Origin of the sequence: Flavisolibacter tropicus (assembly GCF_001644645.1) — a bacterium.
Lineage (GTDB): Bacteria > Bacteroidota > Bacteroidia > Chitinophagales > Chitinophagaceae > Flavisolibacter > Flavisolibacter tropicus.
The window spans coordinates 3,674,118-3,789,460 of sequence record NZ_CP011390.1; the positions used below are offsets into that span (position 1 = coordinate 3,674,118).

At 43.3% G+C, this 115,343-nt stretch carries 101 protein-coding genes (1 of these 101 only partly in view); 34 read left to right on the forward strand and 67 right to left on the reverse strand.

All coding sequences use genetic code 11. From position 1 onward, the window contains the following. From SY85_RS15500 to recA, 9 genes are all read right to left on the reverse strand, one after another. Positions 1–614 carry the 5' portion of a DUF6620 family protein gene (locus SY85_RS15500; RefSeq protein WP_066405809.1) on the reverse strand. The gene continues 604 nt to the left of window position 1, outside the view, so the window shows 614 of its 1,218 coding nt (coding positions 1–614); its start codon is at positions 612–614; its stop codon lies beyond the left edge, outside the window. 156 nt (positions 615–770) lie between these two features. Continuing rightward, a complete protein-coding gene (locus tag SY85_RS15505) occupies positions 771–1,814 on the reverse strand; it encodes an SPFH domain-containing protein (RefSeq protein ID WP_066405810.1) in 1,044 nt (347 codons plus the stop codon). A gap of 26 nt (positions 1,815–1,840) precedes the next feature. Then, entirely contained in the window at positions 1,841–3,037 is a 1,197-nt protein-coding gene (locus tag SY85_RS15510) for a hypothetical protein (RefSeq protein ID WP_066405811.1), read from the reverse strand. Positions 3,038–3,084: 47 nt separating this feature from the next. Further along, a complete protein-coding gene (locus SY85_RS15515) occupies positions 3,085–3,300 on the reverse strand; it encodes a hypothetical protein (RefSeq protein ID WP_066405812.1) in 216 nt (71 codons plus the stop codon). 390 nt (positions 3,301–3,690) lie between these two features. Further along, on the reverse strand, positions 3,691–6,504 hold the full coding sequence (gene polA, locus SY85_RS15520) for a DNA polymerase I (protein WP_066409841.1): 2,814 nt from the start codon (positions 6,502–6,504) through the stop codon (positions 3,691–3,693). A 101-nt stretch (positions 6,505–6,605) separates the two neighbouring features. Further along, positions 6,606–6,860, reverse strand: a complete 255-nt coding sequence (locus SY85_RS15525; RefSeq protein ID WP_148661214.1) for a hypothetical protein — start codon at positions 6,858–6,860, stop codon at positions 6,606–6,608. 152 nt (positions 6,861–7,012) lie between these two features. Continuing rightward, positions 7,013–9,046 (reverse strand): excinuclease ABC subunit UvrB, encoded by a 2,034-nt coding sequence (uvrB, locus tag SY85_RS15530; protein WP_066405814.1) that lies wholly within the window; start codon positions 9,044–9,046, stop codon positions 7,013–7,015. Between the two features lie 67 nt (positions 9,047–9,113). Next, positions 9,114–9,242 (reverse strand): hypothetical protein, encoded by a 129-nt coding sequence (locus SY85_RS26125; RefSeq protein ID WP_257739083.1) that lies wholly within the window; start codon positions 9,240–9,242, stop codon positions 9,114–9,116. Between the two features lie 477 nt (positions 9,243–9,719). After that, positions 9,720–10,721 (reverse strand): recombinase RecA, encoded by a 1,002-nt coding sequence (recA, locus tag SY85_RS15535; protein ID WP_066405815.1) that lies wholly within the window; start codon positions 10,719–10,721, stop codon positions 9,720–9,722. Between the two features lie 183 nt (positions 10,722–10,904). On the opposite strand from recA, the gene SY85_RS15540 reads away from it, so the two are divergent. The 4 genes from SY85_RS15540 to SY85_RS15555 all read left to right on the forward strand — a co-directional run bounded on the left by SY85_RS15540 (position 10,905) and on the right by SY85_RS15555 (position 14,675). Further along, positions 10,905–11,507 (forward strand): YdeI/OmpD-associated family protein, encoded by a 603-nt coding sequence (locus SY85_RS15540; RefSeq protein WP_066405816.1) that lies wholly within the window; start codon positions 10,905–10,907, stop codon positions 11,505–11,507. A gap of 353 nt (positions 11,508–11,860) precedes the next feature. Beyond that, positions 11,861–13,129 (forward strand): S41 family peptidase, encoded by a 1,269-nt coding sequence (locus SY85_RS15545; protein ID WP_066405817.1) that lies wholly within the window; start codon positions 11,861–11,863, stop codon positions 13,127–13,129. Between the two features lie 162 nt (positions 13,130–13,291). Then, positions 13,292–13,771, forward strand: coding sequence for a DUF4920 domain-containing protein (locus tag SY85_RS15550; protein ID WP_066405818.1), 480 nt, complete (start codon positions 13,292–13,294; stop codon positions 13,769–13,771). Positions 13,772–13,943: 172 nt separating this feature from the next. Continuing rightward, positions 13,944–14,675, forward strand: a complete 732-nt coding sequence (locus SY85_RS15555) for a copper resistance protein NlpE N-terminal domain-containing protein (RefSeq protein ID WP_066405819.1) — start codon at positions 13,944–13,946, stop codon at positions 14,673–14,675. A 327-nt stretch (positions 14,676–15,002) separates the two neighbouring features. Here the strand turns inward: SY85_RS15555 and SY85_RS15560 are convergent, their stop codons facing one another. Both SY85_RS15560 and SY85_RS15565 read right to left on the reverse strand, forming a co-directional pair. Then, positions 15,003–15,389 (reverse strand): hypothetical protein, encoded by a 387-nt coding sequence (locus SY85_RS15560; RefSeq protein ID WP_066405820.1) that lies wholly within the window; start codon positions 15,387–15,389, stop codon positions 15,003–15,005. 260 nt (positions 15,390–15,649) lie between these two features. Beyond that, positions 15,650–16,531, reverse strand: coding sequence for a cyanophycinase (locus SY85_RS15565; RefSeq protein WP_066405821.1), 882 nt, complete (start codon positions 16,529–16,531; stop codon positions 15,650–15,652). A gap of 448 nt (positions 16,532–16,979) precedes the next feature. Here SY85_RS15565 and SY85_RS15570 point away from each other — a divergent pair, with 448 nt between their 5' ends. Next, positions 16,980–17,645, forward strand: coding sequence for a hypothetical protein (locus SY85_RS15570; protein WP_066405822.1), 666 nt, complete (start codon positions 16,980–16,982; stop codon positions 17,643–17,645). Positions 17,646–17,860: 215 nt separating this feature from the next. Beyond that, positions 17,861–19,867, forward strand: a complete 2,007-nt coding sequence (locus SY85_RS15575; RefSeq protein WP_066405823.1) for an ATP-binding protein — start codon at positions 17,861–17,863, stop codon at positions 19,865–19,867. A 133-nt stretch (positions 19,868–20,000) separates the two neighbouring features. Here SY85_RS15575 and ubiG read toward each other — a convergent pair whose 3' ends face one another. The 9 genes from ubiG to SY85_RS15625 all read right to left on the reverse strand — a co-directional run bounded on the left by ubiG (position 20,001) and on the right by SY85_RS15625 (position 30,150). Then, the gene (gene ubiG, locus SY85_RS15580; RefSeq protein ID WP_066405824.1) at positions 20,001–20,822 is read right to left on the reverse strand and encodes a bifunctional 2-polyprenyl-6-hydroxyphenol methylase/3-demethylubiquinol 3-O-methyltransferase UbiG; all 822 of its coding nucleotides are present in this window, start codon (positions 20,820–20,822) and stop codon (positions 20,001–20,003) included. Positions 20,823–21,172: 350 nt separating this feature from the next. After that, complete coding sequence (locus tag SY85_RS15585) at positions 21,173–22,516, reverse strand: serine hydrolase (RefSeq protein WP_082886495.1); 1,344 nt, start codon at positions 22,514–22,516, stop codon at positions 21,173–21,175. Positions 22,517–22,624: 108 nt separating this feature from the next. Then, complete coding sequence (locus SY85_RS15590) at positions 22,625–23,014, reverse strand: hypothetical protein (protein WP_066405825.1); 390 nt, start codon at positions 23,012–23,014, stop codon at positions 22,625–22,627. Positions 23,015–23,904: 890 nt separating this feature from the next. Beyond that, on the reverse strand, positions 23,905–24,957 hold the full coding sequence (locus SY85_RS15600) for a DUF2332 domain-containing protein (protein WP_066405827.1): 1,053 nt from the start codon (positions 24,955–24,957) through the stop codon (positions 23,905–23,907). A gap of 135 nt (positions 24,958–25,092) precedes the next feature. Further along, a complete protein-coding gene (locus SY85_RS15605) occupies positions 25,093–26,514 on the reverse strand; it encodes an SDR family oxidoreductase (RefSeq protein WP_066405828.1) in 1,422 nt (473 codons plus the stop codon). 251 nt (positions 26,515–26,765) lie between these two features. Beyond that, entirely contained in the window at positions 26,766–27,320 is a 555-nt protein-coding gene (locus SY85_RS15610) for a GNAT family N-acetyltransferase (RefSeq protein ID WP_226998845.1), read from the reverse strand. A gap of 42 nt (positions 27,321–27,362) precedes the next feature. Next, positions 27,363–27,788: an NAD(+)--rifampin ADP-ribosyltransferase gene (arr, locus tag SY85_RS15615; RefSeq protein WP_066405829.1), complete on the reverse strand. Its 426-nt coding sequence runs from the start codon at positions 27,786–27,788 to the stop codon at positions 27,363–27,365. Between the two features lie 323 nt (positions 27,789–28,111). Further along, on the reverse strand, positions 28,112–28,615 hold the full coding sequence (locus SY85_RS15620) for a hypothetical protein (protein WP_066405830.1): 504 nt from the start codon (positions 28,613–28,615) through the stop codon (positions 28,112–28,114). Between the two features lie 491 nt (positions 28,616–29,106). Continuing rightward, complete coding sequence (locus tag SY85_RS15625) at positions 29,107–30,150, reverse strand: IS110 family RNA-guided transposase (protein WP_066404799.1); 1,044 nt, start codon at positions 30,148–30,150, stop codon at positions 29,107–29,109. A gap of 415 nt (positions 30,151–30,565) precedes the next feature. On the opposite strand from SY85_RS15625, the gene SY85_RS15630 reads away from it, so the two are divergent. The 5 genes from SY85_RS15630 (at position 30,566) to SY85_RS15650 (ending at position 37,504) form a co-directional block, all read left to right on the forward strand. Beyond that, complete coding sequence (locus SY85_RS15630; protein ID WP_099459391.1) at positions 30,566–31,951, forward strand: M16 family metallopeptidase; 1,386 nt, start codon at positions 30,566–30,568, stop codon at positions 31,949–31,951. Continuing rightward, a complete protein-coding gene (locus tag SY85_RS15635) occupies positions 31,948–33,339 on the forward strand; it encodes a M16 family metallopeptidase (RefSeq protein WP_066405831.1) in 1,392 nt (463 codons plus the stop codon). Before SY85_RS15630 ends, SY85_RS15635 begins: the two co-directional genes overlap by 4 nt. A 315-nt stretch (positions 33,340–33,654) precedes the next feature. Continuing rightward, complete coding sequence (locus SY85_RS15640) at positions 33,655–34,584, forward strand: DUF3078 domain-containing protein (RefSeq protein WP_066405832.1); 930 nt, start codon at positions 33,655–33,657, stop codon at positions 34,582–34,584. 127 nt (positions 34,585–34,711) lie between these two features. Further along, complete coding sequence (locus SY85_RS15645) at positions 34,712–35,671, forward strand: SdiA-regulated domain-containing protein (protein ID WP_066405833.1); 960 nt, start codon at positions 34,712–34,714, stop codon at positions 35,669–35,671. 879 nt (positions 35,672–36,550) lie between these two features. After that, positions 36,551–37,504, forward strand: coding sequence for a c-type cytochrome (locus SY85_RS15650; protein WP_066405834.1), 954 nt, complete (start codon positions 36,551–36,553; stop codon positions 37,502–37,504). A 237-nt stretch (positions 37,505–37,741) separates the two neighbouring features. On the opposite strand, the gene SY85_RS15655 is transcribed toward SY85_RS15650, so the two are convergent. The 15 genes from SY85_RS15655 to SY85_RS15730 all read right to left on the reverse strand — a co-directional run bounded on the left by SY85_RS15655 (position 37,742) and on the right by SY85_RS15730 (position 56,791). Then, positions 37,742–38,845, reverse strand: coding sequence for a zinc-dependent alcohol dehydrogenase family protein (locus SY85_RS15655; protein ID WP_226998846.1), 1,104 nt, complete (start codon positions 38,843–38,845; stop codon positions 37,742–37,744). Positions 38,846–39,132: 287 nt separating this feature from the next. Beyond that, positions 39,133–40,341 carry an NRAMP family divalent metal transporter gene (locus SY85_RS15660; RefSeq protein WP_066405835.1) on the reverse strand — a complete coding sequence of 403 codons (1,209 nt, stop codon included), beginning with the start codon at positions 40,339–40,341 and terminating at the stop codon, positions 39,133–39,135. A gap of 51 nt (positions 40,342–40,392) precedes the next feature. After that, positions 40,393–41,148: a 5-oxoprolinase subunit PxpA gene (locus SY85_RS15665; protein ID WP_066405836.1), complete on the reverse strand. Its 756-nt coding sequence runs from the start codon at positions 41,146–41,148 to the stop codon at positions 40,393–40,395. Then, positions 41,135–42,124: a 5-oxoprolinase subunit C family protein gene (locus tag SY85_RS15670; RefSeq protein WP_066405837.1), complete on the reverse strand. Its 990-nt coding sequence runs from the start codon at positions 42,122–42,124 to the stop codon at positions 41,135–41,137. The genes SY85_RS15665 and SY85_RS15670 overlap by 14 nt, the downstream gene beginning before the upstream one ends. After that, positions 42,090–42,818, reverse strand: a complete 729-nt coding sequence (gene pxpB, locus SY85_RS15675; protein ID WP_066405838.1) for a 5-oxoprolinase subunit PxpB — start codon at positions 42,816–42,818, stop codon at positions 42,090–42,092. The genes SY85_RS15670 and pxpB overlap by 35 nt, the downstream gene beginning before the upstream one ends. Before the next feature lie 429 nt (positions 42,819–43,247). Continuing rightward, on the reverse strand, positions 43,248–43,736 hold the full coding sequence (locus SY85_RS15680; protein WP_066405839.1) for a CHRD domain-containing protein: 489 nt from the start codon (positions 43,734–43,736) through the stop codon (positions 43,248–43,250). Positions 43,737–44,227: 491 nt separating this feature from the next. Further along, positions 44,228–47,980: a DEAD/DEAH box helicase gene (locus tag SY85_RS15690; RefSeq protein WP_066405841.1), complete on the reverse strand. Its 3,753-nt coding sequence runs from the start codon at positions 47,978–47,980 to the stop codon at positions 44,228–44,230. Between the two features lie 508 nt (positions 47,981–48,488). After that, positions 48,489–49,214 (reverse strand): 2-phosphosulfolactate phosphatase, encoded by a 726-nt coding sequence (locus tag SY85_RS15695; protein WP_066405842.1) that lies wholly within the window; start codon positions 49,212–49,214, stop codon positions 48,489–48,491. Between the two features lie 7 nt (positions 49,215–49,221). Next, positions 49,222–49,695 (reverse strand): SRPBCC family protein, encoded by a 474-nt coding sequence (locus SY85_RS15700; protein WP_066405843.1) that lies wholly within the window; start codon positions 49,693–49,695, stop codon positions 49,222–49,224. Then, positions 49,695–50,780 carry a glycine cleavage system aminomethyltransferase GcvT gene (gene gcvT / locus SY85_RS15705; protein ID WP_066405844.1) on the reverse strand — a complete coding sequence of 362 codons (1,086 nt, stop codon included), beginning with the start codon at positions 50,778–50,780 and terminating at the stop codon, positions 49,695–49,697. The genes SY85_RS15700 and gcvT overlap by 1 nt, the downstream gene beginning before the upstream one ends. Positions 50,781–51,296: 516 nt before the next feature. Continuing rightward, the gene (locus SY85_RS15710) at positions 51,297–52,121 is read right to left on the reverse strand and encodes a hypothetical protein (protein ID WP_066405845.1); all 825 of its coding nucleotides are present in this window, start codon (positions 52,119–52,121) and stop codon (positions 51,297–51,299) included. Positions 52,122–52,227: 106 nt separating this feature from the next. After that, positions 52,228–54,447 carry a PspC domain-containing protein gene (locus SY85_RS15715; protein ID WP_066405846.1) on the reverse strand — a complete coding sequence of 740 codons (2,220 nt, stop codon included), beginning with the start codon at positions 54,445–54,447 and terminating at the stop codon, positions 52,228–52,230. Positions 54,448–54,478: 31 nt separating this feature from the next. Then, complete coding sequence (locus SY85_RS15720) at positions 54,479–54,817, reverse strand: PadR family transcriptional regulator (protein ID WP_066405847.1); 339 nt, start codon at positions 54,815–54,817, stop codon at positions 54,479–54,481. Positions 54,818–55,064: 247 nt separating this feature from the next. Then, on the reverse strand, positions 55,065–56,009 hold the full coding sequence (locus SY85_RS15725) for an isopenicillin N synthase family dioxygenase (protein WP_066405848.1): 945 nt from the start codon (positions 56,007–56,009) through the stop codon (positions 55,065–55,067). Positions 56,010–56,281: 272 nt separating this feature from the next. Then, on the reverse strand, positions 56,282–56,791 hold the full coding sequence (locus tag SY85_RS15730; protein WP_066405849.1) for an ExbD/TolR family protein: 510 nt from the start codon (positions 56,789–56,791) through the stop codon (positions 56,282–56,284). A gap of 347 nt (positions 56,792–57,138) precedes the next feature. Here SY85_RS15730 and SY85_RS15735 point away from each other — a divergent pair, with 347 nt between their 5' ends. Then, positions 57,139–57,933 carry a universal stress protein gene (locus SY85_RS15735; protein WP_066405850.1) on the forward strand — a complete coding sequence of 265 codons (795 nt, stop codon included), beginning with the start codon at positions 57,139–57,141 and terminating at the stop codon, positions 57,931–57,933. A gap of 203 nt (positions 57,934–58,136) precedes the next feature. On the opposite strand, the gene asnS is transcribed toward SY85_RS15735, so the two are convergent. From asnS to SY85_RS15755, 4 genes are all read right to left on the reverse strand, one after another. Continuing rightward, positions 58,137–59,573, reverse strand: coding sequence for an asparagine--tRNA ligase (gene asnS, locus SY85_RS15740; protein ID WP_066405851.1), 1,437 nt, complete (start codon positions 59,571–59,573; stop codon positions 58,137–58,139). A 734-nt stretch (positions 59,574–60,307) separates the two neighbouring features. After that, positions 60,308–62,866: a DUF7948 domain-containing protein gene (locus SY85_RS15745; RefSeq protein WP_066405852.1), complete on the reverse strand. Its 2,559-nt coding sequence runs from the start codon at positions 62,864–62,866 to the stop codon at positions 60,308–60,310. A 298-nt stretch (positions 62,867–63,164) separates the two neighbouring features. Then, positions 63,165–65,156 carry an N-acetylmuramoyl-L-alanine amidase gene (locus SY85_RS15750; RefSeq protein WP_066405853.1) on the reverse strand — a complete coding sequence of 664 codons (1,992 nt, stop codon included), beginning with the start codon at positions 65,154–65,156 and terminating at the stop codon, positions 63,165–63,167. Beyond that, positions 65,153–65,515, reverse strand: a complete 363-nt coding sequence (locus tag SY85_RS15755) for a BlaI/MecI/CopY family transcriptional regulator (protein ID WP_066405854.1) — start codon at positions 65,513–65,515, stop codon at positions 65,153–65,155. The genes SY85_RS15750 and SY85_RS15755 overlap by 4 nt, the downstream gene beginning before the upstream one ends. Before the next feature lie 511 nt (positions 65,516–66,026). Between SY85_RS15755 and SY85_RS15760 the strand changes: the two genes are divergently transcribed. Next, positions 66,027–66,812 carry a Rieske (2Fe-2S) protein gene (locus SY85_RS15760; protein ID WP_066405855.1) on the forward strand — a complete coding sequence of 262 codons (786 nt, stop codon included), beginning with the start codon at positions 66,027–66,029 and terminating at the stop codon, positions 66,810–66,812. Between the two features lie 214 nt (positions 66,813–67,026). On the opposite strand, the gene SY85_RS15765 is transcribed toward SY85_RS15760, so the two are convergent. Beyond that, positions 67,027–67,596 carry a GNAT family N-acetyltransferase gene (locus SY85_RS15765; protein ID WP_066405856.1) on the reverse strand — a complete coding sequence of 190 codons (570 nt, stop codon included), beginning with the start codon at positions 67,594–67,596 and terminating at the stop codon, positions 67,027–67,029. A 74-nt stretch (positions 67,597–67,670) separates the two neighbouring features. On the opposite strand from SY85_RS15765, the gene SY85_RS25080 reads away from it, so the two are divergent. From SY85_RS25080 to SY85_RS15790, 6 genes are all read left to right on the forward strand, one after another. After that, positions 67,671–68,003, forward strand: coding sequence for a four-helix bundle copper-binding protein (locus SY85_RS25080; protein ID WP_071891004.1), 333 nt, complete (start codon positions 67,671–67,673; stop codon positions 68,001–68,003). A 152-nt stretch (positions 68,004–68,155) separates the two neighbouring features. Further along, positions 68,156–69,313, forward strand: coding sequence for a zinc-dependent alcohol dehydrogenase (locus SY85_RS15770; protein WP_066405857.1), 1,158 nt, complete (start codon positions 68,156–68,158; stop codon positions 69,311–69,313). Between the two features lie 160 nt (positions 69,314–69,473). Next, complete coding sequence (locus SY85_RS15775; protein ID WP_066405858.1) at positions 69,474–69,743, forward strand: hypothetical protein; 270 nt, start codon at positions 69,474–69,476, stop codon at positions 69,741–69,743. A 176-nt stretch (positions 69,744–69,919) separates the two neighbouring features. Continuing rightward, complete coding sequence (locus tag SY85_RS15780; protein WP_066405859.1) at positions 69,920–70,645, forward strand: DUF421 domain-containing protein; 726 nt, start codon at positions 69,920–69,922, stop codon at positions 70,643–70,645. Between the two features lie 15 nt (positions 70,646–70,660). Further along, on the forward strand, positions 70,661–70,981 hold the full coding sequence (locus SY85_RS15785; RefSeq protein ID WP_158512983.1) for a DUF1622 domain-containing protein: 321 nt from the start codon (positions 70,661–70,663) through the stop codon (positions 70,979–70,981). Positions 70,982–71,143: 162 nt separating this feature from the next. Then, positions 71,144–71,515: a DUF1622 domain-containing protein gene (locus SY85_RS15790; protein ID WP_066405861.1), complete on the forward strand. Its 372-nt coding sequence runs from the start codon at positions 71,144–71,146 to the stop codon at positions 71,513–71,515. Between the two features lies 1 nt (position 71,516). Here the strand turns inward: SY85_RS15790 and SY85_RS25965 are convergent, their stop codons facing one another. The 3 genes from SY85_RS25965 to SY85_RS25975 are packed head-to-tail and all read right to left on the reverse strand — an operon-like array spanning position 71,517 to position 72,217. Beyond that, complete coding sequence (locus SY85_RS25965) at positions 71,517–71,876, reverse strand: ion channel (RefSeq protein ID WP_226998848.1); 360 nt, start codon at positions 71,874–71,876, stop codon at positions 71,517–71,519. 3 nt (positions 71,877–71,879) lie between these two features. Continuing rightward, entirely contained in the window at positions 71,880–72,062 is a 183-nt protein-coding gene (locus SY85_RS25970) for a hypothetical protein (RefSeq protein ID WP_226998849.1), read from the reverse strand. Beyond that, positions 72,059–72,217 (reverse strand): hypothetical protein, encoded by a 159-nt coding sequence (locus SY85_RS25975; RefSeq protein WP_226998850.1) that lies wholly within the window; start codon positions 72,215–72,217, stop codon positions 72,059–72,061. Before SY85_RS25975 ends, SY85_RS25970 begins: the two co-directional genes overlap by 4 nt. Before the next feature lie 123 nt (positions 72,218–72,340). Between SY85_RS25975 and msrB the strand changes: the two genes are divergently transcribed. From msrB to SY85_RS15810, 3 genes are all read left to right on the forward strand, one after another. Further along, positions 72,341–72,865 carry a peptide-methionine (R)-S-oxide reductase MsrB gene (gene msrB, locus SY85_RS15800; protein WP_226998851.1) on the forward strand — a complete coding sequence of 175 codons (525 nt, stop codon included), beginning with the start codon at positions 72,341–72,343 and terminating at the stop codon, positions 72,863–72,865. 164 nt (positions 72,866–73,029) lie between these two features. Next, positions 73,030–74,160: a DmpA family aminopeptidase gene (locus SY85_RS15805; RefSeq protein WP_066409859.1), complete on the forward strand. Its 1,131-nt coding sequence runs from the start codon at positions 73,030–73,032 to the stop codon at positions 74,158–74,160. Positions 74,161–74,470: 310 nt separating this feature from the next. Continuing rightward, positions 74,471–74,692, forward strand: coding sequence for a hypothetical protein (locus SY85_RS15810; protein ID WP_066405862.1), 222 nt, complete (start codon positions 74,471–74,473; stop codon positions 74,690–74,692). A 380-nt stretch (positions 74,693–75,072) separates the two neighbouring features. Here the strand turns inward: SY85_RS15810 and SY85_RS15815 are convergent, their stop codons facing one another. Next, the gene (locus SY85_RS15815) at positions 75,073–75,582 is read right to left on the reverse strand and encodes a hypothetical protein (protein WP_066405863.1); all 510 of its coding nucleotides are present in this window, start codon (positions 75,580–75,582) and stop codon (positions 75,073–75,075) included. A gap of 146 nt (positions 75,583–75,728) precedes the next feature. Between SY85_RS15815 and SY85_RS15820 the strand changes: the two genes are divergently transcribed. Further along, positions 75,729–76,127 carry a hypothetical protein gene (locus tag SY85_RS15820; RefSeq protein WP_148661217.1) on the forward strand — a complete coding sequence of 133 codons (399 nt, stop codon included), beginning with the start codon at positions 75,729–75,731 and terminating at the stop codon, positions 76,125–76,127. A 239-nt stretch (positions 76,128–76,366) separates the two neighbouring features. Here the strand turns inward: SY85_RS15820 and SY85_RS15825 are convergent, their stop codons facing one another. From SY85_RS15825 to SY85_RS15845, 5 genes are all read right to left on the reverse strand, one after another. Next, the gene (locus tag SY85_RS15825; RefSeq protein ID WP_066405865.1) at positions 76,367–76,972 is read right to left on the reverse strand and encodes a TMEM175 family protein; all 606 of its coding nucleotides are present in this window, start codon (positions 76,970–76,972) and stop codon (positions 76,367–76,369) included. A gap of 193 nt (positions 76,973–77,165) precedes the next feature. Further along, positions 77,166–77,849 carry a hypothetical protein gene (locus SY85_RS15830; protein ID WP_066405866.1) on the reverse strand — a complete coding sequence of 228 codons (684 nt, stop codon included), beginning with the start codon at positions 77,847–77,849 and terminating at the stop codon, positions 77,166–77,168. Positions 77,850–77,974: 125 nt separating this feature from the next. Then, positions 77,975–78,667, reverse strand: a complete 693-nt coding sequence (locus SY85_RS15835) for a LytR/AlgR family response regulator transcription factor (protein WP_066405867.1) — start codon at positions 78,665–78,667, stop codon at positions 77,975–77,977. Beyond that, positions 78,660–79,703 (reverse strand): sensor histidine kinase, encoded by a 1,044-nt coding sequence (locus SY85_RS15840; protein WP_066405868.1) that lies wholly within the window; start codon positions 79,701–79,703, stop codon positions 78,660–78,662. The genes SY85_RS15835 and SY85_RS15840 overlap by 8 nt, the downstream gene beginning before the upstream one ends. Before the next feature lie 449 nt (positions 79,704–80,152). Then, positions 80,153–82,594 (reverse strand): DUF5916 domain-containing protein, encoded by a 2,442-nt coding sequence (locus tag SY85_RS15845; protein WP_082886503.1) that lies wholly within the window; start codon positions 82,592–82,594, stop codon positions 80,153–80,155. A 323-nt stretch (positions 82,595–82,917) separates the two neighbouring features. Between SY85_RS15845 and SY85_RS15850 the strand changes: the two genes are divergently transcribed. Beyond that, entirely contained in the window at positions 82,918–84,399 is a 1,482-nt protein-coding gene (locus SY85_RS15850; RefSeq protein ID WP_066405869.1) for a potassium/proton antiporter, read from the forward strand. 81 nt (positions 84,400–84,480) lie between these two features. Here SY85_RS15850 and SY85_RS25675 read toward each other — a convergent pair whose 3' ends face one another. From SY85_RS25675 to SY85_RS15865, 4 genes are all read right to left on the reverse strand, one after another. Then, positions 84,481–84,642: a hypothetical protein gene (locus SY85_RS25675; RefSeq protein ID WP_158512984.1), complete on the reverse strand. Its 162-nt coding sequence runs from the start codon at positions 84,640–84,642 to the stop codon at positions 84,481–84,483. Positions 84,643–84,755: 113 nt separating this feature from the next. Next, entirely contained in the window at positions 84,756–86,294 is a 1,539-nt protein-coding gene (locus SY85_RS15855) for a T9SS type A sorting domain-containing protein (protein WP_066405870.1), read from the reverse strand. 401 nt (positions 86,295–86,695) lie between these two features. After that, on the reverse strand, positions 86,696–88,234 hold the full coding sequence (locus SY85_RS15860; protein ID WP_066405871.1) for a T9SS type A sorting domain-containing protein: 1,539 nt from the start codon (positions 88,232–88,234) through the stop codon (positions 86,696–86,698). Positions 88,235–89,091: 857 nt separating this feature from the next. Continuing rightward, on the reverse strand, positions 89,092–89,733 hold the full coding sequence (locus tag SY85_RS15865; protein WP_066409863.1) for a SanA/YdcF family protein: 642 nt from the start codon (positions 89,731–89,733) through the stop codon (positions 89,092–89,094). 323 nt (positions 89,734–90,056) lie between these two features. On the opposite strand from SY85_RS15865, the gene SY85_RS15870 reads away from it, so the two are divergent. Further along, positions 90,057–90,977 (forward strand): hypothetical protein, encoded by a 921-nt coding sequence (locus tag SY85_RS15870; protein WP_066405872.1) that lies wholly within the window; start codon positions 90,057–90,059, stop codon positions 90,975–90,977. Positions 90,978–91,302: 325 nt separating this feature from the next. Beyond that, positions 91,303–91,518, forward strand: coding sequence for a hypothetical protein (locus SY85_RS15875; protein WP_066405873.1), 216 nt, complete (start codon positions 91,303–91,305; stop codon positions 91,516–91,518). 248 nt (positions 91,519–91,766) lie between these two features. On the opposite strand, the gene SY85_RS15880 is transcribed toward SY85_RS15875, so the two are convergent. The 4 genes from SY85_RS15880 to SY85_RS15895 all read right to left on the reverse strand — a co-directional run bounded on the left by SY85_RS15880 (position 91,767) and on the right by SY85_RS15895 (position 95,161). Next, positions 91,767–92,186, reverse strand: a complete 420-nt coding sequence (locus SY85_RS15880; protein ID WP_066405874.1) for a hypothetical protein — start codon at positions 92,184–92,186, stop codon at positions 91,767–91,769. A 97-nt stretch (positions 92,187–92,283) separates the two neighbouring features. After that, entirely contained in the window at positions 92,284–93,228 is a 945-nt protein-coding gene (locus SY85_RS15885; RefSeq protein ID WP_066405875.1) for an NADP-dependent oxidoreductase, read from the reverse strand. A gap of 98 nt (positions 93,229–93,326) precedes the next feature. After that, positions 93,327–94,085 (reverse strand): hypothetical protein, encoded by a 759-nt coding sequence (locus SY85_RS15890; protein WP_066405876.1) that lies wholly within the window; start codon positions 94,083–94,085, stop codon positions 93,327–93,329. 68 nt (positions 94,086–94,153) lie between these two features. After that, positions 94,154–95,161, reverse strand: a complete 1,008-nt coding sequence (locus tag SY85_RS15895) for a DUF4339 domain-containing protein (protein WP_066405877.1) — start codon at positions 95,159–95,161, stop codon at positions 94,154–94,156. Between the two features lie 662 nt (positions 95,162–95,823). Here SY85_RS15895 and SY85_RS25680 point away from each other — a divergent pair. Further along, complete coding sequence (locus SY85_RS25680) at positions 95,824–95,985, forward strand: hypothetical protein (protein WP_158512985.1); 162 nt, start codon at positions 95,824–95,826, stop codon at positions 95,983–95,985. Between the two features lie 81 nt (positions 95,986–96,066). On the opposite strand, the gene SY85_RS15900 is transcribed toward SY85_RS25680, so the two are convergent. After that, positions 96,067–96,924, reverse strand: coding sequence for a dienelactone hydrolase family protein (locus tag SY85_RS15900; protein WP_066405878.1), 858 nt, complete (start codon positions 96,922–96,924; stop codon positions 96,067–96,069). Between the two features lie 216 nt (positions 96,925–97,140). On the opposite strand from SY85_RS15900, the gene SY85_RS15905 reads away from it, so the two are divergent. Then, positions 97,141–98,175, forward strand: coding sequence for a hypothetical protein (locus tag SY85_RS15905; protein ID WP_066405879.1), 1,035 nt, complete (start codon positions 97,141–97,143; stop codon positions 98,173–98,175). A gap of 59 nt (positions 98,176–98,234) precedes the next feature. Here SY85_RS15905 and SY85_RS15910 read toward each other — a convergent pair whose 3' ends face one another. Both SY85_RS15910 and SY85_RS15915 read right to left on the reverse strand, forming a co-directional pair. Further along, on the reverse strand, positions 98,235–98,678 hold the full coding sequence (locus SY85_RS15910) for a DUF3592 domain-containing protein (RefSeq protein ID WP_148661218.1): 444 nt from the start codon (positions 98,676–98,678) through the stop codon (positions 98,235–98,237). A gap of 115 nt (positions 98,679–98,793) precedes the next feature. Further along, on the reverse strand, positions 98,794–99,375 hold the full coding sequence (locus SY85_RS15915) for a Crp/Fnr family transcriptional regulator (RefSeq protein WP_066409866.1): 582 nt from the start codon (positions 99,373–99,375) through the stop codon (positions 98,794–98,796). Between the two features lie 385 nt (positions 99,376–99,760). Between SY85_RS15915 and rho the strand changes: the two genes are divergently transcribed. The 5 genes from rho (at position 99,761) to selD (ending at position 105,363) form a co-directional block, all read left to right on the forward strand. After that, positions 99,761–101,410 (forward strand): transcription termination factor Rho, encoded by a 1,650-nt coding sequence (gene rho, locus SY85_RS15920; protein ID WP_066405881.1) that lies wholly within the window; start codon positions 99,761–99,763, stop codon positions 101,408–101,410. A 90-nt stretch (positions 101,411–101,500) separates the two neighbouring features. After that, positions 101,501–102,151 carry a hypothetical protein gene (locus SY85_RS15925; protein WP_066405882.1) on the forward strand — a complete coding sequence of 217 codons (651 nt, stop codon included), beginning with the start codon at positions 101,501–101,503 and terminating at the stop codon, positions 102,149–102,151. An 83-nt stretch (positions 102,152–102,234) separates the two neighbouring features. Beyond that, positions 102,235–103,329: a tRNA 2-selenouridine(34) synthase MnmH gene (gene mnmH / locus SY85_RS15930; protein ID WP_071891007.1), complete on the forward strand. Its 1,095-nt coding sequence runs from the start codon at positions 102,235–102,237 to the stop codon at positions 103,327–103,329. Continuing rightward, entirely contained in the window at positions 103,326–104,312 is a 987-nt protein-coding gene (locus SY85_RS15935; protein ID WP_066405884.1) for a hypothetical protein, read from the forward strand. The genes mnmH and SY85_RS15935 overlap by 4 nt, the downstream gene beginning before the upstream one ends. A gap of 1 nt (position 104,313) precedes the next feature. After that, positions 104,314–105,363 carry a selenide, water dikinase SelD gene (gene selD / locus SY85_RS15940; protein WP_066405885.1) on the forward strand — a complete coding sequence of 350 codons (1,050 nt, stop codon included), beginning with the start codon at positions 104,314–104,316 and terminating at the stop codon, positions 105,361–105,363. A gap of 238 nt (positions 105,364–105,601) precedes the next feature. Here the strand turns inward: selD and SY85_RS15945 are convergent, their stop codons facing one another. From SY85_RS15945 to SY85_RS15965, 5 genes are all read right to left on the reverse strand, one after another. Then, positions 105,602–106,705 carry a DNA alkylation repair protein gene (locus SY85_RS15945; protein WP_066405886.1) on the reverse strand — a complete coding sequence of 368 codons (1,104 nt, stop codon included), beginning with the start codon at positions 106,703–106,705 and terminating at the stop codon, positions 105,602–105,604. Positions 106,706–106,876: 171 nt separating this feature from the next. Further along, positions 106,877–107,788 (reverse strand): citrulline utilization hydrolase CtlX, encoded by a 912-nt coding sequence (gene ctlX, locus SY85_RS15950; RefSeq protein ID WP_066405887.1) that lies wholly within the window; start codon positions 107,786–107,788, stop codon positions 106,877–106,879. Further along, complete coding sequence (locus tag SY85_RS25180; RefSeq protein ID WP_066405888.1) at positions 107,789–108,022, reverse strand: 4a-hydroxytetrahydrobiopterin dehydratase; 234 nt, start codon at positions 108,020–108,022, stop codon at positions 107,789–107,791. 116 nt (positions 108,023–108,138) lie between these two features. After that, positions 108,139–108,573, reverse strand: coding sequence for an IPExxxVDY family protein (locus tag SY85_RS15960; protein ID WP_066405889.1), 435 nt, complete (start codon positions 108,571–108,573; stop codon positions 108,139–108,141). A gap of 32 nt (positions 108,574–108,605) precedes the next feature. After that, complete coding sequence (locus SY85_RS15965; RefSeq protein WP_066405890.1) at positions 108,606–110,267, reverse strand: M20/M25/M40 family metallo-hydrolase; 1,662 nt, start codon at positions 110,265–110,267, stop codon at positions 108,606–108,608. A 165-nt stretch (positions 110,268–110,432) separates the two neighbouring features. Between SY85_RS15965 and feoB the strand changes: the two genes are divergently transcribed. Beyond that, positions 110,433–112,547: a ferrous iron transport protein B gene (gene feoB / locus SY85_RS15970; RefSeq protein WP_066405891.1), complete on the forward strand. Its 2,115-nt coding sequence runs from the start codon at positions 110,433–110,435 to the stop codon at positions 112,545–112,547. A gap of 141 nt (positions 112,548–112,688) precedes the next feature. Here feoB and SY85_RS15975 read toward each other — a convergent pair whose 3' ends face one another. Both SY85_RS15975 and SY85_RS15980 read right to left on the reverse strand, forming a co-directional pair. Continuing rightward, positions 112,689–113,597: a serine hydrolase gene (locus tag SY85_RS15975; protein ID WP_066405892.1), complete on the reverse strand. Its 909-nt coding sequence runs from the start codon at positions 113,595–113,597 to the stop codon at positions 112,689–112,691. A gap of 6 nt (positions 113,598–113,603) precedes the next feature. Further along, on the reverse strand, positions 113,604–114,908 hold the full coding sequence (locus SY85_RS15980; RefSeq protein WP_066405893.1) for an amidohydrolase: 1,305 nt from the start codon (positions 114,906–114,908) through the stop codon (positions 113,604–113,606). Positions 114,909–115,343 lie beyond the last annotated feature (435 nt).

Sequence of the window (115,343 nt, forward strand, 5' to 3'; positions counted from 1 at the left end):
ACTGCCTGCGCTTCAGCATAGGCCTTCTTGATCTGCTTTTTAGTAGACTCGATGATATACAACAAATGATCGCGGTTTTTAAAGCCGGCGGCCTGAAGTTTCGCTTCATCTGTTTCTTTTGCTAACGCTTCAAACTCCAACATACACTTCTGTGCATCCGTGCCCACATATTGGTCAGGTGTTTCAAAGCCTAACAAGAAGCCTTTTCTTTCTACACCTGATTTAAATTGGTTGTTTAGATCCACCCAGTGCGCTTTGGTCAAGTCTTTCTTGTATGGCCACAAGTCATATTTTTTATCCTCTTCCAAGTCTGGAAATGATTCATCAGCACATGGCCAAGTTTTGTAATCATACTTTTGCCAGTTCCAGGAATCAATGGTCATCATGTAATCCCAGATATCATCGCGTGTACAACCCGCAACATTGCGATACACGGAAATAGGATTGTTTTTATCGGGGTTGTAATTCGCTGGAACTTGACCGGGCACGCCTACACCCGCCGCCTTGCCGCTACCAACCGGGTTCACCGGTGCCAAGGTGTCAAAAAGGCCACTCTTGTGATCGTCTGAATCATCATCATTATCATCATATTCCTCTTCTTCATATTCCTCCACATCTTCATCCTCTTCCTCTTCATACTGTTGGTAAGTATTCTCTGGTTTAAATGAATCGTTTGGTTTTACATCTTCGTTTTCTTTATCTGCGTTTCCGCCCCGAATAGTTTTTTAAAAAAGCTCATAGCGTCTTGTTTTTGTTGTTGGTTGAATTAATTATAACGTGGATAGGATATCTTGTTTTTTAGATGCGTATTCCTGTTCGTTGATCAGGCCCAGATCAAACATCTTTTTCAGCTTCTCCAGCTTTTGCATAGGATCTTCAGCGGCAGGAGCTACAGGCGTTGGTTGAGGCGTGGACGGCTGTGGTTGGCCAAAGGGTTGCTGCATTGTGCTGCCCATCATGTTACCGAACATATTGGCCATTTGCATACCCATACCCAGTTGCATGCCCATGTTGCCCTGTCCTTCGTTTTTGGCCATATCACGCATAGCCTGCAGTTGTTGGTGCTGCACATAGTCAATACCTAGCTCTTTTAAGGCTTGTGCTTCTGCGCTCATATCTGCTATCTTTCCAATGCGGCCTTGGGTGGCTTCATCGAAGTTGGTTCCCTCAATGCGGAAGTCTATCAATTGAAAGCCCAGTTCATCAAAAATGGAACGGACAGCGCCACTGGAAAATTCTGCGATGGCATTACGGTGCTTATCAATTTCTGAGTAACCAAAGGACGCATTGGCTAAATAATCAGAAATGGGCTGCGTGATCCGGGAGAGCAACACTTTTTGAATCTCGCGCACCGAGTAGTAATGTTCACCAGCCACTACCTTGCGGAAGAAGTCTGTAGGCTGCGTAATGCGGAAGGAAAAATTACCAAAGGCACCCAAGCCTACTGGAAACTTATACTTAGGATCATTATACGTGATAGGAGAAGGGGTACCCCAGCGCTTGTTTAAGATATCGGCCTTTCGGAAAAAGAAAATTCCCACCTTATGCACTGACTCGAAATTGTACATAAAACTTTTCACCGTTGTCCACAGTGGGATATTAGCGGTTTTCAGATCATAGATTCCCTCTTCGGTAAAGCAGCCTTCTACCCGTCCCTCATATACGAAAATGCAACCTTGACCAGGGCCTACAATTAGTTTGGAAGCGTTTTTGATTTCATCGCCATCCTCTGTCCAACGTTCAAACAAGGTATCAGGATGCGGGTCTACCCACTCGATCACTGAGCGGAGTTGTTTAGTATTGAATAATGACATCGTTATTGTTGTTTAATTAGAAAAGTTTATTCATCATCCTCGTCTTCATCACCCCAATCATAATCATCATAGTCAAACCAGCCATACCACTCAAGGTCTTTACTCACACTCCAGCCCAATCGAATATGTTCACGTTGTTCAAAAAGCCAATCAATAGCCTGCCCGATCGTTTTGCTAGCGGCATCTGCTATACGTAAGCCAAAAGCATCTTCAATTTCTTCCTCGAAATATTGCAAGTATTCTCCAAGGTCTTTTAATGGAGTAAGCTGTATTTTTTCCGGAGCTTGTGCAAAGTCGACATCATCAAAATACATCTCCGCTATTTGATTGAATAAATGGGTAATATCTTCTTTTGACAGGAATGCAAAATCACGGGCAAACTCATCCGACAAAGTCCATTTGCGTAGCTGCTCTATTTTAGCAACCCGGTCTTTTTTATACCTCTTTTCATAATCGGGTATAATCTCAATACGGGCTTTGAGGTAGATCTCTACATATTTTGTATAAGCCTCGAGTACTTGTTCTGCGGAAATAACTTTAGGTTCATCTTCACGTTGTGCTTTGAACTTACTTTCCAGATCCCAGTAGGTAAAATATTCCTTCAGAGCTTTTTCTTCTGCTATAGGTTGCAGGGCAAAGTGCTCCACGTTGCGTGCAATCGTACCCGGCTCAAAAGTGTTCATGGTCTGGCAATACTCACAAGCCTGGTAATATGAACGGAATATGTTTTGCTGAACCGGTAATGGCGCCCGGCATTGTGTACAAGAAAAATTGCCGGATAGGATTTCCTTTGCTTTTACCTGTAGTTTTCTACCGGCCTCGGCAAAGGTCCTCACTTCATAAGCTTTTAGGGCTTTATTTAAGTGGTGCGCCCGCTCTCTTCCCTTATCCAGTTCCAAATAATACAGTTTATAAAAACTGGTATAGAATTCATCCAGGTTTTCGCCAGCTTCTTCCACTTTTGCCTCTTCGGTTTCTTTTACTTCTTCAAAGGTATTAGACACTTTTTCTTCCCAAGTGTCGTTAATTTTTTTAATTAGCTCACTCCCCTGATTGTGTATCCCTGTCCAGGCGTTACCAAAGGGAATGGTATCAAAGTTCTGGTAGTCCAGTAGCTGTGGTAAAATGCTTTCCGCCTGGCCAAGCGTTTCGTGAAAGCGTTCTTCAATTTTAGAAAGAAAGGTTTCCCAACGTTGTTGGGCTTCTGTAAAAGCAGTATTCATTGTAGTAACAAGGTTTGAAGAATGATGGCTGGAAAAAGAAATGGCTCTTATTCGCCCGTTTTGAAAAATTCAAAGCCGCAATAATCACACGTGCTCAGATCCGTGCCTTCGGGCCGGGCTGCACCACAGTTAGAACACTTTCGGGTTTCTACACCCGAGCTTTCTGTTGCATACTTTTGGGAGCTTGCTAAAGCGTTACCCAGAATATTAAAAAGGGGGTTGTTGGCATTGTTGCCAGGGCCATTGTTGTTTTGGTTTTCCATGTATTTGACGGGTATAAGATTAATGCCGATTACTATTACTGACACAAACATTACTACCTAAAACCTCTATAAGAGCAGTAGGTAAAAGAATTACGTATCGATAATTCTTAAGATCAGGATTTAGTAATTGTTACCCCAATTTAAAACACTAAAGCAGTCAGAATTCACTAAAACTGGAATAGTATATAACTGCTATATATAACCGAGTGAGTTGCAAAAAACATTTTTTAACTACTAATGAAAAGCCATTATAAAACACAGTTTTCAGTAATACTTACTTAAATAAAAAAGGCTGTAGCAAATTGCTACAGCCTTTTTTATTTCAAAATCCCAAAAAACAAATTCCAAATCTGAAATCCAGAAATCCTGTTAATCCAATTAATCCGCGGTCTAGTGCGCCTCCAACCAGTTGATACCTTCGCCTATTTCAGCAATGATCGGAATATTATTAGGCAGCGTCATTGCCGACTGCATACTTTCTATAATCACAGGCTTGATGGCTTCCAGTTCTTCTTTAACCACATCAAACACCAATTCATCATGTACCTGCAGTACCATACGCGATTTGAAGCCATGCTCTTTGAAGGCTTGGTGTACACGTACCATAGCCAATTTGATCATATCTGCTGCTGTTCCTTGAATAGGGGAGTTGATCGCGTTGCGTTCAGCTAAGCCCCGCACTGTGAAGTTGGCAGAGTTGATATCGCGCAACCAACGCTTGCGTCCTAAAATCGTTTGTACATAACCGTGCTCACGCGCAAAGTTGATCGTCTCATCCATGTAGCGGGTTACGCCGGCAAACTCAATCTTATAGTTGTCAATGATCTCTTTAGCCTCTGCACGTGGTATCTGCAGGTTCTCGGCCAAACCAAACGCGCTTTGTCCGTATACAATACCAAAGTTTACACTCTTGGCCTTGCGACGCATGTCTTTGGTTACTTCGCTTTCGTCTATCTTATACACTTTCGCAGCTGTAGCCGTGTGGATGTCCTTATTTTGTAAAAAGGCTTCACTCATAGCCGGATCTCCACTAATGGCGGCTACAATGCGTAGCTCTATCTGTGAGTAATCGGCGCTTACCAGGATGTGGTTCTCATCTCTTGGAATAAAGGCCTTTCGAATTTCTCGTCCACGTTCAGTGCGAATGGGAATGTTTTGCAGATTCGGATTATTAGAAGATAAACGACCCGTTACGGCAATGGCCTGCGCAAACGTGGTATGTACACGGTTGGTTTTTTTGTTTATCAGCAAAGGCAATGCATCAACATAGGTAGAACGTAGTTTAGTATATTCTCTATAGGCCAAAATATCAGCTGCAACAGAATGCTCATTAGCTAGTTTGCTTAATACTTCTTCGCCGGTAGCGTATTGACCGGTCTTTGTTTTTTTGGCCTTGGGATCCAGCTTTAGTTTTTCAAAAAGCACTTCACCCAATTGTTTAGGTGAACCCAAGTTAAAACGTACACCAGCGGCTTCATACACAGCCTCTTCATGTTTGCGGGCTTCTTCTTCCAGCAGGCGGGAGTATTCATTTAAGAAACCGGTATCGATCCGCACCCCTTCAAACTCCATATCCGTTAGTACGGGTACCAGCGGCACTTCTACTTCATCAAACACACGCTGTACATCGTATTTCTTTAAGAGGGGCGAAAAAACATCTTTGAACTGGAAGGTCACATCGGCATCTTCAGCGGCGTAGTCCTTTACTTTAGCTGGTTCTACATCGCGCATGTTGCCTTGGTTCTTTCCTTTCTTACCAATCAGTTCTTCAATGTGAATGGGCTCGTAGCCAAGGTATTTGTTACTAAGCCAGTCCATATTATGTTTCCCATCTGGTTCTACTAAGTAGTGCGCCAGCATGGTATCAAACAATTGACCTTTGATCTCTGCACCATACCATTTCAGCACCAGCATATCGTACTTTATGTTGTGGCCAATCCAGGTGCGATCCGTTTCATTAAAGAAAGGTTGAAACTTTTCAAGGATAGCCTTTGCTTCTGTTTTGGAAGGAGGCACCGGAACATACCAGCCGCTGTTAGCCTTTACACTAAAGCTCAATCCTACCAGCTCGGCATCGTTAGCATCGATGGAAGTTGTTTCCGTATCAAAAGACACTACTTTATGTTGTTGAATTGCCTCCAACAATAACTTCATTTCCCCTTCACTTTCCACCAGCTCGTATTCATGAGATGTGTTGTGGATATTTTTAGTGGGAAGTCCAACAATTACTTCTTCTGTTTCTTCGACAGTAACACTAGTTTCGCTCACGCCGCCAAACAAATCAGTTTGTACACCGGGAGCTGCCTTGCGCACAGCGGCTGGTTCGCCAAAGTCGTCGCCTAATAAACGACGGCCAATTGTTTTAAACTCTAATTCATTAAACACTTCTTTCAGTAACTCATTGTTCCATTCCTTCAAGCGGAAATCTTCTTCATGGAATTCTACCGGTACAGTTGTAACAATGGTGGCCAGGCGCTTAGACATAATAGCGTCTTCCCGACCTGCTCTCAGTTTTTCACCCAACGCTCCTTTAATGTTATCGGCATTGGCTAAAATATTTTCCATCGAGCCGTACTCGGTGATCAGCTTGCAGGCCGTTTTTTGACCAATACCGGCTACACCTGGAATATTGTCAATCGCATCACCCATAAGACCCAGGATATCAATTACCTGTTCTACGCGTTCAATACACCATTTTTCACACACTTCTTTAGGCCCCATTATCTCTACTTCGCCACCTTGATAGCCAGGTTTATAGATCTTTATGTTTTCGCTTACCAGCTGGCCATAGTCTTTATCTGGGGTTACCATAAAAACTTCGTAACCCAGCTTCTCGGCTTGCTTACACAGCGTACCAATCACGTCATCAGCTTCATAACCGGCACTGTCAATCATGGGTATATTCAGGCCTTGTAAAATGCGACGGATGTCGGGTATCGAAGCCGAAAGATCTTCAGGAGCCTCTTGACGGTTGGCTTTATAATCAGCATAATCATTGGTTCTTTCAATGGGGGTAGATGATTCAAAACACACCGCCATATGGGTTGGCTTCTGGTTTTTGATCAGGTCTATAATTGTGTTGGTAAACCCAAACTGGGCATTTGTATTTTTTCCTTTCGAGGTAATTCTTGGATTGCGGATCAGTGCATAATAAGCTCTAAAAACAAGAGCCATAGCATCCAGCAAAAACAGCTTTTTTTCCATGCCGACGAAGTTAGGTAATGCCGCATCCAAAAACAGGGCAGGCATAAAAAAACCCTGCGGACAGCAGGGTTCTTCATTGGACATTTCTATTATATTCTATATTAGTTTATGGATTGCTTTAAAGCAGCTCCATCCTTCGTAGGAGATAATTTCTTTGATGTCTTTTGTGTTTCCATCGACTCTTTAGTTTCTGGTACAACCAAGCGAGACGCAGGACTACTGATGTGTACTGTTTCTGGTGTTGGGATCATCGGCATAGCCGCAACAGCATCTTTATGAATGAAGTTCAGATACAATGCAAAAAACAACAGGTTAAATGCAAAGAAGTTGAAAAACATGTATACACGCTTTTGCATAAGGTAGTTCATAGTTTGGAGCCGCTAAGCTAATATGCGTTATTTCCCTGCAAAAGCCTAATCTGATCTATTTACTTAATTTAAGCAAATACTCTTATACAGTAGCGTGATTTTGCGTTTCATATTTCGTAATTTTCACAGGAGTAATGCGATCACGCCTTCATTCCCTCTAGTCTTTTTTGCATCGAAAACATCTCATCGCGCAGACGAGCAGCTTCCATAAAGTCCATATCCCGGGCAGCTTTTTCCATTTCCTTTTTAGTCTTGTTAATCGCTTTTTCCAGTTGTGGAATGGTAGTGTACTCACCATCCGATTCAGCCGCCTTCGTTACTGGAATTTCATCTAAAGCATATGGCGATTCAGGATCATAGCCCTTGATATCCAATACTGAAGTTTGCGCCATGATCTGCTCTTTCGACTTGCTAACCGTTTTGGGCACAATGCCATGTTTCTGGTTATAAGCCACCTGCTTTTCCCGGCGGCGGTCCGTTTCATCCATGGTCCGCTGCATACTTTCAGTGATCTTATCAGCATAGAAAATCACCAGACCTTCTGCATTCCGCGCCGCCCGGCCGGCTGTTTGGGTCAGCGAACGTTCGTTACGCAGGAAGCCTTCTTTATCGGCATCCAAGATGGCTACCAGCGATACCTCAGGTAAGTCAAGGCCCTCCCTCAGCAGGTTTACACCCACCAGGACGTCTATAGCACCTAAGCGCAGGTCACGCAATATTTCAATCCTCTCCAGTGTATCTACGTCAGAGTGAATGTATTTTGATTTGATATCGATCCGCTTCAGGTATTTATCCATTTCCTCGGCCATACGTTTGGTAAGGGTTGTCACCAATACACGATCGCCTTTCTTTACCCGCTTGTCTATTTCGTCCAGCAGGTCATCAATCTGGTTCACACTGGGACGCACTTCAATAGGAGGTTCCAACAGACCCGTTGGTCGTACTACCTGTTCTACCACTACACCACCTGTTTGTTCCAGCTCGTAATCCCCCGGAGTAGCACTTACAAACACCACCTGGTTCAGCAGATTTTCAAACTCATGGAAGTTAAGCGGACGGTTGTCTAGCGCTGAAGGAAGGCGGAAACCATAATCCACCAATGTCATCTTACGACTGCGGTCACCACCATACATACCGCTCACCTGTGGCACTGTCTGGTGGCTTTCATCGATCATGCATACAAAGTCTTTGGGGAAATAGTCCAGCAAACAGAACGGCCGGGTACCAGGTTTGCGCCTATCAAAGAAGCGCGAGTAGTTTTCTATACCATTACAAAAGCCCAGCTCACGAATCATTTCCAGGTCGTAATCCACGCGCTCTTTGATGCGTTGGGCTTCAATGAACTTGCCTATACTTTTAAAATACTCTACCTGTGCCGCCATTTCATCTTGTATCTCGTAAAGGATCTGTTGCTGCATGTCTTTGGGCGCCAAGTATAGGTTGGCCGGGAAGATGGCAGCGTGGTCCAGCTTGCCAATGCGTTTGCCATTCTGCACATCGATGCTTTCAATCTCTTCAATCTCATCGCCAAAGAAAGTTACCCGGTAACCATAGTCCACATAAGGCAGATTGATGTCTACGGTATCACCTTTTACCCGAAACGTACCACGCGTAAACTCAATAGTAGTACGGCTGTACAAGGAGTTAACCATGTTATGCAGGAAGGCCTGCCGGGACATGGTGTCTCCTTTGGCAATGCGGATGATCCCACTTTCAAAATCGGTAGGGTTACCCATACCGTAAATACAGCTTACAGAAGCTACTACAATAATATCTCTGCGGCCGGAAAGCAGGCTGGTTGTAGCACGCAGACGCAGCTTATCCAGCTCTTCATTAATGTTCAGATCCTTTTCAATATAGGTATCTGTGGTAGGCATGTAGGCCTCCGGCTGGTAGTAGTCGTAGTAAGAAACAAAGTACTCTACCGCATTGTCTGGAAAGAACTGTTTGAATTCGCCGTACAGCTGAGCCACCAGTGTTTTGTTGTGGGTAAGCACAAGGGTAGGCCGCTGTAAATTGGAAATGACATTGGCCATGGTAAAGGTTTTGCCTGAACCGGTTACCCCCAGCAATACCTGGTATTCGTCACCCCGCAATATGCCGTCGGTTAATTCTTTAATGGCCGTAGGCTGATCGCCTGACGGTTTATATGGAGCATGAAGTTTAAATGGCATGAGACAGAAATAAATTTTATAAATGACGCTGCTGCAATACGTATGCTAATTACACTTTATCGTTTTGTTAAACAGCAATTACCGCTACAACAAACACCCCGCTCAGGCGTTTTGTTTTTAGTGTAATAGTTAGCTGCACCGGGCTTACAAACAGCGAAACCGTTATAGTAACGCCAAAATATACGCTGAAAATCAAACACTTGCGTTTATGGCAAAGTCTTTGTGTATTTTATAACAAGTACCTAAAAATATTACCTGAAAAACCAACCCTATCATAGAACAATCCCAACCTTTTTAAACTAGTAAATCTATATAGCACCGAAAAGTCCCCGCTCTGTTGTGGGGGCTTTTTGTTTATCACAGATTAGAGGATTTCAGATGGATTTCGCTGATATGCCGGACAGTGGCTCCTGCTTCTGATAAGCTCTTCGTGAAACGTGAGCGCTTTACTGCGAGCTTTTTCTTGACCTTCTTACACTTTTTAACTACCCAATCCTCTCGTTAGCTAATCTCTTTTCCTCCCAATCTTATTCTATCCCTAGAATCCTGGTTCTATTCTCCTCCTAATCCTGTTAATCCTACTAATCATCCCAATCCGCGGTCAAAAGAAATCCCGCTTCCCTCAACGAATCTTGGGATAGCGGGATCGGGTTTAACAACTATTCGCAACCAACTACGAAGCTTGCAACTCTTTAATCTTTTCGCGAATCTTTGTTTCAATTTCGTCAGCCAGTTCCTTGTTGTCTTGCAGTAAGTTTTTCACCGCTTCACGGCCCTGACCTAATTTGTTGTCGCTATAGCTAAACCAGCTACCGCTCTTGTTTACGATACCCATTTCTACACCGATATCCAGGATCTCACCAATCTTAGAGATACCTTCACCGAAGATGATATCAAATTCTGCCTGGCGGAACGGAGGGGCTACTTTGTTTTTCACCACTTTCACTTTTACGCGGTTACCTACAGCTTCTTCACCATCTTTGATCTGGCTCATACGACGGATATCCAGACGTACAGAAGCATAGAACTTTAAGGCGTTACCACCAGTTGTTGTTTCAGGGTTACCGAACATTACACCGATCTTTTCACGCAACTGGTTGATAAAAATACAGATGGTGTTTGTTTTGTTGATGGTGGCGGTTAGTTTACGCAGGGCCTGGGACATCAAACGAGCCTGAAGACCCATTTTAGAATCACCCATTTCACCTTCCAATTCACCTTTTGGCACCAATGCAGCCACAGAGTCAATTACTACTACATCCAACGCTCCGGAAAGGATCAGACGGTCAGCAATTTCCAGCGCTTGTTCACCATAGTCAGGCTGAGAGATCAATAAGTTATCAATGTCCACACCCAGCTTTTGCGCATAGTTGCTATCAAAGGCATGCTCGGCATCGATAATGGCACACATCCCGCCTTTCTTTTGCGCTTCGGCGATCACGTGTATGGCAACGGTTGTTTTACCAGAACTTTCCGGTCCGTAGATCTCAATCACACGGCCTCTTGGCAAACCACCGATACCTAAGGCTGTATCCAGTCCAATAGAGCCAGTCGAAATCACCTCCTGCTGGTGCTCTCCTTTTTCGTTCATCATCATTACACTACCCTTACCAAAGTCCTTGTCGATCTTGTCCATGGTAAGTTTGAGTGCCTTTAATTTTTCAGAATTTGACATTTGTTGTTGGTTGAATAGTGAAGTGAATAAAGCCCTTTCGGACCCCTTATTCGTGAATTTTTAATTAGGTGTAAAACTAATGATTTTAGCAAAAATAAGGAAGTAAAACGGTTCTTTAACCCTTTAAAAATAGGTTAAAGAACCCGTTTATTTTTTGTGTATTTTGGCGGCAAAAATCTGCACATGCCATCTGCCATGAAATCCGCTACCAACAACGTTTTAGACTACATAGAGTCCCTGCCCCAATGGTCAAAAGAAATTTGTTGTGAGCTGCGTCGCATTACATTGGCAGCCGATGCTTCCATCGCTGAAGAATGGAAATGGGGACCGCATTACAGCAGCCAGGGAATGGTTTGCGGCTATGGTGCGTTTCAAAAGCATGTGAAGCTTACCTTTTTCAATGGTTCGGCCATGAAAGACCCCAAGGGTTTGTTTAACCATTGTGTTGATAATGAATTCAGCCGCAGTATCAAGTATACCGATATCAGCGAGATTGATGCTAAGACGCTAACAACTTATATCAAAGAATCCATAGCCGCAAATAAGAAAGGTTTTAAACGAGTGGTGACCGATAAAACAGTTGATGTACCCGAAGACCTGCAAAAAGCGCTAAAAGCTAACAAAAAAGCAACTGCATACTTTGATGGCTTGACCTATGGCTACAAAAAAGAATACATAGAACACGTAACTACCGCCAAGCAGGAGAAAACGCGTCTGGATCGCATAGCCAAGATCGTTGACTTATGCGCCGAAGAGAAGACGCTGAATCATAAGTATAAGAAGTGAGTGGCGCAGGCCGAGCACACCCCCGGCCCCTAAAGGGGGGAGCCGCGCGGCAAGAGCTGGCTGGTGAATGGTGAATGGAGAGTAATCGTGAGACGTGAAAGGAGAGCTGTAAGCTATACGCTGCACGCTTCAAGCAAACAGCCGTAAGACCTGAAAGATGGCCGCGATTTTAAGATTAGTGGCATTAGCGGGATTTAGGATGGCTGATTTAAAGATTTCAATGGAACCCGCATCCATAACCACAGCTTGTTAGGGGGTTTCTTTTGTTGATCCACGAGATACCTAGCAATAATTTTATCACATTGAATATTCGATTTTGTTGACTTAACTGCCTATCTAACAAATAAGTAAACATGAGAGTCTTCCTTTTCCCCATACTCCTAGCAACCAGCAGCTTCTTGCATGCTCAGAAATTAAACACTAAGGAATACAAAGAAGACTTTACTTATTTCTGGAATACGCTACGCGAGGATTATGCCTATTTTGATAAAAAGCAAACCAATTGGAATGCAGTAAAAACCCATTATGAAAAGGGGTTGGACACCATAAAGTCTAACCGGGACTTTACCTTCTTGCTGGAAGCCGTATTTCGTGAGCTTTATGATGACCATGCTTCTCTAAACACCAACACGCCTTACTCCCGTCGCCTAGTGCCTTCTGGTACCGATGTGTGGGCTGCCTATGTTAAGGGGAAGCCGCTCATTCTAGAAGTGCGCCACCGTTTTGGTGCGGAAAAGGCGGGCATTACGGCAGGCATGGAAGTGGTGGCTATCAATGATGTAGCAGTAGAACAAGCTATTGCACCTTTTCTTCCTAAAACAATGAAAAATGAAGACCCGGAGGCGCTCAATTATGCCTTGCGAGTAGCATTGGCTGGCAATCATATACAACCCAGGAAATTAAGCTTAAAACAAAAGGATAAGGTTACCGACTATTTCCCAGACACACCGCAAATGCTTTTGGAAAATATTCAATATCCATCATTGGTAAACAGTGCCATCAACAATGATATTGGCTATATTAAAATCAACAACAGCCTGTACAACAATGAGCTCATTGCAGCATTTGATAGCATAATGGCAAATATGGCCAATACCAAAGCGCTGATTCTTGACCTGCGCGAAACACCCAGTGGCGGCAATACCACAGTGGCACGTGCCATCTTAGGCTGGTTTGTGAACAAAGACCAGTTTTACCAAAAACATGAAATCCCTGCAGAAGAACGAGCCTATGGTGTCAAACGTAGCTGGATAGAGATTGTTTCTCCGCGAAAGGGTAAATACTACGGTAAACCGCTGGTGGTTTTAGGCAGCCATTGGACGGGCAGTGCAGGAGAGGGAATTACCATTGCGTTCGATGGTTTAAAGCGCGCCACTGTCATTGGTACCCGCTTAGCCGGGTTAAATGGCGCTATTTATTCGTACAGCATGCCCAACACCAAAATTGGTTTCTCTTTTCCAGTAGAGAAACTCTATCATGTTGACGGCACTCCACGTGAATTATATAAACCCACTATTGAACTAGACCTTGCGGCTGTGCCTGCGCTATATAATCAAGACCCGGCACTAGAAGAAGCGAAAGCTACAATTGACCGTAAACTAAAAATAACAAAAAAGAAATAGTAATAGCTTACCTGCTGAAATTTACATTGACAGGACGAGTGTACCTGGAGGTTTACCCTTGTTAACTTGTGAACATACCAACCTATTAACCTTTTCTTCTTAAACCTATACTACCGCCATCACCTTAGTTCTATATCTTTGTTACACTTAAACTTTACTGTTATGAAAAAGCTGCTGCTCTCTTTTCTTGTTTTAGGTACGCTGCACGTACAAGCACAAGACCACAATAGCGAAATCAAGCCTGCTGCTAAAGGCGTACTTTATGGAAGCGAAATAGCAGCTGCTGGTGATGCTATCAACGCCAATGATATTCAGGCTAAAATGAACAATGGTGTATATGATGGAAAAGTAACCGGCAAGGTAACAGAAGTGTGTAAGGCCATGGGTTGCTGGATCCGCGTGGCCAAAGCCGACGGCTCTACGCTGATGGTAAAAACAAAAGACCATGCTTTCTTTTTACCGCAAGACCTGGTTGGCAAAACAGTAGTGATGGAAGGCTCTGCCAGTGTGAAAGAAGTAACTGAGGAAAAGCGTAAACATTTTGCTGAAGATGCGGGCAAAAGCAAAGCCGAGATCAAAAAAATCAAAGGCTCTGAAAAAGAGGTACAATTCATTGCCAGCGGCATAAAAGTGATGGATTAACCGCTCTATAATTAATTTATATCGAGGCCCGTGTTTACTACACGGGCTTTTTCATTTTACAGGGTTTTCTCCCCCTACTTGGCACAGGCTTTTTATGAGTGCCTGTATGCGCTGTTGTTTTATAGTTCTTGTTGCTTTCCTGCTTAGCTGTAACAATTCGGCCAAGCCCCGTGTGCTAACAGAAGACTCTGCCAAACCCGACGGTACTGAAGTTAATGATACCACTACCATCATTTCTACTGATACCGCCCAGGCATATAGTGCCAAGGTGCTTCCTCCCGCCGCTATCAAACTTCCCCTTGGTTTTTACCGTGTAAAGGTTCCCTGCGTTAATTGCCCCGAGGTAGAACAAACCGTATATTTTGAACGCAACAAAACCTTTTTAATGGAAGAAACCGACCCGGAAAGCCATTCGGGCATAGTAAGAACAAGCGGTTCTTTTAATCCCGCCGGCAGCACCGTATGGGCCTATAAAGGCCAGGTAGTAAAAGCCCGTTATACCTGGGGGGGCGATACTTTGTACTACCTGTTGCCAAATGGAAAGCGCCTGCGCATGCAAAAAGTAACCGCTGCTATTGATAATGATGCCTGGAAAAAGAAAGGCAAAGAAGGGCTCGTATTTTTTGGTATTGGCAATGAGCCTTTCTGGAACCTGGAGATCAATCAGCAGGAGCATCTTGCTTTTCATCAGGCTGAATGGACAACACCGCTGCAGTTTGATAGTGTAAACGTGTCCACTACTGAAGATTCACTGGTTTATACTGCTTCTTTAGATTCGGCTTCCATTAAAGCTGTCATCTACAACCGTTTTTGCTCTGATGGCATGAGTGATTATATCTACCCTAACAGTATAAAGGTGGAGTATAATGGAAAGACCTTTAAAGGATGTGGAATAAAGTACTAGCAAGTGCAGGCCCTAGGGCATGATTGCAGATTTTAGATTGGCGATTGCAGATTGAAGGGAAGGAATATTTAACAAGGAATGATGAATAATCAGTGATGAATAATTAATAATTATTCATGGAGAATGTAAATAAAAAGCACCCTTTTAGTGGAGTGCTTTTGTTCTATTAGAGTGTTTGATCTTTTGGCTTTGTGCCCGCTGGCCAATGACTATTGACGACTAACCATTGACTCGCTAGGCTTCTGCTGCGCTGCCCTCCCCTTTAGAGGCCGGGGCGTGTGCTGGCATTATTCTCCATTCACCATTCACGAGCTTAGACCCGAGCGCTTATTTCTTAGTTCCTTTTGCTTTTTTTAGTTTCTCCTCTACATATTTAGCAAACTGTTTACGTTTTTCGACTCCCATGATCGCATCCAATTGTGCAGACCGTGCGGCAGTAACAGCTTTGGCATACTTCTCTTTGTCGGCATCTGTTTTCGCGTATCGATCGATCCTATCCAAGGTAGAGAGGTAACAGATATTGACATTATCAATATCGGCTAGCTGGTCTTCAGTCATCTTTAGGGTATTTTTTAGATAGTTCTGGTTATCATCCCGGAACGACTCGAGCTTCATCATCTTTTCTTCATCGGTGAGATCGCTCCATTTTTGAGCAAACAAAGACAGACCTGATCCCATCAGCAAGAGGCCCAACAGTAAAACGTACTTTTTCATAATTGATTTTTAATGTGTTATGCCTTGCGGTTCATTTTCATCGTCTTTCTCCTGGTGTAACATAAAGCTCACCTCATTCCAGAGGCGATATGTATGCTGTGACATCTGGATAGAGAACTAATCCGAATGAACCTCTTTGTATAGACACAGTCGGGCCGTTATTCCGCCAAGAAACAATTAAAAATGTACAGAAAAAGTTATGCTGGTTCGTGCGTAGGCTACTCGCCACTCACGAGCCTAGTTTTTGCCGTGTAGCTCCTTTACACATGCGGTGGGTTGATTTGCGGGATCTGGTATTTATCACCGCCAGATAAGATATGCACTTTCATATCGCGGATAGTTATAGGTCTTTCTTCAGTAAAATCATCAATGCTTGATTCGGTAATATGAAAGCCTTCAATTATAATGACTGTACCAGTTCCTACTACCTCTACATCCAATCCGTTGCGCACTACAATAGCAGTATCTTCTTCTATACCCATGCCAACGCAAGTAGGATTGGTTACAACAACCTGTGCCATGCGCACAAACCGGCCCCGGTGTACAAAATGCGTATCAATACACACGTCTTTTAAAAACTCCAAGCCCGTGGTTACTTTGATCATTCCCCCCAGCTCCTGCACTTCGTCATTACCGGCATAGATCATTGGCGTTGACAGTACCATTGCGCCAGCACTGGTTCCGGCAATAACTATTTTATCATGGATGTAGCGATCCTTCAAAGCCAGCAGAAACTGTGTACCACCATATATAGAGGTGTATTTGAGCTGATTGCCCCCGGTAAAGAAGATAACATCGGTTTGCCTCAGCCGCTCCAGTAAGGCTTCATCCTTCTCAAAAAGCTCTTTATGTGAGTAATGATGGATATGACCTACGTGTTTAATCTTCAGCTTAGCAAATGTCTTTTTGTAGTCATCAAAGGCTTCTTTCGGATCAGAAGTACCTGTAGTAACCATTTCAATAACAGGTTGGTCTTTCCTTGTTAATTCAACAAGCTTTTTCAAAACCTCCAGACGTTTAAAATCGTCCGGTGTTTGTTTGTCTTTGGCTGTTTCTTCTCCTTTATTCTCAGCTCCGCCGATAATCAACAAGATGCCTTTTGGTACCGGGCAGGTATTCGCTGGTCTTGCTCGCTGTGCCATTCCAAAACGCTTAAACGTTAACCAAAATTCCTACAAGTTTTACGCCACCAAAAGCTCTACATGATAAGTCGACATTACCTGATTTACGGTTTGCCATTGTGGTTACCACTGGCATAAAAGTGTATGATTGTATTGTTTAAAAAAGAAAACCCTGTAGACACAGGGTTCGATGAAAAGTTCGTTTCCATTGAAACGCGGCAAAGGTGATCGATTACTGTTTTACAATATGGAACGGCCTGATTGAAATGTTGAAATTGTAGAGTGAATAGTATTAGCGATAAAACATATAATTCTTATCGCCCCTGCATATCTATGGAATCAGATCTTTTACACTTAAAACAGAATACTTCTTAAAGCAAACAAGCCTATCTTTATTTGAATCCAGAACTTATGCAGAAGTATTCAAGAATGCCTTCAGTACTTTTCAACAAAGTCCATCCACCGTACTATGCAAGAATTCCTTACTTTCAAAACCTTCCCAGATAACGAAACTGCACTAGACTTTGCTGAAGTTCTTAAGCAGCAAAATATTAATTACTTCATTGAGGAAGACATACTGGTATTTGATCCTAGCTATGCCAATAATCCCTTAAATAAGGATTATGCCATTAAAATCATGTCGGGGGACTTTATACGTGCCACCAAAGCTTATGAAGACTACTTCTTCACACATTTAGACCAAGTAGATTCAGATTATTACTTGTTTAGTTTTAGTGTTGAGGAGTTGAAAGACATCATTGTAAAACCTGACGAGTGGGGAAGTTTTGATTATCAATTGGCACAAAAAATATTAAAAGATAAAGGGTTAGAGGTTAGTGAAGAACAGAAACTGGCTTATAAAACCCAACGTAATAAAGAGTTGGCCAAGCCAGAAAACGAAAGCAGTTCAAATGTCTTGTTGTATTATATTTTGTCTCTCCTCTTTTTTCCATTGGGCATGATAGCTGGCTGGATATGGGCCTACTCTAAGAAGACACTACCAAATGGACAACGAATTTATGTTTACGATACAACAGTACAAAGACACGGTAAAAGGATACTAACGATAGCCACCTTACTTTTTATTCTCACTATTTATTGGAAGATCATTGGACCTTATATACATAGATTTTAAGTTTGGCTACCTGCCTGATACGGCAAAGTGGTGAAACTCCCTTTGTACTTTGTTTTTGATCCAGACTTGCCAAAGAACCAATACTTAAATGCTTTATTTTTGTAATATAAGGCTTACATCCAACGCTATGAATACTATACTACGCTATAAACGCGTCTGCATATACCACTCCAAGGCTTTGAAGCCAACTATCAACCTCTATCAACTCCCAGGCTGTGATTAAGCATTTCACCCCCTTTCGCAGGCTCATTGGCTATGTCATTCTGTTTTGCGGCCTGCTCATTTTTTTGATCTGGAATCAGCTGTTAAGCCACCTGGATAAATACCGACAGGAAAGCATTGCTGTAGCTACCAACCGGAACGCAAACCTGGTTGCAGGGTTGGAGCAATACACCATCAGTATTATTCAAAACGCAGATGCTGTTTTGAAGTTGGTAAAGCTGGAATATGAACAAACCGGGAAAGTTGATTTTAATACCCTGGTAAAGCGCGAGGTTATAGATGTCCAAAAATTTAATAGCCTCGCCATCCTGGATGAGAAGGGATTCTTAAAGGTTTCCAATATTGACAAGAAGGATAAATCATCGCTTAGCTTTTCTGATCGCGAGTATTTTACGTTTCACATCAACCACCCGGATGGCTTGTTTGTTAGTGAGCCTTTATTTTCCAGGACCATCAATAAAACAGTTGTTGTATTAAGCCGTCGCATCAATAGGAAAGATGGACATTTTGATGGGGTAGTGGCTGTTCAGATAGAGCCGACAACCTTTACCCGCTTTTACGCCAATGCCAATCTTGAAACCAATGATATTATTTCATTGATTTCACCCTCCGGTATAACCTACGCCCGCAGAACAGGCAACAAAGAAAGTTTTGGAGAAAGTATTATAAAGAGCCCTCTGTTTGCCCATGTAAAACAAAAGCCTATTGACAACTACTATGCAAAAGATGCTTTGCATGGGATCCCTACTTATTTCAGTTACCGCAAACTGGAAAACTATCCTGTTATTGCCACAGTGGGAGCGGCCGAATCTGTTGTGCTATTGGATTATTACAAAAAGAAGGATCATGACTACACCTTTGGTATCATAATCACACTTCTACTCATTCTGTTCGCCATTTTAATATGCGCCACACTCATACATTATAAAAAAGCAGATAGCCAGATAAAAGATAGTAACGCACGTTACCGCACCATTTTTGACAACAGCCGCGATGGTATCTTTTTGCTATCACCTAATGGTTGTATTGCTGCCATCAATGAAGCGGCGTACCAGCTCTTTAAAGTAGATGTAGATGTTAGTGGGGAAGTGGCCTTTGAGCAGCTATTCCAAAGCGCTATACCTGCCATCAATTTTGAACAGCTTACTGCTAACTGGGATACCAAAAACGAATTTCAGTTTACCTGTCTGGACAACAGTTCATTCATTGGAGAGATTGCCTTGAACTCTTTTCAAGATTCTTCTTTCACAAAACATCTTATCATCAACATAAGAGACATTACTGCCCGCAAGCATATGGAGCAGCAGTTGCTGGAGGAGCAAAAGCGTTTTCAGCTGCAGTTGACCAAACAAATTATCCAGGCACAGGAAAAGGAGCGGGAAGCCATTGGTCATGAACTGCACGACAATGTCAATCAAATTCTTACTACTGTAAAGCTGTACCTGGAAATGGCTTATGCCAGCCCTGAAAACCGGGATACCTTATTGCCCAGATCCATTACCCATGTCAATGAGTGCATCCATGAAATAAGGGATCTATCACACGCTCTTTCGTCACCCACATTAGGTACCCGATCATTAGTAGATTCAGTGAAGGCTTTGTTGGAGTCTATAGAATCGTCCACTTCGCTTTGTATCTCCTTTAATCACGAAGCGTATAACAAACCTATTATTATAGATCAAAAACTGACCATTTACCGGATCCTGCAAGAACAATTGACCAATATTATTAAACATGCAGAAGCCACTAATGTATCTGTAACGATTTCACAAACTGATGCAGCTACGGAAGTAAGCGTTATTGATGATGGAAAAGGGTTTAACATGGATGCCCTTCGCCAAGGCATTGGTCTTAATAATATGCTAAGCCGGGTAAAAGTATGGAATGGAGATATGAAGGTCTACTCGCAAGTAAATGATGGATGCGAGCTTTGGATCAGTCTTCCTATACATGCAGCTAAGGCGGTTGTATCGAGGAAGGTGGGGAGCGAGGGATCGTGAAACGTGAGACGTCAAACGTGAAAGGGCCGCGCGGACGCCCCCAGCCCCTAAAGGGGAGCACCCACGCACAGCGATCTCCCGCAGATAGCGCGGATAGACGCAGAGAAGCTAAAAAAAGCTTCTCCACACTTTACTAATAACAACTTTCTGGTCTTAGTTTTTTAATGGCGTATCCTGCATAAAGAATGTTCATGTCATTGCTTTCAACTAGCCAGAACTTGCTGCCCAGGTCTGCAAAACTCCACTCGCCTTTTGCTCTTTTTCTCAGGTAGCCCAACATCGTTGGAATAGAAATATTGGGTGATGATCCTTTATGTCCCTGACACTCTAAATCGTTATGCAGCAGCAGTCTTTTGACCTCCGCTGGCTTAATAAACATTTTCCAAACGTGAAGATTAGGAGGCATAAATGCCCATCGTTTCCACTCCTGCCAAATTTTGATGGCCACCAGCTTACTGATAAACGTGCGGTTTAATGTATCATAGAAGAAAACGCCATCTGGTTTCAACACTCTTGAAATTTCTGCAATTACTTTTGGCAGGTCCTGTACATGTTCTAACACATCGCAGCAAAACACGCAATCAAAACTATCGTCCGCATAGGGGAGTTGCTCGCCTATCCCCGACTCATAGCGAATGTCCAGTCCATTGGCTTCGGCATGCCCTGCTGCTGTGCGTAATGATTCTTCCGATGGATCGATACCTGTGGTAACAAAGCCCATTTTCCGGATCTCTTCCGTTAGAATACCCCCGCCGCAACCCACTTCAAGTGCTGATTTTCCATTGGGATCTATCTCAAGCTGTTTAATGATATTCGTTGAATAACCTACACGCCAGGGATTGATTGAGGTTTTCAACAAATGCAAAACGGTATCCTCTTTCCACCAAATATCACCTTGTGCATTGTATAGGTTGTTGTCTATCCTTTTATAGACCTTTTCGCTTACCTTTTCCATGTATATGTGTTTAGTGTTTTAGCTTGTTTGTTATAGCTATCAACAGGTAGAAGGCCAGCCAGAAAGTTTACGTGGGAAGGGGAATCGAGAGAGTAACTCCTATAAAGGTAGTTAGAAAGACCATTGGTAGTAAGATTTTAAATAAGTGGAGTCCAGCTTGAAGAGCTAAGCAGTAAGGCCTCCATTTAGATCAAAAGCGTATACGCGAAGCCATTCTTTAGAACATTATGCCTTCCCGATCCTCACTGTGTTTCCTAAGCTTGGCTTGGTGTGTTTGCTGGGACCGAAAAAAAGCGCCGCAGTAAGAACAGCGGCGCGTGTAGGTAATAGTTAAAAATAAGAATCATCGTTTATTGCGTAGTAGCCACCCGCTTAAAGCTCAACGTCTTTCCATTGTTTGAAAGATTGACACCTGAAACATTTTCATTTTCGTCTTTTACAAATTCTACGTCACCATCCATACCCTTGATGAAAAAGCGGGTTTCGGCTTCAGCCAGCATTTCAAAATAGGATTGGTTACCCAGCTTGCCTTTCAACTTTCCTTCTTCAAATACAATTAACAACGACGGACCTTTTTCCATTTGATACTGTCCTGTATATAGTTTGTAAATCGACTCGTTCAGCACAATCGCCTTTTTCTCTTTCGGTACCTGGTAAGGCTCGTTAAAAACAATAGCGGTCAGGTCTTTGCAGATCTGGGGGCCCTTGGACTGAAAGTAATTGGATAAAAAAATAATGCACACATCCTGATCTGGAAAACGCATAAAATTGCTCAAGTACCCATCAATGGAGCCACTGTGGCTGATCAGCGTACGGCCTTTTACCTGTTCAATCTCCCAACCCAAACCATAGTTCTTTTTAGCAGGCGTGAGCATTAGCTTCTTGGAAGCATCGCTTAAAAGCTGATTGCCATACCAGGCGCGGTCCCAGGTATAAAGATCGCGGGCCGTACTATAGATGGCCCCTGCGCCCGATAATACAGACATATCATTAAAGCGGGCTACCGAAAAGCTATCCGTTGGGGTAGTGGCATAACCAATAGCCTTGTCTTTAGAGCGTCTATCATTTTGATCCACTCCCGACTGCTTCATCTTTAGCTTTTGAACTATGGACTTTTCCAGCAGTTTTGAAAACGATAAGCCACTGGCTTTTTCAGCAATGCGGCTTAGTAAAATATAATTGGAGTTGCTATACTCAAAGCGGCTTCCGGGAGTGAAACTAAGGGGCTCGTTTTTAAAGTGGCTGATCGTATTATCTAACGTTGAAGGTTGTGCCATCCACTTTTCATAGTATTCCTTCATCGAAGTAATACTCTTAATACCGGAGGTATGATTCAGCAACTGTTCAACTGTAATTGAATCACCTTTGGGATAGTCGGGAATGTATTTCTGAATAGGATCTTTAATGTTCAACTTACCCTTTTCCTGCAATTGCATAATAAGGGTAGCAGTAAAAGGTTTGCTTAAAGAACCGATGCGAAACTCAGTGGTTGGCGAGTTAGGTAATTGGCGGTTCAGATCGGCAAAGCCATATCCTTTTTCAAATACAATTTTTCCTTCTTTAGCGATCAAGACTGTACCAGTAAACTTGCCTTGTTTATGGTAGGCTGTAAGTAATTCGTCAGCTTTGGTAGCAACATCTTGGCTTTTGCCTAAAAAGGGCAACAAAGCCACAAATAGAAAGATTTTTCTCATAGTCAGTAGTTTCAGTAAAGACTAAGACTACACTTTTACACAAGAGGTTACAGGTAAATTCATTTTATTCTACCAGGCTCCTGCTGTGTTTCGTCATTTCAATAGTTGTCAGTGTATAATAGTAGCAGATCTGATTTTCCAGACCAGCCATCCTCCAAACAACCCAATTACAAATCCTATGGGGGCAGCAAACATGCTCATAACCGGGCAAATATTGCAGTCGGGGTATAAAACCAATGCGCCGATAAAGGTTAAACCAAAAGCAAGAACACCACCAATGAATCCGCCTTGAAACATTCGAGTAAGCAGTTGCGCCTGAATGTGCGCGGCACCTTGCCATACCAAAAATGAAAATACCACGGCCACCCCAGCCGAAACCAAATTGGAATTATCGACAATTACCTTAGGAATACGAAGGGCCACCATGATAATGAATGTTGAAATCAAATAACCGGCACAAAAGGCAAATACCGCTAAAATAATACGTGTAGCTCTCATCGTTTGTTGCGTTTGGTTTTGTTCTAGCCGTGTGCCTTTCCGCGTGTAAGAGTAAATGAAGACGCCACGTCAGGAAACGTAAAAAGTATTTTTGTGTACTTAGTGTAACGTGGTCTTTTTATCAACTATCGTGCTTGTGCTTTCGTCCGGCACTGTTGGTCATGTGCAACAGATAGTCGATATTCTAAAGTAAAGAATGTGTACTTTTTCTTTGTAGAAGTTCACCGACAATTAGCGAGAGTTTTTTATGGGCATATCACTGTGAGAGCAGACATTTATTAGATATATTAATTTAGTCCTTTGCAATTGCCAAGGTAAAACGGCACAAAATATTGTGAGCTATCTTTCTTAAACTTATTTATTGTAATTAGGCTTGCGCCATTATTTAAAATAGTGTCTCCAAAACGAAATGGTTTTTCTGTTTATAGCGCAAATAGAATTTTGCAGGATGAGAAGCTTTTCGTTTTGTGTGTTCCATTTTAATCTGGCTTTTCAACTTTTTTCCTTGATGAAAAAAGTTGAGCCAAAAAATCAATCCCGCACCTGCGGGACCACCCGACCGCTCCGCGCGTTGGGCCGGCCCTCGCACAGCACCCCTCCGCTGTTAGGATCCTTGTTTCGGATAGGCAGGTCGTTTTACGCGTACCCTTCCCAACGTTGGGTGCAGTGAACAGGGAAGGTAGAGAACGCTGAATAAGTAAGGTACTGCAGGCGCTGTATATTCCGCCCGACTCTGATAATAAAGTGAGGCTGAAAATGCGGGGCGCAATATAAGGCGCTGGACCACCCGAAAGAGAGGGCGGATAGCAAATGGCTCATAGTCGATTTGAAGATGGCTGATTGGGTCTAGGTGTTGAGATGGGTACTTTACCTTTTAGTATGAGGAGAATTTAGTTCCACTTTATCCAGTTTCCATGCCCGTTTGTTTCAGCCATGAACGTTTCCTGCTTTTGCTTGTTTTTGTAAGTGGTCAATACTACTGCGGTATTACTAACGCCGTGCTTCAACTGCACGGCTTGGGTAGCTTCAGCTGAAAGAAAATAGAAATCTCTATGTTGACCCATGTCATCCAGGAAATTATAGAACTCACGGAGTAGGTCAGGTGTAAATTGATATAGAACATGTGTAGCATATAGGATAAGTGTCTCATTAGGATCAACTGCTTCAACTACCTTCTTAAAATCAGCTATTGTGCTTCCTGCAATAAGTTTAATCGCTGAAAGGAGCGGGGTCTGTAAGGCTTCTGCCAACTGTATAAATCTTTCTGCCTGATCGGGCCATACCAATGCCTGCAGCCAAGTGAGATCCTCCGCATTGGCCAGGTCAATGGGATGCTGATCAATTCCAATCTTCTGAATAGAATTGCTGCATGGCTTTATGTTAGGCATCCTGCCTTCTTTAATTTGGCAATGCAGTTTTATATGGCTGTCTCCATATACCATGTTGTCATTATAATAATACTCATATTGGTCAAAGTTCAAATTTAGTCCGGCACTGGCACCAATGTCGATGATGGTTACCGGCTTATTGTTCAAAGAAAGGATGTTTGAAAAGATCGGCAACAGGTAGTTACAACGTGTAATGACATTGGTTTGAACAATGCGATTTTGAAGAAGGTGAACAATGCCTTGTTGATGCTCTTGTACAAACGCTTTAAATAGATCGAATGAAATGGCTTCTGTTGGCTGGCCGGTTACAGAGGGATAGTATTGTGCTAAAAACGCTGTTTTGTTTTTTAAAACATAAAAGTGGACCGCTGCTAAAAACGCATTCGGAACTGGCTGGCCTTCTTTTACAAATGTGCATAAACGAAGTAGTTCTTCATCACACGCAATTTGCTTACTTAGGGTAAAGTATAATGGTGAATTGCCTTTACATTCTTCTTCAGCAAAACGTTCAAATCTTTTACTCAAGGCAGCGGTATTGGTTGACAGCGTTTTCATGTTGGAAGATTTAATTTGCTATGATGAATAAATATACGCTAGTGTTCCTGCCTCCGCCGTGTCCCATGCCACGCACCAAGCTATGCTATGGAGACACGGCGGGAACGGAAAAAGGCGGAAAAAGCCTACTGATTGCTATATAGCTGCAATCTGCCGGATCATACCTTTAAAAATAAACCCATGAAAGGGTAGTACCGCGTACCAATAAAGGCGCCCCCAAAGACCCAATGGCCGGAAGGTGGCGGTTTGCTCCAGTATATCGCCCTGAATCTTGAACTCCAGCCAAGCTTCTCCTGGCAACTTCATTTCAGCATATAAGAGCAGGCGCTTCTGCGACCGACTGGCTAACAGTACCCGCCAAAAGTCCAAGGCATCACCTGCATTAATCTTCGTAGGACTACGCCGACCTCTTCGTAGCCCAACACCACCTACCATTTTATCCATTAATCCGCGCAAGCCCCAAAGCCAATTACCATAGTACCAACCATTGTTGCCACCAATGGCCCATATCTTATTCAACACCGCTTCACTATTTTGAATCTTGAGGGTCCGCACGTCTTTGTAGCATCCATTGACCGGCACCTCAATGTATTTGTCCAAGCCTCTGTTCAGGATGTGGCTGGACAAAGCATCTTTCCAACTGGAGACTACCTCGTTTTGTTCAATTTTGTCAAACGCCATAGCAATGGCTTTTTTGTAAGAAATCAATTGAATGCCGAGGTGCTTGCCCAGATCATTTGGCCGCACCACCACTTTTACTTTCATACTATCCACCAGGTTACGTGCCAGTGTATACGAAGTGGCAGTTACAAAGTATAACCAATAAGAGGAAAGCCGAGGTGTCATTACAGGCACTACCAGAATGCGCCTTTTTAGTCCTCTAACTTCGCCAAATTGCAGGAGCATCTGTTTATAAGTAAGAATATCCGGCCCCCCAATATCACAACTCTTGCCATATGTAGGGGGCTTGAGAAGCACGCCGGAAAGAAACTCAATCACATTGCGGATAGCAATAGGCTGACAAGGCGTGTTGAGCCAACGGGGTGCAATCATAACAGGCAGCTTTTCTACCAAGTCGCGGATAATTTCAAAGGAAGCACTACCAGAGCCTACAATAATGCCAGCCCGTAGTGTGGTTAATGGCACCTTTCCTGCTGCCAGTATGCGCTCTACATTGTATCGAGAGCGCAAATGTTTAGACAAGTGCTGTTCATTGACAATGCCGCCAAGGTACACAACTTGTTTTGCCTGGGTTTGGCTGATAGCAGCCACAAAGTTGGAAGCGGCATCAGCTTCCATGGTGGTAAAGTCACCGACGGTGGCCGACATGGAGTGAATCAGGTAATAGGCTGCATCAATATCAGCCGGGATATTGGAAAGCGTTTCTTTTTGCAAGAAGTCAACCTCTATTATACTCAGCCTTTCCGCATCCGGACTTTCCCTGTAAAACCGGTGTTTATCTCGTACACAGCATACCACTTCATGTCCGGCCTCCAAGAGTACCGGCAATAATCGTCGTGCTATGTAACCGGTAGCACCGGTGAGTAAGATCTTCATGCGCGTTCCCTTTTGCAGCCGCTTTCCAGGCCAACCGTTTTTAAAGAAACAAATGAAGAAGAGGTTTGGTTGTTAGCAGCGACACGTCTACGTTTTTATTAAAAGCAGATTTGCCTGTTTGTCGTAAAAACTTTCCCATTGGCAACCTTTTTCACAAGTAAAGGAACCACGGCGAGGACCGAGATACAAATGTTGAGTTTACAACTGTCCGCCCCACTATTGCCAAACCGATGTTTCCAGCTGTGTTGTTGTTACGTTAGTTTGTAAATAAATTCCTCTATTTCTGCCTGTCGTGCATTGGCAAAACCTTTGTCTTGACCGATTCTTACAAAGCCACATTTCTCTAACACTCTTTGTGAACCAAAATTGTCAAATGCTACTCGTCCGAAAATGGGTCTGGCCTTTTCAAGAGTTAGAAAGTGTTTAAGCGCTTTTGTTGCCACACCTTTACTCCAAAACTTTTTGTCAATCCAATAGGTAATTTCCGCCTTGCCTTCCATTTCAAACTTCGAGACACTTCCAGCAATACTATTGTCAACTATTATTGTCTGCATATTTATAGTCGGGTCATTCACCAACTTTGTATACTTGATTAAATAGGCTGCTTTGTCTGTCGGGTCTTTTGCCGTGAAAGCGGCTAAATAGTTAGCTTCTTTGTCAAGCTGAAAAATAAAGAAGGTATCTAAATCAGCAACTTCAGTCTTTCGCAATATGATTTCACTATCGGTTATCATTGCTTTACATTTTTCTATTTGTATCAATTCGGCCCCTGCCGTTTCTCCGACCACCGCCATGCCCCTTGCCACGCGCACAAGGCCACACAAAGGAGACAGGGCGAGGACTAAAAACTAATTGATAATTTCTCCTTTGATATTCGCCAGCTTTTCTTGCCATTGTTGCCGCTCCTCGGGTGTTAGTCTCACCCAATCTGTGACTTCGCCAACGATTTTCAACGGCGCCTGGCTGCGGTAGGAGCGTGTTGGATTGCCCGGAAACTTTTTGTCGGTAACGTTTGGATCATTTTCAAAGCTTCCCGTGGGTTCAACGATATAAACACGTTCGCGGCCATCCCCTTTGGCTAAGGCGGCAGCAAGTCCCGCCCCGTTAACCAAGGCGGTAAAATAAATGTGATTCATGGTGACGTCGGGTTTGTAATTCGATAGGAACCCTGCTGTCAACAAATCGCCCACCTGCAGGTCCGCTTTTGTCCCGTGATAAAAAGGACCGCTGTCTAAAATGGTAGTCCCTGCAACTTCCATATTTTTATTTTCCATCCTTACGTGCAGTGTTTTTAGTGTCGGAGTACTCACGCTTTCTGGAGCTTTTGAACTGAAGAATACCCCGAATAGGTAAGGTAAACTTAATGAAATTCTTCGGTCCACGCCTGCAGCACATAAGCCAGGCGGTAAAACTCGACGGAGAAGAAAATGGCTGTTGCCTAAGCTTCCGTTGTTGGTCAAAAGACACAACAACGGCCGCCGCACACCGAAGACCAACAAAGGCAGTAACCTTGTTCGTTTGTTGATTAGTGATTTACAGTTGAAAGATAGTACATAGCCTGTGTTGCAGCAATACTTATGTTATAGGCTGTTCTGCCTTAGTTCTGAAACAACCTTCTATGCCAAAACAAGTTTCCTGTGTAATATTCTGCAAGCAGTTGATTTACGAACTTTCGATTGTAGAAGTTACTAACATTAGCAACTAAGGCAGCAACAGTCATATCCCCGCCTATACAACCAAACATTACAGGCACTTGAGTACTATCCTTTAGAAAATTTTTTTCAACGTCCGTCATGCCTTTATGTCGATTATGCACCAAAGCCGCATAGGCGTACGCCCGTAAACAAGCACTGGTATCTTTTGTTAGTTTCAGCCACTGCTCATTATCCAGAGTGTTCAGCAAGAAGAGAAAGCCTTGAAACTGCATAGATTGCTGACCCGCAAAGCCGATAGCGTAGGAGTTCACTTCTCGTAGTTGCCTCATTTTGGTTTTGACATATTCTACAGAATCCGCTTGGCTTTTAAGCTGGGCACTATTTTGTGCGATGGATGAATGGCCGCAACAAAGTAAGAGGATGACTATGAATAATTTCACTTTCATTAAATGAAGATCTGTGATATTGCCTATAACAAGTAAATCCTATGTAATAGGGATAGCTGGTTGCTGATAAAGATACGTTGGTTTTCAAAGTGTAGTATAAGCGGTAAGTTGGTAGGGCCGCCGCCGCTGTATTCTAAAGCACAATAGGGGCCCTGCCAGCTGACTAAATCCTTTAATCCGTTTCCCTTTTGATTACTAAAAAAAGCCTTACGCCAGCTGCGCGGTCGGGTTGTCTTTTTTCACCTTATTACCTTTGTCTTGGCATCCTATCAGCAGTCGGAGTCCTTGTGTCCGCTGCAAGCATTTATTATAGGCAAAGGAAGTGGCGCTGTATGCTATACGACAGCAGTCTTCGGCCTATACTAAGCACAGGGAGCTATACTAAGCACAGGGAGCTGCATAGCGTGTTTTACAGTCGCCACTTTTTATTTTTAAATGCCTTTTCTGCATTGTGTTAAAAGATCAGAACGGTAATAAGATACAGGCCTCTGTTAGGCCAGGGCTTTTACTTTTTCCAATTGGTAGGGTTCTCCTGTTTTGATCACATGGTACATCCGGCTGAGGGTCTTGGCAGCCAGCTTGACGATCAGCTTTTTATGATCACCACCTTTGCGCTCCTGGTAGTACTGCATTAAGACCGGATCTTTTTTGCATGCCACCCAGGCCGCCTCTACCAAATAGCTTCTCAACAGGGCTTTACTACGCCGGGTTAGTCCCTTGGTATAGGTGCGTCCACCGGAGCTGTGTACGGCAGGTACTAACCCCACATAGGCACTTAAGCGGTCGATGCCTTTAAAGCGGCGGATGTCGCCCACTTCAGCCAAGACCCCGATGGCGGTTAGGGGGCCCACACCCGGTAGCGAGCGCAACAGGTAATAATCCTGGCGGTGGTTTTTGCGGGTATAGATGCGCAACTCCTTGGAGACCTGTAGGAACTGGGTTTTCAAAAATTCCAGTTCTGCTAATCGGCTGTGCATGGCTGTGGTAGCTGGTGTGTAAGACCAATGCTGCTGCCCCAGCCACTGGAGCATCTCTTTACTCCAGGTGATGGTGTCGTATTTTTTAGGCAGTACAATGCCATAGTACAAGAGCATGCTTTTAATGCTGCACTTAATACGCCGGATATTTTTAACCAGGTCATTACGCCGGCGAAAAAGGCTACGGAACTGTTCTTGTTCGTGCGATGGAATATAAATGCCGGTGAGTCGTCCCGCCGCCAGTTCCTGGGCCAGGTGGGTGCTGTCAATCTTATCGGTTTTACAAACGGCAAGTTTATGGCCACGGGCAATATCACCGGGGTTGACCACCAGCACCTGCCAACCCGCAGCCGTCAGGGAGTGGTAGATGTGGTAGCCGCAGCAGCAGCTCTCATAACAGCACTGTACCTGGTGATGGGGAAAATGCTTTTGAATATAGTTCACTAAGATGGCTGCATTGGCTTCCATAGTGAAGCGTTTGACAACAAGGTGTTCTTCCTGGATAGTAACCGCCCACGTTTTTTTGTGGACATCTAAACCAATAAAAAGCTGTTGCATAACTTACCTCCTTTAGTGTTTAGGACCGGTAAGCTATCCTATTTACATGAATGCTATACGCAACAACACTACCTTAAAAGCAGATATGCCTTTCTTGCCTAACACAAAGAAGATATATTCATTTCAATTGCTTTTTTGTGTTTTTTATTTCACCTAACCTCTGCTGTTATGCGATTTCAAAAACACAGAAAACGCAATCAGTTTACCACCAATCTAGTGAATAAATAAATACAGCTACGCTGCTGCTGGCCAATATTAGCATAGATCAGGTTTGATATGAAATCATGAAGCCCTACCAACCGTTGATCATTTTACCGCTTCCCTTTTTGCACATTCTAGTTTATCTTAATCGCCGTCAACTGCAAAACAAATTCTTGCATTGGCACTTCACGTTCTTTCACTAAACACAAGGCTTATGAACAAAATGTCGCATCGACCTTTTCGTAAAATGCTGCTACTGGCATTGGCAGCCCTGCCCACACTGGGATGGGGACAAACACCTGCATCTACATCCAGCATGCAGGTGCCGGTTACTTATTACAAACTGCCTAATGGATTAAAAGTGGTACTGTCGCCCGATAAGACAGCGCCCACCATTGCCGTAGGTGTATATTACAACATTGGCTTTCGCATTGAGCCCAAGAACCGCACGGGTTTTGCCCACCTCTTTGAACATATGATGTTCCAGGGTTCAGAGAACTTAGGCAAGATGGAGTTCATTCAACTGGTACAGAAAAACGGTGGCATCCTAAACGGTTCTACGCGCTTTGATTTTACCAATTATTTTGAAGTGATGCCCGCGCACAAACTGGAAACGGCCCTTTGGGCTGAAGCAGATCGCATGCGTGGCTTGAAGATCACCCAGGAAAACCTCACCAACCAACAAGGTGTGGTAAAGAATGAAGTAAAGGTAAACGTGCTCAACCAGCCCTATGGTGGCTTCCCCTGGCTAGACATGCCGCAATACGCCAACAAGAACTGGTATAATGCCCACAACTTCTATGGCGATCTGAAAGACCTGGACTCCGCTAAGCTGGGAGATGTAGATGCCTTCTTCAAAACCTTCTATGCACCGAATAATGCGGTACTGGTGGTATCGGGCGATTTTGAAGTGCCTGCTGCCCGCCAGATGGTGGATAAGTACTTCAGCAAGATCGCTTCTTCTCAATTACCACCACCACCAGACCTGACAGAGCCCAAGCAAACGGCCGAACAACGCTTTGTAAAAGAAGACAAGCTGGCCAAAAAGCCCGCTATTGCGGTGGCTTATAAAATGCCAGCCCGCAATACACCCGAGTACTTTGCTATGGGAATTATTGACCAGATTTTGGTACAAGGCCAGGATAGCCGTCTTTACCAGCAACTGGTACAAACCAAGGGTTACACAAATAGTGTAAGCGGAGGAATCAACTTTGCCCTGGGCAATATGTACGATTACAACGGGCCCATGCTATGGATGTCTAACCTGATTTATGATTCTACGTTAGCGCCCGACTCCATCATAGCCGAATACGATAAGGCCATTGCCAACCTGGCCAATGTTACCAACGAAGACCTGCAGATGGCGCTTGTGAAAATCCGTTCTGGCTTGTATGATGCTATGGGTGGCAATTTTGGTATTGGTAAGGTTAACCTGCTGGCTTGCTTCGCCCTGTTTGATAATGATCCTAATCGCATCAACAACCTGGAGAATGAGTTCAAGAAGGTAACGCCCGAGCTTATACGTCGCACGGTTCAAAACTACCTGACACCTACCAACCGAACCATTTTGATTATTGACCCTAAAGCACCCAAAGCATGAGAAAAAACATCATCTATATCATAACGGCTTTTTGTATAGCTATCGCTCAACCGGCAATAGCTCAAAAGCAAACACCGCCGGCAGGTGGCAAGGCCAAGGACTTTAAGCTGCCCGCCAAAAAGACCCAGTCGTATGCCAATGGCCTAAAGAGCACTACGATCCCTTATGGCATTATTCCCAAGGCCACTATTAGCCTGATCATCAAAACCGGCAATGTGCATGAAGGGCCTAACCAGGTATGGCTGGCCGATCTGACTGGCCGTATGCTGCGCGAGGGCACTGCCAATGCCGACTTTGCAGCCTTGTCTAAAAAAGTAGCCATGATGGGCGGTAGTCTTAACGTTAGTGTTGGGCCTACTCAAACCACTATTTCCGGGTCGGTGCTATCGGAATACGCCCCAGAGTTTATCCGCCTCATTTCAGGCCTGGTACAGCAACCCGCCTTCCCGGCTTCTGAAATCGAACGCCTGAAGGGCAACATGAAGCGTCAGCTAGTGACACAAAAAGCCTCTCCACAATCACAGGCCCAGGAGCAGTTTATGCAGGCCATTTACAAAGACCATCCTTACGGCCGCATCTATCCTACAGAAGAAATGATCAACAGCTATACGGTAGACATGGTGAAGGATTTTTATGAAAAGAATTTTGGCGCCAGGCGTTCGGTGATCTACGTAGCCGGTAAGTTTGATGAAAGTGCTGTAGCATCAGCCATCAACAGCTCCTTATCAAAATGGAAGGAAGGGCCGGAAGTAAGCTATCCACCTGTAAATCTGTCGCCGGTAGTGGACACGTTGTTGGTAGACCGCAAGGGCGCACCGCAAACCACCCTTATGGTGGGTATGCCGGTTATAACACCTACCAATAAAGACTATGTACCACTGTTAGTGACCAACTCCTTGTTAGGCGGCTCGTTTGGATCACGCATTACATCCAACATTCGCGAGAATAAGGGTTACACCTATTCGCCTTTCAGCACTATTCAGAACCGTAAAGGCAGCGCCCTGTGGTTTGAGCAGGCCGATATTACCAGTGAGCACACGGTAGATGCGCTAAATGAAATAGAAAAGGAGATCAAGCGCCTGCAAATGGAAGCACCCACCAAGGAAGAGTTAGCAGGTATTCAAAACTATGAAGCGGGCATTTTTGTACTACAAAACTCTACGCCCAACGGTATCATTGGTCAGCTAAACTTCCTGGACTTGTATGGCCTGGATGACAGTTACCTGAACAACCTGGTGAAGAACATTTATGCGGTTACACCCGAGAAGGTATCAGAAACCGCTAAGAAATATGTTCAGTACGATAAAATGACCAAGGTGATGATTGGTGATAAAGAAGCTGTTCAGCAGCAAATTGAAAAGCAAAAGGCGATGAAGAAGACGTTTTAAGGGTAGAGATCATGAAACGTCAAACGTGAGACGTGAAAGGAAGGCTGCAAGCTACAAGCTGCACGCTTCAAGCCAACAGCCAACTTCTTTTTAAAAGAAAAGCACTCCTTAGGCGGAGTGCTTTTCTTTTATAGACAGTTTTTCTTGGCGTCTACTAACCTTAGCGCCTTTGCGTGAAACCTACCTTGTGAACTTATCAACTTGTTAACCTGTCAACAATCATCAGCTAATTCTTTTTTCATTGGCAACCTTTCCTCCTTCCCACATCTGCTTGGCATGAGTTTTCATGAGGTTGAGCTAATACAATCAACAGCTATGAAGAAGATGCTACTCCTTTGCTGCCTGCTTTACGCCGGGCTTCTAATGGCCCAGGATACCACTGTAAGAGACCTTAGAAAGCAGACGGAACGAACTATTAAAAAAGACTCTGCAGATACCACCAATTGGGTTTGGAAAACAGGTGGTCTTTATACATTGACTGTCTCACAAGGTTCCTTGAGCAACTGGGCAGCCGGGGGCGACGACTTCACCCTTTCTCTCAATACAATACTCAGCCTGTTTGCCTTTTACCGCAAGGACAGGCACAATTGGGATAACACACTGGACTTTGCTTATGGGTTTGTGCGTACCACCAGTACCGGCAGCCGTAAAAATGATGACCGTCTTGACCTGTTGTCCAAATACGGTTATGCCATTGCACCCAAGTGGAACATTGCAACTCTTTTTAATTTTCGTACGCAGAGCTTTAAAGGTTACCAATTTCATAGCGATAATACCAAAACACTTATTTCTAACTTTTTATCGCCCGGTTATGTACTGTTCAGCATAGGTATGGATTACCGGCCCAATCAATGGCTATCTGTCTATCTTTCTCCCATCACCACCCGCTGGGTTATTGTAAAAGATGATAGCTTATCTCAAAAGGGACTGTATGGAGTACCTGCCGGCAAACACAGCCATAATGAAATTGGCGCTTTTGTAACAGCCTCTTTTCTTAAGGACCTGGCAAAGAACATCACCTATAAGGGGCGCCTGGACTTGTTTAGTAACTATAAACACAATCCGCAGAATATAGACATCACTATGACCAATATATTGGCCATTAAACTCTGGAAGTCGCTGGCCCTTACCTGGAATGTAGACATCGTCTACGATGATGACACCCGCATATTTGGCCCTAATGGCACATCAGCCCGCACGCAGTTCAAGTCGCTGGTAGGCGTAGGCCTGGCCCTTCGCTTTTAATTGGCGACAGTTATAAACTATTGTTTGTACCTTATTTCTTTCTATCAGCGCGATAGAAAAGGCACCCTATTTGTAATCCCTTCCTTCTTGAATGATTTGTGTGATCATAGGGCAAAACGTTTATAGTATGAACCGGTATGTAATAGCAGCCTTTGTAATTGTGGTTCTTATGATTCCCGTGAGCTTTTTCTGGCACGACCTGCAGCGGGTTTTTGGAAACAAGCTTCCCGTAGTAGAAGCTGGTATGAATGGTGACCAGCCAAAGAAGGATAAAAAAGAGAAGAAGAAAAAGGAAGACAAAAAAGAAGAGAAAACAGCAGAGGCGCCACCGTCTACCAATGTACTCGTTACCCAAAAATGGAGCATGCCAAAAGAGCTGACCGAAATATCAGGTATGGCCTTTCTTGGTAACAACCAGTTTGCCTGTATTCAGGATGAAGACGGTAGTATTTTTATTTATAATACGGCCACCAATAAAGTGGATAAAGAAATTCCCTTTGGTAAACATGGTGATTATGAAGGCATTGCCGTAGTAGGTAGTACGGCATATGTATTGCGCTCAGATGGAACCCTGTTTGAGGTGACGAACTATTTAGGAAACAATCCTTCGACACAGAAGTATAAAACTTCCCTCACCTCCCAGCAAGATGTAGAGGGGTTGTGTTATGATAAAAACAACAACCGCTTGTTGTTAGCCATTAAAGGCATCGACTCTCACTCCAACGACTATAAAGGCATTTATGCTTTCAATCTTTCTACCAAACAGTTAGCCCCAAATCCTGTTTACAAGATCGATCTAAACGACAAGATCTGGGATGACCTAAAAGAAAAGAAAGCCCAGCACCGCATGCAGCCTTCCGATATTGCCATTCACCCCACCACCGGCGATCTGTATCTTGTAGACGGCCCAAGGCCCAAGCTGTTGGTCATGGACACCCAAGGCCATCTTAAAAGAGTATATAACATTTCCAGAGCTGACTTCAAGCAGCCTGAAGGTCTGTCTTTTACACCTGCGGGCGAGCTCTACATATCCAGTGAAGGAGTGGAGGGTGCGGGGGTGCTGGCGAGGGTGGAGATAGAGAACTAGGATTTTCAGGAAGGGAAGGGAATGATGAACAAGGAACAAGGAATGATGAATATAGAAGGGAGGAAATGTTCAATGCTCAACTTTCAATACTCAATGTTCAATGAAGAGAGATAGAATTGGGAATTAGGGATTTGGAATTCGGAGGGAAAAGAGAGAAATTGTCAATGCTCTAGTATCAATGTTCAGGGTATAAGGGAGAAAAGAACTTGCTCTACAGGCAAGGGTTTTGTATCTTTAAGCTTCTTCTTTTAGGGCATCTTCAGCCTTTCTTATTCCACTTTTCTTTACTATTTATATGTGTTTATAGCAATGAACGGACGGCGGCATACGGCTCTAGGTACGGGTGAGGTAGGGCCAAGGATCGGCCGAGGTACGGGTGAGATACGGAGTTAAGTAGGCTCCCATACGGAGTAACCTAGTATTCTATACGGAGTAACCATGAAGGGACAGAGGAGGAGTAATGAAGGAACAGAGGAGTAGCAGGCAAGGAACAAGGGAATAATGAACAAGGAACAAGGAATGATGAATATAGAAGGGAGGAAATGTTCAATGCTCAACTTTCAATACTCAATGTTCAATGAAGAGAGATGGAATTGATAAAGGAAAAGCACTCCACTTAACGGAGTGCTTTTCCTTTTTAGAGATTTACTTTTTTCATCACTCTTTTAAATCCTGTTAATCCTACTAATCCAAACCAATCCGCGGTCCTCGTTTTCTCCTTTGCTCTGTGCGACACTATCTAGTGCGAAGCGCTCTTCTTAGCGGCTTATAGAGCCGGCTGAGCAGCAATTAATCCATTTCTTTTAGCAGTTCATGCGGGGTGGAATTGTAAAGCACCTATTCCCATGACTAATTTTCCGCATACGAAACAAACTGTCTATGATCCTTAAGATTTTGAAATGGACGGGTATCATTATCCTGATCCTTGTTTTAGGAGCCACCCTTACGGTAGCCCTTCGCCAGCACCTCACTTACGAACGCCCTTATCCGAATATCAAAGCCTCTACCGATCCGGCTATTATTGCTAAGGGTAAACATATTGTGCTGGGCCCTGGCCATTGTGCCGACTGCCATAGTAAGGTGAAGAATGTGGATTCTGTTTTAAAGGTGGGTGGGGAAGTGCCCCTAACGGGTGGCAATACCTTTGACCTGCCCTTTGGTGTGTTTTACACACGTAACCTGACACCGGATAAAGAAACCGGTATTGGCAACCTGACCGATGGGGAGATAGCCCGGGTATTGCGTTATAGTGTGAAGAAAAATGGCGAAGCGGTGTTACCTTTCATGCAAGCCCAGAATTTCAGCGATGCTGATATTACAGCCGTTATTTCTTACCTACGCTCGCTAAAGCCTATCTCTAATAAAGTACCTGATCACGATTACAACATAATGGGAAGAGTGATCAAGGCCTTTATGCTGAAGCCGCAAGGTCCTACCGAACCGGTGCGCACCGACTTGAAAGCCGATTCATCAATTGAATATGGCCGCTATATGGTAATGGCTGTGGCCAACTGTAATGAGTGCCACACCAAGCGAGATGAGATTGGCAACTATGTAGGTAAGCCCATGGCGGGTGGTGGCCCATTTGTAGAAGAAGGCAAAACCACACTTACACCTCCCAATCTTACGCCACACCCAACCAGCCGCATTTATGGCTGGACAGAGCAAAACTTTATTGACCGCTTCCGCATGGGTCGTGTTATACAACATAGCCATATGCCTTGGGAGTCATTTGGTCGCATGAGCGATACTGAGTTGAAGGCGATTTATAACTATCTGAAAAGTTTGCCGCCAACCCCGACGGAGGAAGCTAAGAGCACCCCGGGTACCTAAAGGGGAGCACCAGCGCGGCGAAGGCCAGGCAGAATATTGAACAAGGAACAAGGAATGATGAATAATGAGTGATGCGTAAGGAGTAATGAGAGAGGGAATGTTCAATGGAGAAGTAAGAAAACAAAAAGCACTCCATAACTAGATGTCCATATGTAAACAGCAGCCCTGTCTATAGGGCTGCTTTATTATGGTGGCAGGCATTCACAAAATTGCTAGTTTCTTTAGAGCGCTCATACTCTACCTAGACAATTCCTCTTTCTTTTCTCCGCTCACAGCCTTATGTATGGTCACCCCTTCAGCCTCTATGATAACTTTAAGCGCTTTTTCTGTTCCTGCATTCCCAAACACGTTGTATGCATTCAAAATGTCATTCATCTTAAAACGGTGAGTGATAAGTTTCTTGGGCTCCAGTTTGCCTGATGCCACTGTCTTTAATAACATAGGCGTTGTGTATGTGCTAACCAATCCTGTAGTCATTGTTATGTTTTTTATCCATAATTTATCCAGCTGCAGATCTACGCCATGCCCAAATACACCTATAACAGCCAAGTGTCCACCCGGGCGTACAATGCGCTGACACACATCGAAGGAAGCCGGCAAACCGACGGCTTCAATTGCCACATCGACACCGTCTTTTGTTTCAACCATAACCCTTTGTACTGGGTCTTCAGTTTCTGAGTTGATAACATGCGTAGCACCAAATCGTTTTGCAACAGACAGGCGGTTGTTATCCATATCTACCATATAGATCTTGGCAGGAGAATAAAATTGGGCGGTTAATAAGGCTGCCAACCCAATAGGACCGGAACCAATAATAGCTATTGTATCGCCGGGCTTCACACGGCCATTTAAAACACCGATTTCATAGCCGGTAGGCAAGATATCACTCAACATTACCAACGCTTCTTCATCTGATCCAGGAGGGATGTGGTGAAGGCTATTATCTGCATGGGGTATGCATACATATTCTGCTTGTGTGCCATTGATCAGATGGCCTAAGATCCAGCCTCCGTCTTCACAATGGGCATACATGCCTTTTTTGCAATACTCGCAGGTGCCGTCTGAAGTAATGCAGGAAATAAGTACATGGTCACCTTTCTTAAAGTTGCGAACGGCAGTTCCCACTTCTTGTACTATACCTACACCTTCATGTCCTAGTGTTGTTCCGGGTTTCACGTCGGGCACCTTCCCTTTTATTATGCCTAAGTCGGTGCCACATATCGTAGTCATTGTTATTTTAATCAATGCATCTGTAGGCTTATTGAGTGTTGGAACTGCTACTTCTTTTAGTTCTATACTTTCTGGCCCATTGTAGACAAGGGCCCTCATGGTATTTTTCATAAGTAAAATTCTTAAGTGGTTATAAAAGAAGAAAAACCATTGCGTTCTGCACGGCACCAAGTGTTGGTGTTGAAATAGCTATAATAAGCTGTTCACTGCTTGCCACACTTAGCCTGGCGCAGACTACCTATTTTAAAGCTTTCTTGTTGAAGTTAGATGTAAGTCAATCGCCCTTTAATGACGGCCGTCACTTATAGACATGACTTCAGTTTATGATTTGACTGAAGCAGTTTAAGGTTGTTTTAGAAATGCGAGTTCTCATACAGATATGAACCAAGCTTAACTCTCTACCACAACTTATTCCAACTGTTGGCGATTGTTACGTATCCCATCCAGCTCATTACGATTACGACCAACCAGCCGGCAATGGACATCCATAGCGGATGCTGGTAGTTACCCACTACCCGCTGCCTGGTGGCAGCTATTAATATAACGGCCAAGGCTATGGGCAGAATCAGTCCATTCACTGCACCGGCTATTATTAATAGCTTCACCGGATTGCCTAATAGGGTAAATATGATTGTAGAGGCAATGATGAATAGCGAGACAATGGTGCGTTGGTTTTTTTCAATAGCCGGGTGCAATGTGCGAAAGAAAGAGACCGATGTATAGGATGCGCCAACTACTGAAGTAATGGCGGCGCACCACATCACAAAACCAAAGAAGCGAAAGCCAATGTTGCCAGCAGCTATTTGAAACACCGAACCGGCCGGATTGCTTCCATTTAATGTGGCCCCATGCCATACCACACCCAAGGCTGCAAAGAAGAGCACAAACCGCATAACGGATGTAATGAGAATACCACTAACGGCGCTACGTGTTACTTGTGGTAAAGCTTCTTTTCCCCGGATGCCTGCATCCAACAAACGGTGCGCGCCAGCAAATGAAATATAGCCGCCCACCGTACCACCTACCAGGGTTACGATCTTTAGCATATCTATCTTTTCAGGCCATACTGTTCTATACAACGCCTCTGTTACCGGAGGCTGCGATACAATAGCAATATAGAGTGTCAGGCCAATCATTAACAGCCCCAGCACTTTGGTAAAGCCATCCATCAGTCGGCCTGCTTCTTTATACCAAAAGATACCCAGTGACATTACACAACTCAGGACAGCACCTGCTTTGATATCCATACCCGTCAGGGCCTGCAGTCCCAACCCACAACCAGCGATATTGCCAATATTAAAAACCAGTCCACCAAAGGCAACCAATATAGCCAATGCTATTCCCAAGCCCGGCACCAGTTTGTTAGCCACATCCTGTGCACGTTTATTACTTACCGTTATAATCCGCCAGATGTTGGTTTGTGCACCAATATCCAGTAATAGTGACACCAGGATCACAAAGCCAAAGGAAGCCAGTAGATCAGCAGTGAAGAGCGTGGTTTGGGTAAGAAATCCTGGTCCAATGGCCGAAGTGGCCATTAAAAAAGCGGCGCCCAAAATAGCCGAACCAGCGGCTTTGTTCTTTTGTGATGGAGTATTATCTGGCATATTGTGGCTCTGGCAGTTGTTTGTAACGGGTAATCGGATTAGTCTATGTTTTTATAATGGTGCCTTCTGCAATGATTGAATAGTAATGCCTTCGCTTTCCAGTGTTTTGCGAAGTGCTTTTGCAAAACGGGTGGCATGTATTCCATCGCCATGCAAACAAATAGTCTCTGCCTTTAGCGGTACATCTTTACCCGACAGGGCCATTACACTTCCCTGCTTTACCATTTGCAATACCTGCTGAATGCTGGCAGCTTCTTCTTCAATGAGTGCACCCGGCTGTGTGCGAGGCGTCAGGCTACCATCATCCTGATAGGTTCTATCAGCAAAAACTTCACTGGCGGTCGTTAAACCTAGTGTTTCCGCTTCAGTGATCAAGTAGCTACCACTTAAGCCTACTACTATTAAATGTGGGTCAATATCTTTCACCGCTTGGGCAATAGCAGCTGCCAGTTGTTGCTCTCGGGCTGCCTGGTTATAGAGAGCGCCATGAGGCTTCACATGTACCAGGTTAATATCCAGTTGCGATGCCAAAAGCTGTAGTGCCTGTACCTGTAGTTGCACCCATTGATAAACTTCGACAGGTGTGCACGACATCTCTAGTCTACCAAAATTCGCGCGATCCGGAAAGGAGGGATGTGCCCCAGCAGCTACCCTAAATTGTTTACACAACTGAAGGGTCTGCATCATGGTTTCTGCATCACCGGCATGATAGCCACAGGCAATATTTGCTGAGGTTATATAGGGCATGAGTTGTTCATCGTTTCCAATGCCTTCACCCATATCGCAATTTAGGTCAACGTGCTGCATGCAATCGATTTTCGATCTTGAATTTACAGGCATTTTGCAATTGCACGAGGTATTTGTGTTGCGCCAGCAGTTTTTCTTCAGCCACGTGGTTGTTAGTCAATGCAAAGCGAAAGCTATCGTTAGGCTTTGCCTGTGCTAAGTGTGGCAAATGCGCTGTAATAACATGACCAATGCGGGGGTAGCCACCAGTGGTTTGGTGATCGGCCATCAGCACCACTAATTGTCCATTGGGCAAAAGTTGTATGGTACCGAAACTAACAGCTGAAGAGATAAGGCTAATCGATTGCTCCGTGTGTAAAGCGGCACCTACTAGCCGGTAGCCCATGCGGTCAGATGCAGGCGCTATTGTATACACCTGGTTGAGAAACTGGGTTTGCATGGTGGTATTGAGTTCGTACCATTCATTGCCAATTGTAAACTGCACTTCCTCAAAACGGGTGTGCACACCTTCTGCCGCCCAGTGTAGTGGCATCATCACTTGCCCTTGCAACAGTGGCTCTATATTGATGGCATTAGTGAAAGCAAGCACATCTTCTTTCTGCAAAGGCCGTCCTTCATAGCCACCTGCACCCACTTTATAGGCCGTACTATAACTGCCCAACCATGGGGTTAGCTGTAAAGACTGCAGCGTTGCCAGATAGCAGCGTGCACCAGCTTGTAAGGCTTTGAAGGCAAGCACTGCCTCTTTAGATACGGCTACTGGCTGATTCAGCGGTATAGGTTTGCCATTGATAGTAGGTGTAAAATCGGCACCTGTTAAACAAATAACAGTTGCTTCCTGAAACTGAATAGTAGCTGCGGGGAAATGCATTTCAATTACTGGCTCATTCAGTGTTTTTCCCAACAAGGCATTAGCCAACTGCGCTGAAAAGCGATCCATAGCGCCATTCACGTTGACGCCTAAGTGCTGATAGCCCCAGCGGCCCGTATCCTGTATGGTATCAAGCAGTCCTGCCTTTATAACTTTCAAACTCATCTTCTGTAATTGAATAGAATTGTACTTCATCCCCAGGCTGGAGTAAAGTGGGCTCCTTTTGGTGTAGATCAAAAAGCTTTAACGGTGTGCGTCCAATAATCTGCCACCCTCCTGGTGTAGTAAAAGGGTAGATGCCTGTTTGTCGACCAGCAATACCCACTGATCCTGCTTCTACCCGCAAGCGTGGCTGATCTCTTCTAGGCATAGCTATCTTTTCATTAACCTCTCCCATGTAAGCAAAGCCCGGCACAAAGCCAATCATGTATACACGGTATGTCTGTGTCGTGTGTAGCGCTACTACATACTCAGTAGTCATCGCTTTTGCACTGGCCAAGGCTTGTAAGTCGGGCGCATAGGTATCACTGTAACATACAGGCACTTTAACCAGGCGCGATGCCTGGTAGCTTTCTACTTCTAAAGAAGCAAGTGTATTTTCCAAAAGCACTTCCATGGCATGTGCCGGTGTTAGATCGTCATGAATAAGTTGCTGCACTTGTACTACATCATAATAAATGGTGAGTGATGCGTAGGCAGGTACTATATCTAACAAAAAGGGCAGCTTCAGTTCCCGTAATTTTTCGAAAAGCGCTAATACCCGTTTGTTTATCGCTGCATCTATTACATTGCCAAAATCGAGGGTCAATGCTGTTTCGCCTAGCGGATAGATGGTATATGACTTCTGTTGTTCGGGCATAGGAGGATGCGTTTATGAATGTACCACAATTCAAGAGAAGAAAGGAATGATTGGAAGGAAAAGCTACGAGCCTTGAGCTATGAGCTGCGAGAGGAGTCCACAGTCGACAGACGACAGTCCACAGGAAGAGAGAACCAGGATTATAAGATTGGAAAGGATTAGAAGGAGAAGGAGAAGGTTGACAGGTTAACAAGTTGAAAAGTTGATAAGGAAGCTAAGCGTTTAAAAGAGAGGAAGGAGAAAAGGAGGAAAATATTGAACAAGGAACAAGGAATGATGAATAATGAGTGATGAGTAAGGAGAGAGGGAATATTCAATGCTCAATTATCAATGTTCAAGGCACAAGGGAAATGTGGTGCGGGTAGATATCCCATATCTTGAAGATATGGGATATCGAGAAGAGGGAATTTACTAAGATTGTTTACATCACTATCGTTTTGCCATGATCTGGCCGCGCACCTCGCCATTGGCATTCGTTGCTGTACCTAATGTGTAATACCATCTGCCGGCCAGCAAATCGGCTTCCTGCGCATCGGTCAGGATCATATTTCCAGTGTACGTACCAGCAGCTGTGGTATTAGTACCTAAGGTCCAGGCAGAGCCTACCATTGTCCCCGATTGACCACTAGCGCCCATGTAAAAACCTGCTTTGGTTGGTCCACCCGTTAGCCCAGTCCACGTGCTTGTGTATGACAACTGATTGGTGCCGGTATTGTATGTACCCGTAATTGTACCCGAGCCTGTACCAGTTACAGCAGGTACCATCTGACTACCGGCTGCATTGCCACTAATGGTGTACGTTGTACCCGTGTCGTCCATTTCACCTAAATCTCCTTTACAGCTGGAGAAAGCAAATACACTTAGCGCAGCAAAAGCTGCAGTCATTAACTTACCGGAGAAGCTTCTCGTTCCTTTCATTTTACACTATTTAATGATTAATAAAATCTTTGGTGCCTGTGTTCATTTACAATCATTATGCCTAATAACGGTAATGGATGAGCGGAGCTAAGAGAAGGAAAGAGAGGAAGGAGGAAGGAGAGCTACGAGCTATGAGGAAAATATTGAACAAGGAACAAGGAATGATGAATATAGAAGGGAGGAAATGTTCAATGCTCAATAATCAACATACAATGTTCAATGAAGAGAGATGGAATTGGGAATTAGGGATTTGGAATTGGGGGAAGGAATGATGAATAATGAGTAAGGAGAGAAGGAGTGATTAATGCTCAATTATCAGTGTACAACGATCAGTGTAGAATAAACGGTGGAATGTAGTATGAGTAGATATCCCATATCTTGAAGATATGGGATATCGAGTGTGTTTAGGATTAAGTTATAGTGTAACAACCTATTGGTATAATAAAAGCCGCTCTTGGGAAGCGGCTTTATTATTGCGTTTATTAATTGATCTAGCTAAACAGGTATTCAACATCCTCACGTGACAGTGCTTTCACAAATGTAGCGTCATCGGCGATTAGCTCTTTGGCCAAAAGACGCTTGCGCTCTTGTAGTTGCATAATCTTGTCTTCAATCGTGTCTTTACAGATCATACGGTAAGCAAAGATATTTTTCGTTTGTCCAATACGGTGAGTACGGTCAATGGCCTGTTGCTCTACCGCTGGGTTCCACCATGGATCTACTATGTACACATAGTCCGCCGCTGTAAGGTTTAAACCCACACCACCTGCTTTCAACGAAATGAGGAACACGCGTGTTTCATCATCGTTCTGGAAGTTTTGGATGGCTTTCTCGCGATCAGGAGCCGACGTACTACCATCAAAGTATTCGTATTTGACACCCGAACTTTCCAGCTTTTCGCGGATCAGTGCCAGCATGCCTAAGAACTGAGAGAAGATAAGCGCCTTGTGATCGCCGATGTTTTCATTGATCTCACGGGCCAGTTCTTCTAACTTGATAGAGTGGTTCTCATACTTCTCTGTTTCATTCAAAATGGCAGGCGAGTCGCAGATCTGGCGCAGCTTCATCAATCCTTGCAAGATCGTTAGTTGTGACTTTTGAATACCCTGCTCGTCGATGGTACCCAAGATGCGCGCGCGGAAATCGTTGCGATAGGCATCATAGATGCGACGTTGCTCCGTCTCCATCTCGCAGAACAGTACCATCTCTGTTTTTTCCGGCAGATCTTTAGCCACCTGCTCTTTGGTGCGGCGCAGAATAAAGGGATACAATATTTTTTTCAGGTGCTCCTTCTGTTCCTTTTCACCAAACTTATCAATAGGAATAGCAAACTCCTGGCGGAAGAACTCCATGGTGCCCAGCATACCTGGATTCAGGAAGTTCATTTGCGCAAAGATGTCGAACGTATTATTCTGCAGCGGTGTACCACTCAAGCACAAACGGTGCTTGGCTTTCAGCAAGGCTGCAGCCTTGGTAACCTTACTGGCCGGGTTTTTAATAGCCTGGCTTTCATCCAGTACTACATAGTCCAGCGGCATCTCCACAAAGGTTTTGATATCACTACGCAGGGTGCCATAAGTAGTGATAATAATATCGAACTTGTTTAGCGTGGCATGGTCGCGAATACGTTGCGGGCCATGATGTATGTGATAACTCAGGCCTGGGGCAAATTTGTTGATCTCATTTTCCCAGTTGTAGATCAGCGTAGTGGGACAAACAACCAGGGCTTTCAGCTGACCATACGTATCATGATAATGGTATAGATAGGACAAGGCCTGAATGGTTTTACCCAAACCCATATCATCTGCCAGGATACCACCCCACGATACTTCGTGCAGGTAGTTGATCCACTGAAAGCCTGCCTTCTGGTAAGGACGCAAGATGGGCTCCAGGTGTTCAGGCGGTGGAATTTCTTTGATCTTATCAAACTCGCGGATGCGCTCGTATTTTTCTTCCAGCTCTATGGTAAGCTCTTCCTCGTTGCGGTTATCATACAGCTCATCAATTACACTCAGGTGATAACGCGAAAGCTTTAGCTTATCGGACTTGCCTTCACCTACGCGGAATAACAAGGCGTATTTCTTTAACCATTCATCTGGCAAGATGCCCAGCGTTCCATCGTTAAGCTGTACAAACTGCTGCTTATTGGCCAAGGCCTTTTTTACTTCTGCTACGCTTACCTTCTGATCACCAAAGAGGATGTCTACCTTGGCATCAAACCAGTCGGTATTGGAGCTGATGTAAATATGGGTTTGCGGCTTAGCTGTATTAAAGCGGAAGTTTTTCAGGCTTTCGAAACCATACACCGGCACTTTTTGATCCTTCATGGCATCGACAAACAGGAAGAACCAGTTATTCTTCAATACATCGGCACCTTTTAGAGCCAGTGCAGCGCCTTCTTCAAAAGGTACAAAGTTGGAGTGCAGGGTTTGCAGCCTATGAATAAAGGCCTGTTCTGCTACCTTGTTTCGATGTACCACAATCAGGCGGTTGCCCAGAGGGATGATCATTTCGTCCCGGTCTTTGGCTTTCGTATCAAACCCTTTATAATTAAATATGGGTTGAAACACCAAGTAGTCGCCTTTTTCCTGCAGGTAAAGTTTTACATCGGGTTCACCGTCCTTGATCTCTTCAATCAATGACTTATCAAAATCCACCTTGTACTCTTTGGCCAGCGGCAGTACAATCTGGTTGAGCGTAACCGGCCAGGCCTCTTCTTCTACCTTCATGTTGCCACCAGGCAGGAACTGCGCTGCTACAGAAGCAGCTTCTACGCTGTTCCAGAAGAACAATTCGTGGTTATATAAAAAGAACAAGGGCGATGCCGCTTCATTATCCTCTAGCCCAAAGGCCACGCTCTCGGGCATTACAAAACACTCGATCTCGAAATGTGCGTTGTTCTGGGCCACACTAAACTGGGGTACCAGTGGCGCTGTGTTGAACTCCACCTTTATCAGGTTAGCGGTTTTAAAGGTTTTGCCTTTAGCCAATACAAAGACCGGCAGTTCAGCATAGTCCGTACCCAGCTTCTTTAATTTCGGCAGTAAGTACTCAGCAATCAGCGCTTTTGTTTCTTCGGGCAAATCTTCACCTTCATGGTGTACAATGTTTTCCCAGAAACCAGAGAAGGGAGAGTTGCGGTTAATGTATTTATTAACCTCTGTATCCTGTAGCTTTCGCACTTGCAGGATCAGGTTTCTATCAGCTTCTTTATAAATATCTAAATTGATATACTTGGATAGCTCCAACTTTTGTACAGTGCCCACAAAAGCGCCGTCTTCTGTTTTTTCTCCTTCCACCAGGTCAAGTGTGAAAAAAGGATAGGCTGGTTTGCTTAGGTTAAACACCAAGCCCAGCTGACGTCCTTCCTGCACGACTTTCTCTACTTCTTCCGGCTCAGCTGTTTGAACAACCACCCGCTCTACAGGACGTGTAGGAGCGCTGGCTAATACAGCTACTCTTTTTATAGAAGGATCCAACACCCGGAGGTAGGGCTTGCCATCTTTATAATTGAACTCAAATTTCCCCTTTAGGTTGTCGCTTAGCGAATAACCATAGGCTTCCAACAGCTTGTTCTTTTCCTTATCCCAGTTGCGAATGCTGTCGAAATAGTTAGTACCACCCAAATTAAACAGGTGCAAAAAAACGATGATCTTAGGCAAACAGAGTGGGTGTTCCGTATCCACATAGTTGGAACTGGTATCGAACGTGCGCTCTTCGTTGCGACGGATAATGACATAATACTCCTCGCCATTGAGCTTAACAGTGGCCTTAACCATTTCATCCTTAGCACTTTCAATCAATGGTTTTTGCTTGCGCAGGTAGCTTTCAGCTTCCTCAAAAGTTTCCTGGGAACACAGCAGGCGTAGCGTTTTGATCTCAATGGCTTTCATTTTGGCCACTGTGTGCTGTTGATTGTACGACACATCACCAGCCTTTAGTAAGCCCTTATCCATCAGCTCTTGTAAGCGGAAGAGTGCAGCCGCCTCATGACGACAGATATCACCCAGATTGTAAGGACAAGCGCAGCGTAAGGAGAGCGCCTTGGGATCTTTGTATTGCTGGATGAAAACTTTGTAAAAGGTGGCGTAATTATCATCTTTTACACGGAAAACAGCCGACCCGAACAGGTCATCGTGTTCTACCAACTCCACAAAACCAATGGCGTGAATCTTTTTTCCACGGCGAATCACTTCATCATTGCCATGCGTATAAATGTATTTCAGTAAATGCGGTAAAGCCAAGCGATATCAAGTTTACAGTTGTCAATTTCAAGTCTTGAATTGGTATACACTACCAACATGCAACTGACCTAACTAGCACATTATCAAGATCCAACAAGGGTAGGCGTATACGATTTTGAGCATCCGCAAGCTCCTAATTAAATCCTCTTATCTGCGATTGGGCCAATCGGCAAAAGTAAAAGAAAGAAGTGCACATAACCTAAGAAAAGGTCTAAAACTATGGTAAAATACTAGGTAACAACTACAGAGGCGGGTATACTGTAACGACAAAAAAAATCCCCCGGCAAAAGACAGGGGAGAAATGTTGACACCTAAATAAACCTAAAAAAACTCTTTACGTGAAATACGGTCCGTGTTCTTTACTGTAAAGTAACAACGCTGTAAGCCGAAAGAATCTCTGATAATGAATGAGCTGAATATTCAAATGAATGAAATGGCGTTTTTATGGAATAATTAAAAAACAAAGCCGGTCAATGCTGACCGGCTTACTTTGTTCATTTTATATCTCTTATCGGATTACCAGGCGCTCATTAACATAATACGGCAACACATTGGCCAGATCGGGAGTAAGACAATGGCGGATATCTCTTTCTAAGCCAAAGCCTATAAGGCGGTGGTAGTGAGAGGCGTCTTTAGCTTTCATAAAACCAAACAAATCATCTGCGGCCACGCCGTACAATGTTTCGGCTACCTGGGTGGCATCGCAGTTTACGGTGAACTGCTCCTTGACACGAGCCGCTACCGCACCAGCAAATAACGTATCCTCCAGGTTTACTTTGTCTTTCCAGCCAGCGCAGGCCAAAACCACATTCTTATTCTGACTAAGCAGGTGATCGCATACGGCCGACAGGTTCAGGAAGGAGCCGGTAATAATTTCCGTAGCGCCTTTGGCCAGAGCCATGTGCAGCAGCTTGGTACCATTTGTGGTGGTCAGCACCAAGGTTTTTCCTTCAATGAATTCACGGGGATATTCAAAAGAGGAATTGCCATACTGCAAGCCCTCAGCTACTTTACCGTCGCGTTCGCCGGCCGTGATACACTCCATTTCGCGTCCCAGACGAATGCATTTTTCAACACTGTCTACTGGTATAATGGCTTTTGCGCCATTGTACAAGGCCGTAGAAATGGTGGAGGTAGCACGTAAAATATCTATTACCACTACTACACAGTCCCTTACATCATAAAGATGTAAGAGCGCTGGAGATAGACAGGTATATAATGTAGGTTTGTTCATTGTTGTTTTAGCTTAAAAACATTTTCCATTTATTGGTCTCGGCCACTTCCTTGATAAACTGATTCCGCTGCTCCAGAAGTTTAGTTATATATCCCGTCAAATAAAAACGACTGACCCATTTACCAATAACCCCGTAGGGTACCTGAAAGTGGAACTGATCAATCATTATCGTGCCATTTTGGACAGGCTTGAAATAATGTTCATGTTTGAGTAAAACAAAATCGCCTGTTACCTGCTCATCTATAAAACTAAACGGCTTTTGCAGGGCCGTTATTTTTGTGGTCAACTGTCGCTCTTTCATCAAGTGCTTGGCTTGCCAGGTCACGGTTTCGTTCAACTCCAGTAGTCCGCCCTGCTTGCCGGCCGTACACTTTTCGTTAAAACGTTGCATCGAGCCTTTATGAAGCTCGATGCTGCGACTTAGATCAAAGACTCGTTCTATAGGTGCTTCAATAAAGGTGGTTAGCTGTATAAAGGACATTAGGCAAACGGAATTTTAACCACTTTAGCTTGTAACAGCTTATCGCGTACTTTAATATAAATAGATGTATCAATACCTGCGTGCTCAACCTGCACATAGCCCATACCAATGGCCTTGCCTAAGGTAGGTGCCTGTGTACCAGAAGTCACATAACCAATACGGTTACCAGAAGCATCTGCTATTTCATAACCGTGGCGAGGAATACCTTTGTCTACCATTTCAAAGCCTACCAGTTTACGTTGTACACCGGCTTCCTTTTGGCCTTGCAGCTTTTCTTTAGCGGTAAAGTCTTTGGTGAACTTGGTGATCCAACCCAGCCCGGCTTCCAATGGAGAAGTGGTATCATCAATATCATTTCCGTATAAGGAAAAGCCCATTTCTAAACGCAGGGTGTCGCGCGCAGCCAAACCAATCGGTTTTAAGCCTTGTGGTGCACCTACTTCAAAAATAGCGTTCCAGATCTTTTCAGCAGCGCCATCCTTGTCTTCAAAATAGATTTCCACACCACCAGCACCGGTATAACCTGTTGCACTCACCAATACATTATCTACACCAGCAAATGTACCCTTGGCAAAAGTGTAATATTTCAAATTCAGAATATCCATGTCGGTAAGCGCCTGCAGGATCTTTGTAGCATTAGGCCCTTGTACAGCCAGCAAACAGGTTTGGTCAGAAATGTTGTGCATTTCTATGTTATCGGTATTATGCTTCTGAAACCAGTTCCAGTCTTTTTCAATATTAGAGGCATTTACTACCACCATGTACACCTTGTTCTCCTCAATGCAGTATACCAACAGGTCGTCTACAATACCGCCATCTTCATTAGTCAGGCAGCTGTATTGCGCTTTACCTGCTGTTAACTTTGAAGCGTCGTTTGAGGTAATGCGCTGAATCAGATCAAGCGCCTTCTCACCTTTCAGGATAAATTCCCCCATGTGACTTACATCAAATACGCCGGCATTTTTGCGAACGGTTTGATGCTCTTCGTTGATACCACTGTAACTGATCGGCATGTTATAACCGGCAAATTCAGCCATCTTGGCACCCAGCTCAATATGCTTCTGTGTGAAAGGCGTATTCTTCATATAGACTTTTGTTTTGTAAGAAACGCAAATATATGTCTGAACCGGGATTTGGGGAGATTTAGGGATTAGGGAGAAAATGGGTGATGGAAAGCCAGGAGGTGCGAGAGAGCTGCACGCTGCAAGCAAAACAGCCCATTTGCTTTCTAACCAATAAGCTATAGGAACAAGGAATGATGAAGGAAGAAGGGAGGGAGGAATGTTCAATGCTCAACGATCAATGTTCAAGGCACAGGGAGTGGAAGGCTTCATAGGGGACAAACGAGTCCTTATGGGACCATTAGTGAACCCATATAGGAGGTATATGGGAGGAGTAGAGGATGATATCCTCTATAACTCCTTTATAACTCCTCTGTAACTTCTCTATAACTCCCCGGTAACTAAAACTCAAATGAGTGGAATTTGGAGTGAATAGTGAGAGAAGGATACTAAACTAGGGAAAGAGGAAATGTTCAATGAACAGGAAACGCTGTTCATTGAACAAATTGGGTTGGATACAATATGCATGTATCTACCTTATCATAAAGCAGGTGCTATACAGGCGGCATGGCTGGAGCCACAGATCACAAAAACTCGTTCGCCTTTCGCAGTCAGTTCCTTTATGGCAGCTACCAATTGCTGGTTGCGAAGATCATTTCCCACCGCCATCATCTCGCCCAAATAACCCGGCAAGCCATATTCATCTGATACTGTGCGCCAGTCTTTTGCCGGAAAGTATTTTTTCCAAATCCGGTCTACATCCTGCGCAGTTTTGATACTGTCCTGTAAGCCCACACTGGCCGCTCTTTTTAGATATTCTTCAATAAATGATTCTGGAGAAGCCGGCTTGCCAAAACGTAACTGGCTAAAATAGGGGTTCAGTATCTGGGCTAACGCTATCTGCTCTTTGCTGAAATGTTTTTCCTGTTGTTTCGCCAGTGCTTCTTTTGACAAGTCCCAATTGTATAGTGGTATGTCGTCACTTTGCGCCAGCGCTTTTACTTTTCCACCCTCCCCCAGATTTTCTACCGGATCCATAAACCCTGGCAACAAAAAACCCAGACGCCCCTCAACCAGTGCTACTGTTGGCTTAAAGGTTTTCCACCGCTGCTCCATCATAGCTATCTCAGGGTTCTTGGGATCCCGCGTATGTTGGGCACCAAAAACAAGGATGTTATTCTTTTCTATGATCATTGGTCTTGGGTGTTCTCCTGTGTAGTTTTTGAAAGGGGTGTAGGCATAGGGTTGGTGTTGTTGATGCAATGTGTAATACTTGGGTGACTTCCAGGAAATAAAAAAGATGACACCTAGGACAATTACAATAATGCCTACAATCCAGGCTGTTAGTTTTAGTAGTTTTTTCATGTTTTGGTATTTAAGAGTGTATAATAATTGGCATAAAAAGGGCCCTCCAAAGAATTGGGGGGCCTTTGGTATCCCGCTATTGCGAGATTACTTCAACCGAGTTGAGTTATATGATCAGTGAAAACACTGGAGAAAGAAGACTCATGTCTTGTTTAGCGGTAGATTGATTACCATTTCTTAAAAAAGTAGTACCATCTTGCTTTTCAACCTGCTCCAAACGCTTCCGGTCTTCTTCCAGCTGGCGCTCTTTTTCTTCAATCACCTTGCGCAGGCTATCTTGCTTCTTTGTAGGTTCTCCACTATTCTTTTTGTACTCATAGACACCTCCAGGAGTTGTAGTAGTTGTAGTAGTTGTGGTTGTTGGTTTATTTGGGTTAACCAGGTCGCCATTCTCATTCATCACATAGTCAATGCCTGGCTCCCAATCATAATAGCTATCATTATCCCAATCCACTTCCCAACGGCGATTTCTCCAATCACTTCTTTCGGCTATTCGAATATTGGTGAACTCCAATTTGCTAACGGTTTCATCAAAGCGGATTATTTTTCCAACAGGTACCTGTACTTCTACAATAACACGCTGACCACGGAACTTTTGTGCTTTTCCTACACCAAACCCGCTACCCAAAACCAAGGCACTATCCAACGTAGAAGCGCTATAGGTTAATAAAGATGCCCGTTGTGCAGCGTCCTGCCGATTACTGCCACGGCTTTCTTTCCACAAAGTGACATGATAGAAAGGATCAGCGCTTTTGGCTACACGGATCTTTACATTAGAAAGACGAATAGAGTCTTCGGTAATATCCCATCCACCGCGATCATTATGGTCATCGTGTAACCATCCAAAAGTGCCACTGTATTCAATTTTTGGTTCGTCAATACGCACTACCATCCGGTTCATGTTGGTTGGAGGAACTACTACATCTTGGGAAACACGGCTTTCATAACGCCAGTCTCTACCTACAGAAGCAATAAAGTAGAATAAACAAACCCAACCTAAGGTCCACAGACCACCAAATGTCCAACCCAGGTAACGGTTTTGTGAACGCACTTTCATTAAACGGCGTACGATCCAGGTAATAACCGCAATCAAAGGCACCGCCAAGAAGAAAATCAGGATACCCCACATCGCCAGTTTCTGGTCAAAACCATTCAAGAAAAAGTTATTGAGAGGCTGTGCAACACCGCCAAATGTAAATACCAGCACCATTACAAATAAGGCAAAGGCAATAACACCAGCTATGAATAAGAAAAATGCTTTAAACAATACGCCTATGGCATGTCCCAAACCTTGAGCTGCCGGACGAGCCGCTTGTGAAACTTCAGCGGCAAACGTTTTACCACGTGTGTTGGCAAAGGTGCTGGCTCTTTGGCCTAAGCGCTCAGCAGACTCGCGTACTTCTTCACTCCAGGCCTGTGCTCTTTTACCTAAGTCACCCATTCCCTCTTGAACGTTTTGGCGAATGCGGTTCACATCTACCCTCTCACCGCGCATCTCCATTTTCTCAAATGGGCTGCGCGCTTCCGGCAATACAATCCATAGTACAATATAGGCCAGTACAAATGTGCCGGTAAAGGAACCAAAGAAGAAGTCAGGCACGCCAGGACCGCGATGGAAAACATTGAAGATACCATTGATAAAACTGAAAAGAATGTTTAACAACAGCGGCGCAGCAAAGATCAGACGGACGATCCAGGTTTCCCGGTTAAAGTAAGCAGCCAGACCTCCACAAACGCCACCCAGTATCTTATCGTCTGGGTTGCGAAACAGGCGCTTTCCCACGTAACCATCCAGATCCCTGGCTGGTAAAATAATCCAAGCCAGGATATATAAGAATATGCCCAGACCAAAACCACCGAAGGTGATAATGGCAAATAACAAACGTACAATAGCAGGATCTACGTTCATGTAATTGGCTAAGCCAGAACATACACCACCCAGCATCTTGTCTGAGCTGTCGCGGTACAAGCGACCTTTGAAGCGGCGAGATTCCGTACCGGCAGCATTACCTGTTCCAGCCTGGCTTCCGGCAGTACCGGTAGTAGTAGCTTCAGCAGCATCGGCTTCTTCAAAATCTTCTACACGCCCCATGGAAGCAATGATCTCTTCCATGTCGGCCTCAGTTACAGCAGCCGCACCACGACGAACGCGGTCGTTCATTAATTCGGCTATGCGGCTTTCAATATCATTGATAATCTCGTCTCGCCCTTCTTCATTGGCAAAGTAGCGGCGCAAGCTTTCAATGTAGCGTTGCAAACTTTCATAGGCAGCGTCCTCTATAGGGATCACTCGACCTGATAAGTTTATATTGATAATCTTTTTCATTTTGTATGCGTTTGGTTGAAGTGTATGTGGTTTATTCTTCTAGTTTTTTAGCAGTTAATGCATTCACACCGTTTGCTAGCTCTTGCCAGGTTTGTTCTAACTCGTTGTAGAACGCTTCCCCTTTCTCGGTCAGCGAAAAATATTTTCGTGGTGGACCGGAAGAGCTTTCTACCCAGCGGTAGGTGAGCATATCGGCGTTTTTCAGACGCGTGAGCAGCGGGTAGAGGGTGCCTTCTAAAATCGGCAGATTGGCAGCTTTCATTTCCTCCACGATATCACTTGGGTAGGCCTCCCCACGGCGAATAATGGATAAAATGCAAAACTCCAGGATTCCCTTCCGCATCTGGCTCTGTGTATTTTCTATGTTCATGATCTGGAAGTTTTATTTTGTTAGAACAAAGATATGGTGTCATTCAGTACTATACAACACATAGTACCATATTTTTTACAGTAATCGGGGATGCAAGGCAGCACTAAATATATCAAAGCACTGATTATGAGCAAGTAGCAGTGAGTAATGAGTCACCTAAATAATTTTGAGTGGCCGGCTTACTGGATAAATGGCAATAAAAAAGCGCCCAAATGGGCGCTTTCACTATAATCAGTAAATGAAAAACTTACTTTTTTAGACCGATTTCACGAAGACGCTCGTCAAGGTATTCACCTGCAGTAGCATCTTCATACGCTTTTGGACTGCCTTCTGTAATACAACCTTCTAAGCAAGCCAGGTTCATGCTGCCTTTAGGGTGCAAGAAGAAAGGAATAGAGTAGCGTGAAGTAGCCCACAACTCTCTTGGCGGGTTTACCACACGGTGGGTAGTAGAACGTAAACGGTTGTTGGTTAATCGCTGTAACATATCCCCTACGTTCACCACTATTTGCTCCGGCAATGACGTAACGCCTACCCATTCGTTTTGCTTGGTCAGAATCTGTAAACCATCGGCAGATGCACCTACTAATAAGGTAATCAGGTTGATATCTTCATGCTGCTCGGCACGGATAGCCGATTTGGGCTCGCTTGTAATGGGTGGATAGTGAATGGCTCTCAGGATAGAATTACCGTTGTGCACATATTCATCAAAGTAATGTTCATCCAATCCCAGATAAAGAGCAATGGCCTGTAGCAAAGACTTGCCACTCTTTTCAAAGTTGCTGTAAGCACTTAACATAGTTGGAGTGAACTCTGGAACTTCATCTACGGTTACGTTGTCTGGGTATTCTTCTTTGATTGGATCGTTATCTGTAACAGTTTGTCCTAACTGGAAGAACTCTTTCAGATCTGGTGCTTCATAACCTTTAGCATGTTCACGTCCGAAAGAAGTATAGCCTCTTTGTCCAGCCAGCTCCTTCTTCTCATACTTCAACTTTGTATCTGTAGGAAGAGCAAAGAACGCTTGTACGTATTTATAAAGATCAGCAATCAGGTCGTCAGAGATACCGTGGTTTTTTACTGCTACAAAACCTACTTCCTCGTATGCCTTACCCAGTTCGTTTACAAAGTTTTGTTTACGGGTAGCATCACCACTTAAAAAATCCGATAGATCTACTACAGGAATGTTCATATGTGCACTTTTTGTGTGCAAAAATAGAATGATATTGCTTGTTATGTGAGAAAAAGAGTTAAAAGAGGTTGAAAGAGTCAAAGGAGTCAATGGTCATTGAGTCATTAGTTAGCTGAAGATGACAGAGGATAGATGGTAGTTGGCAGAAAGACAAGAGGGAAGGAGGTTTATTTTGGAAGGAGAGTAAACAGATAATCAAAAACATAATAAGGTAAAAGCCGGATATACCACATTAGGTATATCCGGCTTTACAGTTGGCTTTGGTACCAAGTTTATTTGATAAAGGATTTCTCATCCTGTGTAGGATCAGTTATAGCATAACGTTTTACACCATTAATCAATACTTCATCTAAGGTGTTGATCACATTGGCATAGGAGGCTTGGTCCAACGGTTTGATGATCAGCATCAGGGTGTCGCGATCCATGCCTAAGCGTTGCTGTTTTTGCCGGATCACCTGTCCCAAACCTTGCTGCAAGTCATAACCAGTTGTTTTTACCTTATTGGTTTTTACGGCTTCATCCCACTGGCCTTCATAATAATAAATGCGATTGTCTTTGTCCAGTAATACGGTCAAGGTCCCAGATTCCCCATATGTAGTTGAAGGACCATCGGCCGGCATATACAGTTTTGTAGCATAGGGCTCAGCCATAGTAGAGGTAAAGATGAAAAAAGTAATGAGCAGAAAACCCAGATCAACCAAAGGCGTCATATCAATACGTAAGGGCTTTCTTATAGACCGTCTCTTGCTGGACGTGTTGGGTGCGGTAATAATTTCTGCCATAATCGTTGGTTTATTAATAAGATGAAAAACAGCACGGATTCCATAAAATGGGTATCGGGAATAAGAGTTGCAGGGATGGGGTTGAATGTTGAGGAATCGTGAGACGTGAAAGAGGACGGCTGCAAGCTACACGCTGCACGCTATAAGCTAAACAGCCGATAGAGAGGGGCCACGGTCAACGGATGACGGTTGACAGTAGATTGGTGAATGGTGAGTGGTGAGGGAGGCTGCATCAGATATCAAATGTGAGCGTTGGGTAGGGAACCAAAGATCATAGATCAATGTTGACTTTGCTCAATTGTTTTGTAGCTTAAGGCTTGTTAATTGCACCTGATAAATGTTTTAGTATGAATTCCATTGTTGCACTTTCTGATTTTTCTGTTGCTTCGGATAATGCCTTGCGTTATGCCGCTACATTGGCGAAAAAAACTGGAGCGGCATTAGTGTTGCTACATGCTTATCAAATACCGGTTACTATGAACGACATGCCGGTGATGTTGATATCGGCCGATGAATTAAAAACCAATGCTGATAATCGTCTGGCCTTATCTAAAGACAGCTTGTCGTCTGAATTTGCCGGGCTGGCCATTGAAACAGAAAGCCTGTTGGGCGATGTAGCCTACGAGGTGGAAGAATGGTGTAAACGAAACAATCCGATGGCTGTCGTTCTTGGCACGCATGAAAGCAGCGGCGCAGAGCGCTTATTCTTTGGCAGCAATGCCATAGACATTTTACGCCATCTAGATTGTCCAGTCTTTACGATACCGCAAACTTATACCCAGTATCATTTTACCAATGCGCTACTGGCCACTGATCTCAGTAATAAAGAGGCCTTTCCTTCTAATAAGATCGTTGGGTTATTACAGACGCTAAGCATAAACTTACAGGTAGTACATGTAGAGGAAAAAGAGCCAACGCAGCCGTTATCCATCCCTGGTTTAGAGCCGCTACAACCCAGCTATCAATGGATCAAAGAAGAAGATGTCAATAAATGTTTGTTGCGTTTAGTGCAGCAACCTGAAACGGACCTACTGATCGTACTACCACATGAACACAACGTGATTGAGCGATTGTTTTTTAAGCTGCATACCGAAAAGCTGATTCATCATACATCCAAGCCTATTCTAACTATAAAAAATTAAGTTGTACTGTTTAGATCCTAAAGACAGGCATCGTGAGACGTGAAACGTGAGATGTGCAAGTAAGGCCCTGTCTTCCTTTTGACCGCTTAGTATTGCGAATAGATGTTCCTATTTTTAATGTACAAGCGTATTAGACTGTTTGAGCATAAAAAAAGCACAGCGTAGGCTGTGCTTTTTACTTGTTATTGTATTAGCTATCTAATTTAAAATTCAGCATTCTTTGGTGTGCGAGGGAAAGCTATTACGTCGCGGATGTTACCCATACCGGTTACAAACTGCACCATACGCTCAAAGCCCAATCCAAAGCCGGCATGTGGCACGGTACCAAAGCGGCGGGTATCTAAATACCACCACAATTCTTCGCTAGGCACACCCATGTCTTTCATGCGCTGCTCCAGTTTATCCAGGCGCTCCTCACGCTGAGAGCCACCTACGATCTCGCCAATGCCCGGCGCCAGGATATCCATAGCGGCTACCGTTTTGCCATCATCATTCTGACGCATGTAGAACGATTTGATATCAGCAGGATAGTTGGTTACAATTACAGGCTTTTTGAAATGCTTCTCTACCAGATAACGCTCGTGCTCACTTTGCATATCAATACCCCACTTCACATCGTACTGGAACTTCTTCTTTTTGTAATGAGGTGATTGTAATAAAATATCGATCGCTTCTGTATAAGTAATACGCTCAAACTTATTGTTTACCACAAATTCCAGCTTCTGGATCAGGTCCATTTCACTACGCTCGTTTTGTGGCTTTTGCTTTTCTTCATCCAATAGGCGCTGACGCAGAAACTCTAAGTCGTCAGCATTGTTCTCCATTACATATCGGATCAGGTATTGGATAAATTCTTCGGCTAGGTTAGCATTGTCTTCCAGGTCATGGAAGGCCATCTCCGGCTCAATCATCCAGAACTCTGCCAAGTGACGGGCTGTATTAGAATTCTCAGCGCGAAATGTTGGACCAAACGTATAGATCTCACCAAAAGCAGTAGCACCCAACTCGCCTTCCAGCTGACCACTTACTGTCAGGTTGGTAGAGCGGCCAAAAAAGTCTTCTGCATAATCTATTGAACCGTCTTCTTTGCGTGGAGGGTTATCAAAAGGCAGCGTGGTTACACGAAACATTTCACCAGCCCCTTCCGCATCAGAAGCCGTAACGATAGGCGTATGCAGGTATATAAAGCCTTTGTTATTAAAGAACTGGTGTACGGCGAATGCCAGTGCGTGGCGGATGCGGAACACAGATCCAAACGTATTTGTACGGAAGCGCAGGTGCGCGATCTCACGCAAAAACTCCAGGCTGTGCTTTTTAGGCTGTAGCGGGTATTTTTCAGCATCGCTGTCGCCTAAGATCTCTACCTCGTCGGCCTTTACTTCTAAAGTTTGTCCTTTACCCAAAGAAGGGATCACCGTGCCTTTTACTTTCAGAGCGGCGCTGGTGGTAATACGCTTAAGCAGGTCATCGTTAAACTTACCCAGCTCTAATACTACCTGTACGTTATTATTAGTAGAACCATCGTTGAGGGCCACAAACTGATTGTTGCGAAAGGTACGCACCCAACCCATAACAGTCACTTGCTGCTGCTCTGGCTGCCATGTCAGCAGCTCTTTTATTTTAACACGGTTGTTGAACATAAGCTTATTTGAAAGGCTGCAAAGATATGGCTAAGAGCGGCTAGGAGGAAAAAGAGATAAGGAGGAAGAAATATTGAACAAGGAACAAGGAAGGAAGAGTGAAGAAGTGAGGGAATGTTCAATGCTCAATTTTCAATGTTCAAGGGGCAATGGAGGGAAAGGAAGACAGGGGTGAGTAATGAGTAATGAATGATGAATGATGAGTGGTGAATGGTGAGTGGTGAGTCAGGAGTGAATGTATATAGGAGGATGGTAGGAGGAGTAGTAAATGTGGAAGGCAGGTAGAGGGCTTTTTCTGTGCAGTTGGTACGGACTTACCTACAGAAGAGGTACAGAAGAGGTACAGACTAGGTACAGGAGACCCACAGGTTAAGTGCAAGAGAGGAGGAATTGGGAATTAGGGTATTGGGGATTAGGAGAAAGCCAGTCTCGTGAATGGTCAGTGGTGAGTGGTGAGTAGGGTAACGTACGCCCCCGGCCCCTAAAGGGGAGAGACCATACCCGGACCGCTTTTAAATGTCAAAGGACAAATTCCAAATTTCACTCATTTGAGTCTCACTTTCCCGGGAGTTAGAGAGGATATACTTTACTAGTACTCCACTTGTATTTCAGTAAGAGTCCACTAACGGGCCACTATTGACCCAATGAACGATGACATATTAACCATTTACTATTGACTAATGACCATTCCTTATCGTGGACCGTCGTCTGTCGATCGAGGACCTCTCTCACGGTTATCGAATCAGTATCACTGTTCCTTTTTGCTTATACACTTTATCGTCAAAGCCTACACATTCTACCATCCAGACGAAAGAGCCGGAGGCTTGTTGTTTGCCTTTGACCTTACCATCCCAGCCTTTTTGGGGATCAGTGGTGGTAAATACCTGTTCTCCCCAGCGGTTGTAGAGGGTAAAGTATTTAAAGGTTTTCATGCCGCGGGCCGTTACTTTCAGCACATCGTTTTTGCCATCGCCATCGGGTGTAAAAGCGGTGGGAACGTAGATGCCTGATTTACCGGGGTCGGTTGGTGGCGGATCATCATCGGGATCGTTGCTAGTAGTGCAATCAGTCAGATCAAAGGTTCGGATTACCTGTGGGCCGCCACAAGCCTGGTCTACCTGGGCTTTGATCGTATAGGTGGTGGTTTTATCCAGCCCGGTAAAAATACCGGTGGTATTATGGGCCAGTTCGGTAGTGCCTTGATACAAAATATAGATCAGGGTAGAACCAGTGGGTAGAGCAGGGGTTAGGGTAGCCTGTACAGACCCATTTTCACAGTCGCGTTTTAAAGGCAGTGTATAAATGCGCGAGGTACAATAAGAAGTAATATCAAAAGCACCTACAAAACCATTACCGGCTGCATATAGCATACGCTTGGCATTATCATAGGCAAGGTCATAAACAGCCGATGTACTAAAACCCGCAATGCTGATATCAGGAGCAGCCGCATCGTCGAAACCGGTGCCGGTAAACTTATACACTTTGATCAAACCGTTTGAGGAACCCACAAACACGTTATTACATTCATCGGCTATGATACCACCTTGCTTTAGCGGGGTATTCATGTTAATATTTACGGCAGCACCTACATTACTGCCATTGCTTTTGTTTAAGGCCGCCAGGTTATACCCGTCATAGTAAAACAGGTAGTTAGCATTTACCGCCAAGGCATTGATCGAGTTATCGTTCAATCCCGCACCCAGGTAAGGGCGATTGCTTCGTTCGCTTAAAACATTAAATCCAGACATGCGGTTCCATAATTGTTTAGAGGCATTATACGGTGGCGCATGTTTATACAGCCGGTTGTTTTCCGTAATGGGAGTAATAAAGCCTTGTGAGAAAATGCTGTATAGTTCGTTAGTGCGAGGGTCTATAATCAAGTCAGACATGTCCTGGTGGCCGGTGTGTTGCCCTGTAATATTCAGTGGCGACAGCGTGGTGGATGGCGGTGAGAAAATACCCAGGTTAATGTTCTCACCTACTGCGCCTCCACCGGCAATCATGATCTTGGGTGTACCACCATCACAGTTCCAAAGCATTTTCCAATTTTCCTGAAACACATTGTCGCGGGTAGTAATGTAGTTGTCATAAATTCCATCTGTATTCAAACGCACTACCTGGAATATAACACCGCCTTGCCCCATGTAGATTTTTCCAGTAGATTTCTCAACCACCCAGCCACCGTAGTTAGTGCCGAATGTCCAAAGCGGATTGGAAAGTGTGCCTGAAAATGTCCATAACAAATTGCCGTCTTTATTAAACTTGGCCAGTTGGTGAGGACCAAAACTGGTGCCGCCACCTGTTACATAGATATTACCGTCGTAATCAAAGTCAACATCTTTGGCTATCCCCCTGTTAACACCTGTAAAATTGGCTACTGCCGTTACAAAAGGATCGACGATGAGTGTGCGCGTAGTATCATAGCTATCAGGCAGGCTCAAGTGAACATCACGTTGCTGAAGGGTAAACCGGGAACGGACTTTCGATTTATCATTTTGAGATGCAGCAGCCGTTTCATTACCATAATAACTTACCGGTGCCGTTTGTTTTATTATATCAATAGCTGAAACCAGTTTCAGATTGCCTTCGGCATCTAACTCCAGTTCTTTGATCTCTCCACCCCAACGCATCTTCACCTGGCGCCAATCGGCTCCCGGATGAATAACAAACATATACTCGAAGCCTACCTTTTCTTGCTGTGTAAAACGGTAGATAAGGTCTATGCCCGGGTACAAATCTCTATACCAAAGTCTTTTAAACCCTTTGGCTTTTACAGGCAGCTTGCCATAGGTGAAATAGTTAGTGGTAGGCGCTTCTGCTACAATCACTGGCTTAGGATTGGCATTCAACCACTCCATCGTAATGGTGTTATTCTCGATAACAAACTGGTTCTCTTCCTTTTCATCCAGCAGGCCTTTACGCTCGGCTTCTTCCAATTCTTCCCCGGAGCGTTTTTCTACTTTCTGCTGCTGGTAAATAACGCCCTTATCCGTAAACAACACCGGCCAACTCAAACCATTGTACGTAAAACGAATGGCACCTAGATGCTCATAGCTTTTTAGCATCTGTTCATATTGACCAATGTTTTCAATAAACACATGACTATCGCCAAAAAGATCACTATCCTTTTCCTTGGGTGCAAACGGCACTGGGCGATTAAATGGTGAAAGCACTTGTGTTTGAGAGGAGCGGGAAACTGCACTTTGTGAAAAAGCCTTGGGAGACCACATACATAGAATGGCCCCAAGCCCCATACAGGCAGCCGCCAAAGCGCTGGTTTTGGTTGTACGCATTTAAAGTTGTTCAGAAGTGTTAAGCCGGTTACTAAATTAACTCTTGCGTATGCATACTCCTAGAGGCCTATGCGAAATTTTGTTTTTATAGTGTTTTGTTAACAACGTCATTGTAGGATTTCTGATTGGTTAAAAGTGCAAAAACTGTTTGATAGTTAGCGATTCTTCAATCAGGGTAGTGTTGCTTTTATATACACATGAAAGAGAAGGAAATGAGCAATAACTATAAAAAGAAACTCGCCCACTTTTGCTATTGAAAACAAAAGATAAGCGAGTGGTTATGGATGTAAGCTGTTAATTACTTCACATTATAAAGTAAGCTGGGCAGGTTAATTACTTTCTTGTCTTTCGTTATTGCCAGTCTGTCCCCAATGTATATCACATCACCAGCTTTAGCATTATCAATCAGGTTCTTAACCTGGCTGTTCAGTTGAGAGTCATGTACTTTGACAAAGTGAATCGTCCCGCCTAGTTTACTAATCCGAAAAGTTGCGTTAATCATTACATAATCTGTATCGGGCTGTATAAGATTAGCAAAAGGAATATTTTGTAATTGCGGCACAGTAAGAGCTACGCCGGATTGAAGTACGACTGGAGGGATCGTATCATTCACTACTGCAGACATGTGTTTAGCATCAACATCATTGTTTTTTGCCGGAAGTTGCTTTTGATCTACAGTTTGTAAATATGCCTCAATACCTGCCAAGAGTTTACGAGCTACTTGTTGTTGGTTTTCTTTTTGAAGCAAATATGTCCGGTCTTTTGAATTAGATATATAACCACACTCTATTAAGATGGAAGGACAAGTGTTATTATTTAATACTCGTATCCCCACGTTGCGTTGTAACAGTTGCATTTTAGCCGGCACCGCTACAATTGTGTTTAATTGATCCAATACAGCCGAGCCCAACACTTTACTCTGTTCAAAATATGACAATGTAGAATCTCTAGGAATAAATACATTGAAGCCGCGATGAGGATTTTCTATTTTGCCTGCATCTGTTTGTATAGGTGGTGCAGCACCCACATGAACTGAAACAAAAAGATCTGCCTGTTGTTTTGCAGCAAATTCTGCACGATCGTTCAGCTCCAGATATTCATCATTCTCACGCGTCATGACAACCTCAATATTTGCATTGCTGTTTAATGCCTGTATTTCTTTTGCAATTGATAACGTAATATCCTTTTCAAAAATCTCGTTACTAAGCGTACCATTGTCATGCCCACCGTGACCGGCATCAATAACTATTCTTATCTTCTTTTTGCCTGTATACTTTACAATATTGATAACTTGCTTATCAACTGTTTCCGAATCTGATTTAGCTTCTGACATACTATAAATCGCGTTAGCCGTTACACCGTTAGGAACAGCCTGCTTTGTCTCAGCTTTCGCATCTGTAGTAACATCTGACAGTTTTGCACGAACCGTAAAAGCCAGCGTTAATAGTGCCATCAACGGTAAAAAGAAAATCCGGCTGATGTAGTTTCTTTTGGGATTTTGAATCTTTGTAAGCATGTGTAGTCTTCGTTTTATAGACTGATTAAAGAAGGCATTGGTTAACTGGGAATAATGATGAGGATAAGCGGCTTGCAGAATCATGGCAGCTAAGGCAGATGCATCTTGGTCCTCCACCGCTTTGCGGTCGGCTATAAACTCATGCACCATTCGCAGCTCATAACGTATTAGCCAGAACACCGGATTGATCCAACAAATGATCAATGCTATCTGTAAAAACAGTTTATCCAGTGAGTGTTTTTCCTCTACATGTACCATCTCATGTTGAAAGATCTGTTGTCCAGCTTCTGAGGTCATATCAATGGAGGGGTTCCAAAACAGGAAGCGGAAAAAAGAGAAAGGCGTGCCCTTTGCCGAGCTAAAGATCAAGCGGAGTTTGCCTTGTTCGTGTACAGTATGTCTTTGCACCAGCCTATATATTTTTATAAGCGACAACAGCAAACCAATCAGTAAGATCATAGAAACAAAAGCATATAATAAAACGGCACTATAGGTTTTCCAAAAAGAAACTGTTACAGTGGGCAACTCTTCTTCAAAAGAACCACTTACGGTTACTACTTGCAGCACTAGTATCACCTGGTTTTGAGCTTCAGCTGAAGTATGTGAAATCGTATAAGAAAAACACGGCATTAATAGTGAAAGCAGTACCGTGGCTAATAGATAAAAACGATTCCACTGATGAAAGAGTTTATTTCGAAGGGCCAGATAATAGTACAACATCAATAGGCCACTGCACAACACTACTTTAAGGAGATAGGGGAGCAAGGTTGTCATTTTTTACCCTTTTTTAGTTGTTTTAATAAGAGTTCCAATTCCTCTACACTTACTGACTTTTCCTTGACCATAAAAGAAACCGCGTCACTAAAGGAACCGTCAAAGTAGTTTTTCACTACACTCTTAATAGATGCTTTTGAATAAGCCTGCTTAGAAACTAACGGATGATACTGATGTTGACGCCCAAACACTTTGATCCCAACAAATTCTTTTTCTATCAGGATTTTTAACATAGTAGCTACTGTGTTTTGGTGAGGCTTAGGCTCTGGCAAAGCTTCAATTACATCTCGTATAAATCCTTCACCAATCTTCCATAGCGCCTGCATTACCTGTTCTTCTGCTTTGGTTAATGTTTTCATCTTGTTACTATTGAGACAAATCTATAACTAATTATTTAGTTTAACAACTAATAATTTAGTTATACAAGTTATGAGCGCCGGATTTGACATTTACAATTGTCTGTCTTTGTAAGAAAGCAATAAGGACAGCCTTCTTTTAGATGTGAATCCGATGTTGAAGCCAGTTCAGCATGACAGCATAGAGTCGTTACATTTAGCAGTCTTATTTTCAGTTGTGAGTCGCTGAGATCCTTCACTGCGTTCAGGATGACAAAAGGGACCGCGGATGGATCAGAATTAAGGATTAGCAGGATTAGGTACCTGCAAGTTTACCATTTCTTATAGTGGAAACCCTGCCTATACAGCAAGAGCGGACAAAGTAAAAAGTGACATCAGCCATTCTTTTAAATCCTGCTAATCCATTCTAAATCTCACTAATCCGTGATCCTCCTTTTATCCTTTGCTCTGTGTGAAATCAACCTTCCTATCTCAATAGGTCCCCTTTTTGATGGTAGATACTAAACGCTGTAACATGAAAAGCAAGGCCCATTTTAAATCTCATCCCTTACACCCGATACTTATTTCTTTTCCCATTGCCTTCTTTATTGGTACATTGATAAGTCATGCTGGTGGTTTGTATTTGGATAACGAGGAATGGCTGACCACTGCTACCTGGCTTAATGCAGCAGGCATTATAGGTGCAGTGTTGGCCGCTGTTCCAGGCTTTATTGATTACCTGTATACAGTACCTCCGCGGAGCTCGGCAAAGAAACGTGCTTCACTACATGGTCTGCTGAACACATCAATGCTTGTTCTTTTTGTCCTTTTGTTTTATTACCGCAGACAAGCCATGCCTAGTCAGTTGTTTCTGCTAACAGGAGAATTGATTGGAGTAGTGATTATGACAATTGCAGGTTGGATGGGTGGTACATTGGTACACCGCAACCAAATAGGCATAGATATGCGTTATGCTAATGCCGGCAAATGGCAGGAAGCCTATTTCTCTCCCGACAGCAGCACTCTTGAAGTAGCCGATACCAGCGATTTAAAAGTAAATGCTATGATGTTGCTGCATATCAATGGCAAGCGCATTGTACTGGCCCGCACAGAAGAGGGTTATGCTGCCTTTGATGATCATTGCACGCATCGTGGCGGCTCATTAGCTGGCGGCAGCCTTATTTGTGAGACGGTACAATGTCCCTGGCATGGCTCACAATTCTCTGTAAAGACGGGAGAGGTTACTGCTGGGCCTGCCAATATGGGCATTACGACTTATCCTGTAACGGAAAAAAATGGTAAGCTCTGGCTTAAGCTTTAGGTTCATCTTATGAAACAATATTTCAAAGGCTAAAATCCAATGAATAAAAACCAAATCCCCAATTCCCTCTCTCTTTTCCTTATTCGCAATCCCTTAATTGAACATTGATCGTTGAGAATTGAGCATTGAACATTCCTCTCTTCTCCCTTCATCATTCCTTGTTCAATATTCCTTTCCTTGTCAACTTATCAACTAGTCAACCTGTCAACCAACATCAGCTAATCCTCCGTTCCTCTCTCCATTCCCACACTACCACATTCCATTCATCCATAGCATCCATGCGGGTATGAATAGTTTGAAAGCCTACTTTTTCATGTGCCTTCTGTGAACGTGGATTCCGTGTAGAAATTTCAGTGAGCAGGAAATCATACTGCGGACTATATACCTGCCTATGTTTTTGATACATGCTGTTGACCAACCCCTGTCCGCGGTATTCTTTAGCAACACAGATCTGCCCCATACAATAAAAGCGGTAGCTGAACAACGGCAGCCCTTTATAGTTAACGGCTTCCAGACCTTGAAACATCTCTTCCAGATCGTGGTGAAACACACGAGCTTCCGGCAGTGTTGCTAGCGCATATCCCACCACGTCATTTCCATCTTTTACAATTACACTTGGTGCCAGCTGATGCATTTGCTCCAGTAACTCTACGTTATACAGCCAGCTTACAAAGCCTTCCTGTTGTCGCTCTTCGGCACTCACGTTCTGCCTCAGGTTAAGTTGGTTCAGCTCGTGTATCTGTTGCAGTTCATTTGGTGTACTCACCAGTGTGGTAACTAACATACAGCAAGGTAGTATTTTGTATTTGATAGATCGGCATGGTCTTTTAACCAGAAGGTTTTACTTAATTATTTGCTATGCCTGGATATCATCACTATCAGTCGTGTATTGAAGCCTGCCTGCGCTGCGCAGCTCTTTGCAATCATTGTGCCTCTTCCTGCTTGAAGGAAGAACATCTACATATGATGTCGCGTTGTGTACAATTGGACATGGAATGTGCTGCTCTCTGTTATGCAGCCGCACAGTTAATGAGCCTGGGCAGTGAAAAAGCTATGGCCATCTGCCGTATCTGTGCAGAAGCCTGTGAAGCTTGTGCTGCAGAATGTAGCAGCCATGATAATAAGCACTGCCAGGAATGCGCCGAGGGTTGTCGTAAGTGTGCAGAAGAATGTAGGAAGATGAGTGCTTAAAGATTATGCAGCCTGATAATTCAAAGCTTTACGCTGCAAGCTGCACGCAAGAAAAGATGAACTTAATGCGCGTGAAGCGTACATCTTGCAGCTTGTAGCGTTCATCCGGCCCTTTCAAACATGTTTATCATTGACTTAAAAACATATACTGTATGAAAGCAGCCGTATTTCATAAGATCGGGGATATTAGTGTTGATAATGTACCCGATCCTAAGATTGAGCAAGCAGAGGATGTGATTCTTAAAGTAACCGCCACGGCTATCTGTGGTTCAGATCTGCATATCTACGATGGCTTTTTTCCTCAGCTAAATGATCAGATAATGGGTCATGAGTTTATGGGTATTGTTGAAGAAGTAGGTAGTGGTGTAACCAAAGTTAAAAAAGGAGACCGGGTGGTTGTACCATTTCCTATTGCCTGTGGCCATTGTTTTTTCTGTAATCACCTATTGCCGGGCCATTGTGAAAACTCCAATCCAAAACACTATGGGCCAGAAGGAGGAATGATCAAAGGAAAAGGAGGTGGCCTTTACGGTTATACGGACCTGTATGGTGGCTATAGTGGTGGTCAGGCAGAATACGTGCGGGTGCCTTATGCCAACTTTGGACCTTATATTGTACCCGATGGTTTGGAAGATGAGCAAGTACTTTTTCTCACCGACATTTTTCCAACAGGCTGGACAGCCATAGATTGGGCGGAAGTAAAGGGGGGCGAAACGGTGGCCATTTTTGGTTCTGGGCCAGTAGGCCTGATGGCGCAGAAAGCAGCCTGGATACGCGGCGCCAAACGAGTAATTGCTATAGATCCAGAGCAATACCGCTTAGACAAGGCCAAGCAGGTAAACAACGTTGAGATCTTAAATGCTACTGATGATGACCTGATTCAAAAGATCTATGACATGACCGATGGAAGGGGCGCCGATGTATGCATAGATGCCGTAGGCATGGAAGCCTCACGCTCAGTAGGCGAGAAACTAAAGGCTGTTATTAATCTGGAAAAAGGTACACCAAAAGTTATGGAAAACTGTTTTAAGGCAGTGCGCAGAGGCGGTATTGTTTCGGTAGTAGGTGTATATGGCAGTACTTATGACAATTTTCCCATACATACACTTTTTGACAAAGGCATACGTGTACAGTTTGGCCAAGCTCCCGTACAGAAATACATTGATGAATTGTTTGACCTGGTGCGAAATGGTAAAGTGGTATTAGATGATATCATCTCGCACCGTCTGCCATTATCAGAGGCTTCCAATGGCTACGATATCTTTAAAAAGAAAGAAGACAACTGTGTGAAAGTAGTACTTCGGCCTTAGTCGTCAATCTGTTCAACTGGGAAATCTCGCACAGCAGAGTTGCCGTTAAAATTCTACTGAGCAGTAAAAAAAAAAACTTACAATAATTACTGTAAAACAGGCTGAGATGGCACTGTATTTTCTGTAAAGTCAGATATTATAAACCATAAAAAGTAAGATTATGGCAGAGAACAGAAACCAAGGTAGCCAGCAGGGCAACCAAAGTGGTAACATGGGCAACCAAGGTAGACAAGGTGGCCAAGGTAGCCAACAAGGTAATCAAGGTAGTCAAAGTGGTCGCAGCCAAAGCGGCAACATGGGCAACCAAGGTGGCACTACCCAAACTGGTAGCCAACAAGGTAATCAAAGTGGTCAGCGTTCTGGCAGCCAAGACCAAGGTTCTCGCAGTGGAAACGTTGGTGGCCAACAAGGTAATCAAGGTAACCGCTAACGATTGTTGCTAACGAAAGATACGCCCGGGGTTTTCTCCGGGCGTATTAGTTGACAGAAGACAGTTGACAATAAGGCCTGCTCTCTGCCAACTATCAATTTTCAACTGCCCTCTCATTAACGCAGGGCGCAACATAAACTGGTATTAGAGACTTATAACCTGGAAATCCTTCCATTATGGACAGCACGTTTCGTGTTTTTGACTTTCATCGCATCTTCGTTGGCGACGCGCCTTTGACCTTTCTACTGGAGATCGTTTTCCGCACCCTTATCATGTATACCTATACTGTAGTGTTACTTCGTATACTGGGAAAGCGTGGAATGGGACAGCTATCGATGCTGGAACTGGCTATTATTATTTCCTTTGGCTCAGCAGTAGGCGACCCCATGATGGGGGCCAACGTACCCATACTGCACGGTGTAGTAGCTATCACAGCTGTTACCATATTCCAGATTTGTCTGGAGCGGCTCATCAATAAAAACCGAAAAGTAGAGGCCTTGCTGGAAGGCACACCAGACTTGATTATAGAAGAAGGCGTTATTCAATGGCCCTGCTTGATACGCGACAACCTTTCACGCGAAGACCTGTTTCGCTCCTTACGCGCTAAAGATGTAGAGCACCTTGGCCAGATTCAGAAAGCTTTTTTTGAAACATCGGGTACCGTATCTGTGTTCTTTCAACCACCGCGAAAAGTAAAGCCGGGCTTATCTGTTTTACCAGAAGAAATCATTCCGCCAGAAACGATCCTAACGCCCCCCATGAAAGCAGAAAAGGCCTGTACCTATTGCTGTTTTAATTGCGGCCATACAAGAAGCATGAAGCTGGAGCAACATTTTGGACCGTGTAAAATATGTCAGCAAGAGCGGTGGATAGAAGCTTCAAATGGCATTGCCTCGCACTAATCATTGATGCAGTATATGGATGCAGTTGTCACTTTTTTAATTCTGGTTATCAAGATCATTAGCATGCTTATCATAGGTTGGGCTGCTTTGGTTTTAGGCTATGGGTTTTTGAAGCATCAGCTGACATCTCATCGGTCTTCCTTGCAAGAAGTACGCACGCATTACGTACAAGCATTGCTGTTAGCGCTGGAAGTTTTAGTAGCTGGCGGCGTACTGCTTACTATTCTGCATCCGTCCTTAAATGATATAGGTAAACTGGCAGCTATCATTGTGCTACGTATTGTTATTAAGAAGAGTCTGAACAGAAGCCTTCAGTATAAAACGGGCAGCTTTTAATGGTATTATACTGTTTGCAATTAAGGAGCGTGTATTTAGTTGACAGAGGGCAGTTGACAGTTGGCAGAGAACAGCCATTTATTGCAGACTATCAACAGCCAACTACCAATTGTCAACTGCCAGCTAATGCCTTACTGGCAAAAATTTTGAATATACCCTGCCATGGAAGAAACCGCAAAGAGCATTGCCAGTTACCTAAGCCTAGCTGTTGAAATCATAGGCGCCATCATCATTGGCATTGCACTACTGCAGTTTATTTGGGGCTATGTTCCTGCCCTGTTTATCAAAAGACAATATGATGTTAACTCCTGGTTACGCGTACGCTTTGGCAGCTCCCTGGCTATAGCACTTGAGTTATTGCTGGCGGCTGATATACTACGCACGGCCGTAGCCCCTACATGGGATGATATTGGTAAACTGGCTGCTATTGCTGCTATACGTACAGCGCTTAACTACTTCCTGGAAAAAGAATTAAGAGAGATTGAAAGCCGCACAGTGCCAGAACAAGAGGCCTCTGCTCTGGCTAAAAAATAGTCTATCCCATTTTCTTTTGCATTTCCTTTAAAGCTTGAGTAAGCGTTGATATCTCTTTCTGCAGCCTGGAAATATCTTGTGATTCAACCACTGGGGCGTTGGCTTCCTGTGCATCTCTTCCAATAAAGAAAGAAGCAATCGTGGCTGTTACATAGCCAAAGATGGCGTAACCAAACAGTGCCAGCAGAAAGGCAAGTGCACGTCCCTCACCCGTTATTGGCTCTGCGTCACTGCCAGCTGTTATAACACGCATGGCGGTCCACCACAAGGCGTGCCCATAGGTTTCAAATTCTGCATTTTGTTTTTCTATAGCATACATGCCCGCCGCTCCTGCAAAAGTTACCAGAAGGGCAAGTGTCATTACCTAACGAAACGCCCGGCGTTGCATGGTAGCGCCTAAGCTTTTCATTCCCCTGTTTACGGAAGACACCACCCGAACCAACCGGATACCTCTTAGTCCTCGCAGCAGGCGAATAAGACGAATGACGCGAAATACGCGCAGTGCCGGGATGGCCAAAGAGATAGCCGTAAGCCAGTTCTTTTTCACATAGTTCCCTTTTCCGGCGCCAGTATAAACTTCAAGAGAAAATCAACAATAAAGACAATCCAAATGGCTAAGCTGAGCAGCTCTAAGGCTGGTGTCAGCCCCCATACCAGTTCTACAATCAAGAGCACCAGCCATACAAAACCCAAAAAGATCATAGGGCCATCCAATACTCTTTATATGGAGGCAAGCAACTTTTTTCTTTCCTTCTTTAATTGCTGTTGCATAGGTTAGTTACTTTAAAAAACCAGTTTAAGGCAACAATTATAAAGCCATGCGTATTGGTAAATTTGTCAGTGCTTAATATAGGTACGGCTATTGTGTATAGAAATAAATTATTGATGCAGACCATGAACTGGAATGATGTATTGAATTATAGCAAGAACAACCCGGCGCCAGACCGGCAGGTAAAGAAAAGTGATGCAGAGTGGAAGCAACAACTAACACCAGAACAGTATCGTGTTACCCGTCACCATGGTACGGAAGTGCCATTTAGTGGTGAGTATTGCGAGGCACATTCGCCCGGTGTGTATGCTTGTGTGTGCTGTGGTACCGAACTGTTTGATTCTACCTTAAAGTTTGACTCCGGCACTGGCTGGCCTTCATTTACGGAGCCGGTAAAGGATAATGTTATTCGCTATATAAAAGACAGCTCGTATGGCATGGTGCGTATAGAGGTATTGTGCAATGTATGTGAAGCCCATCTGGGCCATGTGTTTCCAGACGGTCCCGCACCAAGTGGCTTACGTTTTTGTATCAACTCGGCCTCATTGAAAAAAGTAGATCGCAGCGCTGTAACTACATAAGCTTAGGAATTTGAGATTTGAAGTTTGACATTTGAGATTGGGTGTCAGCCGCGCGCCGCGCGTAGTGATAGCAGGTTTTAGTTATTAGGAAGTAATTCCTACACTTGAACACCTTTGGGCGGATGGGTTTGGTGCACATGTCCGTATACGTTGTATCTTCAAAGATGCTTACACGCCTCTTTTGTACCCTGTCATTCTTTGTAATTACCTCTAACACAATAGCACAACAACGGGCACGTGATGCAGGTATTCGTATTGGTGTATTACCTACAGGTACTACCAATACCATTACCGACGTGCCGGGTGTACTGGTGGGACATAACACGCTGATCCAAGGCGATTCTGTACGCACAGGAGTAACAGCTATCCTTCCACACGGCGGTAATCTCTTTCAGCAAAAAGTACCGGCCTCCATTTTTGTAGGCAATGGCTTTGGCAAACTGGCGGGTGTTACGCAGGTACAGGAATTGGGAAATATAGAATCACCCATTCTACTTACCAATACCTTAAATGTAGCCACAGCCATGGAGGCAGGAGTTGACTATACACTGCAGCAGGCGGGGAATGAGAAAGTTCAATCTGTAAACATTATTGTAGGAGAGACCAACGATGGTTATCTCAATGATATTCGCGGCCGCCATGTTAAAAAAGAACATGTACGGCAGGCCATTACTAGCGCCAAAAGTGGCCCAGTGGCAGAAGGTGCAGTTGGTGCCGGTACAGGCACTGTGTGTTTTGGTTGGAAAGGAGGTATTGGCACGGCCTCTCGTAAACTGCCAGCCAAGCTGGGCGGCTATACAGTGGGCGTGCTGGTACAAAGCAATTTTGGTGGTGTGTTGCAGGTAGATGGTGTACCTATTGGTGAAGCGCTTGGTAAATATTACCTGAGCGATGTACTGAACAATCCGGTGGACGGCTCCTGCATGATAGTGGTAGCTACCAATGCACCATTGGACAGCCGCAACCTGGAGCGCCTGGCCAAACGGGCATTTATGGGACTGGCTAAAACAGGCGGCATTGCCTCCAATGGCAGTGGTGATTATGTAATTGCTTTTTCGGCCGACACCTCAGTACGTGTTCCGCATCAAAGTACAAATGCCAAACAAACCGTAAGCCTCTTGAATAATGATGATATGTCTCCCTTGTTCATGGCAGCGATTGAGGCTACAGAAGAAGCCATTATCAACTCCTTATTTATGGCCGTTACTACAACCGGAAAAGAAGGTCACAAAGTAGATGCTTTGCCCAGGGAAGAAGTATTGCGCATTCTGCGGAGCTATAAGCGGATAAAGTAGTACACGCACGCCTCTAAAGAGGAGCGCTTCGCGCTGTATTGTTTCGCGCAGAGGCGCAGAGGGCGCGGAGGAAGGAACCACTGAGGGCAGGGAGAGGCACAGAGAAAAGGAGGATTAGCTGATGGAAGAGAGCAATCATGAACAAGGAACAAGGAAAAAAGAACGAAGAAGGAATTTGGATTGGGAGAAGAGGGAGGGAAATAGGGCAATACCTGACTAGCAAAAGAAGCCTAAAATAGTACCTATTCCATCTTCAATATTCAATTAATAATATGGCACAGGATTTTGTACGGTTCGGTAAACAGATCATATGAAAGAAAAACAATGGGACCCGGCACGCAATAATGAGCAATCGCCTGCACCCGGTATGGCAGCAGTGAATACACATAATCCTGAGGAGGAGACACCAATTGAAGAAATTTATAACCCCGAAAACGCAAGGCAGGAAGAAAGCCGGCAAAATGAGGGGGCAATTCCTGAGCATCAAGGGGGGCTAAGAGATAAAAGAGGAGAAGGAGGAAAAGAGGATTAGCTGATGTGCCAATTAGCTGATGATTGTTGACAGGTTGATAAGTTGACAAGGAAGGGAATATTGAACAAGGAATGATGAAGTAAGAAGGGAGGGAAAGAGATAAAAATGGAGAAGGAGGAAAGGAGAGAGGGATGCTCAAGGCTCAAGGAACATGAATAGTGGTTGTTTAGGGTTGCCAGAGGATAGAGGACAGTTGACAGGGCGAGTAGAAGAAGCCCGCTGACAATACGGATCGTTGAGGAAAAGAGAAGTTATTTGTGCAGGGAATTTAGTATATATTACTGCAACTTAATTATGCCCAACCGTTTTATGATTTGTAGCTAAAAGGCAATACTAAACTACCCTTCTTACAAATACAAGAGAACTGATTTACAGTTTTGCTAACACTCTTCCCACCAATTCAACTGTACGAGTTTGCCTTTTTCAAAATATAGTAAACACTGACCATCGCAATCCTTGCAGGGTTTCAGTCTAACCAACTTGCCCCCATTTTCTTTTATGGCAGCCGAAACACTTTTAGGATACACTTTTTGTAAATCAGCTAACGTAGTGGTACTAGTTAATAAAATCTTTTCAGTTAAGTAACTGAATGTACCGGAACGAAAATCAATGGAAGTAAGTTCGGCTTTGTGATCAAAGACAAAGAACTGGGTGTGGCCAAAAGAATATAGTTGCTTGACTTTGGCCCGTTCTTGTTCTTCTGTCAGGGCACATTCTGAAGTGTAATCTTCAATTTTGGTTGGCTTACCTAACAACGTTTTTAGCTGCTTCGTTGTTAGTGCACTGGGAATCGTTTTATTGAGTTTGGCAGTTTTGAAATCAATGACTTCTAACCCATTTTGTCCATATGCTACAGAAGAAAACAACACAAAAGCAATAACCTGGCGCATAGATCAAAAATAGGTCAGTTAATACAATAGAACGTATTGTCTGGTCATTTCAAAGCCTAAATAGCAATGTTCATGCATTAGGGCTACGAAAAAGCAAGTCTGCCAATTATCTTTGAAGAAGGAAAATTAGAAAGATGTTAATGCAAATGAAACAACCAGAATCAATAAGCGCTGGCGCTGTTAAAACCAGTAAAACGATAGGATTGCTATGCGGCTTGATGTTTTCCTTTTATGCATTCAGCCAAACGAACGCTACGCAGCCGAAGACCTTTATCTTTTCCAAATACCAGTTACCTGCGCAAGGCGATGCTGTGACAACGTCTTTCTATAGCACACCGCAGTCATCCTCGCCTTATAAGATCCATTACAAGATCAAAACACTAACCTTTCCTGCAGATACAAGACCAGAGCGTCCCACATCCATAGCCAGTGCCGTGGTCAATGGCCTAATTGAAACTGCCACTAAGAAATTATTCAAAGACAATTGCGAAGAAACGAACCACATGTTTGTACCGCTCAAGCCGACAAATACAGTTAAGTACTAAAGGGAGATTTCTGATTTGAAGATTTCAGGGGTTTCTGGTTTCAACCCTCCAATTTCAACCAAACAGCTAATCATAACACCTCTTGCTTTTGTCACCCTGTACGCAGTGAAGGATATCAGAGATTCTCACCTAAAATCTGACTGCTTTACGTAACAACTCTACGCTGTTATTCTGAGCTTGTTTCAGCATCTGATGACCAACAATGATTAGGGTTGCAAAACAATAAGCCTCTCGACTTCTTATTTCTGATTAGACATTATTTCTTCCTCTCTACGGATCGTCCTTTCAATATTAGAATCGGGTATCCACCAGATAGCGGCCACAAGTAGAAATAATGCTCCGGAGATCAATGGGTGAATAAAAGCTGTAGGTATGGCTAGTGTATAAGTCAACACGGAGATCAATCCTTTTCGTTCTTGTTTTTTTAATGGTTCATGCAGGCGCGTGGCGGGTGAGTGTGTTTTTTCTACCAGCCTCAATAGTATAAAATAGGCTCCTCCGCATAGATCCAACAATAAGGCATATGCAGCTACGGTGATGGGGCTGAAATTATTCTCGCCCATCCAAGCTGTAGCAAAGGGTATCAATGACAGCCAAAACAACAAATGCTGGTTGGCCCAAATAATGCGGCTATTGATATGCGTTATCGTATGCAGTAAATGGTGGTGGTTACCCCAGTATATACCCAGCATAATAAAGCTCAGGATATAACTAACCAGTACCGGAAGCAGCGGTTTAATGGCTTCCCAGCTGGTGCCGTGTGGAGTTTTAAGCTCCAGCACCATAATGGTGATCAGGATGGCAATAACACCATCACTAAATGCTTCTAGTCGGGTCTTGGTCATGTGAGTGGCTTCTGGGTGTTAAATATATTAAGCTACTATCAGAATTGCCAATAAAGTAATTACCGACACGCTTGAATTAATAAGGCTGACTTTTCCTCTAAAGAAAAGTCAGCCTTATTAATGCGATATGCTAAAAGCTTTGCCAAGCTTTAAAGTGCAGAAAACCTTCTTTAAAATAGACCATAGCCATTATTTAGCTTCGGCTCTTATCAGAAGCAGCTTTCAGCTTTTCAACCAAAAGGGTAGCGCTCTCTACATCCTCTTTTTTAATTTCAAGTATTAGCATGTTAGTAGTATCAGTTGAGGGAGTCGGATCTTTTGTTGATGATATAGCCTGATCCATACCGTATTTAAAGGTTACAAATACATGATACAGATCTTTATTTATATCCTTAGTTTGCCTCACTGAAACACTAAAGATATTTTGCCAGGGCATGTCTTTGTATTTAAACGTAACGATATCATTACCGTATTTTATCCTTTGTACTATCTGATCTTTCGTAAACGTTTGTTCGATATAAGTAATGTTCTCTTTGTTTTTAGTGTCGTAGTAAGTAAACTTCTCTGTTCTTTTAAATAAAGTCGCTAATTCTTTAATGATTCCATCTATTTCTTCCGTAACACTTGTTTTAGTTGCAGCATTTCTGTTTTGTAATGAACTGTAGCTGTTCTGTGAGATTGCTGTCGCCTGATTGTTGGCAGCGTACACTTGGTTGAATAGGTTGTCACCCGCTATCGCTGTGTTGTTGCCAGCACTTATAGCAAGACTCTTTACCTCGCTGGTTTTAGGCGTGAAAACGAGATCTTGGCTTTGAGCAGTTATGCCCTGTAACATGAGAAGGGCCAGTGATAAAGTTGTGGCTGGTTTAAAAATCATGAGGTAAACTTTAAATAGGAGATAGAAATAGTGAAAAGTAGTATTTGTTTTGGTGAATACAGCGCTTCAAAGAAAGCATATTATTATGAGAGAATTGCTAATGGCAGGTTTTGGAATTTGAATCATTATAGATTTTCAATCACATCACGATAGCCGCGCCCAATAGGAATGCTTACGCCATTGACCTCTACTTCCTCGGCGGTGTAAGATTCAATCTTGTTGATGGAAATGATAAAGGAACGATGGATGCGCTTAAATAGATGGGTGGGTAACAGTGCTTCTATTTCATGCGTACTCATTTTTGATAAGTAGGCTTTCTTGGTGGTTACAATCTTAATGTACTCGCGCTGGCTTTCTATGTAAACAATATCAGCAAATAAGATCTTCACCTTTTTCTTCTGCACATTCAAAAACAGGTAGTCTTTGGGTTCACTGCTTTCCGCAGGTTGTGGCTTTTCGCGTTGAGCCGTTTTTACTTTGTTGACTGCCACTAAAAACCGGTCGAACTCAATAGGCTTTAACAGGTAATCGGTAACATTGAGCTCAAAGCCTTCCACAGCGTATTGGTGATAAGCAGTAGTGATAATTACGGCCGGAGGATGGGCTAGTGTTTTTAAAAAAGCCATGCCTTTTAGCTTAGGCAAATGAATGTCTAAAAAGATCAGGTCTACCACGTGATCGCGCAAGTATTCGGTAGCCAGGATGGCATCTTTGAATGAGCCTTGCAGTTCCAGGAAAGGCACCTGTTCTACATAGTCAGCTAACACCTTGACGGCAAGAGGTTCGTCTTCTATAATAATACACTTGATATTAGACATGGCTGGCCAGGTTAATTTTTAAAGAAGCGGTAAACTGCGATTCGCCTTGTTGTACTGACAGATTGTAATCGGTATAGAGCAATTGCAATTGGCGCCGCAGGTTGGAGAGGCCAATGTTTTCCCGCACGCTTGTTTCTTCTGAAACATCTTCAGTTGAGTTTCTTACTACAAAATTCAACTGCCGGCTTTTAACTGAGAGATGCATATCCACATAAGGTTGGTGTCGCGTTTCAGACACACCGTGTTTAAATGCATTTTCTACCAAAGGAATCAGTAGCAGTGGCGGCAGTGATTGCTTCATATCTTCTATATCATAATTAAAGTTGACGCGTAAGGACTCGTCGTAGCGTAAACGTTCAAGTGCGATATAATCACTGATGATTTTCAACTCTTGTTCTATGGCAATGAACTCTCCCCCTGCTTCATACAACATAAAGCGCAGGATCTTAGACAATCTTAAAATAGACTCTGGTGCTAAATCAGACTTCTCTCTCGCCAATGCATAAATATTGTTCAGCGTATTAAATAGAAAATGCGGGTTGGTTTGCGATTTCAGGTAGTTGAGCTCGGCCTCCTGTTTTTCCATTCGCAGCTTCTGCGCATCGGCATTCAGCTTTCGATAATCGTAAGTATACCTGACCACCCCAAAGAACAAAACAGAGAGAAGGCTATAGGGGAAATGATATTCAACACCCTTTTCAATGGAAGGATGCATTCGTATGGCAAAATAAATATGTAGCTGAATGCCAATGTAGCGCCAAGCATATAAACCAAACGAATACAACATTAGATGAATAAACAAAAACAGGGGCGTTAGTAATACACGCTTCCAGGTAAGTCGTATAAAAGGTATGGTATACTCAAAGAGGATAAAATTGAGCACTGTCAGGTAGCTGACAAGCCACATGTTGTTGATGACTCTTTTAAAAAAGCTTTCCGGTGTACTTACCAAATCAACAAACATCCAAAACAACAAGTATGCAGCACCCATCCATAGATACAACTTAACGCGGCTTCTATTTAGGGATCGCTTCATCTGGCTGTTTGACAATAAATTTCGTCAAATCTTTTTCTTTTCACCAAGCTATCTACAGAATTGTGTTTGGAGTAGACAGAGGGCAGGAAAGAGTCAATGGTGAGAAAGCTGCAAGCTATACGCTTCAAGCAAGGAGCGCTTCGCGCTTTACTATTTCACGCAGAGGCGCTGGGAGCGCGGAGGAAGAATTTCGCACAGAGGAAAGGAGAAAAGGAGGACTGCGGATTAATAAGATTTAGCATGGATTAGCAGGATTTAGAAGAATAATAAATATCTATACATAGAAAAGCACTCCTAATTAGGAGTGCTTTTCTATGTATGAGTCTTTGCTCTTTTGTGCGTTTGCCTCCCCCCTTTAGGGGCCGGGGGCGTGCGCTGGCCAATGACTATTGACTACTGACCATTGACTAACTAAGCCTTCCGCCGCGCTGGCTCACTCAAGCACTCATCTATACCTTTGTCTTGCGTTTGCTCTTCAGGGTGGCGTAATCGAGGTAGTAGATCACTTTTACAGAGAACGAGCTTTGCTGGGGGTTGTTGACCATTTCGTTCAAGTTGTGGTAATACTTGTTGACCACATTCTCATCATAACGCTCGGCAATGTTTTTCCAACCGATATTGATAAAGCTACCTTGCGCAAACTGCCAGGTATATACCATGTCTATATTAAAGAAGTTGGCATTGTTGTCTGGGTTTTGGCTTACACTAGCTACTTCTTCCAGGTAGCCATCAGCCTTTAGATTATAAAAGCGGTGGTAATCTACCTTGCTCCAGTAATGGCGAGTGCGGAAGGTAATGCCCATCTTCGTATTGAAGTTATACTTTACATTAAAGACGTTTTCCCAGGTATGCACATTACGTGATCCAAAGATGACACTGTCGCCTGCTTCGCTAATAAAACCAAAGCCTATATTGTTTTTATATAGTTCATTATAGTTGCTAAGGCTAACAGTTAGCTTATCGTTGAAACGATAGCGATTACTAATGAAGAATTCTGTAGCGCTTGAGTGGTACTTTTCAGAAAGCCTGCTATAAAGCTCCGCCCCAATGGCATACCGCTTTGCTGAATTACTGTTTACACTAAAACCAGCCATCCAGGATCCAGGCTTCCTAAACATCAAGCCTTCTTTACGCGGCTCGTAAAAGTCTTGCTTTTCAGAAGTAACATTTCCATAAACACCTACGCTCCATAAACTCTTTAGCTGGCTACGCAGATTCATGTCCAGGGACAGGTATTGGTAAGCACGCGGCCTAAAACGCTGTGACCAGGTACCGCTTGCCTGCGCAAAGATGTTGTTGTAAATGCCCCTTGGTTTGTTGAATTTATACCAGGCTCCAAAGCCGCGATTCAGGAAGTTGTTGTTGGTAGAATAGCCCATGTCGTTTTGCTGGTACTTATCATCGGCCATATACTCATGTACTTCAAAATTGAAAGGACCACGAAACTTACCAAAGTTCATTTCATAGTTGTAACCCGCATAGGTTTGTCCTGGCTTTTCATAACCAGCTAAGCGGCTGGTGGCAATCTTACCCCACCCATTCCAGTTTACTTTTTTATCATAAATATCAAACAGGCCGGCTGTTACATTGGCATCATAGGCGCTACCTTCCCGCATTACATTGGTGTTGACCAACGTAACACTGGAGTTGTTCTTCATGGTTTGATCTAATACAAGGATGTTGTAATTAGTCAAAGGCGAGGTTTCTATTTCCTTTTGTTCTTTAGCAGCTGTTTCTATTACGGCATATTGTGGCTTGGTGATGGCATTGAAAAAGCCAATGCCCAGCCCATTAGCTGTTCGGCCGCTGACCTTGGTGGCATTAATCAATTTGGTTTCAGCAGGATTCTTTAAAACATGTTCAGCACCATCATAGGAGCCGCTATACAGTAAAGGGCGGCCACCAATGCGGCGGCTGTAGAACAGGTTCCCTTTGTTGAACAACTCGGTGCCTTCGGTGAAGAAAGAACGGTTCTCATTATAGCGCACTTCAAACGGCGAGAGGTTCAATACCTGGTTATCGCTTTGTACCTGGCCAAAGTCGGGGATCAGGGTCATGTCGAGTGTAAAGGCTTTGGAGATACCGTATTTCACATCCATACCACCATTAATAGTTGCTTTCCAGTCTTTTTTACCATTGCCATTTGGTGTACCATTCAGGTAGGAAGACAGATAGGGAGAGAAGGATAAGCGGATAGGCGCTTTAATATCGTGGATGCCTTTCCAGGTACCGGCCTGGTTCATCGTTCCAAACTTGTTAGGATCGATTGGGTTCCAGAAATACTGCCGGCCGCTCTTTGAACGACGACGGAAAAAATTAATGCCCCAGCTTTGTATTTTTTCTTTGCTGAAGCGCAAAGCAGAATACGGAATCATCATTTCAAACGTCCAGCCTTCATTAGTAATCTTTGTGGCAGTTTGATATACGGTGCTCCACGAGCCATCTTCATTACCAAGGGAATATTTACAATCGTACTGCTCGCCAAGGGCGGTTACATAAAAACCTACCCCATTAATTTCATCTTGATAGGTATCGAACATAACACCGACCAAGTCGTTTACGCCCACCGCATCTCGCCCCACCAACTCTGTACTGATACTGTCTTTTGATGGCTCATGACAAAAGCCGGCGATATAAACTGCGTTGTCATCGTACAGGATATAAAAGTCGGTTTTGGTCCGCTCATCTGGCAAGCGTCCAAACTGTGGCCGCTGCTCTACAAAATTGGTAGCCAGTGGAGCTGTTTTCCAGGCTTCATCATTAAGTTCTCCATCGATCTTAATAGGGGAGGTGCTCCTTACCGCATCGATCACCCGCTTGGGTGTTGGTGTTTGGGCATTAGCTACCTGTACGCAGGTAGCGCATAAAAGGGGAAATAGAATTTTGTGCACGTTGGTCTTAGTTAGGGCGCCAAACTAAATCATGAATCAATGTTGTTGAAAGAAGTGACTGTTAAATAAAATTAGTAGTTGACCAATGGCAAATAACTTCTTTAAATGGGAAAGAGTTTATATCAGAATATCTGAAAAATGTAATACGAAATCCGAATGTTGGAATCAACTACAAAAAACGAAATTCCAAGTATCAAATTCCAAATCCCAAACTAAGTACCGATGAGCAAGGGCCTCTGGAATTGGCATTGAGGGATGGAACAGTACTTGATACCTTTGCATTACTTGTGCAATAGTGGGACTGCTTTACCTCATTTCGACAAATGCATATAACGCCAGGAAATATCTTATTTATTGGTTCCATACTGGTATTGATTAGCGTGATAGCCAGCAAATCGACGAGCCGTTTTAGCGTGCCTACGCTGATCCTTTTTTTGATCATTGGGGCACTGGCCGGCTCAGAGGGGATTGGCGGTATTCATTTTGACAATCCAGCAGTAGCGCAGTTTATTGGTATAACCGCGTTGGTGTTCATACTATATTCTGGTGGCTTAGATACTAACTGGCAAGCTGTAAAGCCCATTCTTTGGCGAGGTGTGGCTCTATCAACAGTGGGCGTATTGCTGACAGCGCTGGCCGTAGGCCTTTTTGTACACTATGTATTCAACTTTTCACTATTTGAAGGTTTATTATTGGGCTCAATTGTCTCAGCCACAGATGCAGCTGCGGTATTTTCTATACTGCGTAGCAAAGGCATGCGTTTAAAAGGCTCGTTAGCACCTGTACTTGAGTTAGAAAGCGGTAGCAATGATCCCATGGCTTATTTTCTAACGGTATCGCTCACTTCTATTGTAGCCATTGGAAAGTTTAATGGTTGGCAGCTGGTATTTGACTTTCTTCAACAGTTTGTATTAGGCGCCATTGTTGGTTACCTGATGGGCCGAGTGTCGCACTGGGTCATTAACCACATCAAGTTAGACGCAGAAGGTTTGTATCCTGTGTTGCTATTAGGCCTGGCTTTTTTTACCTACTCCGCCACGCATGCCATTGGCGGCAACGGGTTCCTAGCCGTATACTTGTCTGCTATTATTCTGGGCAATCAAAGCTTTATTCACAAGCGAACACTTATTCGATTTTATGAAGGTCAGGCCTGGCTGGTACAGATCATTTTATTTTTAACTCTTGGGCTGTTAGTGTTTCCTTCACGCCTGTTTCCGGTGGCAGGCATGGGTTTATTGATCTCCGCCTTTTTGATTTTTGTAGCGCGCCCTATCAGTGTGTTTGCCAGCCTGGCATTCTTCCCTACCAACAATCGCAGCAAGTGGTTTATTTCCTGGGTAGGATTGCGCGGTGGTGTACCTATTGTATTTGCCACCTATCCTTTGCTGGCGGGGCTGGACAAGGCAGGCGTTATTTTTAACCTGGTCTTTTTTATTTCGGTAACTTCTGTATTGCTGCAAGGCACAACCTTGCCTTTTGTAGCCAACCTTCTGCATGTAGCACAACCTGGGCCGTCAAAAAGGAAAGATGGCTCCAGTGCCCTGGAACATGTGCGCTCCGAGTTAAAAAAGATTGTAATCGCACCAGACTCCAGGGCAGTTGATAAACAGATTGTTTATTTGCACATTCCTCTTTCGGTTCATATACTTTATATAAAACGCGATGGCCAATACATTCAGCCGGTTGGCGCCACCCGTATTTTTGCCAATGATACACTCTATGTACTGGCAGACAACCAAAAAGCATTGGAGCAGACGTATGCAGCACTAGGATTAGAAGGAGAAGAGTTGTCGGATGATAGATGACGGATGTGAAATAGACTCTGAGCAATGAGCTTTGAGCAGCGAGGAGGTTTTTGAATAAGTGCTTATGAAAAAATGTAGCGCTTACAGTATGCGGCGTTTGGTAAAAGCCAGAATGAGCAAGGCTAGCCCCAGCAAGCCCTGAAATGCAGTAAGATAAGAATAGTTTTTATGGCTTAAGCTAACAATGGCCAAGATCAATAGTACCAATGCCGGAATGATATAAAGCAATCTGGGATTTTTCATTGCCGTTTGTTATTACCTAAAAATAACGCTTATCTATCAACATTCCTGCAGATACCACGCCAAACAAGAATGGGTGGCCAAGAATGACCACCCTGGTGCTAACTGACCTTAAACTATCGCTTCTTTACAATGATTTTCTGAACCGTAGTGGCTGCGGTATTTATATCGGTTATGTGTAAGGTATAGATACCGTCATTCAAGCCATCAATTTGCAGTGAACCGGCGGTGATATTGCGGTATTGTTTAACCTCACGTCCTGTCATATCACTTACCGATATGCTGTGGGTTGCATTTTTATCTTCAAACACCAGGTTCACTTTACCGTCTGTACTGGGATTGGGATAAACCAGTAGTTGAGCGGCCTGCGACTCACCACCCACAGAGCGAATTTCGCTTAGTGTATAACGGGTATCAATGTCGACCTGGCGTAAGCGGTATTGGGTAACCCCTTTGTTTAGGTTCACATCGGCGTACTCATAATTAAGTAAAGCACGACTGTTGCCACCATCGGCTTTGGAGAAGACAAAGGCCACCGTTTTCCAGTCTTCGTTTCCAATCTTCCGCTGTACATCAAAACCACTATTACTAGCTTCCATCGCCGTTTCCCAGGTAAGCAATACTTTCTCCTTGTTGCGCTTGGCATTAAAGGATTTGAGTTTAACCGGTAGCGGGGTTGTCTGCGGGCACTCGTCTGTTATTAATCTTGTTACACTATAGGTTTGTCCCGCTGTGGGTCCAATTGTGGGTGTATAATATACAACAACCCAGAACTTAGATTTACCGTCTGAAGACGTCTGGTCAGCACCAGCATAACTCACATTCGTTGCCGTATAAGGAGAGAAGGCAGTTAATGTGGTTATCGGTTGTGCACTTGTAGCCACTTTTGTATCAGTACCCGGATCAAAAAATGGATCATTATCTGTGTTTAACACATTATCATCTTTGAAGATGTCGTATGTAACGGTTATTGGAGTTGAACTGGTAGTTCCAATTGTAAAATTGAGCGATCTGGGTATGGTGCAATTCCTGGAGGCAGCGGTAATTAAAGGATCACCAAGTGAGAATGAAATGGCGCCCAAGGCCACACACTGAACGGAGGTATTTGGTCCAACGCTTCCAGAATTTGATGACCAAAGGTCACCCTTAATGGTCAATAGCTCTACAGGACAACTAGTGGGTGTTACACGCTTTGCAGCAATAATAATATTGGAAATATTAAAATAAAAGGAGTCCGTTGCCGCTTTATAAGTTCGATTAACTAATCCATTACTACGTAATATCCTCACATTTTGATTCGTGTTGCCTTGCACATAAGGATAAGAAGTAAATACATTTAGTAATTGAGGCGTCAGTGATGAGTTATTATTGTCTATTACAATAGTACCTAATGCTTTACTCAAATCCGTTTCATCTGGCACCTTTGAATATGTAGGTTGTTTATAAGTGCTAGCCATCCACAGGCTAATACCCACGAACTTATTACCACCATTAGCTTTCAAACCAACAGTTAAGTCAAAAATTGCATAGCAGCTATCAGCTGTGCTATACGTAGACGCGTTAGAAATAATGGGGTTACCTACTCCGCAAGATTGGGCAAAGGTTACAGAAGCAATGATACATGACACAAAAAAGCATAGTAAATACTTGCGCATACACGATAGTTTATAGGGTCCGAAAAACGTTTAAGGTTCAGGACAGGTCAGCATGTCCGCGTTAAGCAGCATTCATTAGGGATACGAGTAGGCGGTATTACAAATAGGAAATGTGGAATGGATGGTGTGTTTGGCTTACAGGCATAGGTTGCCCCTAGTGGCTATCATAAGAAATGGTACGGTGTAGCAAGAAAATTGGTGTGGTAGTTTTCGAAGAGGATGTTTATGGATGAGCTTGTGAACACGAATGTAAGCAAGGGTTTTCTCTTATGCAAGCCCTTATTTTTTTCAACACTAATTGTAGTGGAAAATCTACGGGAGGAAAACCGGTATCGCTTTGATATTCATAAATAAAAAAAGGGTGGTCATTTCTGACCACCCTGGTGCTAACTGACCTTAAACTATCGCTTCTTTACAATGATTTTCTGAACCGTAGTGGCTGCTGTATTTATATCGGTTATGTGTAGGGTATAGATACCGTCATTCAAGCCATCGATTTGCAGTGAACCCGCGGTGATATTACGGTATTGCTTGATTTCCCGCCCCGTCATATCGCTTACCGATATGTTGTGGGTTGCACTACGGTCTTCAAACACCAGGTTCACCTTACCATCGGTACTGGGATTGGGATAAACCAGTAGTTGAGCAGCCTGCGACTCACCGCGCACCGAACGCACTTCGCTAAGAGTGTACCTAGTATCAATGTCGACCTGTCGTAAGCGGTATTGGGTAACGCCTTTAGTTAGATTCACATCAGCATACTCATAGTTCTGCACAGCGCTACTGTTGCCATTTTCGGCTTTGGAGAAGACAAAGGCAACGGTTTTCCAGTCCTCGTTTCCAATCTTCCGCTGTACATCAAAACCGCTATTGTTGGCTTCCATGGCAGTTTGCCAGGTTAGCAGCACTTTTTCCTTGTTGCGCTTGGCGTTGAAAGAAACGAGTTTAACAGGGAGGGGAGTTGTTTGCACGCACTCGTCCAATGTTAATTTTGTTACACTATACGTTTGTCCAGCTGTGGGTCCAATTATGGGTTTATAATACACAACAACCCAGAACTTAGATTTGCCGTCTGAAGTCGTTTGGTCAGCACCTGTATAACTCACATTCGTTGCCGTATAAGGTGAGGAAGCCCTCAATGTGGTTATCGGTTGCGCGCTTGTAGCCACTTTTGTATCAGTACCAGGATCAAAAAAGAGTTCATTTTCCGCATTTAGCACGTTGTCATCTTTGAAGATGTCGTATGTAACAGTTATTGCAGTAGTACTGGTCGTTGCAATTGTAAAATTGAGCGATCTGGGCAAGGTGCAGTTTCTGGCTGCTGCGGTAATTAAAGGATCGCCAAGGGAGAAAGAAAGAGCACCCAAGGCCACGCATTGAAGCGGTGTATTGGGGCCCTCGCTGCCTGCATTTGACGACCAAAGATCCCCCTTGATTGATAATAGGTCTACCGGGCATGTATTCGGATCAGTGCGTTTTACAGCAACAATTATATTGGAAATATTAAAGAAGAATGAGTCTTTTGTTGCATTAAACGTTCTATTTACCAACGAGCCCGTTTTTAAAATTTTTACATTCTTATTCTTATTGCTTGAAACATATGGATAAGTAGCAAATACAGGTAGCGATTGCGGTGTTATTGCAGCATTGTTATTGTTGATTACAATTGTACCCAGTGCGTTAATTAATTCATCCTCATCGGGCACCTTCGCATAGGCAGGTTTTGCATAGTTTTTAGCCATCCACAAACTAATCCCCATTAACTTGTTTCCAGCATTTGCTTTCAAGCTAAATGTCAAATCAAACGTCGCATAGCAGCTATCTTGGCTACTATAAATAACCGCGTTGGAGATACTTGGCGAACCAACCCCGCAAGGTTGGGCGTAGGTGATTGAAACAATAAGACATGAAAAAAACAGGCATAGTAAAGACTTGCGCATACTCGATAGTTTAAGTGTTAGAAAATGTAAGGCGCAGGACGAGTTAAGATGTCCGCGTTAAGCAGCATTCAGAAGGGATACGAGTAGGCGGAATTACCAATAGGAAATGTGGAATGGATGGTGTATGGCTTAGTGGTATAGGTTGCGCTGGCAGTTAAGAGGAAATGGATACGTAAGTTAGTTTGGTTGTTTTCGGAGGGGTGGGAATAGATGAGTCTGTAAGCACGAATGTAAACAAGGGTTTTTGCTTATACAAGAGCTTGGCAAAAAATATTTTTAATTTATTCTTCTTAAGAAATAAAAAGGGCGATCAAGAATGACCACCCCAGGTGCTAACTGACCTTAAACTATCGCTTCTTTACAATGACCTTTCTACACTTATTTCTCCTGTGCTATTTTTTTGTTAGTTGAATGGTTTAAACACCATTTTAAGATTGTTATTCAGAATAAAACATTCTGTTATTGTTTGCCCATACATTAAGCGACATCGCTCACTGTAATTGAACGGCCAATAGCAGCGTTCAGTAGGAATACGAGTATGTATGTGGTGTAGTGCTAGGATTTGCGAAATGGATGGTGTGTATTGCCCGGGGGCATAGGTTATCTTAAGCCATCATGAGGGACGAAATCAACGATTCTTCTGATTAAAGAGGTGAGTTTGTTTTACGAGAGGGACAGAGGAAATGTGCTTGTATAAACGAAGATAGATAAGGGTTTTAATTTATACAAGCGTTTTAAAAATTACTTTACATGATTGAATGAGTAGTGCCGACTCTAACAGATAGGGGCAACGATGACAGCTACTTATACTATTACACTTATCTATTTATCATATTTAGTATGAGACCTTAGATACTTTAAGGTATTATTATTTTGGGCCCAAGATATTTTGGCTGTTTGTTTGTCAGATAATCAACAAACACTTTGACACGCGCCAGGCGTTCTCTTAAGCGAGTTTTGAAGCCAGCTGCAGTCGTTACATCTTTAGCATTGTAGGCTACAGCGGTAATACCTTCTTTTGAGGCTATATAGAGCGCTCGTTCATTATGAAACTGCTGTGAGATGATAGTGACTTTAGACTGACCAAAGATCTCGCGTAACCGCACTATTGAATCAAAGGTTCTAAAGCCTGCATAATCCAAAACAATATGATTACTATCTATGCCTCCTTGCACTAAATCGTTGCGCATTAGTTCGGGTTCGTTATAATCCTCACGGCTATTATCGCCACTGACAATGATGTATTGTACTTTACCCGCCTTGTATAATTCGAGGGCTGCTTGAATCCGATACTGATAATACAAGTTAGCACGACCACCTTCCAGGAACTTACTGGTACCTAGCAATAAGCCTACTTTATTAAAAGGAACCTCTTTTACCTGGCGAAACAACTTACCCTCCGCTGCTTTATTTACAGCCCAATTGCAATACACAACAGCCACCAGGCTTATAATAATAACAATCACGAAAAGATAAAGTAGCAGTTTTCGGTAATTCATTTGTGTGAATGTAAATGATAAAATCTGTTTGTAATTAGACAGCAGGTGTTTACCACTTTGCTCTTTTAGCAAACACTAACTTGGATAAAGCCATTAGGGTTTTATATAAAAATTTATAAAGCGAGGGACAGTTACCGTAAATGGGGTATGACTTGTCTGTCCTATTGAAATGCAGAGCTGCAATGCATTAACTGGAAATAGATGAGTTTGCGCCTCTGGTCCTTCTATTCTTTTATGCACAGGTGCAAAAGCAACCGCTGATACAGATTTAACCTTGCCCCAGCGGAATTGCCGTAATTTAATAAGTACCTTAAACTTCTCATATGAAACCGGCTGCATTGCTTGTTGCGCTGTTCCTCTATGCAGGAATGGCCGCACACTCACAGTGGCGTTTCTTGCCACAAATGGGTATCGATAATCTTAAATCTTCGTTGTATGTAAATGACCAGAAAGCCTCGTCGACGTTCAGTGGCAGTACGGCCTTTAAAGCGGCCTTGCGCACTGATTACCTTTTTAAAGGAGGCCATGGTCCTTATTTCAGTGTTGGCAGTAGTCCTTCGGCCATTAGCTTGAGCTTTGCCAATCCTGAAAACCTGACCAATAACTATAGCGTTGAAAGCAGCGGGCTTCAGTGGCGCCTGGAAGGTGGATATGGCTTTAGAAGTAAACCGATTTATTTTAAAAAAGGGGCCGCTAACAACAGCACCACTAAAAGCAGTAACAGTAAAACAGAAAGCTATACAACAGTAGTGAAAAAAAGCTGTGGTACCTATACCTACACTTATCGCTGCCATCGATCAACACCACCGCAAAAACAAGCACAGAACGAAGCCTTTAATTTACGATTACAGCCATCAATAGGTATGGCTTATTTACCAAGTATTAAAGATGATATCGTACAAGAAGGCGGATCAACTACCTACCGTGCAGGGAATTGGAATACAGGGTTTGTATCGGCGCTGGGATTTGAGTTGGCTAAAGGAGCCCGAAGCTTCCTAACCCTTCAACTTTCCTATACCAAAGGCATTGGCAACTTGGATACCCGCACTGTAACTACTGCTGTTGATGGCAAAACGGTAGTTACCTCATTGCGCTCCACCGCTTCTTCCTGGTCACTCACTGCGGGAGTACCCATTTCTATAACGAAAAAGACAACTAGTACTACAAAGAGCGAAACGAAAAAGGAAACATCTGAAAAGTGTAAGAATTATTATTATAAGCGCTGTAGCAGAACCGTTATCTAATAGAGCTGACGATTACATCTGAACGTAGTTAGCACCATCCTTCATTTTTCTGCCCGCATACAATTTCAGTATGCGGGTTTTTATTTTGTGTATTCGCTTGCTTTATCTGAAAAACACCTTCTACATAAATAAATTATCAGATGTCGCAGTGATAAGAAATAGCATATCCCTCCTAGTTATATAATAAAGGCCACAGAATCAACACCCTACTTATTAGTTTTTTTTATTTAAAATAGTATAGAAGGATTTCTAAAATAAAACTCAGGATTCTATTTGGTTTTTAGGTGGTACGATTATTATATTTAAGTAGTAAACCTTAGTCAGCATGCTATATGTATTCGGCCGTGCCTTATCTGTACTCTGTTTGTTAGCTATCAACGTTAGTATTAATATTTTCTGGTTCAAAGTATCGGCTTTTCTGGGTATTGCCATACTGTTGATCATCTCTTTTGTTGTTTACAGAACTGTAGCTTTATCTGTAGAGGAAAAGAAACAGCGCGAAGCAGCGTTTAACCACGAAACGCTTAAACATTTAAATTAGCCTTCTACACAGAGACCCCTTTTATTGGCAAAAGGCAACCTAGTTCACTCATTTTGTAACTACTATTGTTGCAAAAGCTTTTGAAGTGTGGCACAACTTTTTGGAAGTATTGCATAAACTAGAATTATGCAAAATTGGTTACGCGCTATAATAGCCGGCTATGGCGCCAAGAAGTTAGGCGGTGGATGCATCGGCACCATCCTGGTATTTGTTATTCTGTATTACTTGTTGGGTTATTGCTAAGATGGTTATAATAACTGTGTGCCATAATGGCCAATGAGTGTAAAAAGAATGCAGCGGGCAGTTACCCCTACGCAGCACCAAACCAATAGTTTTTGCACCGAGGCTCTAAAACCGAGTCCGATGGCAATACTGGCAGGGCCGCCGATGGTCATTGTTCCTAAAACACCCAGGCCTACAATACCATATTTGTTCCAGATGCGGTAGCCTATACCCGTCTTGGGCTTTACAGGCTTCTGGCTTTGTTTTTTGGGAAATAACTGGCGCAATTTATCGCCCAGGAAGGCTGTAATAAATATTCCACTCAAACCGCCCAGAAGAGCTGCTACTAATATTGCAAGAGGGGAGAGGCCAAAAGCAAAGCCAGCTGGTATAGCTGCATACATTTCAAAACTTGCCAGGGCCGCGACGGTTAAAAACTTCAACATAAGTTAGCGTTATTTGAGCGTGTAAAAGCGACACAAAATAACGGTAGCCTATGACTTGAAGTTGTTATACATTTCTAAAAACTGTCTCACTTCAGGATTAGCGTATATTAACTACAAGTTTTCCTTTTGTATGGGAGGTTTCAATTTGCTCATGGGCAGCGGCTATTTGGTCGAATCCATATTGGTGTGAAATATATGGCTTCAATGCGCCGGCCTCCAGCAACTGCGCCAGTTGCTGCATGTCTTCGCCACTGGAATGCACCAGATAATTAGATGCCAGAATACCTCTTTCTGCTATTAGTGGCTGCAAGGGCTCTTTAACACCACCTACAATAGAGATGATCGTTCCACCCGGTTTTACCACGGCTATGGAGCGGCGGGTAACTTCTCCACCAATGGGATCCAGTACAACATCAACATTATTCACTACGTCTTCAAAATTTTGTTGGGTATAGTCGATATGCTGGTGAGCACCAAGTGATTGAATAAAGTCGGCATTGGCACCAGAGGCTGTTCCTATGACATAGGCGCCCAGGTGACGAGCTATTTGAATAGCGAAGTGGCCAACACCGCCAGCAGCGGCATGCACCAACACGCGTTGGTCGCGTTGCAGGTGAGCTTGTTGTACCAATGCCTGCCACGCCGTTAACGCAGCCAACGTTGTAGCAGCAGCCTGTTGGTGCGAAACGCCAGCCGGCTTTTTTGCCAAGTGTGTTTCGGGTGCTGTAACATATTGCGCATAGGCTTTACCGCTACCAGGGAAATTAATCATACCAAACACTTCATCGCCAATAGAAAACTGTGTCACGTTGCTACCAACAGCTACAACGTGCCCAGCTATGTCCCAACCTAATATAGGTGGTCCGTCTGCCTTCAATCGCTCATAAAATGCGCCACCTTTGCGTGTTTTTATATCTACCGGGTTGATACTGATGGCTGCTACTTCAACGAGTACTTCATTGGCGCCAGGCGTGGGCGTTTGCACTTCCTGCAGTTGCAGGTTTTCGATACCACCAGCTTCGGTTAAGACAATTGCTTTCATGTTTGTTATTTACAATGGTAGCAAGGTAAAACTATCATGCCTGTAGGGAGAAGGGCTACTTTGCCACGTTTCTACCGACTACTTATTAATACCTCTACTTAGTCTATCAATGGTAGCTCAACAAGTGGGTCTATTACGGGTTTGCCATCTTTGGAAAAAGCTAGATTGACACCGTTAGCATATACATTTGTAACCAATCCTTCCGTAGAAAAGTGTATGACATATATGAGTTGTCCCGCTAAGTGGATTTTTTCCGGAACAGCTATAAACAGTTGTGTAGAGACCGTACCTGAGGGGTCATTCATTATAGAAGCCTCGTCCAAGGGTAGCTTAACCTTTTTATCAAATACTGAAATATAGTCCAGCTTACCGTTTTTGTAAAAGCGCCATTCGCCAGTAAAAAAAGCTTTTTGCTCTAACCCATTCATAAAAGATGCTTTAGTAGCTTCTTTATCCATAGAAGTATACTTCCTGGTCAGCTCTTCATCTACAACCAGGTTGTTGGCTTCCAGGTTTTGAAAACTGCCTTCACAAAACAGTTCATATTTACCACCTGTGATTGTGAAATAGCGCCAGATACCAAAGGGCTTTCCATCTGCAGTGGCATAGCCATAGCCAATTTTATCGGCGGGAGCGCTATACCAGGTCTTTTTCTCGTAATAAAAGGTTTCGTTACGTTCAATTGGCTTTTTCTCTTGTACCAGTGTATCGAACGTTAGATATACCTTTTTTTCTTCGCCCATTATGGTTTGCACCTTTTTAGAAGCTGGCAAGCCTGCCCAAGGTGTTTTTTGTGCATATATGGCAGTTGTGAAAAACAATGTACTGCAGGCAAGGATCGTAAAGCGTTTCATCATTTCCGGGAAGGATTTCTTTAAGGAACCCGGTTAAAGATAATTGCAATTGACTATTGACTTTAAGGCTTTTAATCGACGGAGGTCTTTTCTGCATCCTCTGTCTCGTTGTCTTTCTTTTTCTTTTTGAAAATGTTCTTGATAGTCTGTCCTAAGCCTTTCTTTTTCCGCTGTGTTTCTTGTACTGCAGTAGCATTATTTTCTGCCTGATCTACAGTAGTATCCACAGTTTCCTTCTTTTCTACTTTGACAGTAGTGACAGCCTCATTTACCGGGACTTCCTGCTTTTTTTCTTCAGCAGTAGATTGCACCAGCGCAGGCGTTGACTTTGGATGCTGTATTTCAGTTACTCTTGCTTCTTTTGGCACCAGTTTAATTTGCTGAACTGCCAGCGAAGGCGCTGCTATACTTTTAGGAAGTATGTCAACTTGAGGCTGCACCCTTATTGTATCTATCACTGTTGCGGGAGCGGGTTTTGGTGTTGGGGGCAAGGTAACCTGAAAGGTGACGGGGGCGGCTGCCTGGGAAATCTCTGTTGGATGGGAGCGTACAATCTTTAAGATAGAACGGTTGTACCAGCCGGTTGCAATCAAGGCTGTGATAACGCCGGCAGCAATTAACTGCGGCAAGGAGACGTTTTTTTTATGAAGGGTGTGTATTTCTACTAAAACAGGGCTCTCCTCTTCCTGATACACGATGTGTTTACGGTAATGCCTATGTGTAGCTGGCGCGGGCAGATGGGGATGATCAGTGGCTGCCTCAGCCCGTTTGCGTATAGCCAAGGCCCGTTCTTCCAATTCGGCTTCAGGGGATCTTCTTTGCTGGTACCAAGGGATAGTAACAGACGTTTGGGGCGGAGCCGCTGATTTGCTGACAGATACTGCCGCATCTGGGCTTACCTTTTTAGTCATTGTGTGAGTAGCCCTAAAAGTTGTAAGTTCTGTTGGACTTAGCCAAGTGGTACTTTTTCCTTCTACCCAAATGAGGTCGGTTGATGCTAATTGTTGTTGCAACAATTCCTCATATGTGTAAGGACCTGTTTGCTGATTTTTGCGCAGAAGCAGATAGACCTTTTCCATAACTCACGTTTTGAAGCCCACAGGCGGAGTTTTGTTGCATTCTTTCAGTAGGGTACTCAGCGTCTGTAAAGCTAGTGTATATAGATTAATGCTAATAATATGCCTGAACAGTAGCGTGTCGATATTTAGGAAGGTTTGGCAAGAAATTGAGGATTTGATATTTGAGGTTTGAAATTTGAGATTGGTTGGCGGATTTGGGATTGCCGATTTTAGATTGGTGATTGCGGATTGAGGGGGAAGGCCGATTGTGTTTTCGTATCTTTAGGATCTGCTTACTTAGATTCGTTTTCCTCCTTCACATTATTATTTTTTTACTAATTATGATTACCTGCCTATTGGAAGTATGGAGGCAGGAGGGCCGGTCAACCGCAGGAGGAAGGGTGTTGATACGGAGTTAAGTAGGCTCCCATACGGAGTAACTAAGTATTGGATACGGAGTAACCATGAGGGGACAGAGGCGTAGCTATGAAGGAGCGTAGGAGTAGCAGGCAAGTAGCCATGAAGGAAGGATAGAGTATCCAAGGATTAGAGGAAAAATATATAATTGGAAACGCTTGGGGGCTTAAGATAATTGGTAGCGACTGAAAAGATGCTCTATAAATTGATACCCAATAACTACATAAACGATTTAAAGCTTATATTTAGAAATAAAACCATTGACTATGAGCATACTAAACCCAAAATCAAAGAAAGGTGACAAGAAAAACGGGGCTTCAAAAAACGGCGGGCAAGCATCGAAATTTATTACCAATAAGTCGTCCGTAAAAAGTAATGCTGGCTTTGCTAAAAAACCAATGACTGGCGGCACACAGCGCGGCAGCTAAAAGGTATTACACCAAATGACATAAAGCAAAAGCCACTCTTTAAAGAGTGGCTTTTGCTTTATGGTAACGAATGGTGATTTACTATTTAAAAATCGTTGCAAAGAAAGCTTTCATATCGTTCCAGGAAGCCGTATCAGCAGCACCATTGTATTCAATGGGCATATTGAACTTTTTGCCAGTTTCGGTAGCCGCTGGATTAGTAAAGGCATGGGTGGCATTGGGATAGGCCTTAAATGTATAGTTAGCACCAATTGAGTCCATTGACTTTTTAAATGCAGCTACTTCTGCTTCAGATACAAACTTGTCGGCGGCACCATGTGCTACCAGGATGTTTGCTTTCAGCAAATCTTTTTTAGGTTGTACCCCCGACAGGTTGCCGTGAAAGCTAACCACTCCTTTTAATGGAGCACCCAGCTTGGCTGCATTCAGTACCACAAAGCCACCATAACAGTAGCCGATGGCAGCCATATTAGCGGTGTCAACTTGTGGATAGGTTTTTAATTTATTCATGGCCGCCTCCAGGCGGGTAAGGGTCATTTGGGGATTTTTATAAAAAGGCATAGCCATTGCCTCAGCTTCCTTTGGATTGGCTGCTGTTTTTCCATCACCATACATGTCTACCGCCATGGCGATGTAGCCTAACTCGGCCAACTGCTTAGCACGGCTGCGGGTGTAATCGTTTTGTCCCCACCATTCGTGTACGACCAATACTGCAGGCCGCTTGCCCTCCTTGGCTGCATCGTAAACAATATAACCATTAGCTGTAACCGTGTCTTCTGTGTATGTTACGTTTTCCTCTTTGAGTTGTGCTGCAGAGGATGGTTGTGTAGTCATGGTTGTATCGTTGGTGGTTGTTGTAGACTTGGAATCGTTGCTATTACAAGAGGTGGCTAAAACTGCCAGGGTAAGCATAGCAAAAAAGAGAGGTTTGGGTTTCATTATTGTGTTGGTTTAGAGTGTAAAAGTATAAAACCATGGGTAAAAGCAATTTCTGATTTGAGGATCGCTGATGTATGATTTGAAATTTGAGGTTTGATATTTGAAATTGGAGATCTTTAAGGCGGGTGTTGCTTCTTTGTCTAATTTTCCCTGTGTTCTTTTTGATATGTGACAACAGTGAATAACTTACACGCGATTTAGAAAATCAAACATAGCATGCTTTCTATTACTCAAGAACTTATTGAACACTTACACGCCAGCGATAGCAAGGAGCAACCGCCAGCATTGGCCGGTAGTTATATCAACGTTATTTTAAAGTGTGGTGACGTAAAAGATGCTGAAGCGCTATTACCTGTTTTTCTAGAAAAGCCAAGTCATTTTTACCGGACACAATTGCTTCCTATTTTAGGAATGTTTGGCACTAACGCTATTGCACAAGGACTCCTTGAAAACTGCTTTGCTACAAACCAGCTAAAGGCAGACATGCCAGAAGAACTATTGCATGTACTGGGACAGTTACGGTATGAACCCGCAATAGATATGCTCTCTAGTTATGCGCTTAGTGATACCAGTGGGTATTATCCTAGCAAGTATGCCGTATTGGGATTGTTGCATTTTCCCTGCGAAGGCTATGAACAACAGATAGAAGCAGCGATCCGTAACACCTTTGGTAAAAACCTATTCAACGAGTTTGTGCCCAGCCTGGTATGCAAACTGAAAAACCGCGATGCGTTATTGCCCATTTTATATGAGCAAGGTGTTACAGTATGTTCTACCGACTGCAATGCGGGGCTTTTGCTAGGCTTTGCACTAAGTGGTGTCGAAGGCGCCAACTATATTAGAAAGGCTTTGTTTGACCCGGCATGGGAAGCTGACGCTACTGGTACCGGAACAGCTTATTGGGCCAGTAAGAGCATGCAATACACTGGCGTTAGCTTTGAAGAGTTGTATGCAGCTATAAAGCAAGAAGACAATCCAGATAAGCTTGATTATCAGCTTCGGGTTTTTGAAAGCTTACTCTCCCGTCGATTAGAAAGTGTAGAAGAGCCGTTACGCTTAGAGCATAGTAAGTCAAAAGAAAGTTTTACTACTCTATATGAACTGTTGTTTCGTTGGGCAACACCTAATCGGCAAAATAATATTTTGGACCTAGCAGAGAAGGTGGATCGCGAGCAAGACTTTTACCTACTTGAAAAAGTCTTATTACAGAAGGTAGAAGAGGAATGTCTTTTGAAAGTAATCCGGTTGTAAAGCCTACGTTTAGATAAGACTATCTATATTCTTATCTTACTTGTCTTATTCTATATAGGTTATCTACCGGTGTTGACTATTTGAATAAAAGGCTTTTTGCCAATGCGTACTTTGGCAGTAGCAGGTACCAGGTCTTTTGAAAGAAAACAAACAATCCAGAAAATAAAAGCTACGCTACCATATGCAAACGTATCGCCCCAAATACTTAATGGTGTATTGATCTTTGCATCGGAAGGATTGGAAGCAATGTAACGGACTGGTACCTGATCGCCATACTTGTAATCCTGGTCCATACCCTGAAACCAAATGGTATCCTTTGCTACCGAAAAACTCACTAAGGCATAAGTGCTGGGTCCTAGGTTCATACCTGTATGTTCTCCAATTCCCTGCACCTTGCCAACGGCTTTTTCAGACCGCAGCAGCCACACCAGATTGGTGATCATAAATGGTGACAGCACTAGCAGCAACAGTGAAAAGAAGAACTGGTTTTTACTGAGTAGCATACCCGAAGGTAGGGGAAGTGCCTGCAATAGCAAGATGCTTTTTCGTGAGACGTGAGCCGACAAATGTGAGCACTTAAATGCAAAATGTAATTATGATTACTGCCTTTAAAGGGTGCTACTTTCTATTGGACATTTGGCGTCGGGTGCGACTCAGTGTTTCTGGCGTAAGGCCTAAATATGATGCGATCATATGCTGTGGCACACGCTGTACAATATCGGGATAGGTTTTAATCAAATTTGTATAACGCTCCTCTGTAGACATGGTAAACATAGCTGTAATGCGACGCTGCAGAGCGATATAAGCGCTTTGCATTTGCAGACGAATAAAATGTTCATACTGCGGAATACGTTTGATCAATTCTTCCTGGGCAGTATTGCTTATCAATAGCAATTCACAATCTTCCAGGGCTTCGATATTGTAAGTAGCCGGTTCGCCGGTAATAAAACTATACAAGTCTGCGATGGTCCATCCCTCTACAGCGAACTGGACAATGTGTTCGCCTCCTTTTTCATCAATGGTATAAGCACGCAAAGCGCCTTTCTCTACAAATGCGGCGTGTTTGGAAACATCACCTTCCTGCAAAAGGTATTGGCGCTTGCGCAATTTTTTTGGTGTGAGATAGCCCTTGAATATTTCCTGCTCTTCTGCTGTGAGACTTATTTTAGCCGTAAGACTTTTAAAAAACAATTCGTACATACCCGTCATTATCGACGCAAAAGTAGTGGTTCCTTTTTGCCTTCGTTTTCTCAATTAACGATCAAAAAGGTAAGTTTCCTATGATATACTACGGAAAAAAAGAGGTGAAAACTGTGATTGCAAAGGTGCGCCTAATCCTATAGGAGTCAAGCTGTTCGGCACTTTACATAATGGGAAAACCCTATGAATAGGGTACAAAACCGAAAGCCTTGGTAAATATGAAGCAAAAATTTTTGGGTTCGCAATTTTAGCATTATTATTGCATCGGAAACTGTTGAGAGGTTCTTTCTTTCTCACTCACAAGTCGAGTTTTCAATTTCCATTCAATAATCAAATCATTAGCTAAGGATTTCGCCCCATTTAGTTTTTTAAACGACCATTTACTATGTACGACATTTTGCAGTTGAACGACATGCTTGTTCCAGAATTGCTGGATATAGCCGAACGACTAGACATTACCGATGCCAGAAAACTGGATAAACAAGGATTAATTTACAAAATTTTGGACAAGCAAGCTGTAGCCGGAGCCGGGAAAACCGCTGCGAATGGCGAAGAAAAACCCCGCCGCAAACGCATTGTAAAGGCATCGACTGCTAATACTACTGAAGAAGCTATTGTAGAAGATACTGCAACTCCAGTAGCTGAAGCGAAAGTAGAAAGCAAAAAGGCGCAGCCCAAACGCGAAGAACGTCCTAAGCGTACCCGTAAAAAAACTGATGGTGGTGATGTAGCTACAGCTACAGAAGCTGATAGCGATACAGCGACTCCGGAACCGATTATTGAAACCTCTCCTGAATTAGCAGCCTTCTTTAACGATGAACCAGTAGTACTAGATACTCCACCTGTAGTGGAAAGACCGGCTCAACAAACTGGTGGTCGTAATTTTCAACAACGTCGTGAACAGGCCTTCAACATTGAGTTTGACGGTGTGATCATAGCAGAAGGTGTATTGGAAATGATGCCTGATGGCTATGGTTTCTTACGTTCTTCTGATTACAACTATTTATCATCTCCAGATGATGTATATGTATCGCCTTCTCAAATCAAATTGTTTGGTTTAAAGACCGGTGATACGGTATATGGCTCTGTACGTCCTCCTAAAGAAGGAGAGAAGTACTTTGCTCTTTTAAAAGTAGAAAGCATTAATGGCAAAAGTCCTGAAGAAGTACGCGACCGTGTACCTTTTGACTACCTGACGCCATTATTCCCATTCGAAAAGCTGAACTTATTTACCAGACCGGACAACTACAGCACCCGTATTATGGACCTGTTTACCCCAATAGGTAAAGGTCAGCGTGGATTGATTGTAGCCCAGCCAAAAACTGGTAAAACCATGCTGTTGAAATCAGTAGCTAACGCTATTGCTGAGAACCATCCAGAGTGTTACCTGATGATCGTGTTGGTAGATGAACGTCCGGAAGAGGTAACCGATATGGAGCGTAGCGTAAAAGCAGAAGTAATTGCTTCTACGTTTGATGAACCAGCAGAAAAGCACGTGAAAGTATCTACCATTGCTCTTCAAAAAGCTAAGCGTTTGGTGGAATGCGGCCATGATGTAATAATCCTGTTAGACTCTATTACACGTTTAGCACGTGCACACAATACAGTAGCGCCAGCCTCCGGTAAAGTATTATCTGGTGGTGTGGAAGCCAATGCGATGCAGAAGCCTAAGCAATTCTTTGGTGCGGCCCGTAAAATTGAGAATGGTGGCTCTTTAACCATTCTTGCTACTGCTCTGATTGATACTGGCTCTAAAATGGATGAGGTAATCTTTGAAGAATTCAAGGGTACTGGTAACATGGAATTACAGTTGGATCGCCGCTTAGCGAACAAGCGTGTATTCCCTGCTATTGACCTTGTAGCCTCTTCTACCCGTAGAGATGACCTATTACTAGAAAGAGATGTATTACAACGTATGAACCTGTTGCGTGTTTACCTGACGGATATGAACTCAGAAGAAGCAATGAATGAATTGCTGAAACGCATGCGCGGAACCAAGAGTAATGAAGAGTTTTTGGCTTCTATGAACCGCTAACAGCAGCGCTTACTTATAACTGATCAATATAAAATGAGACCTCTACGGTCTCATTTTTGTTATAGGTTGTCCTGAATCAAAATGAGTAATATGAAGACAACAACAATTTTTAGCCTATTGGCAACAAGTCTTACAGTAGGATTTGTAGCCTGTGGCGAGAATGGCAACAACACGGATAGCGGAGACACAACAGTAACAGCTAGCACGACTACTGAAAGTTCAACTACAACAACGACCAGCACGGTGAACTATGCTGCCATGGCGGATTCTTTTTCAGTAGGGAACAATGAGGGACGCTACTTGGATCCCAAAACGGGTAAGTCTATTAAAATACGTGTAGACCCGCAAAGCGGACGACGCGTAAACGCTGCAACCGGTGAACCAGTATGGCGTTATGTAGACAACAGAACCTGGTGGGTATATGGTGGTGATGATTGGGAACCCCAAGGTGAGGCACGCATGGAAGGAAGCAATCTGCAGTATAAAGGTGAAAATGATGCATGGGTAACCTACGATGAGAAGTGGCCAGATGATAATACGAAAATGGAAGCGTGGAAAACAAAATATGCTGACGGATCTAAAGAAGAAATGCAGGAAAATGGTAATCAGAAATACAAAGACAGCGACATTAAAATAAAAACAGAAAAAGACGGTGATTTCCGTATTAAAACAAAAGACGGCATCAAGATCAAAAAAGATGAAGATGGTGTTCGCGTAAAAGATAAAAAAGACAACAAGTAACAAAGCAGTCTATTCTTTGTTAAAAAGCTCCTTTAAACGGGAGCTTTTTTTATTATGCCGCGCCGACTGATAACTTTGTACTTGTGACCACCGACAAACTTCATATCACCTCCTTTTTACAACAACATGTCAACCATTTGACCATTGATGTACGCTCGCCGAAAGAGTATGAACACGCCCATATGCCAGGAGCTGTGAGTGTTCCCATATTTGATAACGAAGAGCGAAAGATCATTGGTACGATCTATAAACAGCAAAGCCAGAAACTGGCAATAAAAAAGGGACTGGAATTTTTTGGACCCAAGATGAGAGGAATCGTAGAGAAGGTTGAAGAAATTTTAGATTGCAGATTGCAGATTGCAGATTCTGAAAAACAATCGCCAATCGCCAATCGCCAATCTGAACTCTTTATCTATTGCTGGCGAGGAGGCATGCGCAGCGGTGCAATGGCCTGGCTGCTACAGTTGTATGGATTTAAAGTGCATTTGCTGGCGGGTGGTTATAAAAGCTATCGCCGCTGGGCATTGGAACAATTAGCTGCTCCACACGATTTGAAAATATTAGGAGGCTATACCGGTTCAGGGAAAACAGAAGTGTTGAATCAACTGGAAGCAGAAGGCGCCTGCGCTATCGATCTTGAAGAACTGGCACGCCACAAAGGGTCGGCTTTTGGCAACATGGAACAAGTTCCACAACCCAGCCAGGAAATGTTTGAGAACTTGTTGGCTTACGCTCTATATGAACAGTATACTAAACCAGGGGCAACACCATCTATTTGGATAGAGGATGAGAGCCAACGAATTGGCTTAACCAATATTCCACAACCCTTTTGGCTAACGATGCGCCGTTCACCTTTGTACTTTTTAGACATACCTTTTGAGGAGCGATTGACACACCTGGTAAAAGAATATGGCGGGTATCCGAAAGAAGCTTTGGCAGAAGGGATTCAACGCATAGCCAAACGTTTAGGCGGCTTAGAAGTGAAGAATGCCTTACAGTACTTAGAAGAAGGTAATATAAACGACTGCTTTTCTATTCTATTAAAGTATTACGATAAGCTATACCTGAAGGGGTTACACAATCGAAGTGACTTATCTTCGTTATTAACTAAAATCAATTGCTCTGCTGTAACTAACAGCAATGCTACAGCCTTATTAACACCATATTCTACTGTATGAAAAACCTCGTTTTAGCTTTTACCCTACTCTTTGCTGTTAAAGGCCAATCTCAAGTGGTAAGTGGCTTGTATGGCGGCACCCTTGTTAACGATAGTACCCACAAGGTGCAAAACTATGAAGTGGCGCTTAGTGAATACCGTGGTAAGATTACCGGCTACTCGTACACCACCTTCGTTGTAAATGATACGTTTTTTTACAGTGTAAAAACTGTAAAAGCTAATTTGAAGGACAACGAGCTGGTCATCCAAGATGACAAGATGATTGTCAATAACTTTCCTGAAGCTCCAGCCAAAGGCGTCAAGCAAACCAATATAATACCCGTAATGGCTGCTGGCCCTGCTGATACCGTACGAGGTTTCAATGGTAAATGGAGTACGAATCAAACTAAGGTTTATTATTCCCTGTATGGTGGCCTGGAAATGAAGCGGGACAGCGATAGTTCACAATCTGCACTTATTGGTCATTTGCGTGAATTAAAAATCCTGGGGCCAGCTTATGCAGCGACAAGAACAGATGCTATTGCTGTAGCTGATAATGCCACTAATAAACAGAAGCAGCCCACAAAAGCGGTGGTGGTTAAAACACCAACAGCAACGACGCCATCTGTTAGTAATACAGCTGTACCAACTTCTATACCTTATGCACAACGTGCTGAAAAGATATTACAAACACTATCTGTTGGTAGTGATAGTTTAACCCTTTCGTTTTATGATAATGGGGTAGTAGATGGCGATATGATCAGTGTATATGTAAATGGAGAAACCGTAATTGACAATACAAAGCTGACCGCTGTAGCTGTTAAAAAGACAATAGCTGTAAATGCAACTGCTGGTGAAATCAAACTAATACTCGTAGCTGAAACATTGGGAACCTTACCACCAAACACTGGTTTATTAATCATTCAGGATGGTGACAACCGTTATAATGTACACTTCAGCGCGGATCTGCAAACCAATGCAGCCATTATATTAAGAAGAAAATAGTATGACAGAACCGATAAAGCTTACACAATATTCTAAAGGTGGCGGGTGTGGTTGCAAAATTGCACCGGCTGTTTTAGAACAAATAGTTAGAACAAATTCAACATCATTATTTCCTTCCTTATTAGTAGGAAATGAAACAGCTGATGATGCCGCGGTCTACCAGATCAATGATAGCGAAGCTATTATTTCTACTACTGATTTCTTTTTGCCAATAGTAGATGATGCTTTCGATTTTGGAAGAGTAGCTGCCGCCAATGCTATCAGTGATGTATATGCGATGGGAGGCACTCCGATGATAGCTATTGCTATATTAGGCTTTCCTGTAGATAAGTTACCAGTGGAAGTGGCACAACAAATATTGGAAGGTGGTCGCAGCATTTGTAAAGAAGCAGGCATACCGTTAGCAGGTGGGCATACGATTGATTCTGCTGACCCTATATTTGGATTAGCAGTTACCGGACGCGCTACCCTAAATCATCTCAAGCGCAATATTGGTGCAGAAGAGGGGGATGCACTTTATCTCACCAAACCCATTGGTACAGGCTTGTTATCTACTGCGCTAAAAAGAGGGGTGTTGCAGGAAGGACATTACGAAGTTTTGATAAAGCAACTTACTAGCATTAATAAGTTAGGAGAACAACTTGGCCAGATTAAAGGTGTAAAGTCTATGACCGATGTAACAGGCTTTGGATTGTTAGGTCATGCCATTGAAATGGCTGAAGGTAGTGGTGTATCTATTAGTCTAAACTATACTGCCATTCCTAAAATGGAAGGAGTAGATGAGTATTTAAAACAACGTACTATTCCGGATGCTACGTACCGCAACTGGAACAGCTATAATAGTAAAACACAGTTTGGAAAAGGTGTGAATGTAATGGAGGCCTTTACGGTATTGCCCGATCCACAAACCAATGGAGGGTTATTACTAGCTGTGGCACCAGAATCACGTGCCGAAGTAGAAGCTTTATTTACGGCTAATGGTTTAGGTGATTTTCTTGAACCGATAGGAAGTTGTGTGGAGAGAGGAGAGAAGGTGATTTATGTAGGATAGAACTAGGATTAATTGGATTAAATAAGATTTAGAGGAGAAAGTTGACACGTTGATAAGTTGACAAGTTAATTAGGAGAATTCAACCAACTATTAATAGTAAAAAGCTGGCAAGTAGAAACTGCCAGCTTTTTTATTTTATTAAGTTGAGTAGAATGAAGTCAATGCGCTTCCCTTGTCAACTTATCAACGTGTTAACTTGTTAACCCTTTCCTCTCCATCCATTCTACCCCTAAAAATCCTAGTTCTCTAATTCAAAAGTCTTGATCTCTTTTTCTTCTCCATTTATAATAATGGATAGCTGATGTTGGCCTGCATAGAACTTACGGGTAGTGATGGGTTTGAAACTTTGGCGCCGTTGCACAATTGCTTTTTCATTGGACTGGTACTGTCTTTCACTGATCTTAAACACTTTCTTAGATAGTTGTCCATTTTGTCGTTTGTAATACACAGCATATTCCAACCGAATGACTTGAAATGTATTATTATTGTTCTCAATAAAAAAAGAAAATACCAGGCTTTGGCCAACTGCAACTTTTGGTGTGGCAATAGTGAACTCATTAAATGCAATGTTTTCACTTTGTAACCCGTAATGTTTGAGTATGGCGGCATGCCCTTGTTTTAGAAGTGTGCGACAACCGTGCTTGATAATGGCATCGGTTTCTTTACCGATACCTTTCCATTTCTTTGCAATGTCAATAACAATATCAGGATGATCCTTAGCGATGTCGTTTAGATTATTGGCGACACTACGTCTAACAAATTCAGAGGGGTCGTTCTTTAAGTTTTCTAATATCGGTAGTACTGGCGTTGGATCTTTTTTAAGTGCGGGGATTGCCATGGCCCACGGTAGTCTAGGTCGGGCGCCTTCACTAGCCAGCCGTCTTACTTTATCATTTTCATGTAAAGACCAAGCCAACATTTGTTGTAACATCCGATCGCCATATTTCAAGATAAACGGACGTACTGCAAACTCGCAACTGGTGAACTGTGTAACAAACTCCATTGCTTTTACTGCGCTATCGAAATCATTCAATCCATATGTTTCTATATAGTCGGGCAGAAACATGTATTCAAGGCTTGATTCTTTGATATTGTTATTGCGTAACTGTATAATGAGTTGTTGAATAACCTTTGCTGCTTGTGCAAAGTTTTTCGGAAGGAATTGGTGCAGCACTTGTGCGGTATGCCGCATGCGATCTTTTAGCTCCTTATCACCAAAGGTTTCATCAAAGACGGTATTTATGAAAAGTTGTTTACTAAGGTCAGGAAGCACTTGTGCCAATACGTTAGTAAAGCTTTTATAGAAGGCTGGTGAATAAAGATCTTTCAGTAACGTACTCATGGACCGCGGATTTAATCGATTATTAGGATTTCTGATTTAAGGATCGCTGATGGGTGATTTGAAATTGGATGATTTTAAGATAAAGAGATTTCCTGTATAACGAGCGGGAACATAAATTATCCATATCCCTTCTTTCCTCTTTTACTCTTATCTAATCTTAAAATCCTAGTTCTACTCTTTCGGCTGTAAAAAGATCTCGGCCATCATACAACGTACACTACCACCATTAACCTTTTCAATAGTAGAAACATCAAAAGCCAATAGCTCACCAAAGCCTTGCAAGGTTTCTATCTGAAAAGGAGTTAGTACATTGTATGCTGTTTGACTCATGACGATAAAGGATTGCCCCTCTTGGTTTTTTACCTGTAACATATTGCCGGCGAAGGCATTCACTTGTTCTTGGGTTATTGGCAGTACGGCATGACCGGTAGTAGCCAAAAGTTGAATAACGGCAATACGTTCGGAATCATCTTCAATAGCTTGGTCACAAAGCACTGCAAAACGGTCGCCAATACACATCATCACATTGGTATGATAGATCAATTGGCCCTTATTATCTGTAGCGGTGAAGGTAATTGCCTGATACCCGTTAGCAGCAGCAAACTTTTGGACTAGCGATTCATGTGTTCTGAGTGAGAGACAGGCATACACCATTTTTGAAACATGATCCATAACCATGCTACCAGTTCCTTCCAAATACATTGCCTCTGCTTCAAACTCCGTCCAATCTAATACGTTGTTTATCTGGTATACCTTGGCGAGTGCCTGTAAAATGTCGTCACGTTTTTCTGTGCGCCGGTTAGGCGCATACATTGGATAAACATTCACCACGCCTTCAGAACTAGTGCTAAACCAATTATTCGGAAAGATTGCATCCGGCTTTACTGGCTCAGTGGTATCATTTACAACTAATACTTTGATATCGTTGCGCAGTAGGCCTTCCACCATCGCATCAAATTCCTGAACAGCTTGCTCGTGAACTTCTTCTGTATGGGGACTTTGAAAAAAGTTATTGGCAGCGGTTTGCTCATTAAAGCGAAAGGCTGCCGGACGTATCATTAAAACGGTGTCTGTAATCTGCATCTACAATAAAGCATCTATTCGTTGGGCTAACTTTCGGTCCTTGTCGGTTACAATATTACCGGCATCGTGTGTATTCAGCCAGATCTCTACAGTATTCCAGACATTGGTCCACTTGGGATGGTGATCCATTTTTTCGGCAATCAAAGCCACTCGGGTCATAAAGGCAAAAGCTTCGTTGAAGTCTTTAAACTGCAGCTTTTTATATAAGCTGTTTTCTTTTTCTTCCCAATTCATGTTGAAAGGTTAAGGGTTAATTGTAAACGTTAATGGTTATAAGTTAATCGTTATCGGTTAATAGTCCATAATATTTTACCCTTTACCTGTTAACTTATAACCATTCACATCTTATATCAGAATACAAGGTGTTCTTTGTTTTTAACCTTGTCGGTGGCCAGTTCAGTTACCAACTGTACACCTTTAATAGTACGAATGGACTCGATAATTTGTTGCAGCACTTGTTCACTTACAGCGTCTCCCTTTAACAGCCACAGGAAATCCAGGTGTTTAAACTCAGGTAACAGGTACTCTCCATCAAATTGGTTGTTGTAGAGGTAGTGCACCAGTGATGTATGAGGCTCTGGGAATTCATATACTGCAAAGAAATAATTACGGTTCTTCTTTGTTAGCTGTATTTCAATTTCGTTGTTGATCCGGAAGTCGACACCCAGCAGTTGATTCAACTGCCAACAAAAGAGGTAGTCTTTCATTGGTGCCATAATGCCCAGCAGCCGCGTGTCTTCAAAAAAACCATCTGCCAGATCCTTTGAGTCTAATACCAATTTCATAAGATATCTTAAGCGTTAGTGTCGGTAAACCATTAAAACTCTACATTAGCGGTTAAGCTTTCTTTCCCTCTTTGATAGGTTACATGTGTCTTATCGCCTTTCTTAAACTTACTGAGTGCCTGCATGTAGGTTTCTATGGAATTAATCTGCTCATCGCCTAAAGAGATAATTACATCACCAGCTTTAATACCTGCTTTTGAAGCAGGACGACCATCGCTAACGCCATCTACTCTCAATCCACTACCACCGAATGTATAATCAGGCATGATACCCAGCGTAACGCTAAACCGTGCATTGGTAGATGTTTGCGTATCGCGCGTTTTGGTAAAAGCCAGTTTGCCCGGTTGTTTATCCGTGGCTTCAATCACACTTAAAATATGTTTTACGACATACAATTCACCAGTATAGTTGAGCTTATCGAAATCATCGCTTGGGCGGTGATAATCACTGTGCAGGCCAGTAAAATAAAACAACACGGGGATGTCTTTTCTATAAAAAGAGGTATGATCACTCGGGCCCATACCGCTGCTATCAAAACGGTAAAGCAAGTTGGTATTGTATAGCTTGCTTTTACCAGTAGTGTTATACAGCTGGCCCCATACCGGAGAAGTACCATATCCACCTACCGTTAATGCTTTGGAACTATCATTCAGTCGGCCCACCATATCCATATTGATCATATAACTAACAGACTTCAGATCAATGGTAGGGTTCTCTACGAAATACTTAGAGCCAAACAATCCTTGTTCTTCTCCAGAAAAAGCAATGAAAAGATAGTTGTTGTGCTTGCTCTTGGATGTTTTTAACGTACGGGCCAGTTCCAGCAGAGCAGCCGTACCGCTTGCATTGTCATCTGCACCATTGTGGATTTGTTTCGTTGCGCCGGTATATAACGAATTACCATCGTCTCCCCAACCTAAGTGATCGTAGTGTGCACCAAGCACAACAGTAGTAGGCGCACCATTATCAATATAACCGATCACATTGTGACCTTGACGTATTTTAGGACCAACGTCTACTTTTAATTTCATATCCAAAGAGGCGGAGGCATCGCTCAGGTACTTTGTAGCAGCTTCTTTGGTTACATACACTACCGGAATTTTTACAGGAGGTGTTTTATCTTTTTCATTAAAGGCCAAACCGTCTTTGCCAGTACCGGTATTGTACAGGAACACAGCCGTAGCGCCTTTTTTAGCCATATCAGCTATGCGGCTTTGAATAGCCATATCTATATCAAAATGAGGGTTGGATTTATTTTCATCCAACAACTCCTTTACATCCCAAAACCAAGGCATTTGCGCTTCCTGCAAAGCTATAGAAGGCATAGCTTCTATAGCGCCATTGCCACTATACACTAAAGGAAAGAAGTCTTTATTCAATACCAAGGTATTGTCGTTGATCATCAAAAGAGTAGCTGAATTTACCTGTCGGCCTTCCTGCACATCAAATGGTTGTAAATAATCAGCCGTTCCTTTAGGCGTGACGCCAATTGTTTTAAATGTTTTGGCAATATAGTCAGCAGCCTGTTTTTCGCCAGCGCTACCCGTGCGCCGCCCTTCCAGGGCATCGCTGGCCAGGAAGCTAACATGCTGTTGCAGGTTAGTTTGAAGCTGGCGGTCTTCTTTCTTTAATTTTTGGGCAGAAACACTGCCACTTGCTATAATCAGGAGTGAAAAAAAATACGTACGCAACACAACCAAAGGTTTTAAAGGTGATTGAATGACAAAATTATTTTAATGCCTGCTCCTCTAAGACGTTTTCTTCATTTTTATTAGTCGAAAAATTTCCTTAAGCTTTCGATAAAACTTCCAATATCGTAAACCCACCCTTATAAGCTGTGCTACCTTTGCGCGCGACAAGTGAAGCATAAAACAGTACATATAGCATTGGTGGGTAACCCTAATAGTGGGAAGAGTTCTCTTTTCAACTGCCTGACAGGGTTAAACCAGAAAGTAGGCAATTTCCCCGGCGTAACGGTAGATAAGAAAACAGGCTCCACCAGCCTGTCTGATGGAATGGTAGGCAATATTATTGACCTGCCCGGTACTTATAGCCTGTATCCCAAGCGATTGGATGAATGGGTTAGCTACCGGGTATTGCTCAACCAAGACAAGGATATTAAGGCCGATGTATATATTGTAGTAGTGGATGCCAGTAACTTGAAACGAAACCTGCTGTTTTGTACGCAGATCATTGATTTGAAAAAACCAGTGGTTTTGGCCTTGACCATGGTGGACCTGGCCAAAAAGAAAGGTATTCAAATAGACCTGTCTGAATTGGAAATAGAATTGGGTGTGCCGGTAATAGCTGTAAACCCACGTAAACAAAAAGGGGTTGCCCAGCTAAAAAAGGCAGTGGAACAAACTGCCTCCAATTTATATAAGGTCCCAGCCCGCGATTTTATTGACAACAAAGCCCTGGCCGCTGGACCAATTGAGGATTTGAAAAAACTGGTTCCGGAAGCTAGTGACTATTCTGCAGTCCACTTTCTGATCAACCACGAGCATTTTGACCTGCCTGCAACTTTACAGGAAAAGATTGAAGCGGTGGAAGAAAAACACCAATTCAATCATACTAAGACCCAGGCTACCGAAATTTTGGAACGCTATAGTCGTATCAAACGCATTATGCAGGTAGCGGTTACTGAGCCGGATCCTTTGGAGCAAACTATATTTACCGACAAACTTGATAATATACTGCTGCACCGCAAATGGGGTTATCTGATTTTACTGGGCGTATTATTCTTACTATTCCAAAGTGTGTTCTGGCTGGCACAGTATCCTATGGAGTGGATTGAAAGTGGTTTCTCCCTTTTAAGTGGCACACTAGCTAACGTTTTGCCAGAAGTTTGGTGGAGCGATCTATTGATTAATGGTGTGATTGCCGGCTTAGGTGGTATCGTTGTTTTTGTACCACAGATCATGATTCTCTTCGGCTTGATCACACTATTGGAAGATACAGGATATATGGCGCGCATTTCCTTTCTAACAGACAGGCTTATGCGCAGTGTAGGCTTAAACGGAAAAAGCGTAATGCCCCTGATCAGCGGTTTTGCTTGCGCAGTGCCTGCCATCATGAGTGCCCGCGCTATTGAGAACCGTAAAGAACGCTTACTTACTATACTGGTTACGCCACTGATTAGCTGCTCTGCACGTTTGCCTGTTTATGTGATCTTAATTGGCCTGGTGATTCCTAACACCTACGTTCTTGGTTTTATGAACCTGCAAGGCTTGGTGATGATGGCCTTATACTTACTAGGACTGGTAATGGCCTTAGTGGTTTCGTATGTAGCCAAGTGGTTTATTCATATCAATGAAAAAAGCTTTTTCATTTTAGAACTTCCGATCTATCGTGCACCACGTTGGAACAACGTAATATCTACCATGATCAACAAGGCGAAGATCTTTGTTACTGATGCCGGTAAGGTGATCATGGTAATTAGTTTGATACTTTGGGGACTTAGCTCTTTTGGACCAGGCAATCGAATGGAAGCTGTGGATCAACAATACCAGGCAGCTAAGGCTACAGGTATTAATATAGAACAGGTACAGAAAGATTACGCTTCGGCGAAGTTGGAGAATTCCTATGCTGGTATCTTGGGCAAAACCATAGAGCCCGGTATTCAACCATTAGGATTTGATTGGCGCATTGGTATTTCACTGATTACGTCATTTGCTGCCCGTGAAGTGTTTGTAGGCACTATGGCTACTTTATATAGTGTAGGAGAGGACGATGAGGGACTGCTGCTACGTGATAAAATGAAAGCTGCCCGTAAACCCGATGGTACTCCTTTGTTTACCTTGGCCACGGGATTATCGCTAATGGTATTTTATGTATTTGCTATGCAATGTATGAGTACACTGGCGGTTACCAGACGAGAAACCAAAAGTTGGAAGTGGCCTATCATCCAGTTTACTTATATGACAGGCCTGGCTTATTTAATGAGCTTGCTGGTGTATCAGCTATTTAAATAATCGTGAAACGTCAAACGTGAGAGGAAGTTTACAGACGACAGTCCACAGAAGTTCAAACGTTTTTAAAGATCATAAAAAGAGAAAGGTGCAGAAGTTTTTAATTTCTGCACCTTTCTCTTTTATAATTATTGCCAAAGTATATTAATCAAACTTCGAAGCATCTACCGCAGGTGTCCATTTGCTTTTTGGCTCATAGTAGTTCCAAAGCAGCTGTGATATTTTGCGGGTGAGTACCCAAGCTTCATTTTCGTTATTCCAACTGGAGTCCTGGTTGTTTTTACTCATTATACAAAATACGTATTCTGCTTTATTACCTTTAACCAGCAAGGTTTCATTACGCGTTTGATTCACCGCGCCATTCTTCGAATATACTAGAGCGTTAGGTGGCAATTGTGAAATAGCTACTTCGTCATAATAATTTCGATTTAATAAGCGAAGCATTTTATCAGATGCCGCATTTGAAATCACTTCACCTTTATAGATCTTTTCAAACAGCGAGGCCATTTCCTTAGGTGAGGATTGTCCCCAGCCGTATTGCGAGCGGTTGGCTTCACGGCCCGGTGTACGAGAATTGACACGTGTATTTACAAAGCCCATACTATCCAGGATTTCATTTATACGGGTACCCTTGCCGGCTAGGCTTTGTAACCACAAACTGGCCGTATTGTCGCTCGTGGTAAGCATCAACATCATCACTTTGCTTAATTGAATTTTTTCGTCTTGTTTGAAGGAGCCCAGAATGTCTTCGCCCTCATACAATAAGCTATCGCGGTAGGTGAGAGGCTGATGATACTGTAGCTCTCCACGGTTGATCTTATCCATTACACCTACCAGTATAGGAACCTTTACCATACTGGCAGTAGGGAATACTGTATCGGCATTAATGTTTACCACTTTATTAGAGTGCAGGTCTTTTACATAAACACCTATATCACCCTTAAAATCTTTGACCAATACTTCCAGCTGTTGCTGTAATTTTTTATCAACTTTTTGTGCTGTAACAAATAGGTGGCTACTTACCAGCGCACATAGAACCAGGATACGTTTCATGATGGATTAAATGCTTTTCTTGTAAACCTTTGAATAGTCGAGTACCAACTGCACCAATGTTTTTACTCCGGTTTTCATGCCGCTTTCATCTATTTGAAAATCGGGTGTGTGGTGCGCAGCCGTGGTTTTAGGATCTTTGTTAGCAGACATACCACCTACATATAAATAGAGTGATGGTATCTTTTCACTAAAGAACGAAAAGTCCTCTGCACCCATGACAGCGTTCATTACTTGTGCATTACCATTGGTAGCTTTTTGTAATGAAGGCAACATAGCTTGCGTCAATTTAGGATCGTTGTAGGTAACGCCTGTTTTAGCTTCTATGGTTACTTCTGCAGTGGCACCAGAAGCTTCTGCAATATTTTTTGCTGTTCGCTCAATACGCGCCCATACATCATCACGCATTCCTTTATCCAGGGTGCGAATGGTACCACTTAAGGTTGCTTCTTCTGGAATAATGTTTTCACGAACACCGCCTTTAAAAACGGTTGTTGAAATGACCACAGGATTTTGTGTAAGGTCGGATTGGCGGCTTACAATAGTTTGCAGGCTGTTGATGATCTGCGCACCAATAGCCACTGGGTCAATACCTAACCAAGGTTGCGCACCATGCGATTGGCGACCTTTTATTTTAATGCTAAACCAATCGGATTCTGCCATCATCCCTTTCTCGCGGTACTTGATCTGGCCTACGGGTGTTTGCGCATTTATGTGCAGACCAAACATGGCATCTACTTTTGGATTATCTAACACACCTTCTTTGATCATTAGTGCGGCACCGCCTTCTTCACCAGCAGGAGCACCTTCTTCTGCAGGTTGAAATACAAATTTCACAGTACCCGCCAGATCGTTTTTCATACCAGAGAGAATTTCCGCAGCTGTCATTAACATAGCTACGTGCGTATCATGACCACAGGCATGCATGACGCCCACCTCCTGTCCGTTATAAGTAGTTTTCTCTTTTGAAGCAAAAGGAAGATCCACACGTTCTGTAACAGGCAATGCATCCATATCAGCCCGGAGACCAACTACAGGGCCAGGCTTACCACCTTTTAAAATACCAACCACTCCTGTTTTTCCTACACCTTCTTTTACTTCCAAGCCTAAAGAGCGCAGGTGCTGGGCCACAATCTTGGCTGTGCGAAATTCTCTGTTGCCCAATTCAGGATGCTGGTGAAAATCTCTGCGCCAGGCAATGGTTTTAGGTTCTAACTTTTTTACCAATGCATCAAGAGGATCGACACTAGCAGTCTGCGCTTCACTTCGTATAATCGTTGACGTTAGTAAGGTTGTAAGAATTATATTTCTCATGTGTTATATGTTCTTTCTTAAATATAGCATACATTAATTGACCGTGAGCAGAAAGAGGTCGGAATAGAGAGTAGCTTTTTACATCAAACACATTGTTGCGTTTCATCATATCATTAATATTCCACCTTCCGTCCAGCCATTCTTTTTAAACAAATCAAACAAAGTATCGCATTGTTTCAACTACAGCATCACGTTCTGCATGGAACCTAGCTATGGCTATACTTAATATTTGATCACGTTTGACCAACTCCGTAACATTACGGAGTTGGTCAAACGTAGGGTTAGATATATATAAACGTTACTGAAGTTTTGGGTAAGAGAATCACTGCGGTTGACTTTTCCTGGAATACAAAAGGTGGCAAGTGTGCGACTCGCTTAATAGAATTGAATTAAGAAAAAGACGAGGAATCTGTTTTTGTTTCTGAAAACAAAATG

Coding starts and splice junctions, on each gene's coding strand:
- SY85_RS15875 (WP_066405873.1), top strand. CDS start 91,303: ATGCTATATGTATTCGGCCGTGCCTTATCTGTACTCTGTTTGTTAGCT.
- SY85_RS15855 (WP_066405870.1), bottom strand. CDS start 86,294: ATGCGCAAGTATTTACTATGCTTTTTTGTGTCATGTATCATTGCTTCT.
- SY85_RS25965 (WP_226998848.1), bottom strand. CDS start 71,876: ATGACACTTGCCCTTCTGGTAACTTTTGCAGGAGCGGCGGGCATGTAT.
- SY85_RS15840 (WP_066405868.1), bottom strand. CDS start 79,703: ATGAAGCGATCCCTAAATAGAAGCCGCGTTAAGTTGTATCTATGGATG.
- SY85_RS25680 (WP_158512985.1), top strand. CDS start 95,824: ATGAGCATACTAAACCCAAAATCAAAGAAAGGTGACAAGAAAAACGGG.
- SY85_RS15880 (WP_066405874.1), bottom strand. CDS start 92,186: ATGTTGAAGTTTTTAACCGTCGCGGCCCTGGCAAGTTTTGAAATGTAT.
- SY85_RS15750 (WP_066405853.1), bottom strand. CDS start 65,156: ATGACAACCTTGCTCCCCTATCTCCTTAAAGTAGTGTTGTGCAGTGGC.
- SY85_RS15765 (WP_066405856.1), bottom strand. CDS start 67,596: ATGTTAGTTACCACACTGGTGAGTACACCAAATGAACTGCAACAGATA.
- SY85_RS25675 (WP_158512984.1), bottom strand. CDS start 84,642: ATGAAAAATCCCAGATTGCTTTATATCATTCCGGCATTGGTACTATTG.
- SY85_RS15915 (WP_066409866.1), bottom strand. CDS start 99,375: ATGTACGAATTGTTTTTTAAAAGTCTTACGGCTAAAATAAGTCTCACA.
- SY85_RS15975 (WP_066405892.1), bottom strand. CDS start 113,597: ATGAAACGTATCCTGGTTCTATGTGCGCTGGTAAGTAGCCACCTATTT.
- ubiG (WP_066405824.1), bottom strand. CDS start 20,822: ATGGAAAAGGTAAGCGAAAAGGTCTATAAAAGGATAGACAACAACCTA.
- polA (WP_066409841.1), bottom strand. CDS start 6,504: ATGGAAAAAAAGCTGTTTTTGCTGGATGCTATGGCTCTTGTTTTTAGA.
- SY85_RS15660 (WP_066405835.1), bottom strand. CDS start 40,341: ATGCCAGATAATACTCCATCACAAAAGAACAAAGCCGCTGGTTCGGCT.
- SY85_RS15565 (WP_066405821.1), bottom strand. CDS start 16,531: ATGGCACAGCGAGCAAGACCAGCGAATACCTGCCCGGTACCAAAAGGC.
- SY85_RS15850 (WP_066405869.1), top strand. CDS start 82,918: ATGCATATAACGCCAGGAAATATCTTATTTATTGGTTCCATACTGGTA.
- SY85_RS15665 (WP_066405836.1), bottom strand. CDS start 41,148: ATGCAGCACGTTGACCTAAATTGCGATATGGGTGAAGGCATTGGAAAC.
- SY85_RS15885 (WP_066405875.1), bottom strand. CDS start 93,228: ATGAAAGCAATTGTCTTAACCGAAGCTGGTGGTATCGAAAACCTGCAA.
- SY85_RS15625 (WP_066404799.1), bottom strand. CDS start 30,150: ATGCAACAGCTTTTTATTGGTTTAGATGTCCACAAAAAAACGTGGGCG.
- SY85_RS15860 (WP_066405871.1), bottom strand. CDS start 88,234: ATGCGCAAGTCTTTACTATGCCTGTTTTTTTCATGTCTTATTGTTTCA.
- SY85_RS15585 (WP_082886495.1), bottom strand. CDS start 22,516: ATGAGAAAAATCTTTCTATTTGTGGCTTTGTTGCCCTTTTTAGGCAAA.
- SY85_RS15925 (WP_066405882.1), top strand. CDS start 101,501: ATGAAGACAACAACAATTTTTAGCCTATTGGCAACAAGTCTTACAGTA.
- SY85_RS15670 (WP_066405837.1), bottom strand. CDS start 42,124: ATGAGTTTGAAAGTTATAAAGGCAGGACTGCTTGATACCATACAGGAT.
- SY85_RS15810 (WP_066405862.1), top strand. CDS start 74,471: ATGAAAGAAAAACAATGGGACCCGGCACGCAATAATGAGCAATCGCCT.
- SY85_RS15785 (WP_158512983.1), top strand. CDS start 70,661: ATGGATGCAGTTGTCACTTTTTTAATTCTGGTTATCAAGATCATTAGC.
- SY85_RS15590 (WP_066405825.1), bottom strand. CDS start 23,014: ATGAGAGCTACACGTATTATTTTAGCGGTATTTGCCTTTTGTGCCGGT.
- SY85_RS25080 (WP_071891004.1), top strand. CDS start 67,671: ATGCCTGGATATCATCACTATCAGTCGTGTATTGAAGCCTGCCTGCGC.
- SY85_RS15695 (WP_066405842.1), bottom strand. CDS start 49,214: ATGAACAAACCTACATTATATACCTGTCTATCTCCAGCGCTCTTACAT.
- selD (WP_066405885.1), top strand. CDS start 104,314: ATGACAGAACCGATAAAGCTTACACAATATTCTAAAGGTGGCGGGTGT.
- SY85_RS15910 (WP_148661218.1), bottom strand. CDS start 98,678: ATGCTACTCAGTAAAAACCAGTTCTTCTTTTCACTGTTGCTGCTAGTG.
- SY85_RS15775 (WP_066405858.1), top strand. CDS start 69,474: ATGGCAGAGAACAGAAACCAAGGTAGCCAGCAGGGCAACCAAAGTGGT.
- SY85_RS15960 (WP_066405889.1), bottom strand. CDS start 108,573: ATGAAATTGGTATTAGACTCAAAGGATCTGGCAGATGGTTTTTTTGAA.
- uvrB (WP_066405814.1), bottom strand. CDS start 9,046: ATGCCATTTAAACTTCATGCTCCATATAAACCGTCAGGCGATCAGCCT.
- recA (WP_066405815.1), bottom strand. CDS start 10,721: ATGTCAAATTCTGAAAAATTAAAGGCACTCAAACTTACCATGGACAAG.
- pxpB (WP_066405838.1), bottom strand. CDS start 42,818: ATGCCCGAACAACAGAAGTCATATACCATCTATCCGCTAGGCGAAACA.
- SY85_RS15650 (WP_066405834.1), top strand. CDS start 36,551: ATGATCCTTAAGATTTTGAAATGGACGGGTATCATTATCCTGATCCTT.
- SY85_RS15715 (WP_066405846.1), bottom strand. CDS start 54,447: ATGAAAAAGATTATCAATATAAACTTATCAGGTCGAGTGATCCCTATA.
- SY85_RS15900 (WP_066405878.1), bottom strand. CDS start 96,924: ATGAAACCCAAACCTCTCTTTTTTGCTATGCTTACCCTGGCAGTTTTA.
- SY85_RS15905 (WP_066405879.1), top strand. CDS start 97,141: ATGCTTTCTATTACTCAAGAACTTATTGAACACTTACACGCCAGCGAT.
- SY85_RS15830 (WP_066405866.1), bottom strand. CDS start 77,849: ATGATTTTTAAACCAGCCACAACTTTATCACTGGCCCTTCTCATGTTA.
- SY85_RS15980 (WP_066405893.1), bottom strand. CDS start 114,908: ATGAGAAATATAATTCTTACAACCTTACTAACGTCAACGATTATACGA.
- SY85_RS15545 (WP_066405817.1), top strand. CDS start 11,861: ATGAGAGTCTTCCTTTTCCCCATACTCCTAGCAACCAGCAGCTTCTTG.
- SY85_RS15895 (WP_066405877.1), bottom strand. CDS start 95,161: ATGGAAAAGGTCTATCTGCTTCTGCGCAAAAATCAGCAAACAGGTCCT.
- gcvT (WP_066405844.1), bottom strand. CDS start 50,780: ATGAAGAATACGCCTTTCACACAGAAGCATATTGAGCTGGGTGCCAAG.
- SY85_RS15735 (WP_066405850.1), top strand. CDS start 57,139: ATGAATTCCATTGTTGCACTTTCTGATTTTTCTGTTGCTTCGGATAAT.
- SY85_RS15525 (WP_148661214.1), bottom strand. CDS start 6,860: ATGCAAAAGCGTGTATACATGTTTTTCAACTTCTTTGCATTTAACCTG.
- SY85_RS15630 (WP_099459391.1), top strand. CDS start 30,566: ATGAACAAAATGTCGCATCGACCTTTTCGTAAAATGCTGCTACTGGCA.
- SY85_RS15890 (WP_066405876.1), bottom strand. CDS start 94,085: ATGATGAAACGCTTTACGATCCTTGCCTGCAGTACATTGTTTTTCACA.
- arr (WP_066405829.1), bottom strand. CDS start 27,788: ATGGAAAATAAAAATATGGAAGTTGCAGGGACTACCATTTTAGACAGC.
- SY85_RS15645 (WP_066405833.1), top strand. CDS start 34,712: ATGAACCGGTATGTAATAGCAGCCTTTGTAATTGTGGTTCTTATGATT.
- SY85_RS15540 (WP_066405816.1), top strand. CDS start 10,905: ATGCCATCTGCCATGAAATCCGCTACCAACAACGTTTTAGACTACATA.
- SY85_RS15755 (WP_066405854.1), bottom strand. CDS start 65,515: ATGAAAACATTAACCAAAGCAGAAGAACAGGTAATGCAGGCGCTATGG.
- SY85_RS15515 (WP_066405812.1), bottom strand. CDS start 3,300: ATGGAAAACCAAAACAACAATGGCCCTGGCAACAATGCCAACAACCCC.
- SY85_RS15655 (WP_226998846.1), bottom strand. CDS start 38,845: ATGAAAAATACCATGAGGGCCCTTGTCTACAATGGGCCAGAAAGTATA.
- SY85_RS15550 (WP_066405818.1), top strand. CDS start 13,292: ATGAAAAAGCTGCTGCTCTCTTTTCTTGTTTTAGGTACGCTGCACGTA.
- SY85_RS15680 (WP_066405839.1), bottom strand. CDS start 43,736: ATGAAAGGAACGAGAAGCTTCTCCGGTAAGTTAATGACTGCAGCTTTT.
- SY85_RS15820 (WP_148661217.1), top strand. CDS start 75,729: ATGAAACAACCAGAATCAATAAGCGCTGGCGCTGTTAAAACCAGTAAA.
- SY85_RS15700 (WP_066405843.1), bottom strand. CDS start 49,695: ATGTCCTTTATACAGCTAACCACCTTTATTGAAGCACCTATAGAACGA.
- SY85_RS15725 (WP_066405848.1), bottom strand. CDS start 56,009: ATGAACATTCCTGTAGTAGATCTATCGGATTTTTTAAGTGGTGATGCT.
- SY85_RS15790 (WP_066405861.1), top strand. CDS start 71,144: ATGGAAGAAACCGCAAAGAGCATTGCCAGTTACCTAAGCCTAGCTGTT.
- asnS (WP_066405851.1), bottom strand. CDS start 59,573: ATGTTCAACAACCGTGTTAAAATAAAAGAGCTGCTGACATGGCAGCCA.
- SY85_RS15605 (WP_066405828.1), bottom strand. CDS start 26,514: ATGAAGATCTTACTCACCGGTGCTACCGGTTACATAGCACGACGATTA.
- ctlX (WP_066405887.1), bottom strand. CDS start 107,788: ATGCAGATTACAGACACCGTTTTAATGATACGTCCGGCAGCCTTTCGC.
- SY85_RS15760 (WP_066405855.1), top strand. CDS start 66,027: ATGAAAAGCAAGGCCCATTTTAAATCTCATCCCTTACACCCGATACTT.
- SY85_RS25975 (WP_226998850.1), bottom strand. CDS start 72,217: ATGATCTTTTTGGGTTTTGTATGGCTGGTGCTCTTGATTGTAGAACTG.
- SY85_RS15510 (WP_066405811.1), bottom strand. CDS start 3,037: ATGAATACTGCTTTTACAGAAGCCCAACAACGTTGGGAAACCTTTCTT.
- SY85_RS15805 (WP_066409859.1), top strand. CDS start 73,030: ATGCTTACACGCCTCTTTTGTACCCTGTCATTCTTTGTAATTACCTCT.
- SY85_RS15825 (WP_066405865.1), bottom strand. CDS start 76,972: ATGACCAAGACCCGACTAGAAGCATTTAGTGATGGTGTTATTGCCATC.
- SY85_RS15505 (WP_066405810.1), bottom strand. CDS start 1,814: ATGTCATTATTCAATACTAAACAACTCCGCTCAGTGATCGAGTGGGTA.
- rho (WP_066405881.1), top strand. CDS start 99,761: ATGTACGACATTTTGCAGTTGAACGACATGCTTGTTCCAGAATTGCTG.
- SY85_RS15720 (WP_066405847.1), bottom strand. CDS start 54,817: ATGAACATAGAAAATACACAGAGCCAGATGCGGAAGGGAATCCTGGAG.
- SY85_RS15835 (WP_066405867.1), bottom strand. CDS start 78,667: ATGTCTAATATCAAGTGTATTATTATAGAAGACGAACCTCTTGCCGTC.
- SY85_RS15815 (WP_066405863.1), bottom strand. CDS start 75,582: ATGCGCCAGGTTATTGCTTTTGTGTTGTTTTCTTCTGTAGCATATGGA.
- SY85_RS15640 (WP_066405832.1), top strand. CDS start 33,655: ATGAAGAAGATGCTACTCCTTTGCTGCCTGCTTTACGCCGGGCTTCTA.
- SY85_RS15635 (WP_066405831.1), top strand. CDS start 31,948: ATGAGAAAAAACATCATCTATATCATAACGGCTTTTTGTATAGCTATC.
- SY85_RS15710 (WP_066405845.1), bottom strand. CDS start 52,121: ATGAAAAAACTACTAAAACTAACAGCCTGGATTGTAGGCATTATTGTA.
- SY85_RS15730 (WP_066405849.1), bottom strand. CDS start 56,791: ATGGCAGAAATTATTACCGCACCCAACACGTCCAGCAAGAGACGGTCT.
- SY85_RS15770 (WP_066405857.1), top strand. CDS start 68,156: ATGAAAGCAGCCGTATTTCATAAGATCGGGGATATTAGTGTTGATAAT.
- SY85_RS15745 (WP_066405852.1), bottom strand. CDS start 62,866: ATGCGTACAACCAAAACCAGCGCTTTGGCGGCTGCCTGTATGGGGCTT.
- SY85_RS15560 (WP_066405820.1), bottom strand. CDS start 15,389: ATGAAAAAGTACGTTTTACTGTTGGGCCTCTTGCTGATGGGATCAGGT.
- SY85_RS15870 (WP_066405872.1), top strand. CDS start 90,057: ATGAAACCGGCTGCATTGCTTGTTGCGCTGTTCCTCTATGCAGGAATG.
- SY85_RS15570 (WP_066405822.1), top strand. CDS start 16,980: ATGCAAGAATTCCTTACTTTCAAAACCTTCCCAGATAACGAAACTGCA.
- SY85_RS15945 (WP_066405886.1), bottom strand. CDS start 106,705: ATGAGTACGTTACTGAAAGATCTTTATTCACCAGCCTTCTATAAAAGC.
- SY85_RS15780 (WP_066405859.1), top strand. CDS start 69,920: ATGGACAGCACGTTTCGTGTTTTTGACTTTCATCGCATCTTCGTTGGC.
- SY85_RS15600 (WP_066405827.1), bottom strand. CDS start 24,957: ATGAAAACGCTGTCAACCAATACCGCTGCCTTGAGTAAAAGATTTGAA.
- SY85_RS15935 (WP_066405884.1), top strand. CDS start 103,326: ATGAAAAACCTCGTTTTAGCTTTTACCCTACTCTTTGCTGTTAAAGGC.
- SY85_RS25180 (WP_066405888.1), bottom strand. CDS start 108,022: ATGAATTGGGAAGAAAAAGAAAACAGCTTATATAAAAAGCTGCAGTTT.
- SY85_RS15865 (WP_066409863.1), bottom strand. CDS start 89,733: ATGAATTACCGAAAACTGCTACTTTATCTTTTCGTGATTGTTATTATT.
- SY85_RS15620 (WP_066405830.1), bottom strand. CDS start 28,615: ATGAAAGTGAAATTATTCATAGTCATCCTCTTACTTTGTTGCGGCCAT.